Source organism: Lichenifustis flavocetrariae, from assembly GCF_026130545.1.
GTDB classification, from domain to species: Bacteria; Pseudomonadota; Alphaproteobacteria; order Rhizobiales; family Beijerinckiaceae; genus Lichenihabitans; species Lichenihabitans flavocetrariae.
Genome location: NZ_JAMOIM010000021.1, coordinates 1 through 93,500 on the forward strand (window position 1 = coordinate 1; position 93,500 = coordinate 93,500).

Annotated in this window: 81 protein-coding genes, 1 other RNA gene and 1 pseudogene; 24 read left to right on the top strand and 59 right to left on the bottom strand. The window is 63.8% G+C overall.

Features of this window, described 5'->3' with window-relative positions; translation table 11 throughout:
- Positions 1–27: 27 nt before the first annotated feature.
- From M8523_RS24070 to M8523_RS24105, 8 genes are all read right to left on the bottom strand, one after another.
- Complete coding sequence (locus M8523_RS24070; protein ID WP_282587455.1) at positions 28–474, bottom strand: glycosyltransferase; 447 nt, start codon at positions 472–474, stop codon at positions 28–30.
- Positions 471–1,604 carry an acyltransferase family protein gene (locus M8523_RS24075; protein WP_282587456.1) on the bottom strand — a complete coding sequence of 378 codons (1,134 nt, stop codon included), beginning with the start codon at positions 1,602–1,604 and terminating at the stop codon, positions 471–473. Before M8523_RS24075 ends, M8523_RS24070 begins: the two co-directional genes overlap by 4 nt.
- Positions 1,601–3,832 (bottom strand): polysaccharide biosynthesis tyrosine autokinase, encoded by a 2,232-nt coding sequence (locus M8523_RS24080; RefSeq protein ID WP_282587457.1) that lies wholly within the window; start codon positions 3,830–3,832, stop codon positions 1,601–1,603. Before M8523_RS24080 ends, M8523_RS24075 begins: the two co-directional genes overlap by 4 nt.
- Before the next feature lie 99 nt (positions 3,833–3,931).
- The gene (locus M8523_RS24085) at positions 3,932–4,171 is read right to left on the bottom strand and encodes a hypothetical protein (protein WP_282587458.1); all 240 of its coding nucleotides are present in this window, start codon (positions 4,169–4,171) and stop codon (positions 3,932–3,934) included.
- A gap of 14 nt (positions 4,172–4,185) precedes the next feature.
- Positions 4,186–5,337 carry a glycosyltransferase family 4 protein gene (locus M8523_RS24090; protein WP_282587459.1) on the bottom strand — a complete coding sequence of 384 codons (1,152 nt, stop codon included), beginning with the start codon at positions 5,335–5,337 and terminating at the stop codon, positions 4,186–4,188.
- Positions 5,334–6,089 carry a WecB/TagA/CpsF family glycosyltransferase gene (locus tag M8523_RS24095; RefSeq protein WP_282587460.1) on the bottom strand — a complete coding sequence of 252 codons (756 nt, stop codon included), beginning with the start codon at positions 6,087–6,089 and terminating at the stop codon, positions 5,334–5,336. The genes M8523_RS24090 and M8523_RS24095 overlap by 4 nt, the downstream gene beginning before the upstream one ends.
- A gap of 364 nt (positions 6,090–6,453) precedes the next feature.
- Complete coding sequence (locus M8523_RS24100) at positions 6,454–7,641, bottom strand: polysaccharide biosynthesis/export family protein (RefSeq protein WP_282587461.1); 1,188 nt, start codon at positions 7,639–7,641, stop codon at positions 6,454–6,456.
- A 212-nt stretch (positions 7,642–7,853) separates the two neighbouring features.
- The gene (locus M8523_RS24105) at positions 7,854–8,594 is read right to left on the bottom strand and encodes a metallophosphoesterase family protein (protein WP_282587462.1); all 741 of its coding nucleotides are present in this window, start codon (positions 8,592–8,594) and stop codon (positions 7,854–7,856) included.
- Between the two features lie 222 nt (positions 8,595–8,816).
- On the opposite strand from M8523_RS24105, the gene M8523_RS24110 reads away from it, so the two are divergent.
- Positions 8,817–9,179: an HNH endonuclease family protein gene (locus M8523_RS24110; RefSeq protein ID WP_282587531.1), complete on the top strand. Its 363-nt coding sequence runs from the start codon at positions 8,817–8,819 to the stop codon at positions 9,177–9,179.
- Between the two features lie 34 nt (positions 9,180–9,213).
- On the opposite strand, the gene M8523_RS24115 is transcribed toward M8523_RS24110, so the two are convergent.
- From M8523_RS24115 to M8523_RS24130, 4 genes are all read right to left on the bottom strand, one after another.
- Positions 9,214–9,495 carry a hypothetical protein gene (locus tag M8523_RS24115; protein WP_282587463.1) on the bottom strand — a complete coding sequence of 94 codons (282 nt, stop codon included), beginning with the start codon at positions 9,493–9,495 and terminating at the stop codon, positions 9,214–9,216.
- Between the two features lie 149 nt (positions 9,496–9,644).
- Entirely contained in the window at positions 9,645–10,127 is a 483-nt protein-coding gene (locus M8523_RS24120) for a GNAT family N-acetyltransferase (RefSeq protein ID WP_282587464.1), read from the bottom strand.
- Between the two features lie 229 nt (positions 10,128–10,356).
- Positions 10,357–10,554: a 50S ribosomal protein L32 gene (rpmF, locus tag M8523_RS24125; RefSeq protein WP_282587465.1), complete on the bottom strand. Its 198-nt coding sequence runs from the start codon at positions 10,552–10,554 to the stop codon at positions 10,357–10,359.
- Between the two features lie 121 nt (positions 10,555–10,675).
- Positions 10,676–10,849 (bottom strand): YjiS-like domain-containing protein, encoded by a 174-nt coding sequence (locus tag M8523_RS24130; RefSeq protein WP_282587466.1) that lies wholly within the window; start codon positions 10,847–10,849, stop codon positions 10,676–10,678.
- A 275-nt stretch (positions 10,850–11,124) separates the two neighbouring features.
- Between M8523_RS24130 and M8523_RS24135 the strand changes: the two genes are divergently transcribed.
- Complete coding sequence (locus M8523_RS24135) at positions 11,125–12,222, top strand: Ppx/GppA phosphatase family protein (protein WP_428351191.1); 1,098 nt, start codon at positions 11,125–11,127, stop codon at positions 12,220–12,222.
- Positions 12,219–12,962: an RlmE family RNA methyltransferase gene (locus M8523_RS24140; RefSeq protein ID WP_282587468.1), complete on the top strand. Its 744-nt coding sequence runs from the start codon at positions 12,219–12,221 to the stop codon at positions 12,960–12,962. Before M8523_RS24135 ends, M8523_RS24140 begins: the two co-directional genes overlap by 4 nt.
- Here M8523_RS24140 and M8523_RS24145 read toward each other — a convergent pair.
- Positions 12,884–14,344: an MFS transporter gene (locus M8523_RS24145; protein ID WP_428351193.1), complete on the bottom strand. Its 1,461-nt coding sequence runs from the start codon at positions 14,342–14,344 to the stop codon at positions 12,884–12,886. The two genes, M8523_RS24140 and M8523_RS24145, sit on opposite strands and share 79 nt — an antisense overlap.
- A gap of 207 nt (positions 14,345–14,551) precedes the next feature.
- Between M8523_RS24145 and guaB the strand changes: the two genes are divergently transcribed.
- Positions 14,552–16,036, top strand: coding sequence for an IMP dehydrogenase (gene guaB / locus M8523_RS24150; protein ID WP_282587469.1), 1,485 nt, complete (start codon positions 14,552–14,554; stop codon positions 16,034–16,036).
- Between the two features lie 170 nt (positions 16,037–16,206).
- Here guaB and M8523_RS24155 read toward each other — a convergent pair whose 3' ends face one another.
- Positions 16,207–16,353 carry a hypothetical protein gene (locus M8523_RS24155; RefSeq protein WP_282587470.1) on the bottom strand — a complete coding sequence of 49 codons (147 nt, stop codon included), beginning with the start codon at positions 16,351–16,353 and terminating at the stop codon, positions 16,207–16,209.
- 98 nt (positions 16,354–16,451) lie between these two features.
- Here M8523_RS24155 and M8523_RS24160 point away from each other — a divergent pair, with 98 nt between their 5' ends.
- A complete protein-coding gene (locus tag M8523_RS24160; RefSeq protein WP_282587471.1) occupies positions 16,452–17,744 on the top strand; it encodes an RsmB/NOP family class I SAM-dependent RNA methyltransferase in 1,293 nt (430 codons plus the stop codon).
- 456 nt (positions 17,745–18,200) lie between these two features.
- On the opposite strand, the gene trpE is transcribed toward M8523_RS24160, so the two are convergent.
- Positions 18,201–19,709, bottom strand: a complete 1,509-nt coding sequence (trpE, locus tag M8523_RS24165) for an anthranilate synthase component I (protein ID WP_282587472.1) — start codon at positions 19,707–19,709, stop codon at positions 18,201–18,203.
- On the bottom strand, positions 19,706–21,616 hold the full coding sequence (locus tag M8523_RS24170) for a SurA N-terminal domain-containing protein (protein ID WP_282587473.1): 1,911 nt from the start codon (positions 21,614–21,616) through the stop codon (positions 19,706–19,708). Before M8523_RS24170 ends, trpE begins: the two co-directional genes overlap by 4 nt.
- Positions 21,617–21,814: 198 nt before the next feature.
- Here M8523_RS24170 and M8523_RS24175 point away from each other — a divergent pair, with 198 nt between their 5' ends.
- Entirely contained in the window at positions 21,815–22,801 is a 987-nt protein-coding gene (locus M8523_RS24175) for an aldo/keto reductase (RefSeq protein ID WP_282587474.1), read from the top strand.
- On the opposite strand, the gene M8523_RS24180 is transcribed toward M8523_RS24175, so the two are convergent.
- Positions 22,794–24,425, bottom strand: a complete 1,632-nt coding sequence (locus M8523_RS24180; RefSeq protein ID WP_282587475.1) for an adenylate/guanylate cyclase domain-containing protein — start codon at positions 24,423–24,425, stop codon at positions 22,794–22,796. The genes M8523_RS24175 and M8523_RS24180 overlap by 8 nt on opposite strands.
- Positions 24,426–24,632: 207 nt before the next feature.
- Between M8523_RS24180 and tpiA the strand changes: the two genes are divergently transcribed.
- The 4 genes from tpiA (at position 24,633) to M8523_RS24200 (ending at position 28,487) form a co-directional block, all read left to right on the top strand.
- Positions 24,633–25,391 (top strand): triose-phosphate isomerase, encoded by a 759-nt coding sequence (gene tpiA, locus M8523_RS24185; RefSeq protein WP_282587476.1) that lies wholly within the window; start codon positions 24,633–24,635, stop codon positions 25,389–25,391.
- A 99-nt stretch (positions 25,392–25,490) separates the two neighbouring features.
- Positions 25,491–25,901: a preprotein translocase subunit SecG gene (secG, locus tag M8523_RS24190; protein ID WP_282587477.1), complete on the top strand. Its 411-nt coding sequence runs from the start codon at positions 25,491–25,493 to the stop codon at positions 25,899–25,901.
- 91 nt (positions 25,902–25,992) lie between these two features.
- On the top strand, positions 25,993–27,621 hold the full coding sequence (gene pyrG, locus M8523_RS24195; RefSeq protein WP_282587478.1) for a CTP synthase: 1,629 nt from the start codon (positions 25,993–25,995) through the stop codon (positions 27,619–27,621).
- 5 nt (positions 27,622–27,626) lie between these two features.
- Entirely contained in the window at positions 27,627–28,487 is an 861-nt protein-coding gene (locus tag M8523_RS24200; RefSeq protein WP_282587479.1) for a VOC family protein, read from the top strand.
- Positions 28,488–28,641: 154 nt separating this feature from the next.
- Here M8523_RS24200 and queF read toward each other — a convergent pair whose 3' ends face one another.
- The gene (queF, locus tag M8523_RS24205) at positions 28,642–29,100 is read right to left on the bottom strand and encodes a preQ(1) synthase (protein WP_282587480.1); all 459 of its coding nucleotides are present in this window, start codon (positions 29,098–29,100) and stop codon (positions 28,642–28,644) included.
- A gap of 197 nt (positions 29,101–29,297) precedes the next feature.
- On the opposite strand from queF, the gene M8523_RS24210 reads away from it, so the two are divergent.
- From M8523_RS24210 to prfA, 3 genes are all read left to right on the top strand, one after another.
- The gene (locus M8523_RS24210) at positions 29,298–30,536 is read left to right on the top strand and encodes an aspartate kinase (RefSeq protein ID WP_282587481.1); all 1,239 of its coding nucleotides are present in this window, start codon (positions 29,298–29,300) and stop codon (positions 30,534–30,536) included.
- A gap of 145 nt (positions 30,537–30,681) precedes the next feature.
- Entirely contained in the window at positions 30,682–32,949 is a 2,268-nt protein-coding gene (gene ptsP / locus M8523_RS24215; RefSeq protein WP_282587482.1) for a phosphoenolpyruvate--protein phosphotransferase, read from the top strand.
- Positions 32,950–33,117: 168 nt separating this feature from the next.
- The gene (prfA, locus tag M8523_RS24220; RefSeq protein ID WP_282587483.1) at positions 33,118–34,188 is read left to right on the top strand and encodes a peptide chain release factor 1; all 1,071 of its coding nucleotides are present in this window, start codon (positions 33,118–33,120) and stop codon (positions 34,186–34,188) included.
- A gap of 70 nt (positions 34,189–34,258) precedes the next feature.
- Here prfA and M8523_RS24225 read toward each other — a convergent pair whose 3' ends face one another.
- From M8523_RS24225 to M8523_RS24330, 22 genes are all read right to left on the bottom strand, one after another.
- Positions 34,259–35,200, bottom strand: coding sequence for a YihY/virulence factor BrkB family protein (locus tag M8523_RS24225; protein WP_345894289.1), 942 nt, complete (start codon positions 35,198–35,200; stop codon positions 34,259–34,261).
- A gap of 93 nt (positions 35,201–35,293) precedes the next feature.
- Positions 35,294–36,961, bottom strand: coding sequence for a DNA repair protein RecN (gene recN / locus M8523_RS24230; protein WP_282587484.1), 1,668 nt, complete (start codon positions 36,959–36,961; stop codon positions 35,294–35,296).
- A gap of 19 nt (positions 36,962–36,980) precedes the next feature.
- The gene (locus M8523_RS24235; protein ID WP_282587485.1) at positions 36,981–37,859 is read right to left on the bottom strand and encodes an outer membrane protein assembly factor BamD; all 879 of its coding nucleotides are present in this window, start codon (positions 37,857–37,859) and stop codon (positions 36,981–36,983) included.
- Positions 37,860–38,087: 228 nt separating this feature from the next.
- Complete coding sequence (lpxC, locus tag M8523_RS24240; protein WP_282587486.1) at positions 38,088–39,032, bottom strand: UDP-3-O-acyl-N-acetylglucosamine deacetylase; 945 nt, start codon at positions 39,030–39,032, stop codon at positions 38,088–38,090.
- A gap of 273 nt (positions 39,033–39,305) precedes the next feature.
- The gene (ftsZ, locus tag M8523_RS24245) at positions 39,306–41,042 is read right to left on the bottom strand and encodes a cell division protein FtsZ (protein ID WP_282587487.1); all 1,737 of its coding nucleotides are present in this window, start codon (positions 41,040–41,042) and stop codon (positions 39,306–39,308) included.
- 124 nt (positions 41,043–41,166) lie between these two features.
- Positions 41,167–42,453 (bottom strand): cell division protein FtsA, encoded by a 1,287-nt coding sequence (ftsA, locus tag M8523_RS24250; RefSeq protein WP_282587488.1) that lies wholly within the window; start codon positions 42,451–42,453, stop codon positions 41,167–41,169.
- Between the two features lie 11 nt (positions 42,454–42,464).
- Entirely contained in the window at positions 42,465–43,433 is a 969-nt protein-coding gene (locus M8523_RS24255; RefSeq protein ID WP_282587489.1) for a cell division protein FtsQ/DivIB, read from the bottom strand.
- Positions 43,400–44,323: a D-alanine--D-alanine ligase gene (locus M8523_RS24260; protein ID WP_282587490.1), complete on the bottom strand. Its 924-nt coding sequence runs from the start codon at positions 44,321–44,323 to the stop codon at positions 43,400–43,402. The genes M8523_RS24255 and M8523_RS24260 overlap by 34 nt, the downstream gene beginning before the upstream one ends.
- A gap of 214 nt (positions 44,324–44,537) precedes the next feature.
- Positions 44,538–45,452, bottom strand: a complete 915-nt coding sequence (gene murB / locus M8523_RS24265) for a UDP-N-acetylmuramate dehydrogenase (RefSeq protein ID WP_282587491.1) — start codon at positions 45,450–45,452, stop codon at positions 44,538–44,540.
- Entirely contained in the window at positions 45,449–46,852 is a 1,404-nt protein-coding gene (murC, locus tag M8523_RS24270) for a UDP-N-acetylmuramate--L-alanine ligase (protein WP_282587492.1), read from the bottom strand. The genes murB and murC overlap by 4 nt, the downstream gene beginning before the upstream one ends.
- Positions 46,849–47,982, bottom strand: coding sequence for an undecaprenyldiphospho-muramoylpentapeptide beta-N-acetylglucosaminyltransferase (gene murG / locus M8523_RS24275; RefSeq protein WP_282587493.1), 1,134 nt, complete (start codon positions 47,980–47,982; stop codon positions 46,849–46,851). The genes murC and murG overlap by 4 nt, the downstream gene beginning before the upstream one ends.
- Entirely contained in the window at positions 47,979–49,121 is a 1,143-nt protein-coding gene (locus M8523_RS24280; RefSeq protein WP_282587494.1) for an FtsW/RodA/SpoVE family cell cycle protein, read from the bottom strand. Before M8523_RS24280 ends, murG begins: the two co-directional genes overlap by 4 nt.
- Positions 49,118–50,512 carry a UDP-N-acetylmuramoyl-L-alanine--D-glutamate ligase gene (gene murD, locus M8523_RS24285; protein ID WP_282587495.1) on the bottom strand — a complete coding sequence of 465 codons (1,395 nt, stop codon included), beginning with the start codon at positions 50,510–50,512 and terminating at the stop codon, positions 49,118–49,120. Before murD ends, M8523_RS24280 begins: the two co-directional genes overlap by 4 nt.
- A 1-nt stretch (position 50,513) precedes the next feature.
- A complete protein-coding gene (mraY, locus tag M8523_RS24290; RefSeq protein WP_282587496.1) occupies positions 50,514–51,596 on the bottom strand; it encodes a phospho-N-acetylmuramoyl-pentapeptide-transferase in 1,083 nt (360 codons plus the stop codon).
- A gap of 10 nt (positions 51,597–51,606) precedes the next feature.
- Complete coding sequence (locus M8523_RS24295; RefSeq protein WP_282587497.1) at positions 51,607–53,031, bottom strand: UDP-N-acetylmuramoylalanyl-D-glutamyl-2,6-diaminopimelate--D-alanyl-D-alanine ligase; 1,425 nt, start codon at positions 53,029–53,031, stop codon at positions 51,607–51,609.
- Entirely contained in the window at positions 53,028–54,476 is a 1,449-nt protein-coding gene (locus M8523_RS24300; RefSeq protein WP_282587498.1) for a UDP-N-acetylmuramoyl-L-alanyl-D-glutamate--2,6-diaminopimelate ligase, read from the bottom strand. The genes M8523_RS24295 and M8523_RS24300 overlap by 4 nt, the downstream gene beginning before the upstream one ends.
- Complete coding sequence (locus M8523_RS24305) at positions 54,473–56,251, bottom strand: peptidoglycan D,D-transpeptidase FtsI family protein (protein ID WP_428351205.1); 1,779 nt, start codon at positions 56,249–56,251, stop codon at positions 54,473–54,475. The genes M8523_RS24300 and M8523_RS24305 overlap by 4 nt, the downstream gene beginning before the upstream one ends.
- Positions 56,252–56,254: 3 nt before the next feature.
- Positions 56,255–56,647, bottom strand: coding sequence for a cell division protein FtsL (gene ftsL, locus M8523_RS24310; protein ID WP_282587499.1), 393 nt, complete (start codon positions 56,645–56,647; stop codon positions 56,255–56,257).
- 6 nt (positions 56,648–56,653) lie between these two features.
- Positions 56,654–57,688: a 16S rRNA (cytosine(1402)-N(4))-methyltransferase RsmH gene (rsmH, locus tag M8523_RS24315; protein ID WP_345894293.1), complete on the bottom strand. Its 1,035-nt coding sequence runs from the start codon at positions 57,686–57,688 to the stop codon at positions 56,654–56,656.
- Positions 57,688–58,173, bottom strand: a complete 486-nt coding sequence (locus M8523_RS24320) for a division/cell wall cluster transcriptional repressor MraZ (RefSeq protein ID WP_282587535.1) — start codon at positions 58,171–58,173, stop codon at positions 57,688–57,690. The genes rsmH and M8523_RS24320 overlap by 1 nt, the downstream gene beginning before the upstream one ends.
- 292 nt (positions 58,174–58,465) lie before the next feature.
- Positions 58,466–58,885, bottom strand: an RNA gene (gene rnpB / locus M8523_RS24325) — RNase P RNA component class A.
- Between the two features lie 81 nt (positions 58,886–58,966).
- Positions 58,967–60,076, bottom strand: a complete 1,110-nt coding sequence (locus M8523_RS24330; RefSeq protein WP_282587501.1) for an anhydro-N-acetylmuramic acid kinase — start codon at positions 60,074–60,076, stop codon at positions 58,967–58,969.
- A gap of 150 nt (positions 60,077–60,226) precedes the next feature.
- On the opposite strand from M8523_RS24330, the gene tyrS reads away from it, so the two are divergent.
- Positions 60,227–61,501, top strand: a complete 1,275-nt coding sequence (gene tyrS, locus M8523_RS24335) for a tyrosine--tRNA ligase (RefSeq protein ID WP_282587502.1) — start codon at positions 60,227–60,229, stop codon at positions 61,499–61,501.
- A 22-nt stretch (positions 61,502–61,523) separates the two neighbouring features.
- Here the strand turns inward: tyrS and copD are convergent, their stop codons facing one another.
- The 7 genes from copD to M8523_RS24370 form a co-directional block, all read right to left on the bottom strand.
- Positions 61,524–62,411: a copper homeostasis membrane protein CopD gene (copD, locus tag M8523_RS24340; protein WP_282587503.1), complete on the bottom strand. Its 888-nt coding sequence runs from the start codon at positions 62,409–62,411 to the stop codon at positions 61,524–61,526.
- A gap of 141 nt (positions 62,412–62,552) precedes the next feature.
- Positions 62,553–63,950 (bottom strand): methylenetetrahydrofolate--tRNA-(uracil(54)-C(5))-methyltransferase (FADH(2)-oxidizing) TrmFO, encoded by a 1,398-nt coding sequence (gene trmFO / locus M8523_RS24345; RefSeq protein ID WP_282587504.1) that lies wholly within the window; start codon positions 63,948–63,950, stop codon positions 62,553–62,555.
- Between the two features lie 128 nt (positions 63,951–64,078).
- Complete coding sequence (locus M8523_RS24350; RefSeq protein WP_282587505.1) at positions 64,079–64,231, bottom strand: DUF1127 domain-containing protein; 153 nt, start codon at positions 64,229–64,231, stop codon at positions 64,079–64,081.
- Positions 64,232–64,769: 538 nt separating this feature from the next.
- Positions 64,770–65,165 carry a hypothetical protein gene (locus M8523_RS24355; RefSeq protein ID WP_282587506.1) on the bottom strand — a complete coding sequence of 132 codons (396 nt, stop codon included), beginning with the start codon at positions 65,163–65,165 and terminating at the stop codon, positions 64,770–64,772.
- A gap of 348 nt (positions 65,166–65,513) precedes the next feature.
- Positions 65,514–68,495 carry an excinuclease ABC subunit UvrA gene (gene uvrA, locus M8523_RS24360; protein WP_282587507.1) on the bottom strand — a complete coding sequence of 994 codons (2,982 nt, stop codon included), beginning with the start codon at positions 68,493–68,495 and terminating at the stop codon, positions 65,514–65,516.
- A gap of 133 nt (positions 68,496–68,628) precedes the next feature.
- Entirely contained in the window at positions 68,629–68,922 is a 294-nt protein-coding gene (locus M8523_RS24365; RefSeq protein ID WP_282587508.1) for a type II toxin-antitoxin system RelE/ParE family toxin, read from the bottom strand.
- Positions 68,919–69,176 carry a type II toxin-antitoxin system ParD family antitoxin gene (locus M8523_RS24370; RefSeq protein ID WP_282587509.1) on the bottom strand — a complete coding sequence of 86 codons (258 nt, stop codon included), beginning with the start codon at positions 69,174–69,176 and terminating at the stop codon, positions 68,919–68,921. Before M8523_RS24370 ends, M8523_RS24365 begins: the two co-directional genes overlap by 4 nt.
- Positions 69,177–69,379: 203 nt before the next feature.
- Here M8523_RS24370 and ssb point away from each other — a divergent pair, with 203 nt between their 5' ends.
- From ssb to coaD, 3 genes are all read left to right on the top strand, one after another.
- Positions 69,380–69,886 carry a single-stranded DNA-binding protein gene (gene ssb, locus M8523_RS24375; RefSeq protein WP_282587510.1) on the top strand — a complete coding sequence of 169 codons (507 nt, stop codon included), beginning with the start codon at positions 69,380–69,382 and terminating at the stop codon, positions 69,884–69,886.
- Positions 69,887–70,194: 308 nt separating this feature from the next.
- Positions 70,195–72,948, top strand: coding sequence for a DNA gyrase subunit A (gene gyrA, locus M8523_RS24380; RefSeq protein WP_282587511.1), 2,754 nt, complete (start codon positions 70,195–70,197; stop codon positions 72,946–72,948).
- Positions 72,945–73,454, top strand: a complete 510-nt coding sequence (gene coaD / locus M8523_RS24385) for a pantetheine-phosphate adenylyltransferase (protein ID WP_282587512.1) — start codon at positions 72,945–72,947, stop codon at positions 73,452–73,454. Before gyrA ends, coaD begins: the two co-directional genes overlap by 4 nt.
- On the opposite strand, the gene M8523_RS24390 is transcribed toward coaD, so the two are convergent.
- Positions 73,438–74,040, bottom strand: coding sequence for an LOG family protein (locus tag M8523_RS24390; RefSeq protein ID WP_282587513.1), 603 nt, complete (start codon positions 74,038–74,040; stop codon positions 73,438–73,440). The genes coaD and M8523_RS24390 overlap by 17 nt on opposite strands.
- A 152-nt stretch (positions 74,041–74,192) precedes the next feature.
- Here M8523_RS24390 and M8523_RS24395 point away from each other — a divergent pair, with 152 nt between their 5' ends.
- Positions 74,193–75,539 carry a LysM peptidoglycan-binding domain-containing protein gene (locus M8523_RS24395; RefSeq protein ID WP_282587514.1) on the top strand — a complete coding sequence of 449 codons (1,347 nt, stop codon included), beginning with the start codon at positions 74,193–74,195 and terminating at the stop codon, positions 75,537–75,539.
- Positions 75,540–75,560: 21 nt separating this feature from the next.
- Here M8523_RS24395 and M8523_RS24400 read toward each other — a convergent pair whose 3' ends face one another.
- The 4 genes from M8523_RS24400 to trxB form a co-directional block, all read right to left on the bottom strand.
- Positions 75,561–76,649, bottom strand: a complete 1,089-nt coding sequence (locus M8523_RS24400; protein ID WP_282587515.1) for a quinone-dependent dihydroorotate dehydrogenase — start codon at positions 76,647–76,649, stop codon at positions 75,561–75,563.
- The gene (locus M8523_RS24405; protein WP_282587516.1) at positions 76,646–76,987 is read right to left on the bottom strand and encodes a DUF952 domain-containing protein; all 342 of its coding nucleotides are present in this window, start codon (positions 76,985–76,987) and stop codon (positions 76,646–76,648) included. Before M8523_RS24405 ends, M8523_RS24400 begins: the two co-directional genes overlap by 4 nt.
- Before the next feature lie 10 nt (positions 76,988–76,997).
- Positions 76,998–77,891 carry a LysR family transcriptional regulator gene (locus M8523_RS24410; RefSeq protein ID WP_282587517.1) on the bottom strand — a complete coding sequence of 298 codons (894 nt, stop codon included), beginning with the start codon at positions 77,889–77,891 and terminating at the stop codon, positions 76,998–77,000.
- Positions 77,892–77,973: 82 nt separating this feature from the next.
- On the bottom strand, positions 77,974–78,975 hold the full coding sequence (gene trxB, locus M8523_RS24415; RefSeq protein ID WP_282587518.1) for a thioredoxin-disulfide reductase: 1,002 nt from the start codon (positions 78,973–78,975) through the stop codon (positions 77,974–77,976).
- A gap of 346 nt (positions 78,976–79,321) precedes the next feature.
- Between trxB and M8523_RS24420 the strand changes: the two genes are divergently transcribed.
- Positions 79,322–80,017, top strand: coding sequence for a 2OG-Fe(II) oxygenase (locus M8523_RS24420; protein ID WP_282587519.1), 696 nt, complete (start codon positions 79,322–79,324; stop codon positions 80,015–80,017).
- Positions 80,018–80,031: 14 nt separating this feature from the next.
- Here the strand turns inward: M8523_RS24420 and M8523_RS24425 are convergent, their stop codons facing one another.
- The 5 genes from M8523_RS24425 to M8523_RS24445 all read right to left on the bottom strand — a co-directional run bounded on the left by M8523_RS24425 (position 80,032) and on the right by M8523_RS24445 (position 86,062).
- Positions 80,032–81,048: a mitochondrial fission ELM1 family protein gene (locus M8523_RS24425; protein WP_282587520.1), complete on the bottom strand. Its 1,017-nt coding sequence runs from the start codon at positions 81,046–81,048 to the stop codon at positions 80,032–80,034.
- A gap of 13 nt (positions 81,049–81,061) precedes the next feature.
- Complete coding sequence (locus tag M8523_RS24430) at positions 81,062–81,583, bottom strand: hypothetical protein (RefSeq protein WP_282587521.1); 522 nt, start codon at positions 81,581–81,583, stop codon at positions 81,062–81,064.
- Positions 81,584–81,585: 2 nt separating this feature from the next.
- On the bottom strand, positions 81,586–82,059 hold the full coding sequence (greA, locus tag M8523_RS24435; RefSeq protein ID WP_282587522.1) for a transcription elongation factor GreA: 474 nt from the start codon (positions 82,057–82,059) through the stop codon (positions 81,586–81,588).
- A gap of 171 nt (positions 82,060–82,230) precedes the next feature.
- Positions 82,231–85,554, bottom strand: a complete 3,324-nt coding sequence (gene carB, locus M8523_RS24440; RefSeq protein ID WP_282587523.1) for a carbamoyl-phosphate synthase large subunit — start codon at positions 85,552–85,554, stop codon at positions 82,231–82,233.
- A 265-nt stretch (positions 85,555–85,819) separates the two neighbouring features.
- Positions 85,820–86,062, bottom strand: coding sequence for a hypothetical protein (locus tag M8523_RS24445; protein WP_282587524.1), 243 nt, complete (start codon positions 86,060–86,062; stop codon positions 85,820–85,822).
- A gap of 80 nt (positions 86,063–86,142) precedes the next feature.
- On the opposite strand from M8523_RS24445, the gene M8523_RS24450 reads away from it, so the two are divergent.
- On the top strand, positions 86,143–86,853 hold the full coding sequence (locus tag M8523_RS24450) for an SDR family oxidoreductase (protein ID WP_282587525.1): 711 nt from the start codon (positions 86,143–86,145) through the stop codon (positions 86,851–86,853).
- Positions 86,854–87,040: 187 nt separating this feature from the next.
- A complete protein-coding gene (locus M8523_RS24455; RefSeq protein WP_282587526.1) occupies positions 87,041–87,859 on the top strand; it encodes a creatininase family protein in 819 nt (272 codons plus the stop codon).
- 476 nt (positions 87,860–88,335) lie between these two features.
- On the opposite strand, the gene M8523_RS24460 is transcribed toward M8523_RS24455, so the two are convergent.
- The gene (locus M8523_RS24460) at positions 88,336–89,511 is read right to left on the bottom strand and encodes an aminotransferase (RefSeq protein WP_282587527.1); all 1,176 of its coding nucleotides are present in this window, start codon (positions 89,509–89,511) and stop codon (positions 88,336–88,338) included.
- A gap of 455 nt (positions 89,512–89,966) precedes the next feature.
- Here M8523_RS24460 and M8523_RS24465 point away from each other — a divergent pair, with 455 nt between their 5' ends.
- The 3 genes from M8523_RS24465 to M8523_RS24475 are packed head-to-tail and all read left to right on the top strand — an operon-like array spanning position 89,967 to position 92,083.
- Positions 89,967–90,758 (top strand): transporter substrate-binding domain-containing protein, encoded by a 792-nt coding sequence (locus tag M8523_RS24465; protein WP_282587528.1) that lies wholly within the window; start codon positions 89,967–89,969, stop codon positions 90,756–90,758.
- A gap of 12 nt (positions 90,759–90,770) precedes the next feature.
- Entirely contained in the window at positions 90,771–91,427 is a 657-nt protein-coding gene (locus M8523_RS24470; RefSeq protein WP_282587529.1) for an amino acid ABC transporter permease, read from the top strand.
- A complete protein-coding gene (locus M8523_RS24475; protein WP_282587530.1) occupies positions 91,427–92,083 on the top strand; it encodes an amino acid ABC transporter permease in 657 nt (218 codons plus the stop codon). The genes M8523_RS24470 and M8523_RS24475 overlap by 1 nt, the downstream gene beginning before the upstream one ends.
- 25 nt (positions 92,084–92,108) lie before the next feature.
- On the opposite strand, the pseudogene M8523_RS24480 reads toward M8523_RS24475, so the two are convergent.
- Positions 92,109–93,163: pseudogene (locus tag M8523_RS24480) on the bottom strand (aldo/keto reductase).
- Positions 93,164–93,500: the final 337 nt, after the last annotated feature.

Here is a 93,500-nt window from a genome sequence, read left to right on the forward strand (position 1 = left end):
GTCTCGACACCCAATTCATACGCTATTTCAGCAGGTTGCGCCACATCCGCCTACCCACGCTGCATAATCCGGGCTAGGGAACGCAATCGTCTCGCCATTGCCGTCAATCAGCCTGTAGTCATGAAAGACGAAGTTCACGTCCTCGCGTACAAAGCATCTGGAGACAACGTCCAGTTTGTCTTCGTCCCAAACGTCATCCTGGTCACAGAACGCGATTAGGTCGCCGCTGCAATGCTGGGCGCATCGCATGAAATTGGCCCGATAGCCTAGGCGGCCTTCAATCCCCAGAAGGACTGTTTTGAATGGCGCGCTCGTAGCGAATTCACGCACGATGTCGAGCGTTCTGTCCGTCGATCCATCATCGGCAACGACCAATTCGTCCGGCAGGCGCGACTGCCTGGCCAAGCTTTCAAGCTGTTCACGAAGGAAGCGCTCGCCGTTGTAGGTCGCGAGCGCGACCGATATGCTCGTCATGCCGGCCGCTGTCTCCGAAGCCAAAATCGTGTTTTGCCCTGAATCGCTCGTAGCAGAGCGGCGCGTACTCTGCCGCGCGCGGGCGCTTCTATGACCCTATAGGTGAAGAACGACAGAACCACGGTTCCAAGCAGCACAGCCACGGTCGCAACCCAGCCGTGCAGGGGAGCCAGAAGGCCAGATCGGGTCGCGGCATCGTAGATCGGTACGTGCAGCAGATAGATCGAGAAGCTGCAGCGTCCGAGCACTGCTGCTGCCGGATTGGCCAATAATGCGGACGCAAACCGCGTCTCGAACGAGAAAGCAAGGGGCAGAAAGGCTGCAAGGAGGATACGTGGGAGATTTCCGTAGAAGCTTGCGAAGGCCGGGTCGACCTGCCGATCGAAGTGTGTTTCTCCGAGAAGCATTTGGCTCAGACCCGGTGCTAAGAATATCACCAGGATTGCGAAGGCAAGCGCGTGGACGGTGACGAGCACAAATTGGGGAAAATGGTTAACGAGGCGGCGGCGTAGCAGGGCCGCCAGCATACCGAACGCGAAAATGTGGAACTTCGACGCCACGAAGACGCCAGGCCAGCGATGGATGTTGGCGAGGCTCAGGCCGGCCAATACGAGCACCACAGCCGCGAAGATCGCGTCGTGCTGCAGGCGGCCACGGATAAGCCAGAGCCCGATAAACACGGCATAGAATTGAACCTCTGGACCGATGGACCAGAACACCGATGTGCTTCCGTTAAAGGTAAGTAAGCGGACGAGTTGCACCGGCGTGACCGTATAGGCGAAATCCGGGTCCCACCAATGGATCGCGAAGGCCGCGAGCACAACGAGGTAGTAGATCGGCACTATGCGGGCCAACCGCGCCGCGCTATAGGCCTCTACCCGGATGCGCGTCGGCGGCGTGACGAGGTAGAGCTCACCCATCAGGAAACCCGAGAGGGCAAAGAAGATCAACACGCCGCAATGGCTAGCGCCGCCGTCGACGAAGGACGGTAGTCCGAAGTCCCCGGCGTGGCCGAGCACCACCATGACGGCCGCAAGACCGCGCAGCCCGTCGAGGCAAGGCATGTGGTCGCGGGATTGACCGCGAAGAGGCTCAGCCGGACGCGCGATCGTCTTATCGCGCGGGCTCACGACATATACCCATATTTCTTGTAGTACTTCTTATTGTACCCCGCGCCCCTGTGCCGATCATAGCGCCCTAGGACCGACAGATCCGCTTTGTTCAGCACGATCCCCAGAGTCGCGTCATAGATCTCGCGTGAGTCCTTGAGGACGGTTTCGACGACGTCGATCTTCGTCGAGCCCCATTCGACGACGTAGACGTAGGAATCGATAAAATGCGTGGTCGCGCGCGCGTCGACCACAGGGGCGAGGGGGGAGAGGTCGACCACGATATAATCGTAGTGGTTTCGTGCGGCGGCGAAGAAGGCGCGCATGCTTTCCGAGCCGAGGATCTCGTTGGTGTGGAGCAGCTTGGGGGCGGCACCGGCGGGCAGGAAATCCAGTTGCGACCCCTCGTCGACGCGGATCAGTTCGGCAAGGTTGCGGCGTCCGGCCACGACGTCGATGAGACCGCCGGCCGCGTCGGGCGCGAAGAGGCGCGAGAGGGACGGGCTGCGCAGGTCCGCATCCACCAGCAGAACACGGCTGCCCGCGTGGGCGATGAGGTGCGCGAAATTCGCCGAAATCGTCGACTTGCCTTCGTTCGGCAGCGTGGAGGTGACGCCGATCACCTGATGGCTCTTACCGACATTGGCGACGTCGACCGCGATCTTGATCGACCGCAAGCCTTCGGCGAAAGCCGAGAAGGGCTCGTCGATCACGTGCCGGTAGAGTGAATCTGTGGCGGCAACGATCCGCCGGGAGCCTCGGTCAACGGAGGCCGGACTTGCGGCGCTCGCCAGAAGTAGGGATTTCGACCGCTTCACTTTCGGGAGCGTAGCGATGCAGCCGAGAGCCACCTGTTTCTCCACCTGACCCGCCGAGCGGAACACGCCATCCATGAGTTCCCGCAAGGCAGCGATGCCGAAACTCAGGAGCAGGCCTCCGGCCAGGGCGGCGCCAAGTGTTCCCGTCTTGTTGGGTTTGCTGGGCAGATAGGGACGTGTGGCAGGCGTGATGAGCCTGGCCTCGGTGGCGGGATAGGATTCCTGCTGCACGGCATCCATGTAGCGCTGCAGGAAGTTATCATAGAGCGTGCGGGAGGATTGCGCCGCGCTCTGCAACTCACGGAGCCGAACCAGCGACTGGTTGGTGCTTTCCGAGACCGTCACACTGCTTGTGAGGTTCGCGGTCAGCGCGGCTTCGCGGGCCTGGGCCACGACATAGTCGCTGCGGGCTCCTTCGGCGACTTTCTTCATCTCGTCGGTGATGCTTCGCTGCATGCCGGCGATCTGATCCTGAATGTTAAGCGTCGCCTGGTGTTTGGCACCGTAGCGGGTCGCGAAAAGCTGCTGCCGGGCCTGCAGGTCGAGGATCTGTTGACGCAGCCGCACGATGATTTCGTTGTGGAGGGCTTCGGTCGTGGACGCGTCCGGCACCGCCTGTTTCATCACATCGTTGATGCGGTCGAGGCGCGCCTTGGCCTCTGCCGTGGCCGCCCGGGCGCTGGCGAGTTGGCTGCTCGCCTCCGACATCTGCTGTTCGTTCATCAATCGACCGTCGGCCGCCACGATATTGTTCTTGGCCTTGAAATCGGCCACAGCCTTTTCGGCGCCACTGGATTGGACGCCGAGTTCGTTCAACCGGTCCTGCAGCCACACGCTCGCCCGACGGGTGGCCTGAAACTTGGCGTCGAGCTGATCGCTCACATAAGCATCGACGGTCGCGTTGGCGACACGGGCCGCCTTCTCGGGATCATGGGATTGAAAGCCGATCATCACGGCATAGGTGGCAGGCACCCGGCTGACCACGAGGCTATTGGCCACGGCTTTGGTCGCGATAGCCTGCGCCTGCTCGTCTGAAAGTCCCTCGCGCGAGCGGACAAATTCAGGGTCGTTCTGCAATTGGAGGCTCTTGACCACCGCCGTCGCGATGGCGTCCGATCGCAATACTTCGAGCTGCGTTTGAATCGCGACGGCATCTTCGGGCTGATCGCTGTTGGCCGATTGTTGCTGAAACGCATGCACCTTGAGCACGTCGAGCACCATCGTGGCCTGAGCCACATAAACGGGCGGCGTCACGACGAGATAGGCGACGCCGCAGCCGAGGAGCAGCGCCGGCAGCAGGACGAACAACGGCCAGTGCCGCCGCACCAGCCCCAACATCGCCTGGAACGCGTCGACCACCGAGCCTGCGTCGAAATCGCGATGCGGCTCATAGGCGAGACTCTGAACCGAGCCCTTGCTCGTTTGAAGCATCAAGCAGTCTTTCCCGCTGCTTCAAGCAAACTTGGGCGGCCTGCGTAGGCACGAAGCGACGCGTTCTTGCTGACAGCCGGAGTCCGCGGGAGATTAGGGTCAGTCGCGCGCATGGAGAACCACCGCACATCGATCTTCTGTCACGCTCCGCAGGCCGCGTTTTGTTCGAACATGCCGCAAGACCAGACATTCGGGCTCGGCGCCGACATAGCCCGTCGGATAAGGCTCGCCCCAGAACGGCAGCAGGCGGTTTTCCTCAGCGCTCGCGGGCGCCGCGTGCACGAGAGCCGCAACGCTCAAAACCACTGCGCAGAGTATGGAGACACGACGAACCTTCATGGGAATCTCCTCACTCATGACAGCGGGGCTGCGGTGACCGTCGGCGCATTCGCGCGGCGGTCCAGAGCCGCCGTATAGGCGCGATGCATGATGTCCGCCGCTGCATCCCAGGAATAGCGATCGACCGAAGCGAGTGCGGTCGCCCGCATTTCCGCTGAACGATCCAGCAGGCTGAGGTGTTGCGCCTCGATCGAGGCCGCGGCTGCGGGTGCGGCGTCAAAATCGGTCAACAATCCCAGACCGGCATCCCCGATCAGCTTGGCGAACGGCGGGATGCGGCTGAGAACCGGGACCAGCCCGGCCGACAGGCCCTCGACGATGCTGATGCCGAAGCCTTCGTGCCGCGATGCCGAGACGATATAGCTTGCATGGCCGATGGCGGCGGCGATCTCGTTATCGCTTGGGCTATCCAAAATGGTCACGGCATCGGTCATTGCATGAGACCGCGCGCCCTCCCGGAGTTCGGCCGTCGTCACGTCCCACGGGCGGCCCGCGATGATCAGTGACCATGACGGGTCGATCTTCCGCAACGCGCAGAGCACAGGAAAGAGCGCTGCGAGATTCTTGTTAGACGAAAAGCGCCCGATGTAGAGCAGAGTCCGGATGGGGCGCCGGCTGCCGCGGTCCCGCCATTTCTGGAAGTCGACGCCATTGGCGGCCAGCATGAGTTTGCGGGCCGCGATGGGCCGAAAAAGATCGAGGTCACTGTCGCTCGAGGCGAAGATGGTACGATAGGCGTGCGCCGATGTACGGGTGGCGGTTTGAAAAAAGGCGCGCTTGAGCTGCTGCGCGAACGCCGTGTGGAAGAATCCGCCATGGGTCGAGGCGACCAAAGGCCTCCGGTGGATCCAACGGGTCGCGGCGAGAAAGTCAAAGAAGAAGTCGATTCCGTGAACATGGACGATGTCGGCATCGCCGATCCGCGACAGAACCGCAGGGGCCACCGGATACCGGAAAGACCCGCGAAACGGGATCCGTCGGACCTCCACACCTTGGACCGCGGCGAGACCGGGCAAACGCTCTGGTCCTCCGTTCGCAATCCTGTCCAAAGTCACGACAGCCGTCTCGACACCCCGCTTTTGGAGCGTCAGGCAAAGCTTCAGGACAGCCTCTTCGAGGCCGCCGATCGAGGGCGCAAACTGACGAACGACATGGATCACCTTCATGATCCGGTCCATTCCCTGGGTTGAACAGGCGACGGTGCGACAAAGACGAGCGAAAAGAAGTGGATCACGCCGACCGTGTATCGCCGCAACAGCCGCTTGGGTTCGATAGCGACGCGGTAGACCCATTCGAGCCGCAAGCGCCTGATGAGAGCTGGCGCGCGCCGCCGCTTCCCGGTCATCCAATCGAACAGGGCACCGACGCCGAAGATAAGTTTCGCGTCGAGGCGGTCCCAATGTTGGAGCACCCATTGTTCCTGCAGAGGATTGCCGAGCCCGACCAACAAGATGTCAGGCGAGGCGGCGGCGATTTCCTTTAAGACCTCATCTTCCCGCTCCCAGACGGAAAAGCCGTCACAATAGCCGGCGACGCGGCAGCCGGGATTGTTCGCGATCCGCGCGGCGGCGGCCGCAACGACCTCCGGCGTGCTGCCAATCAGGTAAACCGAAGCGGTTCCGCGCAGCCTCTCTAAAAAGCGTGGCACGAAATCTGTGCCGTTCATGTTCTCGCGAAAGCCTCGACCGAAGCGCAGGAAAGCCGCGATCTGCATGCCGATACCATCGTTGACGAGAAGATAACTTTCCTTGTTCGAGAGTCCGCAACCTAGATCTTGGCAGGAGGTGACGAAGTGATGGTTCACGAACCCGATGGCGATCTTGCGATTGGCCCGCATGCGTGTCTGGAGAAAGCGGATGAGCAAGTCGGTCCGTGTGCTCCGAACCCGGAAACCGCCCAGCAGAAAAGACCCGATCACGGGGCCGCCCCCCGAAGGACGCTGGGAAGGACAAAACCATCAGACGCCCTTCCTGCCACGATTGGTGTGCGAGGCTGCCTGCTTCGGCTGGGTTCCTTGATGCAAACGGTCCTGCGACAAGTCTGCGCCATTGCGCCTCTCCCGTGGATCAGCGCGCGCAGAAGGGTAGCCGCAAGACGAGCGACGTCCTTCAGTACTGACGCACTGTCAAAAAAGTCCGGTGTATTCAGCTGCGGGAAAGATCTGACAGAGAGGCTCTGCTATTCAGATCTTTCAAAATTGGCCCCGTGGAAGGTTATCTGATCGTTGAACTCGACTAATGACCCTCGATTGTCGATCTTTGCCTGATAAGACGAGCAGTGACTCAGTTTGATCGGATTGCGGCGCGAACCGCATAGCCGGTCGTGACCGCGTAACCGGCGTTGGCCGCCGTATTGGTGAAGAGGCTGAGCAGCGACAGGAACTTGCTGATCTCCACTTCCTTGGCATTGGCGATAAAGAGAACGTCCTGGTTGCGAACCATGAACTTGGTGGCCAGGAAGTAACCCGATGGATCCGCAAGGCTGATCTGGAAGATCACCGGCACTGTCGGGCCCGTGAAACCTGAAACATTCGCGCCGAGCATCGCCGCGACATCTCTGGGTTCCTGCCGGTAGAGGAACACCGAGGCAGCATCGGCCTGGGTGTCTACAAGACCTCCAGCCTTAGCGACCGCCTCGGCCAGATTGATCCGCCACGCATCAAAGGGAAATTCCCCCTGCTGCCCGGATGCACCGAACGCGATGAACTTCTGCTGCTCGCGGTAGACATAGATCCGGTCTCCCGGCTGAATGTAGATGTTGTTCGCTGCATTCATGATGAGGTTTTCGAATGGAACGGTCGCGCGACGTCCGCCGCGATCAAGAACCACCCAAGTCTCGTATCCCTGGCCGCGAATGCCACCGGCCCGCGTCAAGGCATCTGTGATGCGATCACCCGCACCGGAGGCGGCAGCGGCGAAACGCTGTGGCGAATTCACCTCGCCCATGACGGATACGAGGCTCGTCCGCTGCGAGGTCACGGAGACGACAACCTGAGGGTCGATGGCGCGATTCTTGATGCGCGAAATGATCGCGTTCTGAACTTGAACCGTCGTATGGCCAGCGGCGCGGATGATGCCTCCGTAGGGCATGGTGATATTGCCGTCGTTGTCGATTGTCTGTTCTGGCAACTGCACGAAGTTGCCAGGTCGGACCCCGGCCTCGGCCGGGATGTACAGTCCGCCGGCTGCGGCCTCGAACACCGTGACGCCAACGACGTCGCCAATGCCGAGAACCAGATTGGCCGGGGGACGCCCATCTGTGAAAACACCTGCAAGCCCCTTGGGCTCATTCTGCTCAAGCACGGCAACGGTGTTCGCCGTTACCGGAACGAGGTGGTAAGGCACCACCGACGAGTCGCGGCTCTCGATTGCAGCAGATGTCGGACCTGCCACTGGCAGGGACGAACAGCCTGTACAATCGAGTGCCACAGCCGTGATCAGAATCCAGACGCAACGCTTCTGAACCAGCATGAAAGCCCTTTGCCGAAACTCAACGAATGATCCTCGTTGCCAATAGAAGCGTTAGAACTCTCTGTTCTATTCACGCACAGGTTGCAATGTGAATCAACGTAAATTTTCGGTTATGGTGCGATGCACAAGCGCGTGGCCGGGTTTCGCCGGGACCGAAATCAGGACGTTGACAAGAGGAAATTAGGCTGGAGCGGTCTTTGGCGAGTGCAGGCCTAAAGGAACCGCCGGGTGTCTTCTTCCAACACCAGGCAGGTCAGGCGGCCGGTCGCATAGGCTCCGGTGTCGATATTCACCCGGTTGGCGGTCACGTCTGGGTCTTTGACGGGTGTGTGACCGTGCACGACGAACTTATCGAAACGGCGCGTGCTTTTGAGAAATGCGTCACGAATCCAGAGCAGATCCCGCTCGGTCTGCGAATCGAGCGGCCGGCCCGGATTGATCCCCGCATGGGCGAAGAGGTAATCCCCCTCCTGATGCGAGGTTTGCAACGATTCGAAGAAAGCGCGATGGCTGTCCGGCATTGCAACCTGCAGTGCGTCTGCGAGGCTATAGCAGTCTTGGTCAGTCGGCTGCAGCGGCGGCACCAGTCCGTAGGACAGCAAGGTCGGGTAGCCGCCCATCGATTTCCAGAAAGGGAGAACCAGCGGCTGCCATAGGAAGTCGATCAGGATGGCCTCGTGATTTCCTTTAAGGAACACGGTCGGCACAATGCTGGAGAGCGTCGACAGGCGGTCCAAGACCCCAAAGCTGTTCGGCCCGCGATCGATATAGTCGCCTAAAAACACGAACAGGAGATCGGCGATCGGATCGGCCGCAAGGTCCGACGTGATGCGGTGCAGCACGCCGTCCAGGAGGTCGAGCCGACCGTGAATGTCACCGACGCAGTAGAGCCGCTGGCCGCGCGCGAGGGCGGGCCAGGTTTGACGGCGTGGCGAGGGCGGGTCGACGTCCAAAGTCCTTCCTGACGGTCGCGACGGGGCCGCATCATTGTCGACCAGGCCGTATGACCCAAGCCATCCCAGCATATGTCAACAGATTTAAAGCAAATTGAACCCGTCCGCGCACGCATCTCGGAAATGGGTGTCCTGCGGGGTCAGTCCTGCAATTTTGACGCCGAAATGACGCAGTCCAAGGCTCGATCGGTTCCGGCATCATGGGTGCCCCCGCAGATGCGGATGGCCAGGCCGGCCCCTCGGGCGCGGTGGTTATGGATCAACCACGTGATGGACCTCTTTTGCCCGCTCTGCGACCGGCCCATCCCAGACGGTGCAAAATCGAGCCGGCACCACCTTGTTCCCAAACTCAAAGGGGGCGCGAGAGGAGAGACCGTCATCCTCCATCAAATCTGCCATAGTGCCATCCACGCCCGCTTTTCCGAGACTGAGCTCGCTCGGCGGCTGAACACGATCGAGACGCTCAGGGCGGAACCTGCTCTCGCGGAATTCCTGGACTGGGTTCGCACCAAGCCGTGCGACTTTCATGCCCCGACACGGCAGGCGACCTCGCGTGGTCGCGCCACGCGATACAGGCGGTCGTGATCGTCCAACTCCACCGCGGTGGCCGGGTTCGCGCTCAGGCTACAGCGCGACCGCTGGTGACCTTGCCGACCGTCGAGCGAACGGCATTGAGCACCTGGCCTAAATACGTGAGGCCTGCATCGGTGAGAACGGCGCGATCATGATCCACACGGGCCAGACCGATCGCCTCGACCTCGCGCACACCCTGCGGATCGGCCGCATGACCGGCCCCGTCTTGCAGCACCACCTCAGATACGGTCTCGCCCGACGTCAACTGGTGATAGGCCGCGAAGACGAAAATCGACAGTCCCTTGTCGCTGAGGATGGGCTCGCTCATTGGATGCTCCTATGGCCGGATCAAACGGGTTCTAGGGTGCTCCAATCGATCGTCGAGCAGAGTAGGGAGCCAAAAGGCGAAGCTCATTGCCGCAGGACGTCGCAGCGAAGACCGATCACATCCTGCCGTTTCGAAGCTCTCGGTTGATTTCAAAGGGCTTGAAACATGACGAGGGCGTCGACGAGCCCATGTGTCGGGTGATCAAAGGCGAGGGGAAGCCTGCCGACGATGTCGAACCCGAACGACTGCCACAGACGCACCGCGCGTTCATTCGTGCCGACCACGAAATTGAACTGCATCGCCTTGAAGCCCAGGCGTCTGGCCTCATTCAAAGAGTGCTCGCACATATGTCGCGCGATGCCGCGGCCGGCAGCCCGTGCCGCGGTCATGTAGCCGCAATTGCAGACATGGCTGCCACCGCCGAACTGGTTCGGCCGGATGTAGTAGCTGCCAAGAATGTCACCCGCCTCTTCAAGGACAAACGTGCGCCTGTCGGGTCCCATCCAGTAGGCGATCGCGGCGGCTTCGGTCATGTCAGGCGGGAGCGCGTAGGTCTCCGCCGCCCGGATTGTCGGGCCGATGATCGACCAAATGGCAGCGGCGTCTTCGGCGCCAGCGGGTCGGATCACCATCTTATGTGCGTCCAGGGTTTTGCGTCAGCATACGCGCGTTCCCGCGCTCCGCCTGACCGGTCTGGTACTGCGGACTTAGCCATCGCCGGCTATTCTAGGTGCATCTTAGCCATTGCGCATACGACCGCCACCCCGAGGACGGCCGAAGCCGCTCGTCGTAGCGGGTGTCAGGCACAAAAAAGGCGCCGGGCGAAGTCCGACGCCGGATCACGCTTCGTGCTCGACTGGCTCAGTCAGCCTCGACCGCCGCAGCCTTGGGCTTCAACACCATGCGGCCACGATACATACCGCTCTTGAGATCGACGTGATGCGGACGGCGCAGCTCGCCCGAGTCCTTGTCTTCGACATAGGTGGGCTGGGCCAAGGCGTCAGCAGAGCGACGGAAGCCGCGCTTCATTGGCGAGGTTTTTCGTTTCGGAACGGCCATATCAAACTCCACAAGCAAAAAGGCTGCCGCTCAGGGAGCGACAGCACCAAATCCGGGGGCTCGATACACCCTCCGGCGGGATCTGGCTAGCCCAAATCCACCAAGGTCCGCGATGCTTGGGTCAGAACGCCTGGTGACGCTGCAGCCGTCCGTTGACGGCATCCACAAGCGATCCCCGCTCCACGCCGATATCGGCCAGTTGGTAGTCGTTCAAGGCCGACAATTCGCGGATCGCGGCCTGCCGTTGAGTGCGCTCGCGCAAAGATTTCAGCACATTTTGTAATCGGGTCAGCACGGTATTTGGTCCTAGTTTCGTGTTCCATGTATATTTGTGCTCCAATCTTGTGCAAAGCAAGATGAATAGATGTGCAAAGCAGCAAGGCCAGCCATGCAGGTGCGGCAGGGCGAAATCTGCGCGATTTTACCGGACGTTAGGAAGTCGGTGGGGGTCGAAGGACTGAAGCCCCGGCGGTGCTTGGCTTTTTTGTGTCACAAGCGTTACATTCATGAAAAGCGACCGATAACGGCTAACGTGAGATCGCGCGGGACGAGAGGAAACGGTTCAACGCTATGGCCCTGATGACCGTCGAGCCGCATCGCCCAGAGGTATTCAGTCCGTCCCGCGAGACATCTTGTGCAACAGGTTCGGCTGGCCCGTCCCGCATGGTCTACGGGGCCCTCGACCTCGGAACGAACAATTGCCGGCTGCTGATCGCACGGCCGTCCCATGACGGGTTCAAGATCGTCGATTCATTCTCGCGCATCGTTCGACTGGGCGAGGGGTTGGCCCTGACAGGACGGCTTTGCGACGGTGCGATCGACCGGACGCTTGGGGCTTTGACCGTGTGTCGAGACAAATTACAGGCGCGCGGGGTGAGACGGATGCACCTCGTGGCCACCGAGGCCTGCCGCGCCGCCGCGAACGGGCCTGATTTCATCACGCGAGTCGCTTCGGAAATCGGCCTCGATCTGGAGGTCGTGGATCGTGAAACGGAAGCGGCGTTGGCGGCATCCGGATGTGCGGCGCTGGCGGACGGACAGGCCGAAGGTGTGCTCCTGTTCGACATCGGCGGTGGCTCGTCCGAGCTCGTCTGGCTTGATGGCGCTCGGGCCCGGGTGGCACGGGATGAGAATACAATCAAGAACCGCATCCGGTCCTGGACATCGCTGCCGCTTGGCGTGGTGACGCTCGCGGATCGCTTCGGCGGACATGATGTCACGGCGGAGCGCTTCGAAGCGATGGTGACATTCGTGGCCGACGCGATGTCCGAATTCGTGGACGCGGCGCGGAACAATGGCCGCTGTCCGCGTTTCCATCTGCTTGGGACATCGGGCACGGTCACGACCGTGGCAGGCGTCTACCTCGGGCTCGACCGTTATGACCGTCGCCGGGTGGATGGTCTCTGGATGTCCAATGCGGAAGTCACGACCGCCATGTCTCACCTTCGTGCCATGCCGTTCGAGTCGCGGGCCGCGCATGGATGTATCGGGCCCGATCGGGCTGATCTCGTGCTCGCCGGCTGCGCCATTCTGGAGGCCATCCGGCGCGCATTTCCATGCGAGAGGCTGCGCATCGCCGATCGTGGCCTGCGCGAAGGTATCCTGATGAAGATGATGCAGAAGGACAAAGCCTGGGCGCAATTGCCGGGCGCGAGGTCGGGCTGGTGACCGAAAAGGCGGGAGTGGGGGGACGCGCGGGCGGACGCTCCCTCAAGATACGGGTCAAGACCGCCCGCAAACGCTCCTTGTCGTCGACGATCTGGCTGCAACGACAGCTGAATGATCCCTATGTGGCGCAAGCGCGCCGCGAGGGATTTCGCTCTCGGGCCGCCTTCAAGCTCGCGGAGATCGACGACAAATACCGGCTTCTCAGGCGGGGGCAGCGACTCGTCGACCTCGGCGCGGCGCCAGGCGGGTGGTCGCAGGTCGCCGCGACCCGCATCGGCGCCGATAAGGGGCAGGGCGGCATCGTGGCCATCGATCTCCTCGACATGGAGCCGGTGCCGGGCGTCGCCTTCACGCAGATGGATTTCCTCGACGAAGACGCTCCCGATCGCGTTCGGGCTATGCTGGATGGGCAAGCCGATGGCGTCATCTCCGATATGGCCGCCAATGCCACGGGCCATCGCAAGACCGATCACATCAAGATCGTGGCGTTGGTGGAACTCGCCGTGAGCTTTGCGGTCGAGGTGCTGAAGCCGGGCGGTTTCTTCCTGGCCAAGGTGCTGCAGGGAGGGACGGAGGGCACGCTGCTGGCCGGGTTGAAGCGCGACTTCGCCGTCGTGCGTCACATCAAACCGCAGGCAAGCCGGCAGGATTCCGCCGAGCTTTACGTTCTGGCGACCGGCTTCAGGGGCACGGCCTCCGGTGCATCGGCTGAAGAAGTGGCCGAAGCCGACGCGTCGTAGCGAGGTCGCCCTGTCAGCGACGCGCCAGCGTCTCTTGGCAGCCTCAGGAACACGAGAGCCGACACGGCCGAGATGAGACCGACCACGGTGAAGGCGGCGCCGAAATCCTGCACCCGCAACACGCTGTCCCCATGGGCGACGCGCGAGAATTCGATCACCGCCGCGCCCACGGCCACGCCACTCGAGAGCGAGAGTTGCTGGGCCACCGAGGCGAAGCTCGTGGCCCGGCTCATGGTTGGGTTGTCGATATCCGCATAGGCGATCGCGTTGATGCCGGTGAATTCGAGCGAGCGGAAGAAACCACCCGCGAGCAGCAGGCCGAACATCAGAGCGAGAGGGGTCGTGGACGTGAAGGTGCCATAGAGCAGCAGAAAGACACTGCTGATCAGTGCGTTGGTGACCAGAACCGTGCGGAAGCCGAAGCGGCGCAGGATTGTCTGCGCGGTCGTCTTCATCAGCATGGCGCCCGCGGCCGACGCGAATGTCAGACAGCCAGATTGGAATGGCGTCATGCCCAGCCCGAGCTGCAGCAGGAGTGGTAGCAGAAAAGGCAATGCGCCGATGCCGAGGCGAAAGAGGTAGCCTCCGAGCACGCTGCCACGGAAGGTTGCGACCTTCAAAAGCTTAAGGTCGATGATTGGATAGGGCGCTCGCCCGGCATGCCAGACATAGACCGCTATCGTGACGCCGCCGCCGAGAACGAGCCCCAGCGTCACCAGCGGCGACAGAAAACCACGCCCCGCCACCGTCAGGCCGAACATGAGCGCCGAAAGACCGACGCCGGACAGGATGAACCCGAGGATGTCGAGCGGCCACACCGTCTTTTCGCGAATGTTGGGGATGTAGAGGGTCGCCAGCACGACCCCCAGCAGCCCGATCGGGACGTTGATCCAGAAGATCCAGCGCCAGTGCGCGTAGGTGGTGATGAAGCCACCGAGCGGCGGCCCCAGGATCGGCCCAAGCAGGGCCGGGATCGTCAGATAGGCCAGTGCCTGAACCAATTCGTCTCGCGGAACCGAGCGGAACAGTACGAGTCGTCCGACCGGAACCATCATGGCCCCGCCGGCCCCTTGGAACATTCTCGCCGCCACAAAGCCCGGCAAGGTGCTGGACAGACCGCAGAGGATCGAGCCGAGCGTAAAGACCACGATGGCTGACCGAAACACCGTCCGGGCACCGAACCGGTCCGCCGCCCACCCACTGGCCGGGATGAAGATCGCGAGACTCAGGAGATAAGACGTCAAGGCGAGTTTGAGCGCGATCGGGTCTTGATGCAGATCGACCGCGATGGCGGGCAGCGAGGTCGCGAGCACCGTCGAGTCCATGTTTTCCATGAACAGCGCGCAGGCCACGATGAGGGGTGTGAGGAGGCGAGAAGGCACGATATACTCGGGACCAGGGATGCGCTGGCGGCAGGGGAGCCTTGTTGCCGGGCCGAATGGCGGTTTCGGGGCAGCCTCAGGCTTTGCAGTGCCGGGACGGCATGCTATGTGCCCCTGCCAATTCCCTGCGGCTGAACATGGATTTCAGCCGCTCTTTCTTCGTTCCTGAGCTGGCATCTGCCGCCTGGGCGACTCTCGGAGTGGCACATGTTGGCACGCGATATCCTGACCGAGGCTCTGACCTTCGACGACGTCCTCCTGCGGCCGGGACACTCGACCGTCATGCCGCGCGACGTGAGCCTTAAGACGAGGCTCACCCGTAGCATCGAACTGAACCTGCCGCTTCTTTCCTCGGCCATGGATACTGTGACCGAGGCGCGTCTCGCCATCACCATGGCCCAGGCCGGCGGCATTGGAGTGATTCACCGCAATCTGGAGCCGGAAGCGCAGGCGGAGGAAGTCCGCAAAGTGAAGCGCTACGAAAGCGGCATGGTGGTCGACCCGATCACGATCCATGCGGATGCGACGCTCGCGGACGCCCTTGCGCTGATGCGCCACCACAATATTTCGGGTATTCCGGTTGTGGAGCCGGGACCGAAATCGCAGCCGGCGATCTTGCTCGGCATCCTCACCAACCGCGATGTCCGGTTCGGCGACGATCCGTCACAGCCGATTCACGAATTGATGACCCGGAAGGTGATCACCGTACGGGAGGGCGTCCGCCCGGACGATGCCCGCCGGCTTTTGCACCAAAACCGCATCGAGAAGCTGGTTGTGGTCGATGACGAAGGACGCTGCGTCGGCCTCCTGACCGTCAAGGACATGGAAAAGGCGACGATGCACCCCAACGCTTGCAAGGACCCCGAAGGGCGCCTGCGGGTGGCTGCGGCGTCCAGCGTCGGCGACAAGGGATTCGAGCGGTCCCTGCTGCTGATGGAGGCGGGTGTCGACTGCATCATCGTCGATACGGCGCACGGTCATTCCCAGCATGTGCTCGACCAGGTCTCACGTCTCAAGCGCCAGTCGAACAAGGTCGCGATCATCGCCGGCAATGTGGCGACGAGCGAAGGCGCCAAAGCGCTGATCGACGTTGGCGCCGATTGCATCAAGGTCGGCATTGGACCGGGGTCGATCTGCACCACTCGGATCGTGGCGGGTGTGGGCGTGCCGCAATTTACCGCCATCCTGGAAGCCGTCGAGGAGGCACGCAAGCAGGACACGCCTGTGATCGCCGACGGCGGCATCAAATATTCAGGCGACTTCGCCAAAGCCATCGGGGCAGGGGCCGAGAGCGTCATGATCGGCTCGCTTCTGGCGGGAACCGACGAGGCGCCGGGCGAGGTGTTCCTGTATCAAGGCCGCTCGTTCAAGGCCTATCGTGGCATGGGGTCGGTAGGCGCCATGGCGCGGGGCTCGGCCGACCGTTATTTCCAGCAGGAGATCAAGGATCAGATGAAGCTGGTCCCGGAGGGCATCGAGGGGCAGGTGCCTTATCGGGGACCGGCCGGCCCGATCTTGCACCAACTGGCTGGCGGCTTGCGGGCCGCGATGGGTTATGTGGGCGCCGCCACGATCGCCGAATTCCAGCAGAAGGCGAAGTTCCATCGCATCACGGGGGCAGGCTTGCGCGAGAGCCATGTGCATGACGTCGCGATCACGCGCGAGAGCCCGAACTACCCGACGGGCGTGTGATCCGGTTTATCCGGATGCCGTTGCAACTGCCATCGACCGCGATCCCAAAATCGCGGCCTCGTTTTCAATAGATCACCCCGCACGCGGGCAAGCTGCTCTGAAAGCAAAAAAGTGTGAGCGCCTTTCGGCGGCTCACACCTGATGCAAGCTTCCCGTTTGGGACGTTTGCCTTACTGATGGTTTTCGAGCGTCGTCTTTGCGTCGGCGTGGCGCGGCGGGGGCGCCATCATGGGCGGGGGCGGCGGGGGTGCTGAGGCGCAGGCCGCCAGCGACAAGGCAAGGGCGGCGAGAGCCGACCGGCACAGAATCCGGGTCATGAAAGTCCTTCGTGGGTCTGAATAATTCCGCAGCCGCTTTTATGGCGGCGCACCATCTTCAATACGGCCCTTCCCGGCTCAAATGTGGCGAAACTGTAATGAACCCCTCTGCAAGGCTCTCGGCAGCCATTGAGATCCTCACTGTGATGGATGAGCAACGCCGCCCGGTGGCGGATGTTCTGCGGGATTGGGGGCGCAGCCATCGCTTCGCTGGCTCCAAAGACCGCGCCGCCATCGGCGATCTCGCCTATGACGCGCTTCGGGTTCATGCCTCAGCGGCCTGGATCATGGGCGACGCGTCGCCTCGCGCGGTGCTGCTCGGCGCCTTGCGCCGCATCCGTGGCATGACGTCCGAGACCATCGCGGGCCTGCTGACCGGACAGGACCATGCGCCCGCACCTCTCACCGAGGCCGAGCTTGCGCGGCTCGACACAGATACGCTTGCCGATGCCCCGGATCACATTCGCGGTGATATTCCCGAATGGCTCGCCCCCTCTTTCGCGGCCGTGTTCGGTCAGGACACCGCGGCCGAAGGTGAGGCTCTGTCCCGTCGCGCGCCCGTCGATCTCCGGACCAACCTTCTCAAGGGCGATCGCGCCAAGGCGGAACGCGCGCTCAAGCATCTCGGGCCGGAGCCTACCCCTTATTCCCCTTGGGGATTGCGCCTGGTGCACAGCGACCGCGCCCCCGCCATGGCGGCCGAGCCCGCTTATGCCAAGGGGCTCGTCGAAGTGCAGGACGAGGGCTCCCAACTGGCCGCCTTGCTGAGCGGTGCCGGTCCGGGCCAGCAGGTGCTCGATCTCTGTGCCGGCGGTGGCGGCAAGACGCTCGCGCTGGCGGCCATGATGGAAAACAAGGGCCAGGTCTATGCGGCCGACGCGGATGGGCGCCGGCTGACCCCGATCTATGACCGGCTGGCGCGGGCCGATGCGCGCAACATCCAGGTGCGAGCGCCGCGCGGCACGCAGGATGTGCTGGCCGATCTGGCGGGTCGCTGTGACCTCGTCTTCATCGACGCCCCCTGCACCGGGACCGGCACCTGGCGGCGCAATCCGGATGCCAAATGGCGCCTTCGACCCGGCGCCCTCGAACAACGCTGCAAGGCGCAGGATGAAGTTCTGGCCGCGGCGGTCCGCTATCTCAAGCCAGGTGGCCGGCTGCTCTATGCGACCTGCTCGGTGCTCCATGAAGAGAACGAGGATCGCATTGCCGCGCTGCTGGCCGCCCATCCCGATCTTTTGCCGCTGGACGCAGGTGTAATGGCTGCGCGCGCTGGTGTCCCGCAACTCGGAAATCATGCTTCGAAATCGGGCCCGGGCCTGCGCCTGACGCCCCGCACCACCGGTACGGACGGCTTCTACATCGCGGCGCTGACCCGCGCGGCGGGGTGACCTATGGCGGCCTCTTTGGCGACCTGAATCAGGCTCGACGGGTGTCATGTCCCTTCGCGCCGCAAGCTGCTGCAGGATTCGATTCAGTCTCTGAAGGCCTGACGCGGTTTCTCCCCTCTCCCTTGTGGAGAGGGGCGGGGGTGAGGGTTGCGACGAACGCGCGGTTTTCTTCAGGAAACCAATGCCTGCGCCCGTATCCACCCTCACCCCTAACCCCTCTCCACAGGGGAGAGTGGAATTGCAGGACGCTCCACTGAGATATGTGAATGCCGTAGCCGCCTGCGGGACGAAGGGTCAAAACCCGATGGCCAGCCAAGGACGACCAGTCGAACCTGATGCAGCTTGGTATTAGGCGTCACGCATCACTGAAACGCACACGACGATCAGGCGATGTGGCGGCAGTTCGGCCGCTTGAGATGAAGGGCGTGCTCAAACACTGCCAGCTCTCCGACCCCGCTATTGCCCCCGTCGCGCCGAGGTCGCGAAGCGGACAGCCTCCTCGGCGGCGCGCACCAGGGCGCGGGCCTTGTTCTCGCATTCGGCATATTCCGAGGCCGGATCGGAATCATAGACGATGCCGGCGCCCGATTGGACATGCATGGTACCGTCCTTGATGACCGAAGTGCGCAGCACGATACAGGTATCCATCTCGCCGCCGGCGCCGAAGTAGCCGATACAGCCGCCGTAGATGCCACGTTTGTCGCGTTCGAGCTCGTCGATGATCTCCATGGCGCGCACCTTCGGGGCGCCGGAGACCGTGCCGGCCGGAAAGCCTGCCGCGAGCGCGTCGATCGTATCGCGGGAGGGGTCTAGTTCGCCCTCGACGTTCGACACGATGTGCATCACATGGCTGTAGCGTTCGATGAAGAACTTGTCGGTCACGGTCACGGTGCCGATACGTGACACGCGTCCCGCGTCGTTGCGGCCGAGGTCGAGGAGCATCAAGTGCTCGGCGAGTTCCTTGGCGTCGGCCAGGAGTTCCTTGGCGAGGCGATCGTCGTCGGCAGGCGTCGTCCCCCTAGGCCGTGTTCCGGCGATCGGCCGGACTGTGACCTTGCCGTCGCGTACCCGCACGAGGATCTCGGGGCTCGAACAGCAGATCTGGAAGGCGCCGAAGTCGAGAAACGACAGGAACGGCGCGGGATTGACGCGTCGGAGCGCCCGATAGAGCGAGAAAGGCGGGAGGTCGAACGAGGCCGAAAACCGCTGCGACAGCACCACCTGAAATACGTCGCCGGCCCGGATGTAATCCTTGGCCCGCTCCACCATGGCGAGAAAGTCGCCGCGTGGCGTATTCGACACCGGTGGCTGGGGCTTGAGGAATGGATCGACCGACGAGGACCCATGCGCGAGGGGGCTGTCGAGCACCTCGACGATGCGCTCGATCCGCGTCATCGCGCTGGCGCGGGCCACGTCGGTCGTGAGCCCGGCGCGCGCGCGCACCGGGCTGACGACCGAGATTTCGTCCCGCACATTGTCGAACACTACCATGACCTGGGGGCGGATCATGATGGCATCGGGCACGCCGATCGGATCGGGCTTGGCTGGCGCCAGCCGCTCCATGTGCCGCACCATATCGTAGCCGAGATAGCCGAACACGCCGGCCGCCATGGGCGGCAAGCCTGCCGGGAGGTCAATGGCCGACTCCGCCAGCAACCGCCGCAGGGCGTCGAGCGGTTTGCCGGAACACGGCAGGAAAGCGTCGGGGTCGGCCTGTGGCTGGTGGTTGATCTCGGAATTTTCGCCGGTGCAGCGCCAGATCACATCGGGGTCGAGCCCGATCATTGAGTAACGGCCGCGTGTCGCGCCGCCCTCGACTGATTCGAGAATGAAGATCGGTCCGCGCGTGGCGGCCTGCAGCTTGAGAAAGGCCGAAACGGGTGTTTCCAGATCGGCGACCAGCACCGTCGAGACGACGCTCGCAGGCTCCCTCGGAGCCCCTATTGATGGCGTGCCTCGGCTCATCCGTTGTCCCCGCCGATTGCGCTGTTCAACACGGTTGGGTTGATCTTGATCGTCATTGTCCCTTCGAGACGGGACAGATAGGCGGCCAGAATGTCGTCGGCAAAGAGATTGCGATACTGGCCTTGGAGTTGTTCCGTTTCGGGAGCGTCCGGATCCATCGTCGGCACCACGCTGTCGAGGACCTTGAACAGGATGCGGCTGCCATCGCTGCCATCGGCGGAGCCGGCCGACCCAACGGCCGTGTCGAACGCCTTGACGGCCACAGGACCGGGAACGTCATCGGCGCCCGCCCGCTTGAGATCGCTGGCATGCTTGATCTCGGCATTGTTGGCGGAAGCCGCCACCTGCTCCATCGTCTGGCCGCCGTTCAGAGCCTTGACCCATTCGTCGGCTTTGGCGACGAGGCGTTTTGCGATCTCGTCCTTCCGCAAGGCTTGTTCGACTTGAGCCTTGACCTCGTCGAACTTGCGCTGGTGCGCCGGATCGATTCCGGCGACCTCGAACCAGATCTGATCGCCCGCGCGGCTCTGGACCACGTCGGTGTCGACGCCGACATCGGACGCAAACGCCGCGCGGAGGACGTCGTCACGGTCGGGAATATCCACCAAAGCGCCGGCGGGATCATGTCCGGTCGCATCGACCGCGTCGACCGTGCGGACCTCCAGGCCGACGGCTTTCGCGGCCTCGGCCAAGGTTTTCCCCGATGCCCGTTGGTCCTCGATCTTGTCGTGGAGGTCGCGCAGCGCATCCCGGGTACGGGCGGCAGAGTTGGCGATCTCCTGCCGAATTGCAGGCGCAACCTCTTCGAACGTCTTCTTGGTTCCCGCCTCGATCGCAGTCACGTGGATCAGCACAGTTCCGAACGTGCCCTTGATGGGATCGCTTGTGCCGTCGGCCGGCAGCGCGAACGCTGCGTCGGCGACCGCTTTGTCGAACAGGCTGCCCTTCGTCACCGCCCCGAGGTCGAGTTCCTTGCCGCTGACGTTTCGTTCCGCCGCGGCATCGGCAAAACTCTTGCCTGCCTTGATCTGCGCCGAGGCCGCCTGCGCGTCCGCCTCGTTCGGGAACACGATCTGCTTCAATGTTCGCCGTTCGGGCTGGCCGAACCGGCCACCCTCGTCCGCCTCGTAGAGGCGGCGCATCTCCGCCTCCGATACGGCCTCTGGCTTGGCCACCGTGGCGGGAGATGTGGCCAAAATGACCAATTTACGGAATTCCGGTGCCGAAAACTCCGACTTGTGAGCGTCGTAATAGGTCTGCAGCGCAGCGGCATCCGGCGCCGGCACGTCGCCCACAAGTGTCGGCGGCAGGACGATCATATCGATGCTGCGGGTTTCGGCCTGCAAGCGGTGAAGCGCATCGAGCGCGGCCTTGGGTACGCTGAGGGCGCCCGCGACGCCGTCGACAAGTTCCTGACGCAGGTAGGTCTGGCGCTGGTCGCGCAGGAAGCTCTGCTCGGTCAGGCCATTGTTCCGCAGAAGCGTGTTGAAGCGATCGCGATCGAACTTGCCGCCCGGACCCGCAAAGGTCGGGTCGTCGACGACAGCCTTGCCGATCTGCGCCTCGGAGATGGCGAGCCCAAGCTTGTCTGCCTCGACGTCGAGGATCGTGTCGGTCACCAGGCGTGAGAGAACCTGCTGGTCCAACCCGTACTGACGGGCCTGCGCGCTGGTCACAGGCTTGCGAAGCCGCTGCTCCAGTTGCTGCATGGCGATCTGGTAGCCACGGCGGTAGGTCTCGACGGAAATGTCGCGATTCCCGACCCGTGCCACCCAGGTGGCACTGCTGGTGCGAAACAGGTCCGCGAAGCCGAAAAAGCTCAGGCCGACGATGATCAGCAGGAAAATCAGCGCCATGCCGATCTTGCCGATCAACGAATTCTGTACCGAACGCATGCTTTCGAGCATGGAAAAAGGTCCGCCTCTACCGCAACGTCGCACCCGACGAGCGCCGGCTGAACACCCCCGACCGGAGCGGTCGGCACCATAACCACGGTGGCACAGTGGTGCAACGGGGCGAAACCACGAAGCTTACCCTTGCGAGACGCCGGTCCCGCGACATGTCAATCCAGAATGCGCCGCGTGCCGGCATGTCGGGGGAATCAGATGGACTACGTTAATCTCGGCCGCAGCGGGCTCAAGGTCTCCCGCTTGTGCCTCGGCTGCATGACCTATGGCGAGCCGGATCGCGGCAACCATCCCTGGACCCTATCGGAAGAGGAGAGCCGGCCCTTCCTCAAGAAGGCGCTCGACCTCGGCATCACATTTTTCGACACCGCCAACGTCTATTCGGACGGTTCGAGCGAGGAGATCGTCGGACGTGCGCTGAAGGATTATGCGAAGCGCGACGAGATCGTGCTGGCCACCAAGGTGCATGGCGTGATGCGACCCGACGCCAATGGGCGCGGCCTGTCCCGCAAGGCGATCATGACCGAAATCGATCATAGCCTGCGCCGTCTCGGCACCGACTATGTCGATCTCTATCAGATCCACCGCTTCGATCCCGACACGCCCGTCGAAGAGACGTTGGAAGCCCTGCACGATGTGGTGAAGGCCGGGAAGGCCCGCTACATCGGCGCCTCGTCGATGTATGCGTGGCAGTTCTGCAAGGCCCTTCATCTCGCGGATCGGCACGGCTGGACGCGGTTCGTGTCCATGCAGAATCACTACAACCTGCTGTACCGCGAGGAAGAGCGCGAGATGATGGGCCTGTGTATCGAGGAGGGCATCGGGGTCATTCCCTGGAGCCCGCTGGCACGTGGCAAGCTCACGCGGCCTTGGGAAGACACGCCGACGACCGCCCGGGGCGAGACCGATGCCTTCGGCCAGACACTCTATGCCGGCATGAAGGAGGCCGACCGCGCCACCGTCGAGCGGGTCGGCAGCGTCGCGTCGGCGCGCGGCGTGAGTCGAGCCGAAGTTGCGATGGCTTGGCTGTTGCAGCAGCCAGGGGTCACCGCTCCCATCATCGGCGCGTCGAAGCCCGGCCATCTCGAACAGGCCGTGGCGGCCCTCTCGCTGCGGTTGGAGGCGGACGAGGTCAGGCAACTCGGCGAGGCCTACGCGCCCCACCCGGTTGCCGGATTCAAATAAGCAGGAACGTCTGCATCGCGCCCTTGCCCTTGATGTTCATGGGGGGCAGGGGCTCGAACCCGTAGGCATCGCCAACGGCGGCCCGCACAGCTTCGGAGACGTGAACGCGCCCGGCGACGCCGTTGCGCTCCATACGGCTGGCGACGTTCACCGTGTCTCCCCACACATCGTAGACGAATTTGTCCGTCCCGATGACGCCTGCCACGACCGGACCCGTATGCATGCCGATTCGGGCTTCGAGCTGCTCGCCAACCTCTCGTCCAGCGGCCGCAACGGCCTCCGGGATCGCCAGTGCCATGCGGGCAGTCGCAAGCGCATGGTCCGGGCGCGCGTTCGGTAGGCCCCCAGCCACCAGATAGGCGTCGCCGATCGTCTTGATCTTTTCGAGCCCATTGGCCTTGGCGAGGCGGTCGAGGTTCGAAAAGACGCTGTTGAGCAATGCGATCATGCGAGGTGCCGGCATGCGGCTCGACAGGGCCGTGAACCCGACAATGTCGCAGAACAGGATGGTGGCCGCCTCGAAATGGTCGGCGATGACGGTTTCGCCATGACGTAGGCGCTCGACAACCGGTCCCGGCAGCATCGACCTAAGCAGAGATTCGGACCTCTCACGTTCGACCCGCAACTGTTCGACATAGGCCTGTTCGCGGTCGCGTAGGGTCTTCCGCTCGACCAGGGCCGAGATGCGGGAGCGCATGAGAATCGGATCGAGCGGCTTTTGCATCACGTCGTCGGCGCCGGCCTCGATGCAGAGCACCGCACTCTCCACCTCGTCGGCGCCCGACATGATGATGACGGGAATCGTGGAGGTATGCGGAGTGCCGCGCAGCTGGCGCAAAACGTCGACGCCGTTCAGGCGCGGCATCAGGAAGTCGAGCAGCACGAGGTCGAAATTCTGCTGCCCGGTCACCCGCAGGGCCGCTTCCCCGTCGCTGCAGGCGCAGACTTTATGCCCGTCTCTTTCGAGCCGGCGCGTAAGCAGGTCCAGACTGGACGGGTTGTCATCGACCACAAGGAGATAACCGGTTGCGCGGGCGGCGAGTGTCGGCTGTTCCGAGAGGACCGACCGGAGGGTCGCCACCGCCTGTTCCATTGCCGCGGTCTGGTCCGACCCGGCTCCGGTCTCCCCGTGTGTGGTCGTCAATGAGCCGGACTGGATGAACTCGATCATCGAGTCGATGCCGCCGAGCAGCCGGCGCGAGGCTGCGAGAAGTCCGTCGAGCGTTTCCACCATGGTCGGAAATCCTTCTTCTCGGGCTTCCTCCAGGAGCAACTCGCCATATCCCATGATGGCCGTGATGGGCGTTCTCAGTTCGTGCCGCAGCGATGCCGTGAAATCGTCGATCTGCTTCTCGGACAAGGAGCGCTGCGAGGCTGACGTATCCAGCAATTCCTCGACGACGATGCGTAGCCGCAGGCTGGACGCCTTCATGGTTTGCAGATCGGCCCGGAAGGACGCCATCTGTTCGCGGGCGACATCCTCGATCACGAGATCGATGAAGCTCGACACGACATCGACCGGAGCGATGAACTCGGCCCGCACAAAGGCCGAGATGGCGCGCGCCAGCCGCTCGTCGTCGAAGTCCGGCTTCGCGGCAGCGACAATGCCCGGCGCTTGATTCATTCCCGAACAGATCTCCAGAGCATTGATGACACTCGCGCCCATCTCAACAAAACGCAACGCGCCGCATCAAGGTAACCCGCAGAATGCTGGCTCGTTGCCGAGCGGGAGGTTGGATCAGGAGGTGAGGACGATGCCAGGCGTCGCTTTCAAATTGCCGGGTCATCTGCTACCCCGCCTCAACCGGCACAGCTCACGTTAGAGGCAATCATGGCGTTTTCGTCGCATCCTATCGTGGTCGGCAACTGGAAGATGAACGGCCTGCAGGCGTCGTTGGATCAGGTTCTCGCCGTGCGGGAGGCTTGCGCGACCGGCGCGGCAGGGCGGTGCGAAGTGGCGCTTTGCGTCCCCGCGACCCTCATCGCTCAAGCCGCCTCGCTCTTGGCCGGCAGCCGGTTGATGATCGGCGGCCAGGATTGTCACGCCGCGGCGCTCGGCGCCCATACCGGTGACATTTCGGCCGAGATGCTGAAAGATGCCGGGGCGAAACTGGTGATCGTGGGCCATTCGGAGCGCCGCGCGAACCACGGCGAGACCGACGCGATCGTCAACGAGAAAGCGCAAGCTGCGGCCCGCGCGGGCCTCACACCCATCATCTGCGTCGGCGAAACCCGCGCCGAGCGGGACGCCGGCGAAACCCTTCGTGTGATCGGGCGGCAGATCGACGATTCCGTGCCCCGTGGCTCAAATCCCGAGGCAACGATCATCGCCTATGAGCCCGTATGGGCCATCGGGACCGGTCTCACGCCGACCGAAAAGGACGTGGCGGAAGTGCATGCGTTCATCCATCGGCGTCTTGCCACGCTCGTCCCGACCGGTGGCAAGGACATGCGCATCCTCTACGGCGGTTCGGTCAAGGCGTCGAATGCGGCAGCGCTGCTTGCCATCGACCATGTCGACGGCGCGCTGGTGGGCGGGGCGAGCCTGAAGGCCGCCGATTTCCTGGGTATCACCGGCGTCTATCGTTGAGCTCTCTCGCATCGGTTTCCAAAAGGCTCGGGCTCGTATAGAAGGCCGGCAACCCCGAACATGACCGGCAGGCGCTCGATGCCTGCCTGAGGCATCGTGATGCAAACCGTATTGATCGTCATTCATCTCCTGATCGTTATCGCGCTCGTCGGCGCGGTGCTGCTGCAGCGCTCCGAAGGGGGAGCCTTGGGAGTGGGCGGCGGCGGCGGATTCATGACTGGTCGGGGACAGGCCAATGCGCTCACAAGGGCCACGGCGATCTTGGCCACACTGTTCTTTCTGACGAGCCTCGGGCTCACGCTCCTGGCCAATCTCCACCGCACACCGCGCTCGATCTTCGATGCGCCGGGGTCGAGCACCCAGGCTCCGAAAAGCGTGCCGGCGCCCGCTCCGGGCACCTCTGTGCTCGATCAATTGAAGCAGATTCAGGAGCAGAAATCCGGTGCCGCTCCGAGCGCACCAGCGGTGCCGTCGGCTCCGGCCGTGCCGGAGCCTCCGAAGTCTCAATAAATCAAGTTGTTCGAAATATCCGTGGATAGCTGAGGCGAGCGTCCTGGGGGCGCTCGCTTTTTTCGATTTTTGCCGTTAAGAATGAGGTCCCATGGCGCGGTATATTTTCATCACCGGCGGCGTGGTCTCTTCCTTGGGTAAGGGTCTGGCGGCGGCGGCACTCGGGTCGTTACTTCAGGCTCGCGGCTACACGGTCCGGCTCCGCAAGCTCGACCCTTATATCAACGTCGATCCGGGGACGATGAGCCCCTATCAGCACGGCGAGGTCTTCGTCACCGATGACGGGGCCGAGACGGATCTCGATCTCGGACACTACGAGCGTTTTACCGGGCGCCCGGCCACCAAGGCCGACAACACGACCACGGGGCGCATCTATCAGGAGATCATCACCAAGGAACGTCGCGGCGATTATCTCGGCGGTACCGTGCAGGTGATTCCGCATGTCACCAATGCCATCAAGGAATTCGTCCTCGACGGCAACGAGGGCACCGACTTCATCCTGGTCGAAATCGGCGGCACGGTTGGCGATATCGAGGGGTTGCCCTTCTTCGAGGCGATCCGGCAACTCGGCAATGATCTGCCGCGCGGCCACGCGGTCTACATTCACCTGACGCTTCTGCCCTACATTCCGAGCGCGGGTGAGCTCAAGACCAAGCCGACCCAGCATTCGGTCAAGGAGTTGCGCTCGATCGGCATCCAGCCCGATATTCTATTGTGCCGCACCGATCGACATATCCCGCGCGAAGAACGGCGCAAGATGGGACTCTTCTGTAACGTGCGGGAGGATGCGGTGATCGAGGCGCGCGACGTCTCCTCGATCTACGACGTTCCCCGTGCCTATCATGCGGCCGGACTCGACCGCGCCGTCCTGGCCGCCTTCGGCATCGAACCGGCCCCGAAGCCCAACCTGAGCCGCTGGGCGAGCGTGACTGAGCGCCTGCAAAACCCCGAAGGTGAAGTCACGATCGCGGTGGTGGGCAAATATACGGGCATGAAGGACGCCTATAAGTCGCTGATCGAGGCGCTGACCCATGGCGGCATCGCCAACCGGGTGCACGTGAAGCTGGATTGGATCGAATCGGAGATTTTCGAAGGCACCGACCCGGCGTCGCATCTCGAACACGTGCATGGCATCCTGGTTCCTGGCGGCTTCGGCCAGCGTGGCGCCGAGGGCAAGATCAAGGCGGCGCGCTTCGCGCGGGAACGCAAGGTGCCGTATTTCGGCATTTGCTTCGGCATGCAGATGGCCGTGATCGAGGCCGCGCGTTCGCTCGGCGGCGTGCCGGACGCGAACTCGACCGAGTTCGGTCCCTGCGACGAAGCCGTCGTCGGTCTGATGACCGAGTGGATGCGCGGTAACGAACTCGAAAGCCGCGCGGCAGGCGGCGACCTTGGCGGGACGATGCGGCTCGGCGCCTTCCGGGCGCACCTGAAGCCCGGATCGAAGATCGCGACGATCTATGGCGAGACGGAGATCTCGGAGCGGCATCGCCACCGCTACGAGGTCAACACCCACTATCGTGAGCAGCTCGAGGCGAAGGGCATGATCTTCGCCGGAATGTCGCCGGACGGGCTGCTGCCCGAAACGATCGAGATGGCCGACCATCCGTGGTTCATCGGCGTGCAATATCATCCCGAGTTGAAGTCGCGGCCCTTTGCGCCGCATCCGCTCTTCGCAAGCTTCATCTCGGCGGCTCTCGTTCAGTCGCGTCTGGTCTGAGCCCGGTGACCCGGGCCCTCGACCATTTGGTGCTGTGCTCGCGCGATCTCTCCCGTCTCGCGGAGACGTATCGTCGTTTTGGCTTCACGGTCGGGCGGCGCAACACCCATCCGTGGGGCACGGTGAACCACATCGTCCAGTTTGATGGGATTTTCCTCGAACTGCTTGGCTTCGCGGACGACTATGTGCCCGTGGCGACTGACGATCCGGCCGCGCCCTTCGCGGGGTTTCTCGAGAAGGCCGCGGACGGGATCGCTATGCTGGTCCTGCGCAGCGACGATGCGGCGCGGGACGCCCAAAGCTTCTGCAAGGATGGGATCGGGCAGGGCCGCCTGCTGCCATTCTCCCGCTCGGCCCAGGGGGCTGACGGAAGCGACCGCACAGTGGCTTTCACGCTCGCCTTCGCGGCCCTGCCGACCCTGCCGGAGGTCGGAGCCTTTACGTGCCAGCAGCATCGACCCGAGAATTTCTGGAGCCGCGAGGCCCAGCGGCATGCCAACGGGGCCACGGGTGTCGCGTCCGTGACGATCGTTGCCGAGCGACCCTCCGATCATGCCGAAGACCTGGCACGCTTCACTGCCCCTTCCTCGGTCTCGTCGAGCGGCGGGGGACTTGAGGTTCAACTGCAGAACAGCCGGCTCGAAGTGGTCGCTCGGGCAGAATGGCCGTCACGCGGCGGCATCGAGATGCCGGACACGCGCGGCGCGTTCATGGCCGGCCTGACCGTCAGGGTACGCGATCTCTCGGTCGTCGCTGCGATCCTCACGGACACCGCTACGCCTCATCATGCTCAAACCGATCGCCTCGTCATCAAGCCCGATATTGGCGGCGGTGGCTTCATCTCATTCGTGCAGGTTGCTGGCTGACCATTCTGGGGTACGCCCGCGCGGACGCCGAACCCGACCCGAAGCAGGCTGCTGCGCACCCATGCCGAGGTATCACAGTAGGCGTTGACTCCTTACGCGCCACTGCGGCCGCGATTAAGGATCGAGAGCGTTGCCGACGACGCTCCGCCGCGAATCATCCCCGCCCGCGGTAGCTCGGGACCCCCTGATCCGGAAGCCATAGGCTCTCGGGTGGTATGCTGGTCTGCCAAAATACGTCGATCGGAATTCCGCCGCGGGGATACCAGTAGCCGCCGATTCGCAGCCAGGCCGGCGCCAGGAGCGCCACGATGTCCTTGCCGATCCGCACCGTGCAATCCTCGTGAAAGGCACCGTGATTGCGGAACGACGTCAGGTAGAGCTTCAGCGACTTCGATTCGACCAACCAGTCGCCCGGCACATAATCGATGGCGAGATGCGCGAAGTCCGGCTGGCCGGTGACAGGGCACAGGGAGGTAAACTCCGGCGCCGTGAAGCGGACCAGGTATGTGGTTCCCGGATGTGGATTCGGGACACGGTCGAGACGCGCCTCTTCCGGGCTCTGTGGGGTCGGCACGGCGCGGCCGAGCTGGGACGTGTGAAGTGTGTCGCTCATCACCGATGGGGTTCTGGAGTGTGATGCCGCCCGACCTAAGCGGCCTGGAGGCGCGGCGCAAGGCGGATACCTTGGCGCCGCGACCCGCATGGCACGATTGACACCCCGCCGGGAGCCCTTATTGATACGCGCCGCTTCGGACCGGGCTGGCGCGGCGGCCCCCGTGTGCTGTGTCACCTTTGCCGCCTGCGAGTCTCATGGCGCGTCTTGTTCTGAAATTTGGCGGCACCTCGGTTGCGAATCTCGATCGCATCCGTCGTTCCGCCCTGCATGTCAAACGCGAGGTCGATGCGGGACACGACGTGACTGTCGTGGTCTCCGCCATGTCGGGCAAGACGAACGAACTTGTCGGCTGGTGCGGCGAAGCCGCCTCCCTGCACGACGTCCGCGAATATGATGCCGTCGTGGCATCGGGCGAACTCGTCACCGCGGGCCTGATGGCGATTGTGCTGCAGAGCCTCGGCATTCCGGCCCGCTCCTGGCAAGGATGGCAAGTTCCAATCCTCACCAACGATGCCCATGGTTCGGCCCGGATCCAGTCCATCGATCCGACGGCCATCATTGAGGGGTTCGCGGCCGGCGAGGTGGCCGTGGTGGCCGGCTTTCAGGGCCTGCACCAGGAGAGTGGCCGCATCACCACGTTGGGGCGAGGCGGCTCGGACACGAGCGCGGTGGCACTGGCCGGCGCCATGAAGGCCGATCGCTGCGACATCTACACCGATGTGGATGGTGTCTACACGACCGATCCGCGCATCGTCCCGAAGGCGCGACGCCTCGATCGCGTGTCGTTCGAGGAAATGCTCGAAATGGCCTCGCTCGGCGCCAAGGTGCTGCAGGTGCGCTCCGTCGAAATCGCAATGAATTACAATGTGAAGACCTTCGTCCGTTCCTCCTTCGAGGATCCGGCGAATCCTTCCGCCGGCACGCTGATCTGCGCCGAAGAGGACATCATGGAACAACAAGTCGTCACCGGTATCGCCTTCTCCAAGGATGAGGCGCAACTCACATTGCGTCGGGTGGCTGACAAGCCGGGCATCGCGGCCTCGATCTTCGTCCCGCTGGCCGAGGCCAACATTAACGTCGACATGATCATCCAGGTCGTGTCGGACGACACGACCACGACCGATCTCACCTTCACGGTGCCAACCGCCGACTACGAGCGGGCGCGCGTGATTCTCGAAAAGTCGCGCGAGTCGATCGGCTATTCGGTGCTTCAGGGCAACACGGACGTCGTGAAGATCTCGGCCATCGGGATCGGCATGCGCAGTCACGCCGGCGTGGCGGCTCGCGCCTTCAAGGCCCTTGCCGAAAAAGGAATCAACATTCGGGCGATCACGACCTCGGAAATCAAGTTTTCGCTGCTGATCGATGCCGCTTATACCGAACTGGCGGTCCGTACTCTTCACAGCCTTTTCGGGCTCGACCGGGCGGCCTGACGTATAAACCGGCCCGGCGTGATGTTCTCCTTGCCGTCCGGCTGATCGGATCGCTATAGCTCGTTCGTCCGACGCACGTTTCGACGTGAACGTCAGGACGGAAAATGTGCGGCGCGGCGGCGTCCGCCTTGACGGTGGGGGGCCGATGAGAGGCTCTTTGGGCGGGCCACGATTGTTGCTGCGTCGACTTCGCGAGGTTATGGCGAAGCCGGTCTCCGCGCAGTCGCGTCTCGACGATATCGTCACGCAAATCGCCTTCAACATGGTCGCGGAGGTCTGCTCGGTCTACGTCCTGCACACGGACGGCCGGCTGGAGCTCTATGCCACCGAGGGGTTGAAGCGCGAGGCCGTTCACCTGACCACGATGCGGATCGACGAAGGCCTCGTCGGCCTCATCGCCGCGACTGCCGAATCCTTGGCTCTGCCGGACGCACAGGTTCATCCGGCATTCTCGTACCGGCCGGAAACAGGCGAGGAAATCTACCAATCGTTCCTGGGCGTTCCGATCCTGCGAGGCGGTAATACGCTTGGGGTGCTCGTGGTGCAGAATCGCGCCCGCCGCATTTATTCCGAAGAAGAGATCGAAGTTCTCCAAACGACCGCCATGCTGCTCGCCGAAATGATCGCGAGCGGGGAACTTCAATCCATCTTACCACCGGGTTCTGACACGGTTCTGCACCAATCTCACGCGTTGCGGGGCACCTCGGTCGCCGATGGGGTGGGCCTAGGTCATGTCGTGCTTCACGAATCGCGTGTGATCGTGAAAAAACTCGTGGCCGAGAACGTCGACAAGGAGGCCGAGCGGCTTGAAGAGGCCGTCGCGGCCTTGCGCGACGCGATCGACCGCCTCGTCGATCGCGGGGATCAGGTCGGCCCTGGCGAGCACCGCGAGGTGCTGCAGACCATTCGCATGTTCGCGCATGACCGGGGCTGGTTGCGTCGCCTGCGCGAAGCGGTGATGACCGGCCTCACGGCGGAAGCTGCCGTGGAGCGGGTGCAGAGCGACACGCGCGCGAAGCTGCAACGTCAGACCGACCCTTACCTGCGCGAACGCCTGCACGATCTCGACGATCTGGCCAACCGGCTGCTGCATCAGCTGACCGGCCAAAGCCTCGTGACGGCCCATGACGAGATGCCCGATAATGCCGTGCTGGTGGCGCGCAGCATGGGTCCGGCAGCCCTGCTCGATTACGACCGGCACCGCCTGCGTGGGCTCGTTCTGGAGGACGGCGGGTCGACCAGCCATGTCGCCATCGTGGCGCGTGCCCTGGGCGTGCCGGTCGTCGGGGACGTTGCCAGTGTTGTGAACCTGGTCGAGCCCGGGGATGCCATCATCGTCGATGGCACGACCGGCGAAGTGCACATTCGACCGACGCCCGAGGTCGAGGCGGCCTATGCCGAGAAGGCGCGCCTGCGCGCGCGGCGGCAGGAGCAATATCGCAAGCTGCGGGATGTCCCGGCGCTGTCCTTGGACGGGGTTCAGGTCGACCTTCACATGAACGCCGGCGTGATGCTGGACTTGCCCCATGTGGCCGAGACCAATGCGGCCTCGATCGGCCTGTTTCGGACCGAACTGCTTTTCATGGTGGCGTCCAAGTTCCCGCGCGCGAGCCAGCAATACGCCCTCTACAAGAGCGTCATGGATGCCATTCCCGACCGTCCGGTGACGTTTCGCACGCTCGACATCGGCGGCGACAAGATTCTGCCCTACATGCCCCGGCTCGAGGAAGAGAACCCGGCGCTCGGCTGGCGCGCGATCCGCATCGGGCTCGACCGTCCCGCCTTGCTGCGCTCCCAGTTGCGGGCGATGATCAAGGCTGGAGCCGGGCGCGAGTTGCGGGTCATGTTCCCGATGGTTGCGACGGTCGCGGAATTCAAGGCTGCCCGGACCATCGCCTTGCGCGAGCAGGATTGGCTGTGCCGCCATGGACATGGTGTCCCAAGCGACCTGCGGCTCGGCGTCATGGTGGAGGTCCCGTCGCTTTTGTGGCAGCTCGACGAGATCGCCGAGGCCGCCGATTTTCTGTCGGTCGGATCGAACGATCTCGGCCAGTATCTGTTTGCGGTCGACCGCGACAATAAACGTGTCGCCACGCGGTTCGACATGCTTTCGGCCCCCATGCTCCGCGCTTTGGCGGCCGTCGCTGCGGTCGGAGCCGTCAAGGGCAAACCGGTGACGCTGTGCGGCGAAATGGGCGGCAAACCCCTGGAGGCTCTGGCGTTGATCGCGCTGGGGTATCGCGGTCTATCGATGGCGCCGTCCTCGATCGGACCCGTGAAGGCCATGTTGCTGGCTCTCGACGTCGACAAGGCGTCGCACCATCTCAAGAGCCTGATTCAGTCCGGTGAGGACGGCCCCATCATTCGGGAGCGCCTGCGCGATTTTGCCGACGAGCAGGCAATTCCCATTTAGAGGATGCCATAACACCCACGATCCTCTAGGGATTGCCGACCGTGTTGGCAGAGCTTTGACATCCCTGGTCCCAAGCCGAGCCCCAGCCTGCGCCGGCTGTGCCACCTTTTGGCATGGCGGGCTTGGTCAACGCGGCTTCCCGCCCTCACAGTGCTCTGTCTTTTCCCCATGTTGCCGCACGACAAACTTGACCTGATCCTCCGCCGCCATGATGAAATCTCCGCGCGTCTCAGCGAGGGGGCGGACGGCGCGACGTTCGTCGCCTTGTCGCGCGAACTGGCTGAAACCGAGACGCTCGTCTCGGCCATCCGGGCCTATCGCGATCAGGCGGCCGATCTCGAAGGGATCGAGGCCATGCTGGGAGACGCCAGCCTCGACGCCGAGATGCTGGCTTTGGCCGAAGAGGAGCGGGTAACGGCCGCTGCGCGGCTCGTAGAGCTCGAACAGACGATTCGCGTGGCGCTACTGCCAAAGGATGCCGCCGACGAGAAGAGCGCAATCCTGGAAGTCCGGGCCGGCACGGGCGGCGACGAAGCGGCCTTGTTCGCGGGCGATCTGTTCCGGATGTATCAGCGTTACGCCGACTTGCATGGTTGGAAGGTCGAGGTGCTTTCGGCGACCGAGGGCACCATGGGCGGCTTCAAGGAAATCGTCGCCTCCGTGAATGGACGCGGCGTATTCGCTCGCCTCAAATACGAATCAGGCGTGCACCGCGTGCAGCGCGTGCCTGATACCGAGACGCAAGGTCGCATTCACACGTCGGCCGCCACGGTGGCGGTGCTGCCGGAGGCCGAAGAGGTCGATGTCGAGATCAACGAGTCGGACCTGAAGATCGACACGATGCGGGCGCAGGGCGCCGGCGGCCAGCACGTCAACAAGACGGAATCAGCCATTCGCCTGACCCATCTTCCGACCGGCATCGTGGTCTTCATGCAGGAAGAACGCTCCCAGCATCGCAATCGGCAGAAGGCTCTCGCGGTGCTGCGGTCGCGCATCTTCGACGAGCAGCGCCAAAAACTCGACAGCGAGCGGGCCGCCGACCGCAAGTCGCAGGTGGGGTCGGGCGACCGCTCCGAGCGTATCCGCACCTACAACTTTCCACAGGGGCGGATGAGCGATCACCGCATCAATCTGACGCTCTACAAGCTCGACAAGGTCATCGCTGGCGAAGCACTCGATGAGGTGATCGATGCTCTGACGACCGAGCATCAGGCGGCTCAACTCGCTGCGCAGAGCTGAGAGGCCCTCATCGCGCTTTATTGATCGGATTCGCGATGTTCGGCGAGACGAGAGGCAATCGGGACGAGCATCATGTTCGCGGGAAGCGTGACTTTGGTGGTGGCAGGCGTGTGACGTTGTTGCTCAACTCGGGCCGGGGCACCGCCCGGACGCCATGCCACCGGATGAGCGCGGCGTTGAGTTCACCTCCGATCACGAAGATCGTCGCCATCGTGTAGAGGAACACGAGAGCGATCATCACTGAGGCGAGGCCGCCGTAGGTCGATGCGTAGTTGCGGGCAAAATGCTGGAGGTAATGGCCGAACGCAACGCTGAAGATGATCGAGGCCACGAAGGTCAGGGCGATGCCGGGCAGCACCTGGGCAACCGTCCGGCGCTCGGCCGGAAGCCATTTATGCGCGATCAATAAGGCAAAACCCAAGGTGACGCTGACGAGGGAATAGCGGGCCACTGTCACCAGATTTTCGACCGCAGCGAGGCGGGGCACCCAGGCTAGGAGCGCTGACCAGAGCAACGGCGCCAGCACCACCAGGAAGGCGAGCATCAGCGATGCGATCGCGCCGATGAACACCACCACGATCGATTCCAGCCGCGTCAGCCACCAGGGTCGTTTTTCACGCACTCCATAGGCGCGGTTGAGCCCGACCCGGAAGGCCTCGACGCCGCTCGACGAGAAATAGACCGCGAGCGCGGCGCCCACCGTCACGATGCCGCTGCGGGGAACTGTCAGGACATTGTGGATCTCGGTCGAAATCGGGCCTGCCACCTGCGCGGGCCAGACGTCGAACAACAGGGTCGCGGCATTCTCGGCGAGTTGCGCCGAGCCGAAGAAGCCGGCCAGCGCGGTCATGAAGATCAGAAACGGGAACAGCGATGTCAGTGTCGTCAGAGCGATGTGGCTCGCGATGGCCCAGCCATCATCGGCGCTGAAACGCCAGATCACATCCGTGACGACGGCGAGCGAAATCCGGACGGTTTTCTCGAGTCTCGAGCGATGCGGCGACGGATCCACGGTGAGCCTCCTGTCCCAACCGCTTCTCAATTGACGAGAGATGAAGACATGCAGGATTCTAAGCGTCTTCGCGGAGCCCGCAAGATGTCTCGCTCAGCTCGCGACTTGTAAAAGACGCCGTGCCGCGGCTCGCGCCTCGTCGGTCACGGTCGCGCCCGCCAACATGCGGGCGATCTCTTCGCGGCGGGCCTCTGCCTCGAGCGGCGCGACCCGGGTGGTGACGCGGTCGCCGTCCTGGGCCGCCTGCTTGCTGATCTTGAGGTGGCTTGTGGAGCGGGCGGCCACCTGCGGGGCATGCGTGACGGTGAGAACCTGCACCTGGCCGGCCAGCCGGGCCAGCCGCTGCCCGATAGCGTCGGCGACGGCACCCCCCACGCCCGTATCGATTTCGTCGAAGACGAGGGTCGGGGCCGACCCACGATCGGCCAGAACCACTTTGAGAGCCAGCATGAAACGGGCGAGTTCGCCGCCGGAGGCCACTTTGGTCAGAGGGCCCGGGCGGCTGCCCGGGTTGGTCGCAACCCAGAATTCGACACGGTCCTTGCCGTCGATCCCACCCTCGGCGAGCGGGTCGACCTGCGTGCGGAAGCGCGCGCGCTCCAGTTTGAGGGGCGCGAGTTCCGCCTCGACCGCAACATCCAGGTTGGCGGCCGCAAGCTTGCGACCCTTCGTGAGGCGCTCCGCCGCGGCATCATAGGCCGCCCGCAGTCGGCCGGTATCGGCTTGAAGGATCGCGAGGCGGGCCTCGCCCGCGTCGATCGCTGCGAGTTCGTTCTCGAACCGCTCTGCCAGGGCCGCGAGACCGTCGGCGTCGACCTGATATTTCCGGGCGGCGCCCCGCAGGGCAAAGAGGCGCTCCTCGACTTGTTCGAGTTCCCGCGGGTCGTAATCGGCATCTCGCAACGCCTGTTCCAACGCGGCTTGGGCGCCGTCGAGCGCCACCAGCACCGCATCAAGGGCCCGTATCCCCTGCTCGACGAGGTTGGGAGCCTGCCCGGCGCGACGCTCGAGGCGGCGCATGGCGGCCGCCAGGGTGGCGCTCGGGGATCCGTCTCCCGCGACGCTCTCGAAAGCATCACGCAGATCCTCGGCCACTTTGCCGGCCTGCATCATGAGTGTGCGGCGCTCGGCGAGGGACTGTTCCTCGCCAACCTCGGGAGCAAGCTTTTCGAGTTCGTCCCGGGCGTGCCGCAGATAATCGGCCTCGGCTGCCGCCTTGGCGCTTGCCGCCTGCTGGTCTGCCAGGTCCGCAAGGACCTTTCGGTAGGCCGTGAAAGACGACCGCACCGCTTCGGCGTCGCGGCCGAGGCCGCCAAACGCATCGAGCAAGGCCCGGTGGGCGGGCGGGTCGACGAGGGCCCGGTTGTCGTGCTGCCCGTGAATTTCGACCAGAGTCTGGCCGATATCCCGCAAAACCTGGGCACTGACGGGAGCGTCGTTGACGAAGCACCGCGTCCGTCCATCGGCCGACTGGATTCGGCGTAAGATCAGTACGCCCTCAGGATCAAGACCGGCGTCGCGGGCGATCCGCCATGCGGGGTGGTCATTGGGAGGATCGAAGACAGCCGTAACTTGGCCTTGCTTCTCATCATGTCGGACGAGCGCCCCGTCGCCTCGGCCACCAAGCGCCAACATCAAAGAATCGAGCAGGATGGATTTTCCGGCGCCGGTCTCCCCCGTCAGCACCGTCATGCCAGCTTCGAACGTGAGATCGAGCTTGTCGATCAAGACGATGTTATGGATCGTCAGCTGGGCCAGCATGAGGCTCGCCCAGGAGGTGTCAGGTCAGACCGATCTTGCGGAAGGCCTTGGAAATCCATGAATCCTGGTTCTCGTGAGGCTCCAGGCCGTTGTCCTTCAACAGCGCGAAGGAATCCTTGTACCATTCGCTGTCGGGAAAGTTATGGCCCAGGATCGCCGCAGCGGTTTGCGCTTCATCGGTGATGCCAAGACCCATATAGGCTTCCGTCAGCCGCATCAAAGCTTCTTCGGTGTGGCGGGTCGTCTGATATTTCGCCAGCACCTCGCGGAACCGGTTGATCGCTGCCGTGTAATTCTTACGCGCCAGATAGAAGCGCCCGACCGACATCTCCTTGCCGGCCAGCTGGTCCCGCGTCACCTGGATCTTGTACTTGGAGTCGTTGGCGTATTCGGAATTCGGGTACTTGGTGACGATCTCCTCGAACAGTGCCAAGGCCTTGCCGGCCTGAGCCTGGTCCCGCGAGATGTCAGGCACCTGGCTGTAATAGGACATCGCCTGCAGGTAGAGTGCATAGGGCGCGTCCGGCGTGTTGGGATAAAGCTTGTAGTACCGCGCACCCGACTCGATGGCGTCGTCGTAGCTGCCGCCCTGGTACTGTGCGTAGGTCTGCATCAGCAGCCCTTTGCGCGCATAATCCGAATAGGCGAAATCCTTTTCGAGCTGACCGAATTTCTTGGTGGCGCCCTCGGTATCCTTGTTTTGAAGACGGGCTACACCTTGGTTGTAGATGTCGTCCGCTGGCACGTCGGGCAGGATCTTGGTCTCATATTTCTCGCCCGCGAAGGGATTCAGGTTCTCGAAGGTCGAGCAACCCGCAAGCGGGAGAAGGGCGAGCCCGAACAGGCTGGCGCGTGCGCTGACCCGGACGGCTGATCGAAAGCTCGTTTTAGCACTCATGCTTGTGAAACAACCTGCCGGACGGATCTTCGAAACGATGCGGAATGCGGCCGGTTTCACGGTCCGCGTTCGCAGCCGACATTGGCCAAAGGATTATGTCAAACCTGCGCATGACGGGGCCAAACGCCTGCATCATGAATCGTCGGCCGCCTTAAACATGGGCCACGTTGCAAAGGAGACACAAGGGACAGAACGGATCCAGTCTTCGCGTCGACGGCGACGCCGATCTCAGTTCGCCTCCGCCGCAAAGGCGGGGACGGGCACCAGACCGAAGTCGCCGTAAAATGGCTCGGACCGTGCCGGGGCTTCCACATATTGGAACGAAGAGCGGTCCGCGAACATCGCCTGCAGGACCAGAAAGTTCATCTTATGCCCGGGACAGAAAGCCCGGTAGGTGCCGATGATCGGCGCGCCCGCCAATGCGAGGTCACCCACCGCGTCGAGCATTTTGTGGCACACGAACTCGTCGCTGGATCGCAGCCCTTCGGGATTGAGCACCCGCGTGTCGTCGACCGCGATCGAATTGTCGAGCGAGGAGCCAAGTGCGAAGCCAAGCTTCCAAAGCTTCTCGACATCCCGAAGCAAACCGAACGTCCGGGCTCTGGAAATTTCCCGCCGGAACCGCGCCGGGGTCAAATCCATCATCTTGCTTTGGGCGCCGATCGCCGGAACCGGGAAGTCGATGCTGACATCCATGTGGAAGCCTGATGCGGCCGGCAACAACTCCGAGAAGGAGCGCCCCTGGTCGACACGGACCGGCTTGAGGATCTTGATATAGCGGCGCGGGGCTCGAAGCACCTTGATGCCGGCCCAGTCGATGGCGGCCACGAAAGCCGCTGCCGACCCGTCCATGATCGGCACTTCCGGACCGTCGATTTCGATCATAATATTGTCGACCCCAAGGGCCGACAGCGAAGCCATCAGGTGCTCGACGGTCGAGACGGATCCACGCGATGGATCTCCAAGCACCGTACACAGTTCGGTGGTCGAAACCCGGTTCCACTTGGCCTCGATGACGCGCTCCATATCTCCTGGGAGATTTGTGCGCCGGAAGGCGATTCCACTATGGGCGGGTGCGGGCATGAGGGTGATTGAAACGGGAGCGTTCGAGTGAACGCCTTGGCCGGAAACGGTGACGCTCTTCTTGAGAGTCGTTTGGCGTCCCAGCTTCATCCCGTCCCACTCCAACTGCCGCCGCCGGGCCTGATTTCGAAGGGAGTTTCCAGAACTCTGGAGATCCACCGCGTCAAAGCTGCCGGCGAGGCCTCATCAACGTGAACAATCTACCGCTGTCATGCATCAAGGCCAAATCACGGTTTTTTACGCACTGTTACAGATAACAGGTCGTATTGCGCGAGTTCTGAGGCGTTAGGGCAGCAGTCAATGGAATAAAAAAGCGCCCGCGAAGGCGGGCGCTAAGTTTTTCACAAGTGTATCCGGAAAGTCTCAGTTCGACTGCCGGCGGAGGAACGCGGGAATCTCCAACTGGTCATCATCGGCGTGACGCGACACCGGAGCCTGTCGCCCGTGCTGGTCGATCGGCGCCACATGGCGAGCCACTCCGGCAGCCTGAGGCCGCTTCGCATAGTCCGCGTGGCTCGCCGCGGGCGGTGCCTGATGGTGTCCGTAGGTGTGCCCGGTCAATTGGGGCGGTGGAGCTTGCACCATGCCGTGCCCACGTCCCTGCGGCTGGGTCGGTTTCGACTGACCGGCTTCATCCTGCCTGCTCATACCGAAGGAGGCCAACCGCTCCAGCAGCGTGCGTCGCTTCGATTCGGCGGGGCTATTGTCGGCAGGCATCTCGCCACGCTGCGAACGGATCTGGTTCTGCACTGGAAGAGGAAGGTCCTCGACCTGCGGCATGCGTTGGCCGCGCTGCGGCATGACGGGCATCGGTGGCACGAAGGGTCCGTTCTCGGTGGCATCCGTGCGAGGCGCCGGAGCCGGCGCGGCAGGCGCGTAGACTGCGGGTTTCGGCTGGACAGCATGGATTTCGACGTCATTCGGCAAGGGAGGAGGCGGCGCGTAGTGGGCCTGCGGCGCGAGGTTATAGTGCTGCAGTTGCGCCGCGGCCTGCTCGTGATAGGCCGGATGCTCGGTCACCGGCGCGGGGGCAGGCGCCGGCAGTTCAACCTGGCGCGCCGCGGTCTGGGCCCGCAACCGCGACGCCACTTCGGCGATTCGCGACTCGGTTGCGCTGCCATCCTTGTTGTTCAGCGGCTGATCGATGCCCGTGGCCACCACCGACACGCGCACGATGCCATCGAGGCTCGGCTCGAAAGTGGCGCCGAGGATGATGTTGGCGTCGTCATCGACTTCCTGGCGGATGCGGCTTGCGGCTTCGTCGACTTCATAGAGCGTGAGGTCGTTGCCACCCGTAATCGAGATGAGGAGGCCGCGTGCGCCCTTCATCGAGACTTCGTCGAGCAGCGGATTGGCGATGGCGGCCTCGGCGGCCATGATGGCGCGCTTGTCGCCGGATGCCTCGCCGGTGCCCATCATGGCCTTGCCCATCTCGCGCATGATGGCGCGCACGTCGGCGAAATCGAGGTTGATGAGGCCTTCTTTCACCATCAGGTCTGTGATGCAGGCGACGCCCGAATAGAGCACCTGGTCGGCCATCGAGAAGGCATCCGCGAAGGTGGTCTTCTCGTTGGCGACGCGGAACAGGTTCTGGTTGGGAATCACGATCAGCGTGTCGACGGCCTTCTGCAGCTCGTTGATGCCGGCTTCCGCGACCCGCATGCGACGCTGGCCTTCAAACTGGAACGGTTTCGTCACGACGCCAACGGTTAGGATTCCCATATCCCGTGCGGTGCGGGCGATCACGGGTGCGGCTCCGGTTCCGGTGCCGCCGCCCATGCCGGCGGTCACGAAGCACATGTGGGCACCGGCGAGATGGTCGCGGATCTCTTCGATGGCCTCTTCGGCGGCGGCGCGGCCGACCTCCGGCTGCGAGCCGGCTCCGAGGCCTTCGGTGACCTGCAGACCCATCTGGATGATGCGCTCGGCGCGCGAACTCGTCAGCGCCTGGGCGTCGGTGTTCGCCACGATGAAGTCGACCCCGACGAGCCCCGACACGATCATGTTGTTGACCGCGTTGCCGCCGGCGCCGCCGATGCCGCACACCATGATGCGCGGCTTCAATTCCCGCAATCCGGGCACTTTCAGGTTGATGCTCATCGTTGGCCTCTCGTCAACTCGCCGGCCAGTCCGCTCTGGCCAATGGATCCGCAGTGATGTGCCGGGCATCGTGCCCGGGATGGCTTGCCTTGGGCTGACCCCGGAGGGGAAGTCGTGCGCATGGTCAGAAATTGTCCTTCAGCCAGCGGCCGACACGGCCCATGTACCCGTCGGTGCCGGTCGCCTGTTGGACGACCGCACCGCGTGGCTCGAAATGCTCCACGCCAGCAAACTGGGGGTAGATCAGAAGTCCCACGGCTGCCGTAAAAGCTGGATTCTTTGCTGATTCGGGCAATCCTTGAATCCCCAAGGGCCGCCCGATGCGCACATGCGGCGAAATAATCCGTCGTGCGACTTCTGCGACACCGGTCAGCTGGCTCGCACCGCCGGTCAGGATGACGCGGCGCCCCTGCATCGCGTAGCCGGCCGATTGCAATCGGTCGCGCACCAGTTCCAGGATTTCCTCGATGCGAGGCCTGACGATGCGCACGAGCTGCGATTTCGGCACATGGTTGGAGTGGTCCGCATCGTCGCCGACCTGGGTGACCGAGATGATCTCGCGATCGTCCGAGGTCGCGGCGATCGCGGTGCCGTGCAGGGTTTTCAAACGTTCGGCGTCGCTCATCCGCGTCGTGAGGCCGCGTGCGATGTCGAGTGTCACGTGATTGCCGCCGACCGCAAAGGCATCGACGTGGGTGAGGTTGCCGCCCTCGAAGACACCGGTCGAGGTGGTGCCGCCGCCCATGTCGATCAACGTCGCGCCGATCTCCGCCTCATCGTCGACCAGAGCCGAGAGGCCGCCCGCGTAAGGCGTCGCCACGATGGCCTCGATTGAGAGATGGCAGCGCTCGATGGCCAGCATCAGGTTGCGCACCGCGGCGGCATCACAGCCGAGTACGTGCATGTCGGCCCCGAGCTCGTCACCGATCATGCCCTTTGGGTCGCGGATGCCGCGCGTCCTGTCGAGCGAGAAACCAGTCGGAAGCGAATGCAGGACCGCACGACCCTGGCGGGCCGTGGTGGCCGAAGCCGCTTCGAGCACACGGCCGACATCGTAATCCGACACCGCCTTGCCGCCGATCCCGATCTTGGCCGTATAATGCTGGGAAGACAGCCGCCCGCCCGTGGCATTGACCACGACGCTCGAAACTTCGACCCCTGCCATCCGCTCGGCTGCGTCGACGGCCAACCGGATCGCTTTCTCGGCCTCATCCATGTCGACGACGGCGCCGCCCTTGATGCCGCGCGAGCGTTGGTGGCCGATGCCGAGGATGCGGCAGCGGTGGGTTCGTCCCCGAAGCATGTCGGAGGCTTCCATCGGCGCCAGCCGCGCGATCAGGCAAACGATCTTGGACGAACCGATGTCAAGCACGCAGAGGATCGTGCTCTTGCGGGCCGAGATCGGACGCATCCGCCGAGGCATCATTCTGTCATGGCTTTCTTGGGTCGCTTGGCCAGCATGGCGGCGCGGGCCGCGGCGGCATCTTCCGAGAGACGTGCCGTGATCCGGCCGGGCAGGCGCAGATCCAGGGTCAGCACGTCCTTGTCGAGAAGCTTCGCCTCACGTTCCAGACTGGCGAATTGGGCGAGGGCGCCCTTCGGGTCGACCTCCGGCAGCATCAATTCGACCCCGGTGTCCATCTGCAGCGTCCAGCGCCGCTCACCCACATACACGCCCGCCTTGATCCGATCGCGCAGGTCGCCGGCCGCGTCGATCAGATCGGTGAATTCCTTGAGGTGCTCGTTGGCCGCGGGGCCGACGATGAACGGCAGCGCGTTGAAGCGGGCATCATGCACTTCATCGATCGCGACGCCGTCGGCGGCCACGACCGAGAGCTGCCCGTTCTTCTGCCAGATGGCGGCGGCCTTGCGTTCCGTGATGTCGAAATAGAGGCTGTTGGGGAAGAGCTTGCGCACCGCGACGTCGCGCACGAGCGGCACCGCCTCAAGACGGTTGCGAACCTCAGCGGCGTTGAGCAGGAGAAGGGAATTCCGCTCGCTGACGCCCGAGGCGTCGAGCACTTCCTGGCGGTTCAACTGATCGATGCCGGAGATCGTCACCGTGTCGATCTCGAACCCGGCGAGGCGTGCCGCGATATCGGCGGGCGTGCCGTAGTGGCTGACGAAGGCGTCATACTCGCCACCGACGCGAGCTCCGTACAGGGCGCTCGACGCCAGGACGCCGATCACGAAGGCCATGGCGGGCCAATGCCGCGACAAAGCCCGTTCCGTGAAGCGGGGCTCGCGGAAACGACCGGCGGGTCGCGCCTGAGTCCGGTCGGTTTTGCCGAGAAACGCGAAGGCCGGAAGGCGCAAGCGTCCGGGAGGGTCGACGAGGAGCAGGCTCCCCGCGACACCTACCGATCCAACGAGGCGTCCTCCACCATCCATCTGACCAACCCACCGAACGAGAACCCGGCATGCGCCGCGAGTTCGGGCACGAGTGACGTTTCCGTCATGCCGGGCTGCGTGTTGACTTCCAAGACGATGAGCTCGCCGGTCCCACCCGGCGTGTCGTCATATCGGAGGTCGGTGCGGCTTACGCCGCGGCATCCCAGCGCTCGATGCGCCTTCAGTGCCAACTCTTGGACATTTTGGTAAATATTTCCTTTAAGTTTAGCCGGGAGAACATGGACCGAGCCGCCCTGTGCATATTTGGCGTCGTAGTCGTAGAAGCTCGCGTGGGACGCCAGAATATCGATAACGTCCAACACCTTATCGCCCATCACGGCACACGTGAGCTCGCGTCCTGCGATGAATTTTTCGGCCAGAATGGTGTCGCCGTAGGCCCAGTCAGGTCTTAATAATTCCTGAGGAGGATGGCTGCGGTCCTTCTGGACGATGATGACACCCACGGATGAGCCCTCGTTCACGGGCTTCAGGACGTAGGGCGGGGCGAGCGCATGCTCGCGGGCTGCGGCAAAGCGGCTCACCGTCAGACCGTGGGCGACCGGGACGCCGGCCGCCGCCATGATGACCTTCGCCTTGTCCTTCTGCATCGCCAGCGCCGAGGCAAGCACGCCCGAATGCGTGTAGGGGATGCGCAACACTTCGAGGATGCCTTGGATCGTCCCGTCTTCACCGACCCGCCCATGCAGCGCGTTGAAGGCGACATCCGGCTTGAGGTCGGTCAAGACGTCGCCGATCGAGCGGTCGACATCGATCCTCGTGACGCGATAGCCCTCGCCCTCAAGCGCATTGGCGCAAGCCGCGCCGGACCGGAGCGACACCTCCCGCTCGGCCGACCAGCCACCGAGCAGGACAGCAACGTGTTTCGTCATGATGTGCTCTTGCGGTTGGGGACTAAAATTGATGATGGGCCTTTTGACTCCTTCCCCCGCGTGAGCGGGAGAAGGTGCCCGGCAGGGCGGATGAGGGGATTCTTGGCGCCGCGTTTCCCCTCATCCGACCCTCGCTGACGCGAGGGCCACCTTCTCCCGTGCACACGGGCGAAGGGGAGGCGCGTTGGTAAGCAGGGGGACGAATACCAAAAGCTCATGCGATTCCGATCCGACGGATCTCCCACCTGAGCTCGATGCCGCTTGTCTCTCTCACCCGTCGTCGCACCTCTTCGCCGAGTCCTTCGATGTCGGCCGAGGTCGCGGCGCCGCGATTGATCAGGAAATTGGTGTGCATCGGCGACACCTGGGCGTCGCCGCGCGTGAGGCCGCGGCAGCCCGCCTGGTCGATCAGCTTCCAGGCCGAATGGCCGGGGGGATTGGCGAAGGTCGAGCCGCCGGTCTTTTCGCGGATCGGCTGCGACGCCTCGCGAGCGGCCGTGACCTTGTTCATCTCGGCCTGGATCGCCTCGGCATCGCCGTGGCGGCCTTGCAGAAGAACATGGGTGAAAATCACGTCGGGCGACACGGCGCAATGCCGGTACGAGAAGCCCATGTCGTCGCGCGAATAGGTCCGAGGCCCGCCGCTCCGGTCAACCCCGTGTGCCTCGACCAGAATGGCGGCCATGTCACCGCCGTGCGCGCCGGCGTTGGTCGGCAAGGCGCCGCCGATCGACCCGGGAATGCCGCGGAGGAACGCGAAGCCGTCGATCTCTGCGTCGGCGGCCGCGCGTGCCACCTTGACGTCGGGAGCCGCGGCACCCGCGCGGATGTGGGTGCCATCGACGTGGATTTCAGAAAAGCCCTTGCCAAGCCGGACCACAAGGCCTGGGACACCTCCGTCGCGCACGATCAGATTCGAACCGAGCCCGATCACCGTGACCGGGATCTCCCGTGGAACAGCGGCCAAAACGGTGGCGAGATCGTCCTGGTCGGCCGGAGTAAAAAGTGCCTCGGCCGACCCGCCTGTCTTGAACCAGGTGAACGGCGCGAGCGGCGCCGCGCCCACGAGCGCGCCACGCAGGCCCGGCACGGCCCGTCGCAGATCGCCCGCGAGGTCGCGCGTGGTCATACGGCCGCCGCCAGCTGCTCCGGCAAGGCATAGGCCCATTGGGTGATGTTGCCGGCTCCGAGGCACACGACATAGTCCCCGGGTTTGGCCAGATCCTTCACGAGGCCCGGGAGGTCCGCGGCCGAGGCCAGCGCCTGGACGGCTCGGTGCCCGTGCGCCTTGATGGCGGCCACGAGATGGTCTTTGTCGATGCCTTCGATCGGCTGCTCGCCTGCCGCGTAGACATCGGCGACGATCACGGCATCGGCGTCGTTGAAACAGGTCGAGAAGTCACCGAACAGCGATTGCAAACGGCTGTAACGGTGCGGCTGCACGATCGCGATGACCTGGTTCTTGGTCGAGGCGCGTGCCGCGCGCAGCACGGCCGCGATCTCGACCGGATGGTGGCCGTAATCGTCGAAGATGGCCGCGCCGTTCCATTCGCCCGTGCGGGTGAACCGCCGCTTGACGCCGCCGAAGGACGCGAGGGCCTTGCGAATGGCATCGACCGGCATCTTGAGCTGATAGGCGACCGCGATGGCCGCGGTGGCATTCAGGGCATTGTGGTGCCCTGGCATCGGCATGAGGACGTTTTCGAGATAGGTGGCCGCACTCGTGGCCCGGTCGCGGATGAGCACGTTGAAGCGCGATACGCCACCTTCGAGGTTGACATCGAGCAGACGCACGTCGGCCTGCGGATTTTCGCCGTAGGTGATGACCCGGCGATCCTCGATCCGGCCGACGAGCTCTTGCACCGTGGGGTGGTCAAGGCACATGACCGCGAAGCCATAGAACGGCAGGTTCTCGACCAGGGTGAAGAAGGCGTCCTTGATGGCGTCGAAGGTCTTGAAGTGGTCGAGGTGCTCGGGATCGATGTTGGTGATGATCGCGACATCGGCCGGAAGTTTCAGGAAGGTGCCGTCGCTCTCGTCGGCCTCGACCACCATCCAGTCGCCTTCGCCGAGGCGCGCATTGGTGCCGTAGGCATTGATGATGCCGCCGTTGATCACGGTCGGGTCGAAGCCGCCGGCGTCGAGCAGGGTGGCGACGAGCGAGGTGGTCGTGGTCTTGCCATGCGTCCCCGCGATGGCGACGCACTGCTTCAGCCGCATCAGTTCGGCCAGCATCTCGGCACGGCGCACCACCGGGAGACGCTTCTCACGCGCGGCGATGAGCTCGGGATTGTCGCGCTTGATGGCGGTGGAGACGACCACGACTTCGGCTTCGCCAAGGTTCTCGGCCTGATGGCCGACGAAGCAGGTGACGCCCTTGTCGCGCAACCGCTTGAGGTTCGCGCCTTCTGCCGCATCCGATCCCTGGACGCGATAACCCTGGTTCGCCAGGACTTCGGCAATGCCCGACATGCCGATGCCGCCGATGCCGACGAAATGAATGGGGCCGAGCTCGCGCGGCAGCTTCATGGACGTGTCTCCTGCAATTCGATCGCGTCCTTTGCCAGAAGCATGACGAGATCGGCAAGCCGCTCGGCGCCGCGCGGCTCCCCGACCCGACGGGCAGCCGCGCCGCGCTCGGGCAGGTGACTTGGGTCGGCCAGGCAGCGTTGAAGTTCGTCGGCGAGGAGCTTCGGGGTGAAATCCTTCTGCGGAACCACGGCCGCTGCCCCGATATCGCCCAGGATGGCCGCATTGGCGGCCTGATCTTGGTCGAGCGCGCCGGGCAGGGGAATCAGGATCGACGGGCGACCGATGATGGCGAGCTCGCTGACTGTCGAGGCGCCGGAGCGGCCAATGACGAGATGGGCTTCGGCGATCCGTTCGGGCAGATTGGCGAAGAAGGGCGCGACTTCGGCTGCGATACCGGCGTTCTCATAAGCGCCGCGAACCCGTGTCTCGTCCTCACCACGGGCCTGCTGGACCACGCGCAGCCGGGCGCGGAGATCGGCGGGGAGCGACACCAGTGCGGGCGGGACGACATCGGCCATGACGCGGGCGCCTTGGGAGCCGCCGGTGACGAGGAGGCGGAGGAGCCCGTCTTCCAGTGGCGGATAGGGAAGTTCGGCGGCGGCCAGCACGGCGGGACGGATGGGGTTGCCGGTATGGGTGGTCTTGGCGGTGATCTCCGGGCCAGCCTTGCCAAGGTGTGGAAAGCCGGTCGCGATCTGGGTGGCCCGGCGCGCCAGAAAGCGGTTGGCGCGTCCCATCACGGCATTCTGCTCATGCAGCAGCACCGGCACGCGGCGCCAGGATGCCGCCACGAGGGGCGGCACCGTGGGATAACCGCCGAAGCCGACCACGACGCGGGGCCGAATGGTACCGAGCAGGCGCCAGGCTTTCAGAGTCCCGAGGCCAAGTTGCAGGCTGGCCTTGGCCTTGGTGAGAACGGACCGGCCTGATGGCGTCGCAGACGGCACTGCATGGACCGCACGCGCCGGGAAGGACCCCGCATAGGCAAGGGCGCGCGTGTCGGTCATCAGTTCCACGGCAAGCCCGCGTGCCGACAGCGCGCGCGCGAGCGCTTCGGCCGGGAAGAGATGCCCGCCCGTGCCTCCGGCTGCGAGGAGGATCGGCCTGTCGCGATCGGGCACCCTCATGCGCGCTGCGGTTTCAGCGGAATGTCGGTCAAGGCCGCGCGCGGTCGCTTTCGCGTGACCGCGATGAGAAAGCCCATGCCGAGCGCGAGCGAGATCACGGAAGATCCGCCATAAGAGATGAAGGGAAGCGTCATGCCCTTCGCGGGCATCAGGCGCAGGTTCACCGCCATGTTGATGCAGCTCTGCACGCCGAACAGGATCACAAGGCCGGCGGCCGCAAAGCGGCAGAATGGGTCGGGGTTGCGCCCGGCAAGCGTCAATCCGCGCAGCACCACGAAGGCGAAGACGCCGGCGAGCAGCATGCAGGCCACGAGACCGAACTCCTCGCCCGTCACGGCGAAGACAAAATCCGTGTGGGCATCGGGCAGAATGCGCTTGAACGTGCCTTCGCCGGGGCCGACCCCGAACCAGGAGCCGTTGACGAAACTATCGACCGCCGTGTCGACCTGAAATGTGTCGGTGGCACCTGGGCCATTGCTCGGGTCGATGAAGTGGAGGATGCGGCTGCGCACATGCGGAACGAGCTTGTAGGCCAGAAACACGCCCGACATTCCAGCGCCGCCGATGCCGCCCACCCAGAACCAATGCAACCCGGCCATGAAGAACAGGCACGCCCAGACCAGCGAGACCAGCATGGTCTGCCCGAAATCCGGCTGCAGGATGAGTGGCACGATGGTGACGGGCAGCAGCAGGACCGCAAGTGTGTTGCCCGGAACGTCACGCCGCTTGGCGCCTTCCGAAAAGGCCCAGGCAGCCAGGATCACGAAGGCAGGCTTCACGAATTCGGAAGGCTGAACGCCGAAGATCCAGCGCTTCGATCCCTTCACCTCATGGCCGAACAGCAGGGCGACGACGATGAGGCCCATGCCGAGCACGAAGGTCAGAAGGGCCGCCCGGCGCACATCGCGCGGCGACAGGAACGAGGTCGCGAGCAACACCAGCATGGCCGGAATAAGAAACGCCACTTGGTGGTTGACGAAATGGAAGGTCGAGAGACCGATTCGCTCGGCGACAGCGGGGCTCGCAGCCAGGCCCAGCACGATGCCGAGAATCATCAGCAGCCCCATCGCGGCCAACAACATATGGTCGATGGTCCACCACCAGCGCGAGAAGGTCGACCGTTCGGCACGCGAGATCATGCGGGGGCCTCGTTGGGCAGGGCGGTCACGAGGGCGCGGAACCGGTCGCCACGCTCCTCGAAGTTCCGGAATTGGTCGTAGGACGCGCAAGCCGGTGCGAGCAGCACGACCGGCTCGTCCGCCTCACTCTGCGCCGCGTCGCTTGCCGCAGCCTGGATCGCCACCTTCAACGTGCCACAGCGCACGTAAGGCAAGCGACCATCGAGCGCCGCGGCGAACTCATCTTCCGACTTGCCGATCAGATAGGCTTTGGCGACATTCCCGAAGAAGGGGGCCAGCGGGGTGAGACCGCCTTCCTTGGCGACGCCGCCAACAATCCAGTGGATCGACCGGAAGGCTTTGAGCGATTGCTCGGCCGCGTCTGCGTTGGTGGCCTTAGAATCGTTGACGAAGAGCACCCGGCCACGCTGGCCGACCTGCTCCATGCGGTGGGCGAGGCCCAGAAAGGCGACGAGGCCCGCCTGAAGATGAGCGTCGATCTCGCTGTGCGGGCTCAGCGCCGCAATCGCGGCCGCGGCGTTCTGGCCGTTATGGCGGCCACGCAGGCTCGAAATCCCGGTGAGATCGGCAAGCGGATAGGGCGTCCGCCCGCCGACATGCAGCATGATGCGCGTCCCGTCGAGCGTCAGGCCGTCGGAGATGTCGCGAGCGACGGTCGCAACGCGGGTCACACTCTGCCCTCGCGCGGCGAGCCGGTCGGCGATCGCAGCGCAGTAGGGATCATCGATCGCGATGATCGACCGGTCCGCCCGCGCCACGAGACGCTCCTTGATGGCCGCATAATTCTCCATGCTGCCGTGGCGATCGATGTGGTCCGGCGTCAGGTTGAGCAGGATGCCGACGCTCGGGCGGAGGCTCGGCGTGAGGTCGATCTGGAACGTCGAGAGCTCGATGACGTGCCAGCGATCGGGGGAGGGAGGTTGCAGGGCCAGGATCGGCGTGCCGATATTGCCGCCCATCTCCACATTCCGGCCGAGCCATCGCAGCAGATGCGCCAGGAGAGTCGTGGTGGTCGATTTTCCGTTGGTGCCCGTGATGGCGAAAAAGGGGGCGCCGGGGGCGATCCTGGCGCGTTCGCGACAGAAGAGTTCGATGTCACCGATGATCTCGATCCGCGCCGCGCGGGCTTGTTTGACGGTCCAGTGCGGCTCGGGATGGGTCAGCGGCACGCCCGGTGACAGGACGAGAGCCGCATAGGCGGACCAGTCGGCTTGCGCGAGATCGACCACGTCATGACCGGCCGCCGCCGCGCGGCCTCGGGCCGCCTCGTTGTCGTCCCACACGGCCACACGCGCGCCGCCGGCCCGCAGCGCCTCTGCGGTGGCAAAGCCTGAGCCTCCGAGCCCGAAGAGTGCGACGTGCTTGCCGGCGAAGCAGGAGACCGGAATCATGTCACCGGACTTTCAGGGTGGATAGGCCGATCAGGGCGAGCACGAAGGAGATGATCCAGAACCGGACCACGATCTGCGGTTCGGACCAGCCAAGCTGTTCGAAGTGATGGTGGATCGGCGCCATGCGGAACACGCGCTTGCCCGTCATCTTGAAGGACATGACCTGCACGATGACCGAGAGAGCCTCGACGACGAACAGGCCGCCGACGATGCAGAGGACGACCTCGTGCTTGATCGCCACCGCGGTGGTGCCGATGAAGCCACCGAGCGCCAGCGAGCCCGTGTCGCCCATGAAGATCTGGGCCGGTGGCGCGTTGAACCAGAGGAACCCAACGCCGGCCCCGATGACCGCGCCGGCCACGACCGCGAGTTCTCCGGTCTGCGGCACGTGGTTGATCCCGAGATAGGACGAGAACAGCGAATTGCCGGTGAAATAGGCGAAGAGCCCGAAGGTGGCTGCCGCGACCATGACGGGCACGATGGCGAGCCCGTCCAACCCGTCGGTCAGGTTCACAGCATTGCCGGCCGCCACGATGATGAAGGCCCCGAACGCGATGAAGAACAGGCCGAGATCGATCACGTAGCCGTTGACGAACGGCAGGGCGAGGCCGGTGGTGTTGGTCGGGCCGACCGCCATCATGGCCCAGCAGGCGACCGCGGCGATGAGGGCTTCGAGGGCTAGGCGCAACCTGCCCGAGAAGCCCTTGTGGCTTTGCTTCGTGACCTTCAGGAAGTCGTCGTAGAAGCCGATCATGCCGAAACCGAGCGTGACCAGAAGCACGATCCAAACATAGGGACTGCGCAGATTCGCCCACAACAGGGCCGACACGACCGCGCCGGAGAGGATCATCAAGCCCCCCATGGTCGGGGTGCCCTTCTTGGTCAAGAGGTGCGACTGCGGGCCATCAAGCCGGATGGGCTGTCCCTTGCCCTGCTTGAGACGCAGGGAAGCGATGATGGCCGGACCGAAAAAGAACACGAAGAGAGCCGCCGTGGCCGTGGCGCAGATCGTCCGGAAGGTGAGATAGCGAAAGAGATTGAGGGCGCTGAAATAGGGCGCGAGTTCGGTCAGCCAGGTCAACATCGCGGCGCTCTCAAGCTTCGACCGGCAGGCTGAAGCGTGTCTTCAGCGATGCGACCAGGGGACCCATGCGGCTCGCGTTCGAGCCCTTCACCATGACGACATCGCCGGGCAGGATCACGTCGAACAGACCTGCGGCGATCTCGTCGGCCGTTTCGGCCCAGGCGCCCTGCAGCTTCGACGGGAGGGCGTCGAACAACTCGCGCATCAGAGGGCCGACCGCGAAGACGAGATCGACGTCATTGTCGCGCACGCTTTTGAAGAGATCGCGATGGAGGGCCGGCGCTTGCGGACCGAGTTCGCGCATGTCGCCCAAGACAGCGATACGACGGCTGCTGAGCCCCCGCATCGTCGAGCCGAGCAGGTCGAGGGCGGCTCGCATGGAGGCCGGATTGGCGTTGTAGCTTTCGTCGATTAGCGTGAAAGCGCCCCGGCCGGTTTCGATTCGGCTCTGTGCTCCACGGCCGGGGCCGGCCTTGACGCGGCCCAGCGTCGAGGCGGCGGCAAAAAGGTCAAGGCCGGCCGCCTTGGCGGCCAGCAGAACCGCGAGGGCGTTCAGCGCGAGATGCTTTCCCGGGGCGCCGAGATGGAAATTCACCACTTGGCCGAGCACCTCGGCCTTGACCAGCGATCCGTCCGATACCTGGGTGAGCGCCTCCAGCCGGGCGTCCGCCTGCGCGTGTTCGCCAAACGAGAGAATGTGACGCGCCGGCGAGTTTTCGGCATGCCAGCGCGTGCGGTCGTATGTGGGGTCGTCGCGATTGATGATCGCGAGGCCGCCGGGCCAGAGACCCGAGAAGATCTCGGCCTTGGCGTCGGCGATCGCTTCCACGCCTGAAAAGAATTCGAGGTGAACCGGCGCCACAGTCGTCACAATGGCGATATGGGGCCGGACCATGGCGACGAGCGGCGTGATTTCCCCCGCATGATTCATGCCGATCTCGAAGACGCCGAAGCGGGTGTCCTCAGGCATGCGGGCGAGCGTGAGTGGCACGCCCCAATGATTGTTGTAGGAGGCCGCGGAAGCATGCGTAGCCCCCACGGTGGAGAGCACGTCGCGAAGCGCTTCCTTGGTGCTGGTCTTGCCGACCGATCCGGTGACGGCAATGACCCGACCGTCCATGCGCCCGCGCGCCGCGCGGCCGAGATCCTCCAGCGCAGGAAGCACATCACGCACGATGTACAGAGGCCCTGCCTGCCCGAAGGCGTCCGCGTGCGCTTCGTCAATGACCGCCGCGGCCGCCCCCTTCTCGAGCGCCGCTGCAACGTGATCGTGCCCGTCGCTGTTCTCACCCTTGATGGCGAAGAACAGATCCCCGGGCCGAAGCGTCCGGGTGTCGATCGAGATGCCGCCGACACCGTCGGGCACGAGGCCGCGGACACGGGCATTCAAGCGGGCGACGAGATCGAGGCCGGACCAGAGAGGCCCTTCGGTCATGGTTCAAGCCTTTCGAGCGTCTCTCTGACGGTAGCGTGATCGGAAAACGGAAGCACGGTCTGCCCGACGATCTGGCCCGTCTCGTGGCCTTTGCCGGCCACGACAAGAACATCGCCCGCGTTGAGGGCCGCAATGGCTGCCGCGATCGCCTCGGCCCTGTCGCCGATCTCGATCGCGCCCGGCGCTTCGGCCATGATGGCGGCCCGGATGGTGGCCGGCGCCTCGGAGCGCGGATTGTCGTCGGTCACGATCACCCGATCGGCGAGCCGTGTCGCGATGGCGCCCATCAGGGGACGCTTGCCGGGGTCGCGATCGCCTCCGCAGCCGATCACGACGGCGAGTTGGCCCGTCGCATAGGGCCGCAGCGTTTCGAGAACCTTCTCAAGCGCATCAGGTTTGTGGGCATAGTCGACGAAGATCGGAGCCCCACGCCGTGTGCCGACATGTTCAAGCCGCCCTGGCGCCCCTTCCAGGTGCTCCAGCGAGGCCAGGACGACTCTTGGCTCGCCGCCCGTGGCGATGCAGAGGCCGGCCGCCACCAGCGCGTTCTGAACTTGGAACAGGCCTGCAAGCGGCAGACGGATGGGGAAGGCCTGCCCTTCGTGCGTCACCACGAGGCGTGTCGCGAATCCATCCGGCTCCGCGAGGTCGAGTCGCAAGCTCCGTCCGGTCCGGCCAACCGTCAGCACCTGCAGGCCATGCGCCGCAGCGGCCTCGGCGGTCGCTTGGCCGGCCTCACTGTCGATGTCGATGACGGCGAAAGCGCCGGGCGCAAGTCGCTCGGTGAACAAGCGCAGCTTGGCCGCGTGATAGTCGGCCACCGTGGCATGGTAGTCCATGTGGTCGCGCGACAGATTGGTGAAGGCGCCGGCCGACAACCGAACGCCATCCAGCCTGTGCTGGTCCAGACCATGCGAGGACGCTTCGAGGATGAGATGCGTCACGCCCTCGCGGGCGACGGCGTCGAGCGTCTTATGCAGCGTGATCGTGTCGGGAGTCGTCAGGGCGCCTTTGCTCTCGCCCGAAGGCGTGACCAGCCCGACCGTGCCCAGCGATGCCGCCTGATGCCCCAACCGCGACCAGATCTGCCGCACGAACGCGGCCACGGAGGTCTTGCCGCTGGTGCCCGTCACGGCCGCGATCGTGTCCGGTTGCCGCGGGTAGAAGCGTGAGGCGGCCTCAGCCAGGGCGATGCGGACGTCCGGCACCACGAGGGCGGAGATCTTTGGATCGAGTCCGGGCACCGCCTTTTCGCTGATAATGGCCGCAGCGCCCCGATGCACCGCCTGCGGCACGAAGCTGAGGCCATCCGCCTTGACGCCCGGCACGGCGAAGAAGAGATCGCCCTTCGCGACCGTCCGACTGTCGAGCGCAAGGCCGCCGACCGGCGTGGTGGCCACGCCAGGCACGACGGCCGCGGCTGGCAGGAGGTCGCGCAGGTTCATCGGAGCACGTCGTTCATGCCGATGCCGAGCTTGGCGACCAGCGGGAACGGCTCCTTCGGCATCTCGATGCTCGGTGGCAGATTGAGGAGAGGTGCGACGCGCTCCATGATCTTGCCCGCCACCTCGCCCGAGTTCCAAGCGGCCGTGTGGTACCCAAAGGTGCCTTCGACCGCCTGCGGGTCGTCCATCAGCACCAGAAAAAGGTATTTGGGTTTGTCGGACGGCACGATCGACATGAAGGTCGTGAACACACGGTCCTTGGCATAATGACCGTGGATGATCTTGTCGGCCGTGCCGGTCTTGCCTCCAGCGAAGTAGCCGGGGATGTCGGCCTTCTTGGCCGAACCGATGGTCGCGTTGAGGCGCATGATATAGCGCAAGCTTTCCGAGACCTCGGGCCGGACCACCCGTATTCCCTGCGCCCGCCGATCGTCAGTGTCGGACTTCAGGAATGTCGGCGTCAGCAGGGTTCCGCCGTTGACGAGGCCCGCGACCGCCATCATGGCCTGCAGTGGCGCGACGTTGAGGCCTTGGCCGAACGCGATGGTGATCGTGTTCAGCTCGCTCCAGTTTCGGGGCACGATCGGCATGGCGTTTTCGGGTAGTTCCGTCCGCAGCCGGTCGAGTTGGCCCATCTTGCGCAGGAAGGCCTTGTGTCCTTCCACGCCCACCATCATGGCCATTCGGGCCGTGCCGATGTTCGACGAATGCGTGAACACCTCCGGGACGGTCAGAATGCGGTGGGTGGCGTGGAAATCATGGATCGTGAAGCGCCCATAACGCAGGTTGTCGCGCGCATCGACGCTGCTCTTCAGGGTCACCTTGTTGGCTTCCAACGCCATGGCGATGGAGATGGCTTTGAAGGTCGAGCCCATCTCATAGGTGCCGACCGTCAGATGATTGATGTGGTTGGGGTCGAGCGCTTCGACGGGATTGTTCGGGTCGTAGTCGGGCAGGGACGCGAAAGCGATGACCTCGCCCGTATTGACGTCCATGATGGCGGCGGCACCTGATTTTGCCTTGAAGTGGGCGACGCCCTCGGCGAGCTCGTCCCGCAGCGCATGGGTGGCCTTGAGGTCGATCGAAAGCATGATCGGCTTCAGGTCGGAGCGCGACAGGTTGAAACCGGCGCCGTGCAGATCCGCAAGACCCTGGCCGTCGATATATTTCTCGATGCCGGCAATGCCCTGGTTGTCGAGATTGGTGAAGCCCAGCACATGGGCGGCGACCGGCCCGTTCGGGTAGATGCGCTTGTTCTCGGGCACGAAACCGACGCCGGGCAGGCCCAGTCGGAAGACCTCCTGCTGCTGTTCGGGGGTAATCCCGCGCTTGACCCAAACGAACCCCTTACGCGAGCCGATGCGGGTCCGCAGTTCCTTTGCGTCGACGTCCGGCAGGACGGCGGTCAGCAGCTCGACGGCTTCATCCTTGTCGATGATGCGCCGAGGTTCGGCGAAGACCGACATGGTCTTGAGGTCGGTCGCCATGATGGCGCCGTTGCGGTCGAGGATGTCCGGACGCGCGCTCGACAGGGCTTCGGCTGCCGCCTGCTTGAGACCAGGAGCCGATTCGGGCGCCACACCGAGCATGATCAGCTTGCCGTCGATCGCCAGGAAGACGGCGATGAAGGCCGCGCCGATCACCTTCAGGCGCGACCCGCTCTTGTCGAGCCGTGTGCTCATGACGCTGCCGAGAAAACGTCGGCAGCGGGCTCCAAGGGAGCCCGACAGCGGCGCGGATGGCTCGATGGGTTGAACGTTGTCTTCAGGCGTCATGGCTCAATGTCCTGAAGACGGGGTGGCGGCACTGCCGGCCGCGTGACGATCGCGCGGCGTGTTGGTGGGCTCACCCAGGCCAAGATCGTCGAGTTTGCGACCGATCGAGTCGACCTTCGGGGGGCGTTCCGGCAAGTCGGCCACCTGCACGATCTGATCAAGCGAGAGCTGCTTCAGGCCGAGATTCTTTTCCGCCAGCACCTGCAGGCGCTCGGGCCGTGTCAGTAACGCCCATTCGGCCCTGAGCCGGTCGATGGCGTCCTGCTCGGCCACGATCTGATGCTTCACCTTGAGGATCTGCTCGGCAAACAGGATTGTCTCGTATTTCACCGTATAGGCGTAGACGGCCGACGCCACGAGGCCGAGGACCGCGAAGATGTTGAGGAAGCGCCACATGGGGGGTCAGCGCTCCGTCACTGTGCGGTTGGGGCCGATCAGGCTCCGAAGTTCGGGATCGGGTTTGAGCGGCGGAGCTTCGGTGCGAATGGCATAGCGAAGCTTGGCCGAGCGTGCTCTTGGGTTCCGCTCGACCTCGGTCGCGCTGGGCAGCACAGGTTGCCCGCTCGGCAGCGTGAAACTTGGTGGGGCCGGCGCCTGCGCTTGCGGCAGGTGGCGCGATCCCGCAGCGCCACGACCGGCGGCGCGTGTCAAAAAGCGCTTCACGAGGCGGTCCTCGAGTGAATGGAACGTGACGACGGCGAGGACGCCGCCCGGTGCGAGGGTCTGCTCGGCGGCTTCGAGCCCCATGAGCAATTCGCCCAACTCGTCGTTCACCGCAATCCGAAGCGCCTGGAATGTCTTGGTCGCCGGATGGATCCCCTTAGGCGATCCCCGGACGATCCTGGCGACCAGTTCGGCCAGCTGACGGGTCCGGAGAAACGGGGTGGCGACGCGGTCGGCCACGATGGCGCGGGCGATGCGGCGGGAGTCGCGCTCCCCGCCCAGGTGAAACAGGATCGACGCGAGCGTCGTCTCGTCGGCGCCGTTGACGATGTCGGCCGCGGAAGGCCCGTCGCGCTCCATCCGCATGTCGAGCGGCCCGTCGACCCGGAACGAGAAGCCGCGCTCCGCCTGGTCGAGCTGCATGGACGACACGCCGATATCGAGAACCACACCCTGCAGGGACGGGCGGTCGAGGCTATGAACGACGTCGTGAAGCGTTCCGAACCGGGCCTGCCGAAACGTGAATGTGTCGGGATAGTCGGCTGCAACGGATGCGGCAGCTTGCTTCGCGGTCGGATCCCGGTCGAGCCCGACTACATGGACGCCGGAATGGGCCAGGATGGCGCGCGTGTAGCCGCCGGCGCCGAACGTCCCATCGAGATAGATGCCGCCTGTTTGCGGCGCCAGGGCGGTCAGAACCTCTGGAAGCAGGACGGGATGATGGGGAGCAGGTCCGCCGGTAACCGGTGGTTGAGACCCGTTACCGCTCCCCATCATTTCCGTACCTCTGATTGCAACCGCTCCGCTGGCTGGCCAGGAGAGCCCAATTGCTTCCTCGCTTCGCGCACCCGGCCTTTGGCCTCGGCCAGATACGCTTGGAAGCGACCAGGCTCCCAAAGCTGAAACTTCCGCCCCATGCCCACGAAGGTGATTTCGTTCGCGATTCCGGCATGGGACCTGATCCCTTCCGACACCACGATGCGCCCCTCTCCGTCGACTTTCAGAATTTCGCTTTGGCCATACAGCGTCGCCGCAAATGCTTCCCACTCGTGCGAGCCCGTCGAGAACGGAGCCAGCAAGGTTTCGATTTCCTGCAGTAGCGCATGGCCGCCGCAGTCGACAGCCTGAGCTTCGAACGACGGCGTCACGTAAAGACCTTCGAACCCGTCGCGGTTGAGCACTCCCCGAAATGAGGCCGGAATCGACACTCGACCTTTTGCATCCAACTTGTTGGTGAAATTGGATAAAAAAAGGTCCAGCACGGTCTCCGGCAATCTGTCCCTTAGGCAACTCGCACGCACCCGCTTGCCGCGCCGGACGGCGCAGCAAGGAAGAAAAACCGCAGCGGTTTCCACTCAACGGGATGATTTGGGATAACATGGGCTCCCATGGGGGTCAACGAACTATGGCCGACCGGCCGGGCCGTCGAACCACCATCCCCATTGAAGCCCCGTTAAGGTTAAGAGAGTGTTTCCAGACGCAGATTTCCACCGCTCGCAGACCTGAGCGGCGGTGAGCGCGGGGGCATGGGGCCTGTTGATAACGGGAATGAGTGCCAGTCGGCCTGTAAGCCGGGTTCTGTAGGGCGGCGCGATCGTGCGGAGCACGACGCGCGCCGCGTGACGACCATTCCTCTGGGACAGCTGTTACCAGCCGCCTCAAGCAACCAACCCGGGCGACGGCTCGGATGAGCCCGGGACAGGCTTGCGCCTGGCCCTGTCGCCCCTATTCGGTTTTGCTCCCGGTGGGGCTTGCCGTGCCGCCGACGTTACCGCCGACGCGGTGCGCTCTTACCGCACCCTTTCACCCTGACCCTCGGCGCGATGCCCCGCGCAATGTGAGGCCGCCGGGGCGGTTTGCTTTCTGTGGCGCTTTCCCTGGGGTCGCCCCCGCCGGACGTTATCCGGCACCGTTCATCCGTGGAGCCCGGACTTTCCTCTGCTCGAAAGCAGCGGCCGTCCAGCCGACTGGCCTCTGCGCAATAGGGGGTGCGGGCCAGGAAGGCAACCCGCGAAGGCCACCGCTACGCGGCTCATCGTGAAGATGCGCCTGTCACGCCGCGCGGTCGGCGGGGCGGAAGACCAATCCGCCCGACAGGGGGCGCGGGACGCCGGTCGTGGTGGGGAATGTCAGCGGCAGGCCGCGCAGCGAGCGTACCGCCAGATACGCGAAGGCCTGCGCCTCGATGGCATCCGGCTGCCAGCCGAGCGCTTCGGCAGGCTGAAGCGGGCACGGAAGGGCTGTGGCCAGGGCTTGCATCATGGCGAGGTTACGGGCGCCGCCCCCGCAAACGACCGCGAGGCGGGGGACTTCCGGGAGGTGCCGCAGGCTTCGGGCGATGCTGGCGGCCGTGAAGGCCGTGAGGGTCGCGGCAGCATCGGCAGTTGACAGAGACTCGACGAGGGAGCGTGAAAACGCATTTCGGTCCAGCGATTTGGGCAGAGGCGCGTCGAAGTAGGGGTGCCGCATGAGTTGCGTGAGGACGTCTCGATCGACAGTCCCGCTCCCGGCTGCCGCACCGTCGCGATCGAAAGACTGGCCGATGCGCTCCAGCATGAGGTCGTCGATGAGGGCGTTGCCGGGCCCGGTATCGCAGGCGATCGGTTCGCCCGTAGCGGGGATGAAGGTGATGTTGCTGACGCCGCCGATGTTGATGATCAAGGCCGGCATCGAGAGTGCGGCCGCATGGACGAGCGCGCGATGGAACACGGGAACCAGTGGTGCCCCCTGGCCGCCGGCCGCCACATCGGCGGCCCGAAGATCCGCCACGACCGGAAGGCCCAAGATCTCGGCAAGACGGGCTCCGTCGCCGATCTGCACCGTTAATTGCCGTTCAGGCCGATGCAGCACCGTCTGCCCATGAAATCCCACGACATCGATCGACCGCCGGTCGATCTCGTGTACCCGCAGAAAGGCGTCGACCGCGTCGGCGTGGAGATCAGTGACGCGGCGTTCCGCGTCGGCAAGCGCGCGGGGCCGGCTCGCGCGGTCGGTCAGAGCCGTTGCGGCCGTGAGTGCGGCACGCAGGATCGTCCGGTCGCTCTCGTCGTAGGCGATCCCACCTGTCGGCCCGAAGGTGATGCGGTCTTCGCCGTCCGTGTCGAGCAACGCGATGTCGATACCGTCCATCGAGGTGCCGCTCATCAGGCCGATTGCTTTCATGACCGTGTTCCTCTCCGATTCACAGGTCCGTCGGTTGCCAGCGGCGCGCGAAAAACCTAAGCACGGCCCACCGGGCAAGATCCCCGGTCCTGCTTAACAAGTCGTCACCAGGGTCCGTCATGCGCCGGTCCACTGGCACAAGTTGATCCCATGGCCGAAGCAACCTCGAGCAAGCCCGAAACGAAATCCGACTTCCTGCGGATCATGACCGAACGGGGCTACCTGCACCAGCTGTCCGATCATGCTGGGATCGACGCTTTGGCGGCCAAGGGCGAGCTGACGACCTATGTGGGCTACGATTGCACCGCCGCCTCGTTCCATGTCGGCAATCTCCTGTCGATCATGATGCTGCACTGGTTGCAGGAGACGGGCAACAAGCCGATCGTTCTCATGGGTGGGGGCACCACCCAGGTGGGCGACCCGTCCGGCAAGGACGAGAGCCGGCAGATGCTGACTCTCGACGGCATCGAGGCCAACAAGATGAGCCTCAAACAGACCTTCTCGCGCCTGCTGCGCTTCGGCGAGGGCCCGAGCGACGCCGTGATGGTCGACAATGCCGAATGGCTGACGCCCCTGAATTATATCGCGTTCCTGCGCGATGTCGGCCGGCATTTCTCGGTCAACCGCATGTTGTCAATGGACAGCGTGAAGCTCCGGCTCGACCGCGAGCACGAATTGTCCTTCCTCGAATTCAACTACATGTGCCTGCAGGCCTATGATTTCGTGGAACTCAGCCGACGTTATGGCACGCGCCTGCAGATGGGCGGCTCCGACCAGTGGGGCAACATCGTCACCGGGATCGACCTCGGCCGCCGCATGGGCGCGCCGCAGCTTTATGCCCTCACGTGTCCGCTGATCACCACGGCTTCGGGTGCCAAGATGGGCAAGTCGGCGCAGGGCGCCATGTGGCTGAATGCCGACATGAAGCCGCCCTACGATTATTGGCAATTCTGGCGCAACACCGAGGATGCGGATGTCGGCCGCTTCCTGCGGCTCTATACATTGCTGCCGCTCGACGAGGTGGCCCGGCTCGAAGCGCTCGGCGGCGCCGAGATCAACGAGGCCAAGAAGGTGCTGGCGACCGAGGCGACCGCGATCATGCATGGCCGGGAGGCCGCCGAACGCTCCGCCATGACGGCTCAGCAGACCTTCGAGCAGGGTGTCACTTCCGCCGACCTGCCGAGCGTGACGGTATCGGCCGAGGAATGGAACGCGGGCATCGGCGTCCTCTCGGCTTTCGTGCGGGCCGGCCTGCTGGCCTCGACCGGTGAGGCGCGGCGCCAGATCAAAGGCGGCGGTTTACGGGTCAACGACGAGGTGCTTGGTGATGAGCGGCGCGTGCTGGTCGATGCCGACCGGGTCGCTGAGGGTGCCGTGAAATTGTCGCTGGGGCGCAAGAAACACGTGCTGCTTCGGGCGCCCTAAAGCGCTCGCCTCCCGGCTCCTCTCACGCAGGTTCGAGCATTCCGAAGATGCTCACGCAACCGATCGCGGCGAGCCCCAAGCCGAGGATCACGATCGTGTTTCTCCTGATGGCGTCCAACGCCTGCGGGTGACGGTTCCGTAGCATGGGAACGAGGCCGTAGCGGTTCCTGATTGCCAGAGCCGTTATGACGGCGACGAGAGCGATCTTCAAGGCCAGCATGGCCTGGTAGGTTGAAGACCAAGTCGTCGGCCAGCGCCCCAGGATGAGGGCGGTGTTGAGCATGCCCGTGGCGATGACGAGTGCGACCGCGGCATGTCCGGCGGTCGAAAAGCGCCGCAGCGCGCTATTCGCTTCAGCTTGCCAGGCGGGCTCGTCGAGAATCTTCAAAAGAAGGACGAGCGGGAGAAGCGCGCCGAGCCACGCCCCTGCGGCGAGGACATGGAGCGTGGCATTGAGCCGGTGCGCGAGACCAAGCCAGCCTTCGTGCATGGCGGCATGGCCGGTCAGCGTCAGCGTGCCCACCAGCAAACCCGAGCTCGCGGCGGTCGCAGACAAGCGAACAGGGGAAGTCCGGATCGTTGTGAGTCCCAGCAGAACAGCCGCGCCCATCGCCGCGATCCATGCAGTTCCGACGTTCGTGTCGAAGAGCACGCCGTCGATGATGGCGGGGCGGAATGCATCGCGCCATCCATCGCCAATCACGGCGGCCTCGGTCGGCAGCAAGGCGACTGTCGTCGTGATGGCGATCAGGGCTCCGACGATCCAGATCGACATGAGCCGCCGCCCGATCTCGCGCCCCAGTTTTGGTGGAACCAGCACCGCGAGATAGGCGGAGGCTCCCCAGAGCAGCAAAGCCGAGCCTTCATGCAGGAAACGGCACAGCGCCAGGACCCTCTCGGGGCCATTCACCTGGGCGCGCCGTACATTGTGCCGTCATACGCCTGGTGGTCCATCGAGCGTCCATGCCAGTTCATGACATGCGGACCCAGCTGGAAGCCGTTGGGCAGATACCCGCGAAGGGTCACAGCAGAGGCGCCAGAGCCCAAGGCATCAGGCCGACTGCGAGGCGATCCAGACGCGCAGGTCTTCCGCGGCCCGGTCTGTCAGGGCCCGCTTCTTGGCAAGCGCCTTTTCGGGGCCGCGCAGTCGGCGGCCGTCAGGTGCCTTGGGGGCGCTGGCGAGCGGCGGGAAGAGGCCGAAATTGACGTTCATCGGCTGGAACGAGGGCGGTCCCGCATCGACGACCTCGATATGGCCGCCCGTAATATGGTTGATCAGAGCCCCCAGCGCCGTTGTGACCGGCGGCATGTCGAAGCTCTGGCCGAGCCGCTCCGCGGCCGCCATCCGGCCCGCCACCAAGCCGATGGCCGCGCTCTCCACATAGCCCTCGCAGCCGGTGATCTGCCCGGCGAAGCGAAGGCGTGGCATGGCCTTCAGCCGCAATCGCGCATCGAGCACACGCGGCGAATTGAGGAACGTGTTGCGGTGAAGGCCGCCGAGGCGCGCGAATTCCGCGCCTTCCAGCCCCGGGATGGTGCGGAACACGCGGACCTGATCGGCGTGCTTCAGCTTCGTCTGAAACCCCACCATGTTGTAGAGCGTGCCCAGCGCGTTATCCTGCCGCAACTGCACGATGCCGTAGGGCTTTACACTTGGATTATGCGGGTTGGTGAGACCGACCGGCTTCATCGGGCCGAACCGGAGCGTCTCGGCGCCGCGCTCGGCCATCACTTCGACAGGCAGGCAGCCGTTGAAGTAGGGCGTGTTCTCCCAGTCCTTGAAGCTCGTCTTCTCGCCCTGCAGCAGGGCTTCGATGAAAGCGAAATACTGCTCGCGATCGAGCGGGCAATTGATGTAGTCGGCCCCCGTGCCTCCAGGGCCGGCCTTGTCGTAGCGCGACTGGAACCAGGCCTTGTCCATGTCGATCGAGTCGCGGTGAATGATGGGCGCGATGGCGTCGAAGAAGGCGAGTTCCTGCTCGCCCGTCAGTTCGGCGATGGCAACGGCCAGCCCCGGTGAGGTGAGGGGACCCGTCGCAACGATGACCTGATCCCATGACTCGGGAGGTAGGCCTTCGACCTCGCCCTGTTCCACCGTAATCAGCGGATGCCCGCGCAGGACGGCGGTCACGGCGGCCGAGAAGCCATCGCGGTCGACCGCGAGAGCGCCGCCGGCCGGCACCTGATGGCGATCCGCGGCGGCCATGATGACCGACGACAGGGCGCGCATCTCCCGATGAATGAGGCCGACCGCGTTTGTCGCGGCATCGTCGGACCGGAACGAATTGGAGCACACCAGTTCGGCGAAACCGTCGCTCTTGTGAGCCTCGGTGCGGCGCAAAGGCCGCATCTCGTGAAGCACGACAGGAACGCCCGACTCGGCGATCTGGAAGGCGGCTTCGCTTCCGGCGAGGCCAGCGCCAATGACATGGATGGGAGTAAGGGTCATCGACGGCTTGTAGCAGCACGGCGGCCGTCCTGAAACGCAAAACGCCCACCGTGGGAGGCCGGTGGGCGTCTTTGGTTTTCAGAGAGATGGAAGTCTCCCAGAAATCCTGAAAATCATAGGGCGTGAGATCAGCCCTGGAGGCTCTGACGCACGACCGTGGCGATGTCCGAGCGGCCGATGCCCAGATCGTTCAGTTCGCGATCCGACAGCCGCGACAATTCACGGACGGACTCACGAAAGCGGCGCCATGCGACATACTTGGTGGCGATTGTCTTGATCATCGAAAAACCCCGTAGTTGGCAGGGACAAGCGTCGGGCGCCGTCCCTGGACGAATGCCGTTGATGCAGTGCAATATACAGACGACTGGGAGAACGAGAACTGGGCCAGCTCCCAAGTCTGCTATGCAAAATTCGCATGTGGAAATTCTGATAATTTTAACAATTGGAGGTTTTGCGAGGATTTTGAGCAGCTTTTGATCATCATGGCGCTTATCTGTCGATTTTGAGTTGTGACAGATGCATGACCGGGCGGGCGGCTGTTATCCACTTTCATATTGCGCAGGTGCAACATTCTGGCGACGGGGCGGTGCGGTGCCGACACATTTGGGCCGGGTGAACGCGCTAGCTTCCGTTGGCCCTGCTTCTTGTTCGTTCGTTGTTACCGCAGGCTGGAACAGGATGTCTCTGCAGGAACAATCATCCCGATGATTGGGTACGGCTGTCCGGCGACCGCAAGCGGTAGGGACCCTGACGAGGTGACGAACGTCGAGTGGAACCCGGACAGGGAAAATTGACTGTGTTGGCTCCGCGTTTACGCCCTCACTTCGCCATCGGCTCGATATCCTCGCGCTCTTCTGGCACCTCCGGCATTGGTTTTACTCCCCCGGCCTCGGTGCAGTTCAACACGCAGTAGAAGCTGTCCACGATGGGGGTGTCAGATTTCGTTTCGACGTGAAAAACAGTTTTTTCGTATCGCCAAGCGTAAGTGCAAATCCACCGCCGCTTGTGGACGCAAAATTCCAGTTCGGGATAGCACCTTGGATTGCTCTCGTCGCAGATGTCCGAGCCCGGCATGACGAAGGGTCGATAGCCGCGATGCAGGAATACGTCACGGGCGTCGGCATAGAGCAGATCATGCGGGGAGTGCGAATCGATGGCTTCGGCGCCACCGCCGATCAACGGCAGTATGGCGAAAGACAAAAGTACCCTGTGCATAACGGCCTCGGTCCTCTTCGCGACTCAACCGAGCATCGGGCCGTCCGTCGTCATGCCAATCAACGTAACGTCGTGACGCTCTACGGGAGAGTGCGAGGGAAGCGTTGCAGTATTGTTCTAAGGCGATGTTGAGGGTGGAACGACAATTATGCAAAAAATGTAGTCGAATGCATCAGGGTGTCAGGGCGATGACTGTCCTGATGTGCCGGCTTCCAGTTGGCGGTTACTGGTTGTTTTAAAGGGGCAAGAGCTTCTTCTTACCTCTCGCAACTCAGCAATGCGAAGGCTGTTCGATCCGACTTCGAGTGCGCGGTATCACCTGGAATGATCGCAACGGTCGATTGGGCGTCACTCAGCGGCGGACTGCATCGGCCGCCGGTCGAGGACTTCGCGCAGGAATCGACCGGTGTGGCTGCCTTTGGCGCGGGCGATCTCTTCCGGGCTGCCACAAGCCACCACGCGTCCGCCGCCGTCGCCACCTTCCGGCCCCATATCGATGACGTAATCGGCCGTCTTGATCACTTCCAGATTGTGCTCGATCACCACGACCGTATTCCCCTGGTCGACGAGTTCGTGCAGCACTTCGAGCAGCTTGGCGACGTCGTGGAAGTGCAGGCCGGTCGTGGGTTCGTCCAGGATGTAGAGGGTGCGACCGGTCGAGCGGCGCGACAGCTCCTTCGAGAGCTTGACGCGTTGCGCCTCGCCGCCCGAGAGCGTGTTGGCCTGTTGACCCACCTTGATGTAGCCGAGGCCGACTCGCGCCAGAGTGTCCATCTTGTCTCGGATGGAAGGCACGGGACGGAACAGGTTCGCGGCTTCTTCGACAGACATGTCGAGGACGTCGGCGATCGAATGGTCGCGGTATTTGACTTCCAGGGTCTCGCGGCCGTAGCGCTTGCCCTTACAGACGTCGCAGGTGACATAGATGTCTGGCAGGAAGTGCATCTCGATCTTGATGACCCCGTCACCCTGGCAGGCTTCGCAACGGCCGCCTTTGACGTTGAACGAGAAGCGGCCGGGCTGATACCCCCGCGCCTTCGATTCGGGAAGACCCGCGAACCAGTCGCGGATCGGCGTGAAGGCACCCGTATAGGTCGCCGGGTTCGAACGCGGGGTACGACCGATCGGCGACTGGTCGATGTCGATGACTTTATCGAGGTGTTCGAGCCCGATAAGGTCGGTGAACGGCGCCGGATGTTCGATGGCCCCGTTCAGGCGCCGCGCCACAGCCTTGTAAAGCGTGTCGACCACGAGGGTCGACTTGCCGCCGCCCGAGACGCCCGTCACGCAGGTGAATGTGCCAAGCGGGATGTCGATCGACACATCCTTCAGGTTGTTGCCTCGAGCGCCGACGATCTTGAGATGTTCACCACCCTTCGCGGTGCGGCGATGGCGCGGCACGCCGACCATCTTGGCACCCGTCAAATATTGTCCTGTCAACGATTTCGGATCGGCCATGATGTGTTCGGGCGTACCGGCCGATACGATCTCGCCGCCGTGGATTCCAGCGCCCGGGCCGACGTCAACCACATAATCGGCGGCCCGGATCGCATCCTCGTCGTGTTCCACTACAATGACGCTGTTGCCGAGCCCCCGTAGACGGCGAAGCGTATCAAGTAGACGCTCGTTGTCGCGCTGGTGGAGCCCGATCGACGGTTCGTCGAGCACATAGAGCACGCCCGTGAGGCCCGAACCGATCTGCGACGCCAAGCGGATTCGCTGGCTTTCACCACCCGAGAGTGTTCCGGCAGCGCGAGAGAGAGTCAGATAATCGAGGCCGACATCGAGCAGAAAGACGAGTCGATCACGGATCTCCTTCAGGATGCGCGCCGCGATCTCGTTGCGCTTGGCATCGAGTTTTTCGGGCAACGCCTCGAACCAGGCCTTGGCGTGACGGATGGAGAGTTCGGATGCAGCCGCGATGGTCTCGCCCGCGATCTTCACCGCGAGGGCCTCAGGCTTCAGCCGTGCGCCATGGCAGGCATCACATGGCGAGGCGCCCATGAAGCGGGAGATTTCCTCCCGAGCCCATTCGCTTTCGGTCTCCTTGAACCGCCGCTCCAAGTTGCGCACGACGCCTTCGAACGGCTTCGTCACCGCGTAGGAGCGCGCGCCGTCGTTGTACGAGAAGGTGATCTCAGTCTTGCCGGTTCCGAACAGGACGGCGTCACGCAGCGCCTGGGGCAGCGATTCCCATTTGGTGTCCATGCGCGCCTTGAAGTGCTTGGCGAGCGCTTCGAGCGTCTGCTCATAATACGGGGAGGTCGACTTGGCCCAGGGCGCAACCGCGCCGCGCTTCAGGGACAATTTCGCGTCGGGCACGACGCGTTCCGGGTCGACCGTCATCTGCGATCCGAGACCGGCACAGACCGGGCAGGCGCCGAAAGGATTGTTGAAGGAAAAGAGCCGCGGCTCGATCTCGGCGATCGTGAAGCCCGAAACCGGACACGCGAACTTCGACGAGAAGGTCAGACCGGGCCCATGCCCCTCGACCGGTTCGGCGAATTCGACCTCGGCGATCCCATCCGCGAGATCGAGCGCCGTCTCGAAGCTTTCAGCCAGGCGCGTCGCGATATCAGGTCGCACCACGAGACGGTCGACCACGACCCCGATGTCGTGCTTGAGTTTCTTGTCGAGCGTCGGGGCATCGGCGATGTCGTAAAACTCGCCATCTATCTTGAGGCGCTGAAACCCGCGCTTCATGAATTCAGCGATTTCCTTGCGGTACTCGCCTTTGCGGCCCCGCACCACAGGCGCGACGAGATAGAGTCGTGTGCGATCGGGCAGGGCCAGCACCCGGTCCACCATCTGGCTCACGGTCTGGCTCTCGATCGGCAACCCGGTCGCCGGGGAATAGGGGATGCCGACCCGCGCCCACAGCAAGCGCATATAATCGTGGATCTCGGTGACCGTGCCGACCGTGGAGCGTGGATTCTTCGACGTGGTCTTCTGCTCGATCGAGATGGCCGGGGACAGGCCGTCGATTTGATCGACGTCCGGCTTGCCCATCATTTCGAGAAACTGCCGCGCATAGGCCGACAGGGATTCGACATAACGCCGCTGCCCCTCGGCATAGATCGTATCGAAGGCGAGCGACGATTTGCCCGACCCAGAGAGCCCCGTGAAGACCACGAGTTTGTCACGCGGGATCGTCAGGTCGATGTTCTTGAGGTTGTGTTCGCGTGCGCCACGAATCGTGATGGTGCGCCCCTCGAACAATCGCTCCACCGGCGTCGGTGTCGTCAGCACCCGTGTGTCCCTAGACTTCGGCGCAACAGCTTTCGAACGAGGGGGCATCGGCAAGGCAACCACGGGGAGGGAGGTATTCATTGATCATGTAGTCGGTCGGGCGCCGCCCGTCAGCCCGCATGAACGAAATGTCCGTTATAGAAAGCTAGCGATATGACGCACGGCACAGTAGAACGAAAAGAGAACGCCGGCAACCGATCCTGAATGGCGTCTGTCAGCCGAACAGGATCGGTTCGTAGTCCATCGCCCCATGCAGCACATGGATGACAATGACGCTTTCGCCTGCGATCTTGTAGAAGATGAGGTGCGTCCCGTGAACACGGCGCCGGAGGCCGTAATGTTGATAGCGCGGCACAAGAGGAAATGCGTGAGCCAGCTCAGCAAGTTCTAGGCAGCACGCACGAAGATCCTGCAAAATCTTCCTCGCACGGACTGGATCGACCTCAGCGATAAAATCACCGATCGCTTCGAGGTCGGTTTCGGTTTCCGCGGCGAGCGGAACGATCACTTAGACCTGGCGCCCAGGGCACGATATTTGGCGTCAAGCCGATCGAAAACCGCCTCCGCCGGCCTGATGCGGTCCACCGCGACGTCTGCCAGCCCTCTTGCGATTGCGAGGTCCAGTGCCGCGAGCTTGGCTTCTGGTTCCTGGATCAGGCGAACGCCTTCCCGCAGCACTTCACTTTTTGAATTGTATCGTCCTGTTTCGACCAATTTGGCCACGAAACTTTCGAGCTGCTGCCCGAGATCGGCGCTGATCATGCTTTCACGCTCAAGTTCTGTTGATGCCAGCAGGAATCATAATAGTTATCAACTCGCATGCCGTCGACCTTCCAGTTGCACGGCTGTCAGAATATGGGGACAAGGCAGCAGATAGGCACCAAAGCCGCTCGAAATGGAGTAATCGTGATCGGATGAGATCGCGGCGGCCCGGCTGCCACCACCCGGCTTGAGAGGAGTGAGCGATGGCGGGAAGCGTCAATAAGGTAATCCTGATCGGCAATCTCGGAGCCGATCCCGAAGTGCGTCGGATGCCGTCGGGCGATGCCGTGGTCAATCTTCGGCTCGCGACGACGGAAAGCTGGCGCGACAAGGCGTCGGGTGAGCGCAAGGACAAGACCGAGTGGCACCGCGTGGTGATCTTCAACGAGAACCTGGCGAAGATCGCGGAGCAATATTTGAAGAAGGGCTCCAAGGTTTACATCGAGGGGCAGCTGCAGACCCGGAAGTACACCGACAAGGATGGCGTCGAGAAGTACAATACGGAGATCGTTCTGCAGCGCTACCGCGGCGAACTGACCTTGATGGACAGCCGCAGTGGCGGCGGGGGTGACTTCGCCGGGCGTGACGAGGGCGAGAGTTTCGAGGGCGGGGGACGCGGCGGCAGCGTCGGTCGGTCCTCAGGAGGCGAGCCACGAGGCGGCGGACGCGGTTCTCTGTCCGAGACCCTCGACGACGATATCCCGTTCTGAGCCGGGAGGCTCTGGATGGCGCCAGCGTCGGCCTTCTCCTCGCGGTCGGTACCAGGGTGCTTCCGAGGGCGATGACAGAGGGTGTGAGGTCGGGGCCCCGGGCGTTTCAGCGGCGCTAGGCTTGGGCGCGGAAACACTCTAAAACTGCAGCCTGAGTCGAAACGACATGCTGAGCTGCTCGCGGTGGATCACACCATGATCGATCTTGCCTGAGGGCCTTTCGCTGCCGCTGGCTCGGCTTGAACAGGTAAAGATGCGACAGAGGCCACGGTTCGAGGGTCTCCGCATCACGGTAGAACGGACGAGCTTTGGCTGAGATCGAAAACAAGCCGGAAGGGCCGTCGGGGATCAGCCCCGTCTCCCTCGCGGATGAAATGAAGCGCAGCTACCTCGATTACGCCATGAGCGTGATCGTCAGCCGGGCGCTGCCGGATGTGCGCGACGGGTTGAAGCCGGTGCATCGCCGGATCTTCTATTCGATGAGCGAAAACGGGCATACGCCTGACCGTTCCCATGTGAAATCCGCCCGCATCGTCGGTGACGTGATGGGTAAATACCATCCGCATGGCGATAGCGCGATCTACGACGCACTCGTCCGCATGGCGCAGGACTTTTCCATGCGTCTCCCCCTCATCGACGGGCAGGGCAATTTCGGCTCGATCGACGGGGATCCGCCCGCGGCCATGCGCTACACGGAATCGCGGCTGGCGCGACCGGCTGGCGCGCTGCTCGACGACATCGACGAGGACACGGTCGACTTTCAGCCGAACTACGACGGCAAGGAAAGAGAGCCGGTCGTGCTCCCGGCACGCTTCCCGAATCTCCTGGTCAACGGCGCCGGCGGCATCGCGGTCGGCATGGCGACCAATATTCCGCCCCACAACCTCGGTGAGATCATCGATGCGGCGGTCGCCGTGCTCGACCATCCGGAGATCGACGTCGAGGCGTTGATCGAAATCGTCCCGGGTCCGGATTTCCCGACCGGGGGCTCGATCATCGGCCGAAGCGGTATTCGCTTGGCCTACAACACCGGTCGTGGCTCGATCCTGATGCGGGCCAAGGTCGAGGTCGAGCAGATGCGCCGCGAGCGCGAAGCGCTGATCGTCACCCAGATTCCCTATCAGGTGAACAAGACCAGCCTGATCGAGAAGATCGCAGAAATGGTACGCGAGAAGCGTATCGAGGGCATCTCCGAACTGCGTGACGAGTCCGACCGTGACGGCATGCGGATCGTGATCGAGCTCAAGCGCGACGCCGTCGCGGATGTCGTGCTGAACCAACTCTGGCGCTTTACGCAGCTGCAGTCGAGCTTCGGCTGCAACATGATCGCCCTCAACGGCGGCCGGCCCGAGATGCTGACGCTGCGCGACATTCTCGTCGCTTTCGTGGATTTTCGCGAAACCGTCGTGACCCGGCGCACCAAGTTCCGTCTCACCAAGGCGCGCGACGCCGCCCATGTTCAGGTCGGCCTCGCCATTGCCGTGGCGAATATCGACGAAGTGATCCGTCTGATCCGCACCTCGCCCGACACCGGCGCGGCGCGTGAAGCCCTGATGGTGCGCGCGTGGCCGGCGCGCGACATGGCGCCCCTCATCACGTTGATCGCCGATCCGCGCCATGCGCTTGCCGAGGACGGCACCTATCGTCTGTCCGAGGCGCAAGCCCGTGCCATCCTCGAATTACGCCTGGCCCGTCTGACGGCGCTGGGACGCGACGAGATCGCCGAGCAGTTGAACAAGCTGGCGGCCGAGATCGCCGATCTGCTCGACATCCTCAGTTCGCGGGTCCGCATTCACGATATCATCCGGGGTGAGCTTACGGCGATCAAGACCGCCTTCGCGACGCCGCGACGGACCGAGATCCTCGACAGCGATGCCGACCTCGACGACGAGGACCTGATCCAGCGCGAGGACATGGCCGTGACCGTGAGCCACGCCGGCTACATCAAGCGCGTGCCGCTTTCGACCTATCGGGCGCAGCGCCGCGGCGGCAAGGGCCGCTCTGCCATGCAGACGCGCGACGAGGATTTCGTGGCTCGTCTCTTCGTGGCCTCGACACATGCGCCCGTGCTGTTCTTTTCATCGCTGGGTCAGGCCTACAAGGAGAAGGTGTGGCGCCTGCCGCTGGCCGCGCCCCAGGCGCGAGGTAAGGCGCTCGTCAACCTGCTGCCGCTCGAACAAGGCGAGCGCATCACGACGATCATGCCGCTGCCCGAGGATGTGGAGAGCTGGGACAAGCTCGACGTCATGTTCGCCACCACGCGGGGGACCGTGCGGCGCAACAAGCTCAGCGATTTCGCGCAGGTGAACCGCTCCGGCAAGATCGCCATGAAGCTCGACGAGGGGGAAGGTATCGTCGATGTGCAGATCTGCTCCGAGAACGATGACGTGCTGCTGACGACGGCGCTCGGCCAATGCATCCGCTTCGCGGTCAACGACGTCCGGGTCTTCAAGGGCCGCGACTCGATGGGCGTGCGCGGGATTACCTTGGCCAAGGGGGACGCGGTGATCTCACTCGCGATCCTGCGCCATACCGAGGCGACACCGGGCGAACGCGCCGACTATTTCCGGCGGCGTCGGGCCATCGCCGGCGATATCGCCGTGGAAGAGGGGGCCGCGGAGGCGGTGGCGGAGGAGTCCTCCGAGGAGGAGGGATATGTCACGATCTCGGGCGATCGTTACATCGAGCTGGGCGCCGCCGAACAGGTGATCCTGACCCTCTCCGAAAATGGTTTCGGCAAACGGACCTCATCCTACGAGTACCGGGTGACGGGCCGGGGCGGAAAGGGCTTCGCGGCCATGGCGGTGACCAAGCGCAACGGCAATCTGATAGCCTCTTTCCCCGTGGATGATGGCGACGAGATCATGCTGGTCACCAACGGGGGCCAACTCATCCGCTGCCCCGTGGATGGAATTCGGATCGCGGGACGTAACACGCAGGGCGTGATCGTGTTCAACACGAATGAAAGCGAACGCGTGGTGTCGGTCGAGCGCATTTCGGATGTGTCCGACGCTGTCGCGCCCGATGCCGGGGGCGAGGACGAGATCCCGTCCGACTCATGAGGCGGATCGGCTTTTATCCAGGTTCGTTCGATCCTCTCACCAACGGCCATGTCGATGTCGTCGAAGCCGCAAGCGCGCTTTGTGACACGCTCGTGGTCGGCATCGGCGTGCATCACGGCAAGACGCCGATGTTCTCGGCCGAGATACGGGCGGCCTTGATTGAGGGGGAGTTCGGGCCGCGCCTCGAGGCTCGCGGGTGCCACCTGCGGGTGACGACCTTCGATACGCTGGCGGTCAATGCCGCGGCAGCCTGTGGTGCGGGAGTGATGATCCGTGGCCTGCGAGACGGCACGGACCTCGACTACGAGCTCCAACTCGCGGGCATGAACGCCGCCATGGCGCCGGCGATCCAGACGGTGCTGCTCCCCCCGACATCACTCTCGCGGCATATCACGGCAAGCCTTGTGCGGCAGATTGCCCTGCTCGGTGGCGATGTCACGCCTTTCGTTCCGCCACTCGTCGCGGTCGCTCTCGCGGAAGCGATCCGGGCTAAAGCTTTGGCGTGATTTCGAGCTGTTCCGCTCCGGCCGCTACGGTGCGCTCATGGGCCGCCAGGATCATCGGCAGGATCTGATCGGCTTTATCTGCCACCAGATAGGCGATATCGGCGTCCTGCCGCACGAAGCCGAAATCGCGCATATGTGCGAACAACCCGAGAAGAGGGTTCCAGAAGCCGGCGATATTGGCGATCAGCACGGGCTTGGTGTGCTGCGCCAACTGGACCCAGGTCATCTGTTCCACCAGTTCTTCCAGCGTGCCGATGCCGCCGGGCAGCGCCACGAACGCGTCGGCGCGCTCGAACATCAGGCGCTTGCGGGTGTGCATGTCCGGCACCACGATCATTTCCTGGGTGCCGTCGAGCATGTTTTCCCGACGCTGCAGAAAATCGGGAATGATCCCAGTGACATGACCTCCGTGCGCCAGAACCGTGCGGGCAATGGCGCCCATCAGCCCATTGTTCCCCCCGCCGTAAACGAGGCCGATGCCCTCTCGAGCCATGCAGCGTCCGAGTTCTTCCGCCGCCTTATAGAGAGCTGGTTCGAGCCCCGCACTGGAGCCACAATAGACGCAAAGTGTCTTGATGCTGGTCATACACGCTTTTCGCCCGCGTTCCCTGCCGCGGTCAAGGCACGCTCTTGGTTGGTTCTGCGATCATGGGTATTTGATATTCATATTGACTACACGCCGAGGTAGCGACCCGATCACAGATTGTTTAAGTTGCTATCCCTTAGAGGGATTGAGTGATGTTGAGCTTTGTCTCCGACCGCCGCTTTTTGGCGGCAAGTGCCGCCTTCATCACCGCAGGTATTCTCTTTTTCCTGATCTGGACCTACCCGAGTTGGCAGGACGCGATCGGCAAGCACTTTTCGTCGCAGGCGGGAAGCGCACCAATGGAGCCGGCGGTTGCGGTTGCTCCTGCAAAGAAGCCGCTAGAAGGCCCCGCCTCGATCGCGCCCGTGGACAAGGCGTCGGCCGTGCGCCCGGCCGATGCCGCCACGACGGCCTCCAAGGAGGACGCGGCAGGTGAGCAGCCGAAGTCAGATGAATTGAAACCATCCTTCGATGTCGTTCGTGTCGAACCTTCGGGTGAGAGTGTGATTGCCGCGCGCGCTGCGGCGGGGGTCACGATCGTTCTTCTTGATGGCGGTCGTCCAATCGCGAGGGCGCAGGCGGATGCGAGCGGGCAGGTCGCCTTCGTGCCGCCCACCCTAGCTCCAGGCGAGCACAACCTGATGTTGTCGGTGGGCGAACCTAACACGCCCGGTGCCCTCTCGTCGGAGAGTGTGGCCGTATCCGTGCCCGATCAGGCCAAAACGCCGCCGATGGTGGCGTTGATTTCGCCCGACCAGCCCACAAAGGTCCTGTCGGGCACCGACTCCTCCCAAGCGGCGCCTGGGGCTTCGACATCCGGGGGAGCGGCTTCGACGCCCGCCGTTTCCGTCAGCGCCATTGATGTGGAAGACTTGGGCAGCATCTATGCCTCCGGCCGGGCTGCTCCCGGAAGCCATTGCCGCATCTATCTTAACGGATCATTCGTCGCGGTCGTCACCACCGGCCAGGACGGTCTTTGGTCGCTCAAGATCAAGCGCGGCATGAAGCCGGGCCGTTATGTCGTGCGGGTCGACCAAGTCGCGTCGACGGCCGGCCAGGTCCAGGCGCGGGCCGAGGTTCCGTTCGACTATCCGTCGCGGTTAGGCACCTCCTCGTCGCTGCTGCGACCTAAATCGCGCGATGCCGCGACAGGTCGGGCTTCGGCCGTCATTGACACCGCAGCGGTCGCGCCGGCTTCCGTGTCGCCTGCATCGCAGCCAGCCGTACCGCAGGGAAGGCTCGCGTCGAACGTGAGCCAGAATGCCGGCGCCCAGAACGGCCTCACCGCCGCACCGGGACCCAGTCCGTCCGGAACGGTCGTGGCGCAGCTTGTCACCGCCAAAGTCATGCACGGCGATTCGCTTTGGCGGATCAGCCGGAAAATCCTTGGCCATGGGCAGCGCTACACACAGATCTACGCGGCCAACACATTGCAGATTCGTGATCCGCGTCTGATCTATCCGGGCCAGATTTTCGTCTTGCCGCAAAGCACCCAATGACGGAGTGCGTCGGGACTACGTTCAGAGATCCGCTGCCGGCCGCCGCGTCCAGTCGTGAGCATCGACGCCGATCTGAGAAGAGAGCGATTTCCGGCTGCCGGCCACGCATCGGCTGAGATCCTGCTTGATGCGACCGACCAGTCCCAGTCCTTGGAAGACGAGACCCGAATAGAGTTGCAGGAGCGTCGCGCCGGCGCGAATCTTCGCCAAGGCAGTGGAAGGACTGTCGATGCCGCCGACCCCGATCAACGGGAACTGACCGTCGACACGGATGAAGCTTTCCGCAAGAAGTCGCGTGCTGGGATCAAAGAGCGGCCGGCCCGACAACCCGCCTGTTTCGACCCCCTCCCGAGACTGCAAGCGGGCTGGGCGATTGACGGTCGTGTTCGACACGATGAGACCATCGATGCCGCGCCGCCGTGCCACACCGACGAGATCGTCGAGTGCCGTCAGGTCGAGGTCGGGAGCGATCTTGAGAAGGAGGGGTTTGCGGCCGTGCCGCTGCACGAGGCTGTCGCGCGTTGCCAGGGTCCGGGCCAGGAGGTCGTCGAGCGCCTGCAGCCCTTGCAGGTCACGCAGGCCCGGTGTGTTAGGGGACGAGACGTTGAGCGTGAAAAAATCGGCGACGGCGGCAAAGCGCGTGACACCGGCCATATAGTCGGCGACCCGGTCGCTGGACTCTTTGTTGGCTCCGACATTGACGCCCAGAATGCCCGAGCGCTGCCGTCGAACAAGCCGGCGGGATGCGGCCTCATGCCCGTCGTTGTTGAAGCCATACCGGTTGATCACCGCATGGTCTTTCGCGAGACGAAACACGCGGGGACGCGGATTGCCGGGTTGCGGCCGGGGCGTCAGCGTCCCCACCTCCGTGAATCCGAAGCCGAACCGGAAGGCGGCGTCGGCCAAACTGGCGTTCTTGTCGAAGCCCGCCGCCAAGCCGACCGGATTGGGAAACCGAAGCCCGAACGCCTCGACCGCAAGAGCTGGATCGTCGATGGGTGGTGTCCCGAACGCCGCCATTCGCATCAGCCGGAGAGCGGTAGTGTGGGCCGTCTCCGGATCGAGGGCCCGCAACACAGAGCCGACGAGGCGGTCCGCGACCGCCATCATGCCAGAGCGTCCGGAAAGCGATGGCGGCCGTTCGTATCCAGCGCGAGCTCGATCGTCGAAGACACGTGCTGAAGCGACAGCGGCCCGTAGAGATGTGGAAACAGGGCACCGCCACGCGAGGTTTCCCACCGCAGGGCCGAGCCCAATGCTTCGGTGTCGACCGCGACGAGCAGCAGGTCGTGCTGGCCCGCGAAATGGCGCGCCGCTGTCTCGCCGACCTGATCCGCCGTCGAAAAGTGGATGAAACCATCGGCGAGATCGACGGGTGACCCGCCGAATTCCCCCGCGGCCTCGGCTTGCGACCAGAGCCCGCGCGGCACGATCTTGTAGATCAGCATGGAGCGTCGCTCAAAAACGCCATCGCTGCGCATTGCTGACCAGGAAGTCGCGGAAAACCTGGACCCGAGCGACGCTCTTCAACTCCTCCGGGTACACCAGATAGCAGTCGAGTTCCGGCATGTCGGTCTGCGGCAGCAGCTGAACAAGTTCGTTACCGGGTTCAATGATGTAGTCGGGAAGGACCGCCAATCCGGCTCCGCTTTGAACGGCGAGCCGCATCGCCGTCATATTATTGACCGTCAGGGCGGAAGGGCGCTGATTCTTGCTGTCACGTCCGGCGTTCTGGAGCGTGTTGAGCAGCAAAGTCAGGTAGTTGGCCGGACCGCCTTCGTAGCCGATCAGGCGGTGGTTGGCGAGGTCATCGAGCGATCGGGGCTGACCGTAGCGCTTCAGATAGTCGGCGGACGCATAGGCGTGATACCGCACGGTGAACAGGCGACGGCGGATGAGATCGGGCTGCATCGGTTCGCGCAGCCGCAGCGCGAGATCCGCTTCACGCATGCCGAGATCGAGTTCCTCATCGGTCAGGATCAGTTTGAGCTTGATGTCCGGATAAAGCGACATGAACTCGCCGATGCGCGGTGCGAGCCAGCTTGTCCCGATGCCGAAGGTCGTGGTGATCCGGAGTTCGCCATTGGGTTTCTCGCGGCTGTCGGTCAGGTGGGTGCGTACCGCGTCGAGCTTCTGCATGACGTCCTGCACCGTGCGGAACAGCAGGTCGCCCTGTTCGGTCAGCAGCAGCCCGCGTGCATGGCGGTGGAAGAGGGGAACTTCGAGATCCTGCTCCAGGGCGCTGATCTGGCGGCTCACCGCCGACTGGCTGAGGTTCAGGACCTGTCCGGCATGCGTGAAGGAGCCCGCGTCGGCAGCCGCCTGGAACACGCGCAGTTTGTCCCAATCCACCTGGTCCTCCCTCAATTCCCCAACGGCGAGGTCGAGCTCGCCGTATGTCGTCGACGCAACTGTTCGTCAGATGGCGCCCGTCTCAATCATAGGCACCGATCATATCCTCGTGCCGCAGTTCCGCGGCCCGCACTTTGGCGCTACCCTCGTGTTCCGCGAGAAATTTCTCCGCTTCGAGCGCGGCCATGCAGCCCATCCCGGCCGCAGTGACGGCCTGACGGTAGATCTTGTCCTTGACATCGCCGGCCGCGAAGACGCCGGGAACCGATGTCGCGGTCGAATCCGCTGCGGTGATGATGTACCCCTCGGAATCCGTCGGAACATGGCCCTGGAACACGGCGGTGGCCGGCGCATGGCCGATCGCAATGAAGACGCCGTCCGCAGGCAGCCGCGACACGGCATCGTTCGAGGTCTGCCGCAGTTGAACTCCGGTCACCTTGCGGGGCGTGCCGTCACCCAGGATCTCGTCCACCACGCTATTCCAGATCACCTCGACCTTGGGATGAGCGAACAGCCTGTCCTGCATGATCTTCTCGGCCCGAAAACGGTCGCGCCGGTGGACCACCGTGACCTTGCGGGCATGTCGCGTGAGATAAAGCGCGTCCTCGACGGCCGTATTGCCGCCTCCGACCACGACGACATCCTTATTCTTGAAGAAGGCCCCGTCGCAGACCGCGCAGCCACTGACGCCCGCGCCGAGCAGCGCCTCTTCCGAGGGCAAACCAAGCCATTTGGCCTGTGCGCCGGTCGCGATGATCACGGTGTCGGCCACGTAGGTGTCGCCACCGTCCCCTATGCAGGTGAACGGTCGCTTGCTGAAGTCGACGGAGGTAATGATGTCGAACATCAGGCGGGCACCGGCATGCTGGGCTTGCGCCTGCATCTTTTCCATCAGGTCCGGCCCGAGGATCGAGGTCTCTCCTGGCCAGTTCTCGACATCGCTCGTGATGGTCAGCTGTCCGCCGGGCTGAAGGCCCTGGACGACGATCGGTTCGAGATTGGCGCGGGCGGCGTAGACCGCAGCCGTATAGCCGGCGGGACCCGCTCCGATGATAAGCGCCTTTGTTCTATGCATTGTGGGCATGGGACGATCCGATTGGCCGCACACGGCTCCTGCACGTGGGGTGTGCTCGTCACGCGGCACTGTTGATCTTAGTCATAGGGACGCGCGTTCCGTCCTGCAAGGCTTGCAGGGTTATGCGCGGACCTCAAACAGGAGCGTCAAGTCTGCAGGAATTCCAAAGAAGCATGGCGTTCTTGCAGCCGTAGGATGGGCAGCATAGGTTGGCTCTCCATCCGGAACACCGTGTTTCGGCTCGAACAATGGCCCGACGCCGCGCGCAGACGGCTGACATAGGTGCGTGAGACGGTGAGGCTCGCAAATGCGCGGTCGGTCGTCTCGCTGAACGCCCAAGATACGGATGCTACCGATGACCTTAGCTACCGCGACCCGTTCGACAGGACCGTCCCCGACGGTCACTGACATCATCAAGGCGGTCAAGACGAGCGTTGCAGACCGGCGCAGCTTTGCCGAGCCCTATCCGCATTATCTTGTGGACGGGCTCTTCCCGAAGCACGTGGCCGACGAACTCGCCGATCTGCCCTTCGCGGCCCCCGCGCTCGACGGCGTGTCGGGTAAGCGCGAACTGCATAACGACACGCGGTCGTATTTCGATGAAGCCAATATGGGCCGCTTTCCGGTGATGGCGGATGTGGCGGAGGCGCTTCAGACGCCCGAGGTGATCGCCCTTTTTTCCAAGGCCTTCGATGCGCCGCTCGACAACACTTACCTTCGGCTTGAATACGCGCAAGATATCGACGGTTTCTGGCTCGAACCGCACACGGATCTCGGGGTCAAGAAGTTCACCTGCCTGATCTATCTTTCTCAAGGGCCGGGCCACGAGTTGCTGGGCACCGACATCTATGCCAGCAAGGAGCAGCACTTCGGGACATCACCTTTTATCCGAAATGCGGCGATGATCTTCGTGCCCGGAGCGAACACATGGCACGGCTTCGAGAAGCGCCCCATCACCGGCGTTCGGAAGTCCGTGATCCTGAACTATGTGACGCCCGACTGGCGTGCGCGTGAGCAATTGTCCTTTCCGGATCAGATCATCCGCACCTGATCAGGCTGCGGATGTCAGGAGCCCGACATCCGCCTCTGCGCGCGAAAATGATGGTATCGCGCCGCGACGCCCTCGGCGATCTCCGGCGTGGCATCCACAGGCGCATAGCTGAACCGCTCGATCCGTCCGGCCCACCGCCGGGCTGCCCCGATCTCGACCATGCGATCGATGAAGCGGGTCATTTTGAGGTGGCCGCCGCTCGATTCGACGATATGGATCGGGACCCCTGACATGGCCGCCTCGCCGATCATGTTCACGCTGTCGCCCGTGATCACGATGGCGTCGGAGAGGGCCAGGATGGGCATATAGGGGTTTTCTCCTTGGCCGTCCCACACGAAGGCCCGACCCTCCTCGAGGGCCGGCCCCAGTGTCTCGCGGAAGGCCGCGAGCACGAAGTCGGGTGTGCGACGTGACGGGGTGACCATCACGCTGTAGCCGTTGCGCAGGACCTGTGCCGCGATCCCCGTCAGACGTGCAGCGTCTTCGCTCTTGAACTTATACTGGCCGCTGGGACCGCCGAGAACGAAACCGACGCGCGGGGCTTGCAACGGAGCGAGCCGGATATCGGGGCACTCACGCGCCGCCTTGAAGCCTTCGGCGGTCAGGCGATGCGGCGATGTCAGGGTCGTGACGACATTGTCCCCGCGCAAGGCGTCGTGCTCCGGGACGTAGATGACGTCCGCGGCCTTCAATCCGCGATAAGGATCCTTGCTGAACACCGTGAACGTCCGGCCCCGCGAAGCCCTTTTCACGGTCAGGAGATACGGCACCGTCCGTCGACCCGACGCGATGACGATGTCGGGAAACGGGGGGGCAATCGGGCTTGAGCGTCGCGAAGGACCATCCCGCCAATCCACCGGCCCATAGGGAGCCATCCACGACCAGGGGGCCCGGGGCTCCACCAGCCGGCGCTCCGGACTCAGCCCCAAAGCCTCGGCAATGCCGAAACAATGGACCTCGTCCCCGATCTTTCCGTCGGTAATGACCCAACTCGTGGTTCCGACAGGAAGGCGCGGTGAAATACGGGTCACACCGACAGTAGGCTCAAAGCTGCATCTCGCGCCTGAGCCAATAAGCAAACTGGGTGCAGAGAGAGTCGATTCGGCGCGCATCGATGTCAGGGAGGTAATAGGCGCCGCTGTAGCTGGCCGGAAGGGTAACATGTAGCCGTGTGCTTGCCTGAACCTGACGTCCCATCACGACAAGCCCGGCGCCGTCCATCGAATCCAAACTCTGGAGTGCGGCCCCGGGCGAGATCGCGTCGGCATATCCGGACAGGTACAGCGTGTCGATGCGGGCGACCAGCAGAGGTGCTTGATGGCTGGCGGGCACCAGGAGATCGGCGAAAATCTCCTTCATCTTACCGGGCAGAACGCGCTGGATCATCGCCGCCGACATGCCACCACCCCGGGCCGCGAGCGGCCCCGCGTCGACCCGCACCGCGCTGAACCGTACTGGTGCCGAGGGCGCGGTCTCCTGCGCCCAGGCCCGAAGTGGCAGCCCGGCCGCGGCAAGCGTGGCACCCGCAAGAAAGCGACGGCGAGACAGGGACGGACGTGTCGGCATTCTTACCGGAAAGCCACTTTCACGACTTCATAGCTCTTGCCGCCACCCGGTGTATTGACCTCGACCGTGTCACCCACCTTCTTGCCGATCAGCGCCCGCGCGGTCGGTGAAGTGATCGAAACCTTGCCGAGCTTGACGTCGGCCTCGGTCTCTCCGACAAGCTGGAAGGTCTTCTCCTCTTCGGTGTCTTCGTCGATGAGATTGACGGTCGCGCCGAATTTGATGGTGGTCCCGGATAGCTTCGAAACGTCGATTACTTCGGCGCGCGACAGCTTGTCCTCGATTTCGGCGATACGCCCCTCGTTCAAGGACTGTGATTCTTTCGCGGCGTGATATTCAGCGTTTTCGGACAGATCACCGTGCGACCGGGCTTCCGCGATCGCCTGGATGATACGCGGGCGCTCTTCCTGCTGACGCGTCTTCAACTCCTGTTCGAGGGCGGCATAGCCCGCCGTCGTCATCGGCACCTTGTCCATGGCTAACTCTTTCTACGTGGCGACCGGCTATCCGGTCTGCCTCTCCCCGAAATTCCTGTGCGGTCGTCCAGCGTCGCCGAGCCGAAAACGCAAAAGAGGCTCAGAGGCGTGAGCCGAAAGCCCTCGCCCTAAGCCGCTTCAATCGACCCGCAGACCGCCGGGGCGCTCCGTTCAGTCGAAATAGTCCTGCAAGGCCCGCACTTCCAGATCCCCGCCCTTATAGGCGCCTATCCCCTGCGCGGCCGCGATCGCACCCGCAATAGTCGTATAATACGGCACCTTGTGCAAGAGGGCCGCCTGGCGGAGGGAGCGCGAGTCCGACAAGGCTAGAGCGCTCTCGGTCGTGTTGAACACGAGCTGAATACCGCCGTTCTTGATGGCGTCGACCACGTGCGGGCGGCCTTCGGAGACTTTGTTGATCTTGATGGCGGGAATGCCCTCCGCCTGCAGGGCCCGAAAGGTGCCGCCTGTGGCCTGGATGCGGAACCCCAGCGCCGCGAGAGCCTTCATGGTCGCCATGATGCGGGGCTTATCGGCGTCCTTCACCGAGACGAAGACCGTCCCCTCCACCGGCACTTTCGTGCCGCCGCCGAGCTGGCTCTTGGCGAACGCGGCCTCGAAGGTGCGGGCGAGACCGATGACCTCGCCGGTCGACCGCATTTCGGGTCCGAGCACCGTATCGACGTTCGGGAAACGAGCGAAGGGGAACACGGATTCCTTGACGCCGACATGGTTCAATTCTCCCGCCTTCAAATGGAACGAGGCGAGTGTCTCGCCGGCCATGATCCGCGAAGCGATCTTGGCGAGCGGCTTACCGATCACCTTGGCCACGAACGGCACCGTGCGCGAAGCGCGTGGATTGACCTCGAGGACGAAGATCGTGCCGTCCTTGATGGCGAACTGGACATTCATCAGGCCACCGACATGGAGGGCAAGAGCCATTTTGCGGGTCTGGCGCTCAAGCTCAGACAGCGTCTCGGGCGAGAGCGAGCGTGGTGGTAGAGAGCAAGCCGAGTCCCCCGAATGGATGCCGGCCTCCTCGATATGTTCCATGATGCCGGCCACGAAGACATCCTTGCCGTCGCAGAGGCAATCGACGTCGACCTCCGTGGCATTGGACAGATAGCGGTCGAACAGGAGCGGATTCTCCCCCAGCACGGTATTGATCTGGCCGGTCTTGTCGTTTGGGTAGCGCGCCTTGACGTCGGAAGGCACGAGGCCGGGCAGGGTGCCGAGCAGATAATCGTCGAGGGTGGCCTGATCGCGGATGATCGCCATCGCGCGCCCTCCCAGTACATAGGAGGGTCGCACGACGAGCGGCAGCCCGAGCTTGGCCGCGACCGTGCGGGATTGTTCGACCGAATAGGCAATGCCGTTCTCAGGTTGCCTCAGGTCGAGGCGGTCGAGCATGCGCTTGAAGCGATCCCGGTCCTCAGCGAGATCGATCGAATCGACCGAAGTCCCCAAAATGGGCACGCCGGCTTTTTCGAGCGCCTTGGCGAGTTTCAGCGGCGTCTGGCCTCCGAATTGGACGATCACGCCTTTGAGCGTTCCGGCCTCCCGCTCCTTGTCGATGATGGCCAGCACGTCCTCGGCGGTCAGCGGCTCGAAATAGAGACGGTCCGACGTGTCATAGTCGGTCGACACCGTTTCCGGGTTGCAATTGACCATGATGGTTTCGTAGCCGGCCTCGCTCAGGGCGAAGCAGGCATGGCAGCAGCAGTAATCGAATTCGATCCCCTGGCCGATCCGGTTCGGACCGCCGCCCAGGATCACGATCTTGGTGCGGTCGCTCGGGCGCGACTCATCTGCGGGCGCGCCCGCGAAAGGGGCCGCGTAGGTGGAATACATATAGGCTGTGGGCGAGGCGAATTCGGCCGCGCAGGTGTCGATCCGTTTGAAGACCGGCTTGACGTCCAGTGCCTTGCGGTGGGCCGCCACCGCCTCGGGCGACATGTCAGCCAGGGTAGCGAGCCGGAGATCCGAGAAGCCTGCGGCCTTGAGCATGCGCATCGGCGCCGTCGATGGAGGCAGGCCGAACCGCCGCACCTTGTCTTCGAGATCGACGATCTCCTGCAACCGCTCGATGAACCAATGGTCGATGCGGCACACCTCGTAGATGTCGGCTTGGCTCATGCCGTGACGCAGGGCCTGGGCCACCTTCAGCAGCCGGTCCGGCGTGGGCTTGCCGAGCGCGGCCCGCAAGATCGCAGCATCGTCGCCCTGACCGAGGCCTTCGATCGGGACCTCGTCCAGGCCCGACAGCCCGGTCTCCAACGAGCGCAGCGCTTTCTGCAGGCTCTCCGCGAAGGTGCGCCCGATCGCCATGGCCTCACCAACCGACTTCATGGAGGTCGTCAGGAGGGGCTCCGCGCCTGGGAACTTCTCGAAGGCGAAGCGCGGAATCTTGGTGACCACATAGTCGATGGTCGGTTCGAAGGAGGCGGGGGTCGCGCCGCCCGTGATGTCGTTCGCCACCTCGTCGAGCGTGTAGCCGACCGCGAGCTTAGCCGCGACTTTCGCAATCGGGAACCCGGTGGCCTTGGAGGCCAGCGCCGAGGAGCGCGACACGCGCGGGTTCATCTCGATCACGATCATGCGCCCGTTTTCCGGGTTGATCGCGAATTGCACGTTGGAGCCGCCCGTCTCGACGCCGATCTCGCGCAGCACCGCCAAGGAGGCGTCGCGCATGATCTGGTATTCCTTGTCGGTCAGCGTGAGAGCCGGTGCGACGGTGATCGAATCACCGGTGTGAACGCCCATCGGATCGATGTTCTCGATGGAGCAGACGATGATGCAATTGTCCGCCTTGTCGCGGACCACCTCCATCTCGAACTCCTTCCAGCCGAGCACGCTCTCCTCGACCAGAACCTGGGAGGTTGGCGAGGCATCGAGGCCACCTTCCACGATGTCGATATATTCCTGCTTGTTGTAGGCAATGCCGCCGCCCGTGCCGCCGAGCGTGAACGAAGGGCGGATGATGGCGGGCAGGCCGATCTCGTCGAGGACGGCGAGCGCCGCCGCCAACGTTCTCACATGATGCGAGCGCGGCGTATCCAGGCCGATCTTCGTCATGGCGTCGCGAAACAACTCGCGATCCTCGGCCTTGTCGATCGCGTGAGCGGTCGCGCCGATCAACTCAACATCGTATTCGGCCAGGACGCCCATTTTCTCCAGCGATAAGGCGCAGTTCAGGGCCGTCTGCCCCCCCATTGTGGGCAGGAGCGCAAAGCCGCCCGGTACGGCATGCCGTTCGGCCTTGATGATCCGGGCGACGATCTCGGGGGTGATCGGCTCGACATAGGTCCGGTCCGCCATGTCCGGATCGGTCATGATTGTCGCGGGGTTGGAGTTGACCAGAACGATGCGGTACCCCTCCTCGCGCAGGGCCTTGCAGGCCTGGGTGCCGGAGTAGTCGAATTCGCAGGCCTGGCCGATCACGATAGGGCCCGCACCGATGATCATGATCGTCGTGATGTCGGTGCGCTTCGGCATAGTCACTCTCGGTTCGGACGGATTGGACCTTACGCAGGCGCAAGGCCGTTTCGCTCACATTCCACCTCGCCATCAAAGCCTCGCGGCCTGGATGACGCCCTTGGCGGCATGAAAAAGGGCCGCGAAAGCGGCCCTTCGAGTGGCGCAAGGGCTGGACGGTTTGCGGACCGGGAGACCAGATATCGGCTCAGCCGATCCAACTACCATGGGGTCCCGTAGCCGAAATTCAGGAAGAAGGGAAGTGAGTGGGAGCCTCGGTCGTGTCTCAGTTCGAATTCAGGCTCATCGGCATCTCACCCTCCGACTGGACCCCCAAACGGGGACGCACCTGACCTAGAATGGCGACACGCCCGCAGACCAACATGATGGCTGTTCCGCGAAGAGCCGCGTTGCTGACGCTGCCCTCGGAAAGCGGTGGGTCCGGGGCCGTCAGCGGGTTCAGGTCCACATCATCCATCGCGCGAACCGCTTCGGGTGACAAACCCGACATGGCGTTCTGTGCATCCATACAATGTCTGCAGTGCGTCTGGCGCCAGTCGCCACAGACCCTCACCTTCGCGGCAGACTTTCACCGCGAAGGACATCGCCATGCCTCTGAGTTCATCCGATCCCAGCCCTACGATTCTTATCATCGGAGCGTCACGCGGTCTCGGCGCAGCCATGGCGACCGAGTTTCTGAAGAGAGGTTGGAACGTCGTCGGCACCGTGCAGGAAAGCGCCAGAACCGAGTTGCACGATCTGGCGGACAGACATCCGGGTCTCGAAATCGAGACCCTCGACGTCACCGAACCTGATCAGATCGCGGCATTGCACGACCGTCTGCATGGCCGGAGCTTCGACATCCTTTTCCACAATGCCGGTACCGCCAATAGGAATCCCGGCGACACGATCGCCGAAATCTCAAAGGAAGAGTTCGTGCACGTGATGGTCACCAACGCGCTCAGTCCGATGCGGGTCATAGAGCGCCTGGAAGACCTTGTCCCCGCAAACGGCATGATCGGCATCATGTCGTCGGGGCAGGGCAGCATCAGCAACAACACCAACGGCCGGGCTGAAATCTACCGGGGCAGCAAGGCCGCCTTGAACATGTTCATGCGGAGCTACGCGGCCCGCCACGCCGGAGATGCGCGCGCATTGCTGTTGATGGCGCCCGGCTGGATCCGCACCGCGCTCGGTGGACCCGATGCGACATTCAGCATCGAGGAAAGCATTCCGAAGGTGGTGGACGTGCTTCTCTCGCAGCTGGGCAAACCCGGTCTGCAATATCTCGATCGCGAGGGACGCACCGTTCCGTGGTGAAGCCGGGCTGCAGACGACCCGCGACGCAAAGGACCGGCGCGAGCGAGCGTTGCCGTTCGGCGCACACGGCGCCGCAATATCGACGCTTGGGGCGCGGCGGCGGTTGGTGTCCTGTGTGGTGATCAAAGGACAAACCCATGCCGCTTCATGCCGATCACCGCTTCAAGGCCCTACAGGAAGACCGCACGTGAGGACGTCGTCACGATGGTGGTGGGACCTCTCCACCCGCGAATTCGCCGAGCTCGACATGCAGCGTGTCGTGGCAATCCTTCCCGTCGGCGCAGTCGAGCAGCACGGGCCGCATCTGCCGGTGCGGGTCGATGCTGCCATCAATGCCGGAATCGTGGCGCGGGCCGTCGCGCTGATGCCGGATGACGTGCCGGCGCTGGTTCTTCCCGCCCTGCCGATCGGCAAATCGAACGAGCACCTGGCCTATCCCGGCACTCTGAGCCTGCCCTATGATGTTCTCGGACGCGTCTGGTTCGAAGTCGCCAAAAGTGCATGGCGGGCCGGGGTTCGCCGCATCATCTTCTGGAATTCGCATGGCGGGCAGCCGCAGCTCATGGAGATCGTGTGCCGCGAGCTGCGGGTCGAACTCGGCATGTTCGCGGTCGGGGCCTCCTGGTTCCGCACCATCGATACGGCGGATCTCTACTCGGTCGAGGAGCGGCGGCACGGCATCCACGGCGGAGAATCGGAAACGAGCGTCATGCTGCATCTCCATCCCGATCTCGTTCGCATGGATCTCGCGGAGGATTTCCGTTCGAGCTCACTGGAGCTCGAACGCCAAGGCGGCATCCTGACACCGGAAGGCGGTGTGAGCTTCGGCTGGCAGGCGCAGGATCTGCATCCGTCCGGGGTGGCCGGCAATGCGGCGGCGGCTGACGCGACACGTGGGAGCGAGGAAGTGGAGCGGGCCGCGCAGGCCTTGGTGCGCCTCGTCCAGGAGGTTGCCGCCTACCCGATGGACGCGATCGCGACACGGACGGCCTTCAAGGCGATCTGATCGAGACGCGGCGCTCCGCCGGTGCGCAGGCGGCAGTGCATGCGGCGTCTGGGGAGCCAAGCGCTACTCGCTGAGCCGTCCGCGAATGACGAAGCATCCCCGTCCCGCCGATGCCTCGGTCTCTGATGTTGTCGAACCCGCGCACCCGAGCGCCTCCGAAGCTTGTCAATGTCTCCGGATAGGACGCCATCGCCGTTGCTGTAGGATGTGCGGATATGTCTGAACGTTGCTGTGGCGACAATTGCCCGGGTCGACTCGCCATATTGTTCAGGCAGATCGCCACCGGGCTCGGTCGCTCAGCAGCCGATGATCGCGGTCCGCCTGTCGCCGCCTTCTTCCGCCATTGCCGACAATTGTTGTCGGAGTGCAGAAACCGTCTCGCCAGCGCCGAGAGGGAGATCTCGAGGGTGTGATCGCAGCCGTGCCGCGCCAGGGTGCGATCTTGGCCGCAGGCTCTGTGGCGTGACCAGTCGCCGTCAGGTCTGCGTCGGCAGGATGGCGTGCAGCAGTCGTTCGCCGATCGTCGCGATTTCCCCGTCATCGACATTGGCGAATGCGAAGCGCAGGTGGTCTTGCTGCGCAGGGCCGAAGAATGTGCCGGGGAGCGTGATGATGCCACACTTGCGCGCAAGCCGGGCCGCCGCGGCTTCGCCTGAATCAACGAAGGGGTGCCGCACATAGGCGAAATAGGCACCGATCGCGGACACCGACCAACCCGGCGATGCCGCGATGACGTCCCTGAACAGAGCGGCTCGCCGGTTGATGGTCTGCCGGACGCCGGCGCGCCAGTCTCGGATGCCCTCGATCGCCCAGGCGATCGCACCTTGCGCGACACGGGCCGGGCAGATCGTCATGCAATCGAGGATCTTGCCGATCTCGCTCAGGATGCGCGCATCGCCCATGATGGCGCCAAGCCGATATCCCGGAACCGCATAGCTTTTCGAGAACGAGTAGAGGTGGATCGTCGTGTTCCGCCATCCTTGGTGCCGGAACAGATCGTGTGGCCGCGTCTGGCCCTCAGGCAGGAAGTCCCGATAGGTTTCATCGATCACCAGCATCAAGCCGGTCTCGCTCGCCAGGTCCTGGAAGGCCTCGATGACCGCGGGCGGGTAGGTTGCCCCCGTCGGATTGTTGGGGGTCACGAGAACGATGGCCCGCGTCTCGGCGGAAATCAGCGCACGGGCTTCCGCGACGCTCGGCACGAAACCGTTTTCCGCTCGGCAGGGCAGGGGCACGGCGGCGATCCCCAGCATGTCCAGCGTCATCTTGTGGTTGAAATACCAGGGAACGGGAAGAATGACCGCGTCGCCCGCCCGGGCGAGAGCCAGCATGGTGACGAAGAACGCCTGGTTGCAGCCGGACGTGATCGCAAGGTCGCCCGGACCGATCGAGGCCGCATAGGTGGTGTCGATGTCCGCCGCCAAGGCCTCGCGCAGATCGAGGTCGCCGACAATCGGTCCATAGGTGGTGCGCGCCGGGTCGCGCCCTGCCGCACCGAGGCGATCGAGAAGCTCCTGGGGCGGCGGTGTCCCCGGGACGGCCTGGGCAAGGTCGATCATCGGCCCCAGCCGGCCATCATAGTCCGCCCGACACTGCGCCGCAGCCGGGATCGGTGGAACATCGGTTGCGAGGAGAAGTGAGTTCAAGCTCAAGTGGGAGAAGCCTTCTTCAAAAGCGAGCGTTCGAGCCGTCATCGCGCGTCTCGGGGATCATGCGACTTGCGGGCCGTTGCATTCGCATGGCGGGCCTGAAATGGGTCGAGTTTTCCGCTCAAGGGGCATCGGGCTCCCACACAACACCTTCCCGGCTGCTTGGATCATGCGTGTGCAGGGTCGCTTCGCAAAGCGCAAAAAATCCTGCGCATCGAACCGCCATCGCGCTGACCTGCGGAAGGCAGAGGCTCTCCTTATTGCCGCCCTTCGCAGCATGTTGCCCGGCAATGCGGCGAGGCTGACAGTCGTCCACGATTCTCGCCGCGTTCGAGCTTTTTGCAACTAGCCGCCGCTCCGACATGAGGTCATGTTGGGGTCCGTCGCCTTGCCTCGACCTATCGGCGTCGCGCCGCCAATAGGAGCCGACCCGCTTCCATTTCTCCGGAGACCCAAAGATGTTTCGCCTGCTTCCCCAAGCCCTCGCGACCGCCGTGGGCCTCCTGGCTTTCTGTGCGGGCGGGGCCCGCGCCGATGGATTGGCCGACATTCAGAAATCCGGCGTGCTGAAAGTGGGTGTGTTTGCCGATTTCCCGCCCTTCTCGTCGGTCGGCGCCGACATGAGTTTGAAAGGTTATGACATCGATGTCGCCAAGGCTCTGGCGACTGGCCTCAAGGTCAAGCTCGCGCTCGTCGAAGTCACGGGGCAGAACCGTATTCCGTACCTCACCGGGCATCGGGTCGACGTGCTGATGAGCGTCGGCAAGAATGCCGAGCGCGAGAAGGTCATTGCCTTCACCCAGGCCTATGCGCCTTATTATATCGCCGTGATCGGTCCCAAAGCCACCGATGTGAAAGGTGCCAGCGACCTCGCCGACAAGTCGATTTCGGTCAATCGCGGCACGCTCGAAGACACTTCTCTCACAGCGGCCGCACCGAAAAGCGCCGATATCCGCCGCTTCGACAATTACAGCGCCGTGATGCAGGCTTTCTTGTCCGGGCAGGTGCAACTCATGGCGGTGGGCAACGATGTCGGCGCACAGGTCCTGGCCAAACACACCGATATCGCGCCGGAGCAGAAATTTCAGCTGCTGTCCTCGCCTGACCATCTCGCCATCAACAAGGAAGAGCCGGCTCTGTTGAAAGTGCTCGATGATGCCATCGACGGCATGAAGAAGGACGGCTCGCTCGACAAGGTCTCGACCCAGTGGCTCGGTAAGCCGCTCGACCCCAAGGACCTCGTCGACTGACGCCGAGCCGTCATGCTCGATTTCAGTTGGTTGCCCGACGCGCTCACGGTGCTCGCGTCGGGCGTGGCGACCACGATGGGACTCATCGTCGTGGTCACAGTTTTGGGGACAGTGCTGAGCATCGCCGGGGCAGCGGCGCGGCGCAGCCGCTCCAAGGGGCTCCGTCGTGCGGTCGGAGCCTATGTCGAACTGGTCCGCAACACGCCCTTCCTGGTGCAGCTGTTTTTCATCTTCTTCGGCCTGCCGGGGCTCGGGATCAGGCTGAACGCCGTCACGGCCGCTATCCTGGCCATGACGCTGAACATGACCGCCTATGGCATCGAGGTGGTTCGGGCCGGCCTCGAGGCCGTGCCGAAAGGGCAGGGGGAGGGAGGGGCGGCGCTTGGGCTCAGCCGCACACGGGTCTTTCTCAGCGTCGTGCTGCCACAGGCGCTCCGTGTGATCTTCCCGGCGCTGTCGAGCCAGATCATCATCATCCTGCTCGAATCCGCGGTGGTGTCGCAGATCGCCGTGCGTGATCTCACCTATGAGGCCGATCTGCTGCAATCGCGGACCTTCCGGCCCTTCGAGACCTACCTGGTCGTGACCGGGCTTTACCTGGGCCTCGCCACAGCGATGCGGCGAGGCATGGAGGCAGGTGCGCACCGCTGGATCTTCAGGGGCCGCTGATGGACGAGTTCTCGACCTCCGACATCGTCATCAATCTGCTGCTCGCCGCGCGTTGGACACTCGCGCTGACGCTGGTCGCCTTTTTGGGAGGTGGCGTGGTCGGTTTGTTGATCCTCGCCGCGCGCATCGACCCCCGGCCGTGGCTGGCAAGGTCCGCCAATGGCTATATCGGGCTGTTTCAGGGGACGCCCCTGCTGTTGCAGCTGTTTCTCGTATTCTTCGGCCTGCCGCTGCTCGGCTTGCAGATCGAACCCTGGATGGCGGCCTCGTTCGGGCTGACCTTCTACGCAAGCGCCTATCTGGCCGAGATCTGGCGGGGCGGCGTCGAGGCGCTGCCCAAGGGACAATGGGAGGCGGCGCGGGCGCTGGGCCTCCCCCGGTCCGCCTGTTTGCGCCTCGTGGTTCTGCCACAGGCCCTGCGAATGACGCTGCCACCGGCCGTCGGCTTTCTGGTGCAACTGGTCAAGGCGACCGCGGTGACGTCCATCATCGGCTATGCCGAGCTGATGCGGACCGCCAATGCCATCAACAATGCGACCTTCGAGCCCTTCACGGTCTACGGCATGGTGGCGGCGATCTATTTCGCCCTCTGTTTTCCGCTGACCGCCTATGCGCGTCGGTTGGAGGCCGGCGGCCAGCACCGCTTCGGCCGTTGAGATCAATGCCGAACCGGAACGGAGATCAGGGCGCCGGGTTCCGGTGGATTTGATGGATGGCGTCGATACGGGCTTCCAAGTCGGGCGGGAGTACCACATCAGCCGAGTTCAGCGCCGTTTTCAGCTGGGCCATCGTGGTGGTGCCGATGATGTTGGACGTGACGAAGGGCCGTGACGTCACGAAGGCGAGCGCCATCTGGGCCGGGTGGAGGCCGGCGTCGCGCGCGAGTGTCACATAGGCTCAGATCGCCACGTCGGTGCCGGGCTTTTCGTAGCGCTGGCCACGCTCGAACAAGGTGGTCCGGGCGCCAGCCGGCCGAGCTCCATTGAGGTACTTGCCGGTGAGATAGCCCTGCGCGAGAGGCGAATAGGCCAGGAGGCCCACATCCTCCCGCAGCGCCATTTCGGCGAGGCCGATCTCGAAGGTGCGGCTCAGCAGGTTGTAGACTTTCTGAATGGAGGCGATCCGCGGGCCCTTGCCGATCTCGGCGAGGTGCAGGAAGCGCGACACCCCCCAGGCGGTCTCGTTCGACAGGCGTACGTGACGAATTTTGCCTTCGGACACGAGGCGGCCGGGCGCCCCGAGCGTGTCCTCGATCGGCACACTGTCCTCATCCTTGGGCAGACCGCGGAACACATTGCCTCCGGCGCCGAAGAGCGGGACGGAACGGTCGGGCCAGTGCAGCTGGTAGAGGTCATATAGTCCGTGCGAAGCCGCATCAGGGATTGCTCGACCGCATAGCGGATTTTGGCCGCATCGAGCCGGGCACCCTTTCGGTAGGGGCGAAGCCAATCGCTGCTGCTGCGCCCGCTGACCTTGCTGGCCAAGATGATCCGGTCACGTCGCCCGCGCGAAGCGAGCCATGTGCCCATGATGCGTTCGGTCGATCCCTGCGTCTCGGCCTACGGCGGGATCGAATACATGTCGGCCGTGTCGATGAAGTTGATCCCGCGGTCGACCGCATAGTCGAGCTGGGCATGGCCCTCGGCCTCGGTGTTCTGTTGGCTCCAGGTCATCGTTCCGAGGCAGATCGAGGTGACTTCGAGGCCGGTAAGCCCAAGTTTGCGATGTTCGAACATGGTGGATCCGACTGGGAGGCAGCGTCAGCGAACCGACCTGCGTCGGCTCATTAAGAGCAGCCATGCCGTTTGTCGACGCGACGCCATGGCGAGGTATCCGCGGGTACGAAGCAAGAGCCGCAACAGTGGTCTGCCTTTGATCATCGCTTGCACGGGGTCATCCGGGATCTGCCGAACATAGGAGCAATGCGCTCAGTAGATGTTCATCGCCGTGGTCCATTCCGCCAATCATTTCAGCAGATTGAGCGATGCGTCGGTGTCTTCCATCCTGCTGCCGTGACGATTTTCTGACGGATCTTTGTTTTCTGGTGTTGACGAGTTTGGGAGTGTGGTCCTA

Bases quoted from the DNA above. Each gene is read 5' to 3' on its own strand.
- M8523_RS24350 (WP_282587505.1), bottom strand. From the start codon at position 64,231: ATGATCAAGACAATCGCCACCAAGTATGTCGCATGGCGCCGCTTTCGT.
- ssb (WP_282587510.1), top strand. From the start codon at position 69,380: ATGGCGGGAAGCGTCAATAAGGTAATCCTGATCGGCAATCTCGGAGCC.
- tyrS (WP_282587502.1), top strand. From the start codon at position 60,227: ATGGCCGAAGCAACCTCGAGCAAGCCCGAAACGAAATCCGACTTCCTG.
- M8523_RS24395 (WP_282587514.1), top strand. From the start codon at position 74,193: ATGTTGAGCTTTGTCTCCGACCGCCGCTTTTTGGCGGCAAGTGCCGCC.
- ftsL (WP_282587499.1), bottom strand. From the start codon at position 56,647: ATGTGGCGCTTCCTCAACATCTTCGCGGTCCTCGGCCTCGTGGCGTCG.
- pyrG (WP_282587478.1), top strand. From the start codon at position 25,993: ATGGCGCGGTATATTTTCATCACCGGCGGCGTGGTCTCTTCCTTGGGT.
- M8523_RS24170 (WP_282587473.1), bottom strand. From the start codon at position 21,616: ATGCTCGAAAGCATGCGTTCGGTACAGAATTCGTTGATCGGCAAGATC.
- M8523_RS24420 (WP_282587519.1), top strand. From the start codon at position 79,322: ATGACCTTAGCTACCGCGACCCGTTCGACAGGACCGTCCCCGACGGTC.
- mraY (WP_282587496.1), bottom strand. From the start codon at position 51,596: ATGTTGACCTGGCTGACCGAACTCGCGCCCTATTTCAGCGCCCTCAAT.
- M8523_RS24470 (WP_282587529.1), top strand. From the start codon at position 90,771: ATGCTCGATTTCAGTTGGTTGCCCGACGCGCTCACGGTGCTCGCGTCG.
- M8523_RS24070 (WP_282587455.1), bottom strand. From the start codon at position 474: ATGACGAGCATATCGGTCGCGCTCGCGACCTACAACGGCGAGCGCTTC.
- M8523_RS24180 (WP_282587475.1), bottom strand. From the start codon at position 24,425: ATGAATCAAGCGCCGGGCATTGTCGCTGCCGCGAAGCCGGACTTCGAC.
- murC (WP_282587492.1), bottom strand. From the start codon at position 46,852: ATGAAGCTGCCGCGCGAGCTCGGCCCCATTCATTTCGTCGGCATCGGC.
- M8523_RS24475 (WP_282587530.1), top strand. From the start codon at position 91,427: ATGGACGAGTTCTCGACCTCCGACATCGTCATCAATCTGCTGCTCGCC.
- lpxC (WP_282587486.1), bottom strand. From the start codon at position 39,032: ATGAAGCTGGGACGCCAAACGACTCTCAAGAAGAGCGTCACCGTTTCC.
- rsmH (WP_345894293.1), bottom strand. From the start codon at position 57,688: ATGGGGAGCGGTAACGGGTCTCAACCACCGGTTACCGGCGGACCTGCT.
- M8523_RS24445 (WP_282587524.1), bottom strand. From the start codon at position 86,062: ATGGATGCACAGAACGCCATGTCGGGTTTGTCACCCGAAGCGGTTCGC.
- greA (WP_282587522.1), bottom strand. From the start codon at position 82,059: ATGGACAAGGTGCCGATGACGACGGCGGGCTATGCCGCCCTCGAACAG.
- M8523_RS24155 (WP_282587470.1), bottom strand. From the start codon at position 16,353: ATGACCCGGATTCTGTGCCGGTCGGCTCTCGCCGCCCTTGCCTTGTCG.
- M8523_RS24465 (WP_282587528.1), top strand. From the start codon at position 89,967: ATGTTTCGCCTGCTTCCCCAAGCCCTCGCGACCGCCGTGGGCCTCCTG.
- M8523_RS24355 (WP_282587506.1), bottom strand. From the start codon at position 65,165: ATGCACAGGGTACTTTTGTCTTTCGCCATACTGCCGTTGATCGGCGGT.
- M8523_RS24080 (WP_282587457.1), bottom strand. From the start codon at position 3,832: ATGCTTCAAACGAGCAAGGGCTCGGTTCAGAGTCTCGCCTATGAGCCG.
- M8523_RS24120 (WP_282587464.1), bottom strand. From the start codon at position 10,127: ATGGTGATCCGACCCGCTGGCGCCGAAGACGCCGCTGCCATTTGGTCG.
- M8523_RS24085 (WP_282587458.1), bottom strand. From the start codon at position 4,171: ATGAAGGTTCGTCGTGTCTCCATACTCTGCGCAGTGGTTTTGAGCGTT.
- prfA (WP_282587483.1), top strand. From the start codon at position 33,118: ATGTTGCCGCACGACAAACTTGACCTGATCCTCCGCCGCCATGATGAA.
- murD (WP_282587495.1), bottom strand. From the start codon at position 50,512: ATGATTCCGGTCTCCTGCTTCGCCGGCAAGCACGTCGCACTCTTCGGG.
- M8523_RS24300 (WP_282587498.1), bottom strand. From the start codon at position 54,476: ATGAACCTGCGCGACCTCCTGCCAGCCGCGGCCGTCGTGCCTGGCGTG.
- M8523_RS24450 (WP_282587525.1), top strand. From the start codon at position 86,143: ATGCCTCTGAGTTCATCCGATCCCAGCCCTACGATTCTTATCATCGGA.
- guaB (WP_282587469.1), top strand. From the start codon at position 14,552: ATGTTGGCACGCGATATCCTGACCGAGGCTCTGACCTTCGACGACGTC.
- ptsP (WP_282587482.1), top strand. From the start codon at position 30,682: ATGAGAGGCTCTTTGGGCGGGCCACGATTGTTGCTGCGTCGACTTCGC.
- M8523_RS24235 (WP_282587485.1), bottom strand. From the start codon at position 37,859: ATGAGTGCTAAAACGAGCTTTCGATCAGCCGTCCGGGTCAGCGCACGC.
- M8523_RS24430 (WP_282587521.1), bottom strand. From the start codon at position 81,583: ATGCCGACACGTCCGTCCCTGTCTCGCCGTCGCTTTCTTGCGGGTGCC.
- tpiA (WP_282587476.1), top strand. From the start codon at position 24,633: ATGGCGTTTTCGTCGCATCCTATCGTGGTCGGCAACTGGAAGATGAAC.
- uvrA (WP_282587507.1), bottom strand. From the start codon at position 68,495: ATGAATACCTCCCTCCCCGTGGTTGCCTTGCCGATGCCCCCTCGTTCG.
- M8523_RS24175 (WP_282587474.1), top strand. From the start codon at position 21,815: ATGGACTACGTTAATCTCGGCCGCAGCGGGCTCAAGGTCTCCCGCTTG.
- M8523_RS24115 (WP_282587463.1), bottom strand. From the start codon at position 9,495: ATGAGCGAGCCCATCCTCAGCGACAAGGGACTGTCGATTTTCGTCTTC.
- secG (WP_282587477.1), top strand. From the start codon at position 25,491: ATGCAAACCGTATTGATCGTCATTCATCTCCTGATCGTTATCGCGCTC.
- murG (WP_282587493.1), bottom strand. From the start codon at position 47,982: ATGAGGGTGCCCGATCGCGACAGGCCGATCCTCCTCGCAGCCGGAGGC.
- trmFO (WP_282587504.1), bottom strand. From the start codon at position 63,950: ATGACCCTTACTCCCATCCATGTCATTGGCGCTGGCCTCGCCGGAAGC.
- ftsZ (WP_282587487.1), bottom strand. From the start codon at position 41,042: ATGAGCATCAACCTGAAAGTGCCCGGATTGCGGGAATTGAAGCCGCGC.
- queF (WP_282587480.1), bottom strand. From the start codon at position 29,100: ATGAGCGACACACTTCACACGTCCCAGCTCGGCCGCGCCGTGCCGACC.
- recN (WP_282587484.1), bottom strand. From the start codon at position 36,961: ATGCTGGCCCAGCTGACGATCCATAACATCGTCTTGATCGACAAGCTC.
- M8523_RS24110 (WP_282587531.1), top strand. From the start codon at position 8,817: ATGGCCAGGCCGGCCCCTCGGGCGCGGTGGTTATGGATCAACCACGTG.
- murB (WP_282587491.1), bottom strand. From the start codon at position 45,452: ATGACCACGCGCGACCTCGCGGGCGATCTGCGACGGGCCGTGCCGGGC.
- M8523_RS24305 (WP_428351205.1), bottom strand. From the start codon at position 56,251: ATGACGCCTGAAGACAACGTTCAACCCATCGAGCCATCCGCGCCGCTG.
- M8523_RS24255 (WP_282587489.1), bottom strand. From the start codon at position 43,433: ATGGATGGTGGAGGACGCCTCGTTGGATCGGTAGGTGTCGCGGGGAGC.
- M8523_RS24405 (WP_282587516.1), bottom strand. From the start codon at position 76,987: ATGCTGATCTACAAGATCGTGCCGCGCGGGCTCTGGTCGCAAGCCGAG.
- M8523_RS24260 (WP_282587490.1), bottom strand. From the start codon at position 44,323: ATGACGAAACACGTTGCTGTCCTGCTCGGTGGCTGGTCGGCCGAGCGG.
- coaD (WP_282587512.1), top strand. From the start codon at position 72,945: ATGAGGCGGATCGGCTTTTATCCAGGTTCGTTCGATCCTCTCACCAAC.
- M8523_RS24100 (WP_282587461.1), bottom strand. From the start codon at position 7,641: ATGCTGGTTCAGAAGCGTTGCGTCTGGATTCTGATCACGGCTGTGGCA.
- M8523_RS24135 (WP_428351191.1), top strand. From the start codon at position 11,125: ATGGCCCTGATGACCGTCGAGCCGCATCGCCCAGAGGTATTCAGTCCG.
- carB (WP_282587523.1), bottom strand. From the start codon at position 85,554: ATGCCGAAGCGCACCGACATCACGACGATCATGATCATCGGTGCGGGC.
- M8523_RS24210 (WP_282587481.1), top strand. From the start codon at position 29,298: ATGGCGCGTCTTGTTCTGAAATTTGGCGGCACCTCGGTTGCGAATCTC.
- M8523_RS24280 (WP_282587494.1), bottom strand. From the start codon at position 49,121: ATGATCTCGCGTGCCGAACGGTCGACCTTCTCGCGCTGGTGGTGGACC.
- M8523_RS24090 (WP_282587459.1), bottom strand. From the start codon at position 5,337: ATGAAGGTGATCCATGTCGTTCGTCAGTTTGCGCCCTCGATCGGCGGC.
- M8523_RS24400 (WP_282587515.1), bottom strand. From the start codon at position 76,649: ATGATGGCGGTCGCGGACCGCCTCGTCGGCTCTGTGTTGCGGGCCCTC.
- rpmF (WP_282587465.1), bottom strand. From the start codon at position 10,554: ATGGCCGTTCCGAAACGAAAAACCTCGCCAATGAAGCGCGGCTTCCGT.
- M8523_RS24330 (WP_282587501.1), bottom strand. From the start codon at position 60,076: ATGAAAGCAATCGGCCTGATGAGCGGCACCTCGATGGACGGTATCGAC.
- M8523_RS24370 (WP_282587509.1), bottom strand. From the start codon at position 69,176: ATGATCAGCGCCGATCTCGGGCAGCAGCTCGAAAGTTTCGTGGCCAAA.
- M8523_RS24390 (WP_282587513.1), bottom strand. From the start codon at position 74,040: ATGACCAGCATCAAGACACTTTGCGTCTATTGTGGCTCCAGTGCGGGG.
- trxB (WP_282587518.1), bottom strand. From the start codon at position 78,975: ATGCCCACAATGCATAGAACAAAGGCGCTTATCATCGGAGCGGGTCCC.
- trpE (WP_282587472.1), bottom strand. From the start codon at position 19,709: ATGAGCCGAGGCACGCCATCAATAGGGGCTCCGAGGGAGCCTGCGAGC.
- ftsA (WP_282587488.1), bottom strand. From the start codon at position 42,453: ATGCGTCCGATCTCGGCCCGCAAGAGCACGATCCTCTGCGTGCTTGAC.
- M8523_RS24160 (WP_282587471.1), top strand. From the start codon at position 16,452: ATGAACCCCTCTGCAAGGCTCTCGGCAGCCATTGAGATCCTCACTGTG.
- M8523_RS24295 (WP_282587497.1), bottom strand. From the start codon at position 53,031: ATGACCGAAGGGCCTCTCTGGTCCGGCCTCGATCTCGTCGCCCGCTTG.